The following is an 89,579-nucleotide window of genomic DNA, read 5'->3' on the forward strand; positions in this document are numbered from 1 at the left end:
CGCGGTGGCCTGCCGGCCAGCCCTGACTTCGGGACACGATCACCCTCGATGAGCACATGCCCGCATCACCGTCCTCAACAAAGCGAAACCCACCGAAACCTGCAGAACCCTTGACGATTACATCCGTCGAGCAGATCACCCGCCGGATCTCGATGTCGTAGTCGAGGAACGGCACGAACTCGCTCCACGCGTTCTCCCACAATCGCACGATCGCCGGATACTTCGGCCCCCACTTGGTGGCGAACTCGACGAACCGTTCCTTGGCCGCGGCCTCGGTCGGAGCGGTGTAAATCGGCTTGAGATCGCGGGACATCTCGTCCCAATGCTGGCGCGGTGCGAACCGAAAAGTGTTACGGATCAGGTGAATGATGCAGGTCTGCACCACCGCCAACTCCCACACCGTATTGATCGCATCCGGCAAACCCTTGAGCCCGTCGCAGACGACGATGCACACATCAGCGACCCCACGGTTCTTGATCTCGGTGAGCACCGCCAGCCAGACTTCGCGCCTTCCCCGCCGTCGCCGGCCCACAACCCCAAGATGTCGCGTTCGCCATTGACGGTCACCCCGATCGCGACGTAGATCGGTCGGTTGGTGACCTGACCGTCGCGGATCTTGACGTGGATGGCGTCGATGAACACCACCGGATATACCCGATCGAGGGGCCGGTTCTGCCATTCGGTCATTTCCTCGAGCACCTTGTCGGTGATCCGGGAGATGGTGTCCTTCGACACCGACGCTCCGTAGATGTCCTGAAAGTGCGCCGAGATCTCTCCGGTGGTCAACCCTTTGGCGCTGAGCGAGAGCACGATCTCGTCGATGCCGGTCAGCCGCCGTTGCCGTTTGCGCACGATCTTCGGTTCGAAGCTCGACTCGGTGTCCCTCGGGACGTCGATCTCGACCGGGCCGATCTCGGTCAGCACCGTCTTCGATCGGGTGCCGTTGCGGGAGTTGCCGCTACCGCGTCCGGCCGGGTCGTTCTTCTCGTAGCCGAGGTGCTCGGTCATCTCCGCGTCGAGTGCGGTTTCGAGCACGTTCTTCGTCAACTGCCCGAGCAGTCCGTTCGGGCCCATCAGCTCTATGCCCTGCTCTTTGGCCTGGGCCAGTAGCTGCTGCGCCAACTCCAGCTGGTTCACCTCGTCCGCCATGGGCTCCAGTGTTTCCGTCATGGTCGATCCTTCCCGCCAAGCACGCTGCTCGGCGTGTCAGGCCAACCCGGATCCACCGTTATTCAGACAGTCCCGCCTGCTGCCGCCGTTTCGCGTGCAGCTGCCGAGACCTTCGCGCAATGGCCGAGGAGAACGTCGATGCTTTCCGGTGATGTGCCTGCCGGCGGCACGGAAAGTGATCGGCGTACTCCTGCCAGCCCGACGGTATCGCGGTGTCAGCTCTATTTGGCGCGAGTGCATACCTCACAGAGCACCCCATGGAGGCGCTCACCGGGACCGCACAAGCACATACCGTCGAAGTTCCTTCGGGCATGTGCTGGGCGAGGCGGGCGTCGCAAATGGTGGCCTTCATATACGAACTGCTGATGTAGACGGTTTTTTGGTCTGAGATCAGCAATGTGAGGGCGGATAGGCATCGACGCGCTGTGCCCGAGAACTGGGTGTCGGCGGTCAGATCGGGGTGCCGGTGATCGTCGTAGCCAAAGCAGCGCGGACTTCGTCGACGGTGCTGATCTCGGCCAGTAGTGCGAGGGAGTCGATGCTGGCTTGATGCGCTGCGAGAGTGGCCGCAGAGCATGCATCCTCGACGATCACCACTCGGTATCCGAGATCGCCTGCGACCCTGGCTGTTCCCTCGACGGAGGCGTTTGTGGCCACACCGGCGAAGAGGAGGGTGGTGATGCCTTTGCTGCGTAGGATGGTGTCGAGGTCGGTACGGGCGAAGGCTCCGATGCGCTGGTGAGTGAGCACGATGTCCTCATCATGCGGCGTGAGGGGTTCGATGATCTCGGCGAGTTCGCTGCCTTCCTTGAGGCAACCGGATTGGGCGACGATGCCGAGTAGGGGCGAGTTGGCGTCGAGATCGGACAAGTCCGGCTTCCATGCGACCCGGGTGTAGACGATCGTGGTGTGGGCGGTACGGGCGGCGGTGATGAGCGTGGCGATGCGGTCGATGACCTTGCGCTCGGTCACCTGCTGGTAGAAGAAGTCGGCGAAGGCGCCGGTAGGTTCGACGACGTCGCCTTGACAGTGGACAGCCACGAGCGCAGTGGTACGCGGGTCGAGTTCCATCAGTATCTCCTGGGCAGAACGGGGGAAGGATCAGGCGTGGGCGAGGATCGAATGCCCGATGTTGTCGATGTCTCGGGCGGCTGTGCGTGGGTTGGACAGGAAGACTTGGAGGATGTCGACGCCGGCCTCGCGCATCAGGGCTGTTTTTTCTCGTAGTTCGGCCGGAGAGCCGTACAGGCACCAGTAGTCGACGAGTTCCTTGGTGATGATCGGACGGTGCCGGGGGTCGAGGCCGCGCAGGTACTTCGCCCAGACGTCGAGGTAGTGCGGTTGGTCCGCGGCTTTCGGGTCGCCGAGGTATTGCTGGGCGGCGGTGAGTGAGGCGTCGACGATCGAGTCGCCGAGTTCGTCGCGGTGTTGGTCCATCAGTCCGGCGTTGGTGATGCATGAGCTGATCGGGCCGGAGCCGAAGCCGTTGGTGACGCCGTCTTCCCAGGTTTCTCCGTTGCCGAGTTGGTAGAACCAGGACAACGAGACGAGCTTGACCGAGCCTGGGGCTCGTCCGGCATCGGCGACGGCTTTGTCCAGGAGCCTGCGAATCATCTGGATCATGTCGATGTTCGGTCCGAGGCAGTAGACGACGGCGTCGGCGTACTTCGCTGCTTCGGCGAGACCGCGGGGCCCGCCGGCGGCAACCCAGATCGGGATGTGGTCGGTGACGTTGTAGAAACCGCTTTCTTTGTCGAGGAACTCCACTTCCCGGGACTGTCCGAGCCAAGTGTGGTTGACCCGGCGGCCTGCCATCAGTTCACGGGAGACCTCGATGGCGTGGGACAGTTCGGAGATCTTCGCGGTGCGGTTGCCCATGGAACGCAGCGCATTGTTGGCGGTACCGATACCGAGGAAGGTTCGGCCTGGCGCCAGGGCGTTGAGCGTGGCCATGGAGTTCGCGGTGACCGGGGCGATGCGGGTCAGCGGGTTGGTGACCATGGTGCCCAGGTGGATGTCGGTGGTCTGCTGCGAAGCCAGTGCGAGGAACTGGTACGGATCGGAGAACAGCAACGGGCCTTCCCCGACGCCGAAGTGAGTGACCCCGAAGTCTTCGGCCTGCTTCACCATCGCGACCTGATCGATCTTGGCGCAGGTGCCGATACAGAATTCCATAAGTTTTCTCCTTGCACGGGGCCCGGTGGTGTGCACTCGGCTCGTCCTACCCGTCGTAGCGGGGATGTGTCCGACGGCCTCACTGCGGGTGTGCATGCCTCCGGAGTGGATTCCGCGATCGGGATGCTGCCTGCTGATCGCGAACTGGAATGCTAGCGTTCCACATGAACGTAGCTCACAGTGACTCACACCACAAGTACTAGAATGCAAGTCGCTGCCTTCAACTCCCAGCACCACCCGATAACCGACGGAAAGCCTGAGCCGATGACCTCAACCGATCCCGGCCCTACGGCTAGCACCGAGGCTGCCGCCCTCCTTGCGCACGTCCGCACCTCCGGGGCACGCCTGTCCTCCGCGCTCTACGACATCTTGAAGACCCGATTGCTCGAAGGCCGCTATACCGCTGGCGAGAAGATCGTCGTCGAGTCGATTCGGCAGGAATTCGGGGTGAGCAAACAGCCGGTCATGGATGCCCTACGTCGCCTCTCGAGCGACAAACTGGTCTACATCGTCCCTCAGGTCGGATGCGAGGTCGTTTCCTACACACCGCGTGAGGTCGAGGACTTCTTCACCCTGTTCGGTGGTTTCGAAGGAGCCATTGCTGCGGTGGCGGCCACGCGGCGAACCGAGGCGCAGGTGCGGGAACTGGATCTGATCTCTGCACGCGTCGATGCCTTGATCGCCTCCGACGACCCCGAGGTTCGCGCCCACGGATACCGAGTTCACAACAGGGAATTCCATGCCGCCATCCATGCGATGGCGCATTCACGGATCATGGAGGAGACCAGTCAGCGGATGTGGGATCTGTCGGATTTCCTCATCAACACCGCCGGCATCACCAACCCGCTCGCGAGTGCGTTACCCGACCGCCAGCACGACCATCACGAGATCGCCGAGGCGATCCGAAATCGCGATGCCGCTGCGGCGCGTGAGGCGATGGAGCGCCATATCGTCGGCACGATCGCGGTCATTCGCGACGAATCGAGTGCTCAGCCATCGCGCTGATGGTGAGCCCGCTCCCTATAACGGATTCTGCACGACCGGGCAGGCCTACAGGCTTCCGCCCCGCCTGCGGCGCTGAATCTTCAGGCAGCGCCGCATCACATTGATCGCCACAGAGCGATCCAGCCTCCTCCGACAGAGACTTGCGTCACCATTCGCGCTGGAGTAGCTTCGCAACTAGACGTCTAGCATTCCAGTTGCTCGGCCCCTTCTGCGGCGGCCCTCTTCGACATCCCGACGAATCTCAGACGAAAGGCGCGGCCATGACGACCGCCTCGCACCCAGCATTGTTCGCAGTGCCAGCCTGCTCCGACACTCGCAGCGGGGGAACCACATCGTGACCACCGCGCCGACTTCCGCAACGAAGACCTCCCCGATGCGGGTCGCCCTGGCCAGCCTCGTAGGGACCACCGTCGAGTACTACGACTTCTTCATCTACGGCACTGCGGCCGCACTGGTCTTCCCCACCTTGTTCTTCCCCGATGTCTCACCTGCTATCGGAATCCTGTTGTCCTTCGCTACTTTCGGCGTCGGATTCCTCGCCCGACCCCTCGGAGGCATCGTCTTCGGCCACTTCGGTGACCGGGTCGGCCGCAAACAGATGCTCGTCATCTCTCTCGTCGGTATGGGTGCCGCCACAGTACTGATGGGACTGCTACCCGGTTACGCCCAGATCGGCATCGCCGCTCCGATCCTGCTCACCTTGCTGCGCCTGGTTCAAGGCTTCGCCGTAGGCGGTGAATGGGGTGGCGCCACCTTGATGGCCGTCGAGCATGCCCCCACCGCGAAGAAAGGATTCTTCGGCTCCTTCTCACAAATGGGTGCTCCCGCCGGGACGAGCATTGCGACCCTGGCGTTCTTCGCCGCTTCTCAACTCCCGGACGAGCAGTTCCTCAGTTGGGGCTGGCGGCTACCGTTCCTGTTCAGCGCGGTCCTGATCGTAATCGGCCTGTTCATCCGCCTGTCCCTGACCGAAAGCCCCGACTTCGCCGAGATCAAAGCCAACAGTGCTGTAGTGCGGATGCCGATCGCCGTCGCATTCCGCAAGCACTGGAAAGAAATCTTCCTCATTGCCGGCACCTACCTGTCCCAGGGAGTGTTCGCCTACATCTGCATGGCGTATCTCGTCTCCTACGGCACCACCGTCGCCGGAATCAGCCGCACCTTCGCCCTGGCCGGCGTGTTCGTCGCCGGCCTCGTCGCCGTCCTCCTCTATCCCGTCTTCGGCGCTCTGTCGGACACCTTCGGCCGCAAGACCATGTACCTGCTCGGCGCCGTCACCATGGGGGTGGCGATCGGCCCGGCCTTCGCACTGATCAACACCGGAAACCCCTGGCTTTTCATGACCGCGCAGGTACTGGTCTTCGGCATCTCCATGGCCCCCGCCGCCGGAGTAACCGGATCGCTGTTCACCATGATCTTCGATGCGGATGTGCGCTACAGCGGCGTCTCGATCGGCTACACGATCTCCCAGGTCGCGGGCTCGGCGTTCGCCCCGACCATTGCGACCGCCCTGTACGCCTCCACCAACACCAGCAACTCGATCGTGCTCTACCTACTGATCGTCTCGGCCATCTCGGTGGTCTCGGTGATCCTGCTGCCCGGCGGCTGGGGACGCAAGGGCGCGACACGCCAACTGGTTGCCGACCAGCGCACCTCGACACCGAATGCAACTGCCACCGCATCCTTTTCGACTCAGCCCACCACCGACGCCGCACAGTCCCTGCGGACCTTGGACAAGTGAAGTGACCACCATGAACGACCACGACTCCACGTACGACACCGACGTCATCATCGTCGGACTCGGTCCCGCCGGCGGCACAGCCGCTCTCGCCCTGGCCACCTACGGTGTACGCGTCCACGCCGTCTCGATGTTCCCCTGGGTCGCAAACTCACCCCGCGCGCACATCACCAACCAACGCGCCGTCGAAGTACTCCGCGACCTGGGCGTCGAAGACGAAGCCCGCACATACGCCACCCCGTGGGACCAGATGGGCGACACCCTGTTCACCACCAGTCTGGCCGGTGAAGAAATCGTCCGGATGCAAACATGGGGCACCGGCGCCCGGTACGGCGACTATCTCGCCGGCAGCCCGTGCGCGATGCTCGACATCCCTCAGCCCCTGATGGAACCGGTACTGATCAAGAACGCGGCCGAACGCGGTGCGTTGATCAGTTTCAACACCGAATACCTCGATCACAGCCAGGATGAGGACGGTGTCACGGTGAGATTCCGGGATGTGCGCTCGGGCACCGAGTTCACCCAGCGAGCGCGCTTCCTGCTCGGCTTCGACGGTGCCCGCTCGAAGATCGCCGAACAGATCGGACTGCCCTTCGAAGGCGAGCTCGCCCGTGCCGGCACCGCCTACATCCTGTTCAACGCGGATCTGAGCAAGTACGTCGCTCACCGGCCAAGCATTCTGCATTGGATCTTCAACTCCAAGGCCGGTTTCGGTGAGATCGGCATGGGTCTGCTGCGGGCGATCAGACCTTGGGGCCAGTGGATCGCCGGATGGGGCTTCGACATGTCCCAGGGCGAACCCGACATATCCGATGACGTTGTGCTCGAACAGATCCGTACCCTTGTCGGCGACCCTGAGCTGACCATCGACATCGTGTCGCGCTCGTTCTGGTACGTCAATCAGCAGTGGGCCGAGCATTATCAATCCGGCCGGGTGTTCTGTGGCGGCGACGCCGTACATCGGCATCCGCCGAGCAGCGGCCTGGGCTCGAACACCTCCATGCAGGACGCATTCAACCTTGCCTGGAAGATCGCCTACGCCGTCAAGGGATACGCGGGACCGGGACTGCTCGAGTCCTACTCCCCCGAGCGGGTCCCGGTCGGCAGGCAGATCGTCGCGCGCGCCAACCAGTCCCGCAAGGACTACGCCGGTCTGCGCGAGTGGTTCGATCCCACCAGCGACGACCCGGTCACCGCCGGCCTGATCACGCTCAAAGCCCCCTCCCCCGAAGGCGCGGCCCTGCGCGAGCGCCTGTACGAGGCACTCGAGGTCAAGAACACCGAGTTCAATGCCCACGGCGTCGAACTCAACCAGCGTTACGCCTCGTCTGCAGTGGTCCCCGACCTTGAAGCCGGTGAGGAGGTATGGGGACGCGACCGGGAACTGTACCTGCAGGCCACCACTCGTCCTGGCGCGAAGCTGCCACACGCCTGGTTGGTCGGCCCGGACGGTACCCGGGTCTCGACCCTCGACGTCACCGGCAAGGGACAGATGACCCTGCTCACCGGCATCGGCGGCCAGGCATGGAAACGTGCCTCTGCCACATTGGACCTACCGTTCCTGCGCACCATAGTCATCGGTGAAGCGGGCATCAACGACTCGTACGGGTACTGGCGGCAGATCCGTGAAATCCATGAGGCCGGGGCTCTTCTCGTGCGCCCCGACGGCTACGTCGCCTGGCGGTACAGCGCTCCGGTATGGGACGACAGCGAAGCACTCACCCACCTCGAGAACGCGCTCACAATCGTCCTCGACCGCGCCCCGCACGAGACCCCAAGCGCCAGGAACGGCGGTACGCCCCAGTACAGCACCCACGCCGTACCGATCGTCGTCCCGCACGTCACCGCCGACGACGCAACACCAGCCTCCACAGCCAGCATCACACCAATCGAGGGAGCACACGCATGACCCGCCCGTACACCAGCGTCTGGGACGATCTGAACCAGGTCGAGTTCAGCCAGGGGTTCATCCAGGCCGGCCCATACCGCACCCGCTATCTGCACGCCGGGGACGACTCCAAGCCCACACTCATTCTCCTACATGGCATCACCGGCCACGCCGAAGCATATGTCCGCAATCTGCGTTCACACGCCGAGCATTTCAATGTCTGGGCCATCGACTTCATCGGCCATGGCTACTCCGCCAAACCCGATCACCCGCTCGAGATCAAGCACTACATCGACCACGTGCTGCACCTCATGGATGCCATCGGCGTCGAGAAGGCATCCTTCTCAGGCGAGTCACTGGGCGGATGGGTCACCGCCCAGTTCGCTCACGACCACCCGGACAAAGTCGAGAGGATCGTGCTCAACACCATGGGCGGCACCATGGCCAACCCACAGGTAATGGAACGGCTCTACACCCTGTCGATGGAAGCCGCCAAAGACCCGAGCTGGGAACGCGTCAAAGCACGCCTCGAATGGCTCATGGCCGACCCGAACATGGTCACCGACGACCTCATCCGCACCCGCCAGGCCATCTTCCAACAACCGGACTGGCTCAAGGCATGCGAAATGAACATGGCCTTGCAGGACCTCGAAACCCGCAAACGGAACATGATCACCGATGCCACCCTCCACGGCATCACCGTGCCAACGATGGTTCTGTGGACCACCAAAGATCCCTCCGGTCCGGTCGACGAAGCAGAGCGCATCGCCTCCCACATCCCCGGCGCCAAGCTGGCGGTCATGGAGAACTGCGGACACTGGCCCCAGTACGAAGACCCCGACACCTTCAACAAACTGCACCTGGATTTTCTCCTCGATCGCAGTTGACAGATGCAGTCGGTGCCGCCCTCCCCTGAACCCCCTGGCGGCACCGGCAGGACCCACCCATCCGACGAACCTCATCCGCTCTCGCTCGAACCATCCGGGCAGAGGCCGTGAAGTACCAGCAAGGAGACTCCGCGATGCCTGTGGCGCTGTGCGCGATGTCGCACTCCCCCCTGATGGGACGCAACGACCCCGATCAAGAAGTCATCGACGCCGTCGACGCCGCCTTCGACCACGCGCGCCGGTTCATCGCCGATTTCGCCCCAGATCTGATCGTCATCTTCGCCCCCGACCACTACAACGGGGTCTTCTACGACCTGTTGCCACCGTTCTGCATCGGAGCCGCTGCGCAGTCCGTCGGCGACTACGGCACCGAAGCTGGCCCCCTCGACGTCGACCGCGACGCCGCTCACACTATTACGCGCGAAGTACTCGACAGCGGCATCGACGCGGCGTTCTCCGAACGCATGCACGTCGACCACGGTTTCGCCCAGGCACTACAACTACTCGTCGGATCTATCACCGCAGTACCGACTGTGCCGATCTTCATCAACTCCGTCGCAGAACCCCTCGGCCCCATCAGCCGAGTTCGGCTGCTCGGCGAAGCTGTCGGACGAGCAGCCAACAAACTGGGCAGACGCGTCCTGTTCGTCGGATCCGGAGGACTCTCCCACGACCCACCGATTCCGCAGTTCACCACCTCGCCTGAGCAGGTGCGCGAACGGTTGATCGACGGCCGCAATCCGAGCGACGCCGAACGCGAAGTCCGCGAACGACGCGTCATCGCCGCCGGGCGAGATTTCGCTGCCGGTACCGCCACCATTCAGCCGTTGAACCCCCACTGGGACCAGCATCTTCTCGAAATTCTGGCATCCGGCGAACTTGAACAAATCGACACGTGGACCAATGACTGGTTCGTCGAGCAGGCCGGCCACTCGTCCCATGAGGTGCGCACCTGGATCGCCGCCTACGCCGCGCTCCACGCAAACGGTCCCTACCAGGTCACGTCGAGCTTCTACCGCGAAATACCTGAGTGGATAGCAGGATTCGGAATCACGACAGCCCTCACTCGATCCTCGAACCACGTGAAGTGACCGGCAGCTGCACCCCCAGAAAAGGTCTGTCGTCTTCGACAAGTCCAACTGAGCGCGACCATAACCGCACCGCCGCGGTTATCAAGCAGTGCACTACTACAGGCCCACTAGTCACTCTTCCAAGCCGGGCCCATATTCCAAGTACATCACTACGCAAGGTTGAGCAGTGGAAACCACTGTGAAGCAACGCTATCGGATTTGGATCGCGGTTACCGGAGCTCGAGTGCATCGATGAGCTTGCGGCGCTCGTCGTCGGTGAAGTGCTTCCGCACCGCCGCGGCCAGCACATCCGGATCCGCTCCCAGACGCTTGAGTGCCTGAGCCACCTTGTCCACCGGCTCGAGCTTGCTGGCAGGTTCTTTCGGCTGCGGCGCGTCGGGCTCGTCAGTCTCTTCCTTTGCGGGTTCCGGTTCAGGGTTCTGGGCTGCTTCCCATGCCGCGACCTGTTCCTCGAGTGGAACACGGGCTAACGAGCGGGCCTGGCGCACAGCGAGATCGCCTGCGCGCAGGGCTGCTTGCAGCTCGGGGGCGAGTTTGAGCAGAGCGCGGCGTTGGGACACCCAGCCTTTGGAGCGGCCGAGTTTCTTCGCCGCGGCGTCTGCGCTACCGAACTCCGAGACCATCAACTCCACAGCCTTGGCTTCTTCGAGGACGTCGAAGTCACGGCGGTCGATGTTCTCACTCGTTGCCGCCCAGAGAATTTCGCCCTTGTCGACGGCGATGCTGTCGCGCAGCACCACATCGAGGCCGGGGCGGCCGTACTTCTGGGCGGCGGCGAGCCGGCGGTTGCCGTTGACGACGATGTACTGCGCTGCACCGAGGTCGTCTTCGTCCTCGGGCCACAGTTTCAGCCAGGCGGTGCGGCTGACGACGGTGCCGGGTTGCAGCTGCCGGTCGGCGATCGTCGCCAGATCCGACAGGTCCCCGAGTTCGTCGCGCGGGTTGCGGGGGTTGGCGATGAGCTGGTCGAGCGGAACATCGGCGAGCAGTTGACCTTCGAGCGGCTCGATCGTCGTCTTCGTCTTCGTGGGTGTGGGGGTGCGCTTGCGGTCTACCGGAGAGTTGTCGCCTACTGCTCCGACAAGAGAGGCGAAGTTCGCGCGCCCACCCCTGGGCGGCATCAGCGACCACCGTCCGCGAGCTCGAGGCTGAGCTTGTAGAAATCCTCCCGTGCCTGCAACGAGACGCGGTTGGCTTCGCACTCGGTGACCACGCGGCCTTCGGCGGCGGCGCGGGTGTGGACCTTGTAGTGCCGCACCACCGTTCGCGCCAGGGGCCAGCCGTTGGCCTGGACGAACTCGCGGGTCTGCTCGAGGTCCACCTTGCCGTCGCGGGGATCCCAATTGTTCACCACGACAATGAATTTCTTGCCGAGCGGTTCGATGACCTGCTTGATGGTGCGCGCGGTGGGATCGAAGCACAACGGTTCAGGTTCGATCGGAACGATGACCAGATCGGCGACTTCCAGCACTGCGCGCAGGGCGTCGGCGGAGCTGCCGGTGCCGAGCACATCGGTGCCGTCATCGGACCCGGACAGGTCGATCCAGCCCGGGGTGTCGACATAAACGTGCTTGATGCCGGGCAACTTGTCGAGATTACGCAGCACGTCGAGGTTGTCGTGGACCTGATCGATCAGAAACGGCAACTCCTCGACGCGCGAAGCCCACCACACCGCAGAGCCTTGCGGGTCGACGGAGATCGCGGCGACCGGGGACTGAACATCGTCATCGGCGCCGGCGGTCACGGCGGTGAGGACATCCGCTTTGACAGCGGCAAGGTTCATAGTGAGCGTCGATTTTCCGACACCACCTTTTTGGTTGAGCATGACATGAACAGCCACAGGTTACCTCCGTATGCTTCACCCCAGGGTGGGGCTACTTCGGACTCGCGTCGTCATCTCTTGACGGAGATGATGATTGCGCCTGCACCACGGTAATCTCCGCGAGACGCGCAACACGTACGATAGACCCTTACAGGTCTACCGAACAAGCTTTCGCCGAATCATCTCAGATGCCTTGCGTTCTCACCCTCACGTGAGAGCGCCGACCGAGTCGACGTCACCTCCAGCGCCACCGAACACCTTCTCTTCAAAGACATTCTGCACCAAGTGAATACATGGTAACTATCTCAATCCTGCTATCTCCCTGACACTGTCGATGCGGAAACGGTCCCACACGGCTCCGCAAACATACGGGTTCCCTATACCGCGCCGAACTCGGCCCGATCGGTGGCGTGCCAGGGTTCAAGAATGCAGATTGACGAGATGATGCGGGCAAGCCCTGAGGTCGAGCGCTGATCGCGCTACCTTGAACCGCCCATCGCTTTCGTCACTGTGACAGCGAACCGGCAACCAAGTCACACGACTCGGCAACCCATCGCGCTACTGAGGACCGCCATGAACCCCACTGCGGTTTACCGCGGTAAACCAGAGATCACCTCGAACCGTCGGCAGGGACGCATTGCCACGATCAGAATTCACGGGTGCACCCAAGGCCGCACCGCTAGCTACCGAGATCCCGTTGGCCGAGAACCCCAGCGCCGAAGGCTTATCCACACCCTCAGACACGCGGGAGCAGCGGAACCCGAACTTCCACCCCGAATCGAATTATTACTTTTGCAAAGCACCTACATCGCCTACAGGCGACCACATGACCTGATCGTCTCGGAAGTCGCTGTCCAACAAGTAATGTGGTGCATCGACAGCATGCTACCACCGACTTCGCGGAGTGCAATCACGCCCTTACTCTCACAGAGAGCACGCAATTGCGGCGTGGACACATTCCTGCCGAACGACTACCACAAACCCATCGATCCCCCGCTACTCGACGATCGAACCGGCAACGGGGACGCACAGCCGACGTAGACCTCGACCTATCCGCCGTTCCGCAGAAGGACACCGACCACCACCGCTTCAACATCCTTCAACGTGCCCGGCCAGTCCTTCGACGAATCGAAACGGCGAAGAGCCGCCTCGGACCCCCCGGCCGAACCGCTCGATGAACTCCCCTACACGGGTGGCGCAGAATGCCAGGACCCGTGTCATTCCACGTCAATTCACGCGCCTTTTCACCTCGTACTGTCCTGCCAAACACAAGCAACGGAGGTACGGACATGGTCGAATACACAAACACATTCAAAGTTGCTGCGGTGCAGGCACAGCCTGTGTGGTTCGACGCGGCCAAAACGGTCGACAAGACCGTGTCCATCATCGCGGAAGCAGCCCGGAACGGGTGCGAGCTCGTTGCGTTTCCCGAGGTATTCATCCCGGGGTACCCGTACCACATCTGGGTCGACAGCCCGCTCGCCGGAATGGCGAAGTTCGCCGTGCGCTACCACGAGAATTCCCTGACGATGGACAGCCCGCACGTACAGCGGTTGCTCGATGCCGCCCGCGACCACAACATCGCCGTAGTGGTGGGAATCAGCGAGCGGGATGGCGGCAGCTTGTACATGACCCAGCTCATCATCGACGCCGATGGGCAGCTGGTCGCCCGACGCCGCAAGCTCAAGCCCACCCACGTCGAGCGTTCGGTATACGGAGAAGGAAACGGCTCGGATATCTCCGTGTACGACATGCCTTTCGCACGGCTTGGCGCGCTCAACTGCTGGGAGCATTTCCAGACGCTCACCAAGTACGCAATGTACTCGATGCACGAGCAGGTGCACGTCGCGAGCTGGCCTGGCATGTCGCTGTACCAGCCGGAGGTCCCCGCCTTCGGTGTCGATGCCCAGCTCACGGCCACGCGTATGTACGCACTCGAGGGACAAACCTTCGTGGTCTGCACCACCCAGGTGGTCACACCGGAGGCCCACGAGTTCTTCTGCGAGAACGAGGAACAGCGAAAGTTGATCGGCCGAGGCGGAGGTTTCGCGCGCATCATCGGGCCCGACGGCCGCGATCTCGCAACTCCTCTCGCCGAAGATGAGGAGGGGATCCTCTACGCCGACATCGATCTGTCTGCGATCACCTTGGCGAAGCAGGCCGCTGACCCCGTGGGCCACTACTCACGGCCGGATGTGCTGTCGCTGAACTTCAACCAGCGCCGCACCACGCCCGTCAACACCCCACTTTCCACCATCCATGCCACGCACACGTTCGTGCCGCAGTTCGGGGCACTCGACGGCGTCCGTGAGCTCAACGGAGCGGACGAACAGCGCGCATTGCCCTCCACACATTCCGACGAGACGGACCGGGCGACAGCCACCCTCTGACTCGGGCGCACCCGTGGCGCCTCCGAAGCGCCACGGGTGCGTGAAGGGGCGAGACAGGGGAATCGGAGGATCACCGAGTACAACGCATCGTCGATCGCAGCGAGTCAGCCCGCCCGTAACCCCCGATAGGTCCACCCCACGTATCCCCGCCGGTCACGCCTTCTCGACATGGGGTAATCGAGGTCGTCGTGGCCTGTATCGACATCCAGAGTCCCTGAGCTGAAGGCGCCCACCACCCTATGTCGCGATGACCTTCTCGCCGCACCGCAGAGAGCCGACATCGAGACCGAGCCCGGCATCGCGATTACGGCTACCCTGAAAAGAACAATGAACGGGGTTAGCACCAGGTAGGTCGATGAACACTTTCTTCTCCTCTGACCAGGTCTCGGCACCCGATCGCGTCGCGCTCTGGCACGATGTCATCTGCCGCAGCTATGTCCCGCTCAACATCACCCTCACGAGCGAGCAACCCTTCATCGGTACGGTCTCGACGGGCAACTTGGGCACGGTACGTATCGCGACGTCCTCGTCACTGCCCCAGCAGATCACCCGCACTCGTCGCTTGATCAGCCAGGACGAGCGTGAGTACCTCATGGTTGGGGTGCAGTCCGCCGGCCATGCACTCGTGCAGCAGCACGGCAGAACTGCACGAGTCGGTCGCGGTGGACTGGTTTTCTGGGACACTCGCCATCCCTACGACATCCTGTTCCCGACAGACTGGAGAATGAGCGTATTCCAGTTCCCGCGATACTCTTTCGGCTTCACCGAAGATTTCATCGGCAGGATGACCGCGGTGAATGTCGGGGGCGATCGCGGTATCGGACGAGTGGTTTCATCCTTCATGACAAGCATCAACGATGCGACCGATGCAGGAGACTTGGCGGAGGTAGCTTCACTCCACAACAGTGCTGTCGATCTTTTGTCAGCGGCGATACGGACCGAGCTTGCCGATCAAGCCGCCGCCTCCGACGGCCTACTCGAGTGCGTGCTTGCGTATATCCGACAGAACCTGGCCGACCCGAACCTGTGTGCCTCACAGATCGCGGCGGAGCACAACGTCTCTGTGCGGACCCTCCACCGACTGTTCTCGGCCACGGGACAGGGCGTGGCCGAACACATCCGTACCCTCCGACTCGAGCGCATCAAGACTGAACTGGCAGACCCAACGAGTCGGCGATATACGATCAGCGCGTTGGCGAGAAAATGGGGGTTCCTCGATCCCTCAACGTTTTCACGCGCGTTCAAAGACGCCTACGGCATCACTGCCCGAGAGTGGGCGGCTTCTGCATCAGCACCACCGACGGAGGCTTCGTAGAAAGAGCCCGGTATCCGGCCTGCCCTTGTTCGCTTGCACACCGTTCGGTCCGTCACTTCCGATGAAGCCGGAGCTGGCAGGTTGGCTTCCTTCCGCAATTCGATCGCTCGGGGATTGTCCGGGGGCACCGCTGGTGACCTCCAGGACCATTCCGGCCTGGTGTCCGCGAGCGGTATGCACCTGCCCAGATGCATCCGGGCCGCGATGCCAGTGCTCGGCAGGACCCACCGGCGACGACGGCCAGCGTGACCCCTGGACCGGTCGGTCGAATTCGCGCCTGCCGACCGAGAGTCGGGACCCGGTGTGCCGCCGCAACGCTCCCGGCCGGTGACCGGATCGGCGGACGAGCACGCTAGGTGTCCATCGTCCTGTCCGTACATCAGCCACACCGAGTGTTCGCGTGCCGGTACGTAACCAGTCCCCCGGATGGGTCAAGAGCCTTGCGATTCGCCGAGCCGGCCCTCCATCGGTGAAGCCGATCCGATCGGTGAAGTGCTGACCACCGGATGAGTAGCACCCGTTCCGACAGGTGTCCGCGCGGGGTCGCCGCGGTACTCGAGCCGAGCGGGAACATCGCACGTGCGTCGAGCACGGGGACCGGGGCCACCGTCGCCGCTGTGATCGCAGCCGTGGTCTCGGTGGTATCGAACGGCTATGGAGCCGACCTCGCGTCGTCTCCCCTGCGTACCGATGCTGACAGCTGCCGGCATATATCCGCAGATGTCGCTGCGGGCGTTCGGTGGACAGGCGCTGCGAGCAGCAGTGCAGCGCACTGTAGTCGGTGGCTCGACGGCGATCTCGTCCACCGCCAGAACGTGGTGCCGGCTGTCACCGACGTCGGAGTCCTACCGGAATCGATCACCCGGTTCGGTCACCAGCTGACCGAACCGGACCACCCCTTCGACCACACCACCCTTCCCTCCCTCAGGTCGAACAGAGTGACGACACAGAACGACCGAGGATCGCCCGGAAGAAGACGGCACAGACGGCTGCCGAGCCACCCCATTACCGACCGGACCGCACCGTGCACCCAGCCGAGGGTCACATCAACGGGAAAGTTCGAGCCGCCTACACACCGGGGCTTGGCGCCGAGCAGGTGGACTCGGATCCGGAAGCCGCGAGCAGGCGCTGGTGCATCTCCGACGACCGGATCGGAGTGTGCAGCCCGCAGCGTCGGGCGTGCCATAACGCCGTCGGTCACCAGCGCCTGCAGCATGTCCTGCTACTGCGGCGGGCAGCGAGAAAATCGCCTGTTCAGCATGCCGTCGGGCATCGCTGAGGTTGCCATGAGCATCATGTGAACCATCGATGGTGGGTGCATCCGTGTGGACGCAGAGCGCGAGTGGTCGACGGTGCACGAGCTTGTCGACTGTGGGGCCGTCCTCACCTCGGCCGACCGAGTACACCGGGTCTCGTTCAGACGCCGGATCCACGCGCTCGGTCGCTCGGTATCGGCGACGGCTGGGACGCAGGCCTGATGCCGGTACCACTCAGAACAACCCCGACAGTGGGTCCGGCAAGCTGGAACCGTTGACGCCCCTCACAGAAGAGAACTACAGTTAAGGAAACTGAACGCTGTTATGGAAAATGACATGTCGATCAATACTCAGAACACGGTCCGCGAATCCGGGTCACGGCGCGGTGCCGTGCGGGAGTTCAAGAAAGGACTGATACGCGATGCCGCGAAGCGCATCTTCGCCGAACGCGGCATCGACGCCGCCTCGATGCGCGAGATCGCCCAGGCCGCGGGCTACACAACGGGAGCCATCTACACCTACTTCGACACCAAGGAAGAGCTCTACGCCGAAGTGCTGCGAGACTCCCTGCACGCCCTGCAGTCCGAAGTGGCCACCACCGTCGAAACCTCACCCGACAGGCCGGCATCGGCCGCGGCACTGCACGGCTTGTGGTCCTTCTACGACACCCATCCCGCCGACTTCGAACTCGGCTTCTATCTGTACGGCGGAGTCCGCCCTGCAGGCCTCAACAAGAAGCTCGACGAGGAACTGAACACCCTGTTCGACCAAGTGATGACGTTGATCGCGAATGGTCTGATCACCGACGGACTGGCAACCGAGCAGACTGCACACCACCTCGCGGTGGTCCATGCCACCTGGGTCTTCGGATTGCTCCTGATGACAAAAACCGGTCGCGTGAAATCGGTCCGCGACGACGCCGAAGCCATGCTCGACAGCTACCTGAAGATGGTGGCTACGCACCAAAGGCTATGACCTGAAACAGAATCGAGAGACGATGACCGAACACTCCATGTCGATTGCTCCTACAGCTCGGGTGCAGGAGTACACCGACCGTTTTCGCCGGTTCCTCGACGAGGACGTCCGTCCACTCGAAGAGGAACTCGCGAAGCACAACGTCGGCACTGCCGGACAACCGAAGCTCGACAGTGAAGGCCGAATGCACCCGATCGTGTGGGAGGCTCGCCGTGAGGTGCAACGGCGCGCCGGCGCCCTGAACCTGTACGCCCCACACATCAGTGCCGAACTCGGAGGCGGTGGATTCAACCGCGTGGAGATGCACCACGTCGAGGAATTCGTCTACCGCCATTCCGGTCTCGGGCTCGGTTTGGCCGCCCTTGCATGGACAGAGGGCCCGAACCCCGCGAGCGAGCACATGTCGGAAGCGATGCGGGAGCGGTATCTCACGCCGTTGATCAAAGGTCAGATCACTGCTGCGTTCGCCAACACCGAACCCAATGTCGGCACTGATGTCCTGGGTATGGAGACCTGGGCGAAACAAGACGGCAGCGACTGGATCATCAACGGCCGCAAAGCATGGATCACCAATTCCCATTTCGCCGACGTATACCAGGTCGTCGCCGTCACCGAACCCGGCGCCGGAACCCGGTCGTTGACGATGTTCCTCGTCGATGCCGACGCCCCCGGTCTCGAGCGCGGCCCCGACCTGCCGACCATGATGGACGACGGACTCACCGGCGAACTCGAATTCCGTGATGTGCGGGTGCCTGCGGAGAACATCGTCCGTGAGGTGGGCGACGGCTTCGCCCTGGCCATGTCCTGGATCAACTGGCGGCGATTGTGCCGCGGTGGCATGTGTTCCGGATGGGGCCAATGGCTCATCACACGAGCGATCTCCCGATCGCAGGAACGCAAATCCGGTGGCCGCCCCATCGGTGATCTGCAATCGATCCAGCACCTGATCGCCCGCATGGCTCTCGAGTTCTACCAAGCACGCTCGACCTCCCTGGTCGCACAAGCCGAACTCGACCAGTGGGGCGCGTTCGAGATCCCACTGCACAAGGAAGCGCCGCGCCTGATCAGCCTTCTCAAGATCATCAATGACGAGGCGTTCTACCGCCTGGCCGACAGTGCAATCCAGGTCCACGGCGCCAACGGTTTGCTGCGTGGCTCCCCGGAAGAAAAACTCTTCCGAGTGGCCCGCAACCTGCGGATCCCCGCTGGCACCTCCGAAGTGCAGCTCAACGCCATCGCCCGTGGCCTACTCCGCGAAGCAGCAGTGTCATGACCACCACGATGCGCCGCCTGACCGAGTATTCCCATGGCGGAGGATGCGCCTGCAAACTCCCACAGTCGATGCTCGACGACGTAGTCACCATGATGCGACAGGCCGGAGTTCCCCAGTCGGACGAGTCCGGATTGCTGATCGGACTCGACACCCCTGACGACGCTGCCGTCTACGCCATCGACGACACGAAGGCATGGATCGTCACCACCGACTTCCTCACTCCCCTCGTCGATGACCCCCGCGACTGGGGCCGGATCGCCGCCACCAATGCCCTGTCCGATGTGTACGCGATGGGCGGCCGCCCCCTGATCGCCCTCAACATCCTTGCCTGGCCCACCGACCTCGGCGCGGACATGTTGAACAAGGTTCTCCACGGCGGCGCGGATGCTGTCTCTGCCGCCGGCGCTCTGGTCGTCGGCGGCCACAGCATCACCGACCCCATCCCCAAATACGGCCTCGTCGCGATCGGTGAGGTCGAGCGCGACAAGATCCTCACCAAAGGTGGCGCTCGCCCCGGCGATCTACTGGTGCTGACCAAACCCATCGGGGTCGGCATCATCAGTACCGCAATCAAACGTGGTCAAGCCCCGCAGAACTCACGTACCGCTGCAGTCGCGAGCATGACCAGGTTGAACTACTCGGCCAGCCGGATCGCCAGTGAGGCCGGGCTGAAAGGAGCGACCGACATCACCGGCTACGGATTGATCGGCCACCTGCACGAGATGGCGGCCGCGGCCGGCCTCGGAGCTCGCATCGACATCGACCGAGTTCCTCTTCTGCCCGGAGTGACGGCTCTGATCGCCGACGGCTGTGCTCCCGACGGAAGCCGCAGGACATTGGTCAATGCACTGCGGAAAGGGTGGTTCGAGCCTTCTTCGCTCCCGCAGGAGCAGCAGCTCCTATTGGCCGACGCCCAAACCTCCGGGGGGCTGCTTCTGGCCGTTCCACCCCACGATGCCGTCTCGGTCGTTGCCGCTCTGCGCGCCGGCGGTGATGCCCATGCCTGCGTGATCGGTGAATTCGTCGACGACGGCCGTCCCGGCGTCGTCACTGCTGAAACGAGCACACGATGACCGAATTCGGTTGTGTCACCGGCCGATTCCAGCCTGTGCACAATCAGCACATGGAACTGTTCGAGATCGCCCTGAACGAGTGCGATCACCTGGTGGTGGCGATCACCAACCCGGATCCGAGCGCACACCACGAAGAAGCAAGTTCGGCGCACCGACACACCCGGGCGGCCAATCCGTTCACCTACTTCGAGCGGGCCCGCCTGCTCGACGCTGCCCTGACCGACCACGTCCGGGCCGGACGAGTGACCATCGTGCCGTTCGACCTGACCCAACCGCAGCTCTGGCCGCAGTATGTACCCCACTCGGCACGGCATTTCGTGCGGGTTTTCAGCGACTGGGAACACGACAAAGCCAGATGGCTCGCGCAGGCCGGCTACGCGGTAACCGTCGTCGACGGCGACCCGGTAACCAAGCTGAACGCGACCGACATCCGCCAGGCGATGCTGGCCGGTGACGACAGCTGGCGACACCACGTGCCCGCAGCCACCGTGGCGTTGCTCAGCGAGCTCATCGCCACGAGCGTGCTGGAGGAACAGCCATGAGGATGCCCGGCTACGGCGAAACCCAGCCCCGCCTCGACGACGATCGGATGCCCGTCATCCTGGTCACTCTCGACGGGCTCGGGGACCGACCCGTCCCGGAGTTGTCGGGCCGGACCCCCGCTGAGGCGGCACGCACCCCCGTCCTCGACCGATTGACCGCCCGCGGGAGCAGCGGGTGGCACATACCGTTCGGATGGGGACGCGCCCCCGCCTCCGAACTGGCCCATTGGGCCATGTTCGGATACTCCGACATACCGTTTCCCGGACGTGCCGTCCTCGAAGGAGTCGGCGCGGGCATCGACCTACCGCTCGACGCCGCGACCACTTTTGCCGCACTACGCACGTCCTGCGTCCAGAACGGACAGGTATGGATCACCGGGCGCGTAGGTAAGGACGACGCTGCCGACGCCGATCGATTATTCGAGGAACTGGCACCGCTGTTCGACAAGGCCGACGCGCAGCTTCATCCGGTCGGTCGAGGGGAAGCGGTGCTCGTCCTCCCGCACCACACCCGCGGCGACGTCACCGACTCGGACCCCTTCTTCGAAGACTTCCACCCTTGGTTGCAGGTCACATCGGCCGGTCCGGAGGCGACAGATCTGGCCGAACGCCTCAACGAACTGCTGCTGACCGCCCGGCGTCATCTCCTCACGAGTCCGGTCAACGCAGTACGCGCCGCCGACGGACGCCCCGCTCTCGACGTCATGACCACCAAATGGTCGGGCAGCCGGCGACCCGTGCCGGATTTCCTCACCCACGCCGGCGTGGCAGGAGCTGCCGTCACCAGCACCCGCCTCTATCGGGGCATCGCTGGGCTCCTCGGGATGCGGCACCATCACCTGCCTCCCGCCACCGATCACGGTGTGGATATGACCACACGTATCGAGGCGGCCGAGCACTTGATCGACGAGGGTGCACGCTTCGTCCACATCCACACCAAGGCCACCGACGAGGCCGGGCACACCAAACAGCCACGCGCCAAGCTGGACGTACTCGAAGCGCTCGACCCGGCGTTCGAACGCTTCGAGTCCTTGTCGGAGCGCGCCGTTATCGCGATCACCGGCGATCACGCCACTCCCTCGGTCGACGGCGTCCTGCACACCGCCGACCCCACCCCGCTCCTCGTCGTCGGACCCACCGTGCGGCCCGACGCAGTCACTCGATTCGGGGAATCGTTCGCGCACCGCGGCTGGTACGGAACCGTCGCTGCCCGCGACCTGCTTCCCCTGTTGTTCGGTCACGCGAATCGGCCGGTGTTCCTCGGCCACCGAGCAACTCCGCGACAGACCCTCGCGTTGCCTGATAGCCCTGCCGCGATGCCGGCGGGCTGACCTTCCTTTCCCGGTCTGCGCAGCACCGCTACGCCGAACGACGACTGTCGCCGCCATGTGCACCACTCACTCACCGGTTACACGAGGACGCCCCTCGTGCACCGTGTGCGGTACCGAAATCGGCCGTAGACCGTGCGGTCGTGCCTCGATGCCGGGGCATCCCACCACCGCCGCAAGAGCCGGGCAGGGGCCCTGCCGCCCGGCAATCCGCCAACGTGGGTGAGATAGGCGCCGGTCCGCAACCCTGACTCCGCGTTCAGAGCTGCCCGTACTGTCTAGGCTGCGCGACCGAACCGGCGTTCGTAATCCTCGCGTTCACGCGAGGCGCGCGCCTGTGCCTTCGCACTGAGCAGATCCGGATCGAGACCGTGTTGCTGGAGTCGATGACGTTGCCAGATGCTCATCAACGCCACAGAAAAGTACATCCAGGGCAAGAGCAGCAACATCATCATCGAGACGGGAATCCATACCGGTCCCGGGATCAGCAGGAACAACAGCAGCAGCGGGATGACCGGCACATTCCACCGAAGAAGATATCGGCGCACGCCACCCGGCCCCAGGATGTCGTTACGGACCCAGTCCTGCATCTGCGGAGGCAAGGGGCGGCCAACCACATAGGCCAGGCGCTGAATCACGGTAGGTCGTGTGCGAAGTGGGGTCGTCACAGCGTTCCCTTCGTTGTATCCGGTGGCTCGGATGGATCTCGGGACGGACGTCGATCCGAACTGGTTGTTGCATGTGCTGCAGCATCATTGAGACGGGTCAGTGCCCGATGCAGCTCCTGGAGCTCCGCGGGCGAGACACCGAGCTTCTCGACTACGGCGACCGGGACTTTCTCGGCTTCGTTCCGCAGGGCGCGACCTCGGGCAGTGAGATCGACGACCAGTTGACGTTCGTCTACACGACTGCGCGAACGAGTGATCAGCTGCGAGGCTTCGAGGCGCTTCAACAAAGGTGAGAGCGTGGGCGAGTCCAGCGCCAACGCTTCGCCGATCGCCTTGACCGACATCGGAGCTTTCTCCCACAGCGCCAACATCACCAGGTATTGCGGGTGAGTGAGCCCCAGCGGCTCGAGGATGGGCCGGTAGACAGCCAGGACGGCCCGGTTGGCAACGGCAAGCGCGAAGCAGACCTGTCGGTCCAACGCCAAGAGGTCGTCGTTCCCCAGCCCGATCGAAGCGAGGTCACCTGTGGTCACAGGACGAGCGTACTGGAATCGATCGTGCACGAACAAATCGTGTGCGAGGAATTTTCGAGATGTGCATCACCGGCACGGCCTGCGATGCAGTTCGACATCCGAACAAGTGCGACTCGCACCTGCGCACCCACTCCGATCGCTCGAAGTGTCGCGAATACCGAACCCAGTGGCGCCACGCGCTTCACCGGCCAGATACTTCACCAGTTCCCCATCGGGCCGAGCGGCGACGAACTCTGCCCGGGCCGGCGGTTCGGCACGATGCAGCGCCTCACGATCGACGGCCGGCATTCCGGACGGCAACGGGCCGGGAAACGGTGAGTCCCGTCCGCGGGCAAACCACCACCACCGGCGGTGCATCGATCCGGTACATCGACGGTGCGCACGTCACTGGCCCTCGGGCACATCTCGCACGTAGGTTCCGCCACTGCGCAGGAGGCCGATGCGCCTTACTTACAAGGTTGTTCGTCGATCCACTTCTGCAGGCTGTGCCCCAGCGAAGCCAACGACCTATCGAGTATGGTCAACACCTCACTGGGGGATGCGGGAGACCTCACTCCCTCGCGCAGGACGGCGAGCACCACGGACTGCACCGCACCCCCGACAGCAGCCGGCACCACCGCCGCCGGACGCGTACCGACACGGGACGCAACGAACGTCGAGACGACCTCGGACCACACCAACCACCGTTGCGCACCCTCGGCCTGGAGTTCCGGTGAGGCGTCGAGGATCCGAATCTGGGCGGTCCAGACGCCCTCGTCGTCGAGTCGGGCCGCTACCGTATCGATCACCCCGGCCCGGATCGCTTCCATGACCGGCACCTCATCGCCGACCGTGTCGAAGGCGCTCTGCAGATCGCGGGTGCTTTCCTCGAAAGGAAACCACACGAGTGCCGCTTTGCTGGAGAAGTACCGGAAGAAGGTGGTCTTGCTGATCCCTGCGGCCGCAACGATGTCCATGATCGATGTCTCCGCATAGCCCCGTTCGAGAAACAACTCGAACGCGGCGGCCTCGACCTGCGCACGAGACGACACCTGTGGACGTCCACGTCTGCCGGTAGCCATCGCGTTCCCCCCTTTTTCCGACCCGAGACTTGATTTTGGGTACCCGGTACCGTAAAGATAGGCGACGCGCGAAGCGACCGACAACATGATCTTGCGACACCCACCACGACCCGTCACCCCCTGTCGGCGGACCGTGGATCCCGGTCGGTGAACCGACCCCGTCCCGGATGCCCTGCCTGTCCCCCCTCCTCCAACGGGCAGGGCATCCGGGCCCTCCATACCGTGCGGCGCAGGGCGGGGTTGTGTGCCATCCGTTCGGTCGATGAGCTCGCCATGTCCCGCCGGTGCCGTTCGCCGGTATTTACCTGCGGGACAGTCGGTATGCCGATCGCTCTCACCGTCCAATCCCGCCCCCTTATCGGAATCCTCTTTACGTTCACCTGCGAACATGGACGGTACCGCTCATGCAGAAGAGATTCGGACATCCGATCGGAGGGTGCACCATCGATGTCGGCTGCTCGTTCGGTTCCGTGGCATGATCGACTTGATTTTCGGAACCGAGTAGCATAATTATGGTTGAACAATCGACTACCGCTGCTGTCGTCCGAGCCGATCCGCCCGGACGATCAACTCCGGCACGTAGATGGCAGGTCCGACCACGATCGGCAGACCCGTTCTCCCGACGGGACGCCCCGGCTCCACCGGACGACCCACGACCAAGGAAGACCGTTTTCTGATGATTTCCAGCCTCGTAATCCAGCCTCTGGCTCGCGCAATCGCAGTCGTGCTGATCGTCGCCGATACCGCCCTCGCCACCCGAGTGCCGGCCCTACCCGACTGGGATGAAGACGGCTCCGCCGCCCGGAGCTGACGTCGCAGGGACATCACCCGCACAACGATGTGCCACTTCCGGCGATCACCGACACGCCAACGCGCCGAACCGGCACAGAGATGACCGAGACCACATCGTGAAGCGTTGACGGCCTCATACCGTCGCGTGACGAGCAGGACCGAGCACGGCGACATTGCCGGGTGCCGCAGCCGCCGGCAGGTCGAGGACCGTCGACGTACGCAAGCGATGCAGCAGGAACGCTGCCCCGAGCCGGCTGCGCCCGAATCCCTCGAACGGGTTGAAACCGAGTGTCGCAGTGATGGTATCGATCCTGCTCTGAAGCGTGCTGTGGTGGATGTTGAGCAGTCGCGCCGCTTCCCGAACGGACTGCGCAGCGACGACGGCATCGATCGTCTCCATCCCCCAGGCGTAGTGTGCGATGGCCTCGACACGGTCGGCGTCGCTGTGCGGAGCGTGCTCATCGGCGTCGGCAAGCAGTTCGATCAGACCCCCGTAGGAGTCGGCAACAACCTGGGGTTCCTTCGGGGCTCGGCACAGGCGCAGAGCGACCATCGCGGTCCGGAACGACCGATCCAACGAGTCCGGCGGCGTGGCTGTTCCGATACCGCACGGCGAAGCGCCGAACGGCGGGTACCGCTCCGGCACAACGATGGCGTGGACCGGACCGAACGGGGTGGCAATCACGTCCTCCGGACCGGCGGGATGATTGCGCCACACCGCGAACAGCGGGGCCACCACGAGGCGATACATGCCCGTTGCCGACAAGCCGAGCGCGCTCGCCGCGGTCAACCGCTCGTCGGGAGTGCTCTCGCGACCGGTGAGTATGCCGAGGTGGCGGCGATTGTCGATCTCCCGGGCTCCACGCCCGTTCCGGATCCGCACGGCCAGTGCCAAGCGCTCGAGGATGAGTGCGTCGTTCGGCCCAGCAGCACCGTCGCGTTCGAGCCAGACGTCGATGCCGTCCTCCGACGCCACGTGCAGATTCGAAGGATCTGTCGGCGATTCGCCCTGCACTGCTTCTCCTTTCGGAGTGACTCGTAGAGTCCGCGGCGGGACGCTCTGCCGGAACCCTGCAGTACAACCGGCCAGCGCGGCAGCGGTTGCCAGCAGGGCACGGGTGTTGACGTTGCCGACGATCAACTCGTCGAAGCACGCGATGACACGCAGACCCAAACTGGCGCTGGGATCGAGGCGGGCGATCCGTCCGAGTAGCTCTTGCATGTTCGTTCCTGCCCTCAGTCCGCAAGGATTTTCTCGACCCAGGTGTTGCGGGTCCGGATCATGGACCGGCCCACGCTGGTGTGCGGGGCGAAAATGTCGCACGCGTGAAAGGCGCCGGACCATACGTGCAACTCGGCATCGCCACCGGCTTGCCAGATCCTGTTGGCATAGTCGATCGCCTCGTCCCGGAAGATCTCGGCCGCACCGACGTCGATGAAGGCCGGCGGCAATCCGCGCAGATTCTGCGCGCGGGCCGGGGCTGCATACGGCGAGACAAGGTCGGTGCCCCGCTGCTCACCCAGCAGGGCGGTCCAGCCGGTTTCGTTGCTGATCCGGTCCCACACACCGATACCGTCGAACTGCTCGATCGAAGCGGTCATGCACCGGTCGTCGAGCATCGGATAGTCGAGCACCTGCCCACACAACCGGGGACCACCGCGGTCCCGCGCAGCCAGCGCGAGACCGGCTGCCAGTCCGCCACCGGAGCTGGCACCGGCGACCAGGATCCGGTCCGCCCGCACGTCCAGATCGGTGACATGCGCAGCCAACCACTCCAGGGCGGCATACATGTCCTCACGCGGGTAGGGGTCGGGATACTCAGGGGCCAAACGATAATCGACCGTGACAAGAACCGCCCCCAGTTCGGTCACCCAGTCCAGCACCAGGTCCAGGCCGCTGAACATGTCTCCGAACATCAATCCTCCGGAGTGCGCGTACAGCACCGCAGGACGGGGCCCGCTGAAGTCCCGGGAACGAAGCACCGCAGCGTTGACGGCAGCGCCATCACCCCCGGGGAAGGTCACGTCGTTCACCGCGATCCGCCGGCGGTCGAATTCCTCGTCCATCGGAGGGGACGCATAGGACGTACGCATGAACTCGATCAGGTCCGCAGTGATGGTCGGAGGGAACATACCGCCTACCACAGCCAATCCCGCCTTGAGTTCGGCATCGAATGGTGGATGGGGCACGGCTCGGGCCATCGTCACGTCACCTCCTCGAAGACTCGGATCGAGAATACGGCGACCGCTCGACCGAGGGACCCGCCATTCGGCGGGGAAACAGAGCGAAACTGCGCCGCCGCGTCGGTTGAGACACCCATCACACGTTCATGAAACTTGGAGCAGCGTCACTGTCGACCGAACGAGAGGAACAACCTCCCATGTCCGATACCCAGCGCGTCGTCGACTCAGCCCGCGAAGTCATCCACACCACGGTGAACAGCGGTGCCGTGCCCGGAGTAGTAGCGGGCATGACGAACGACCAGGAAACCCTGTTCATCGAGTCCGCCGGGGTGCGGTCTGTCGACAACGATCAACCGATGACCGATGACACCGTCTTCAGCATCTTCTCGACCACCAAAGCCCTCACCGGCACCGTGGCGCTGCAACTCGTGGAATCCGGTGATCTCGACCTGGATTCCCCGGCCGAGGAGTACGCGCCCGCGATCGGCGAACTCCAGGTCATCGAGGGCTTCGACTCGAACGGTGAGCCGCTGCTGCGAGCACCGAAGACCGACATCACGACCCGCCAACTACTGCTGCACACCGCCGGCTTCGGATACGACTTCTTCAACGAGACGTACAACCGCCTCGCCGAGAACCACGGTCAGCCCAGCATCGTCACCGCCACCAAGGACGCGCTCAAGACACCGCTGCTGTTCGATCCCGGCACCCAGTGGGAGTACGGCTCGAATATCGACTGGGCAGGCCAGGTGATCGAAGGCATCGTCGGCACCCGCCTCGGCGAGGCGCTGAAGACACGAGTCCTCGACCCACTCGGCATGACATCGACGTCCTTCACTCCGTCCGACGACATGCGTGCGCGTCTGGCGACCATGCACCAGCGCACCGACGACGGGCTCCAGGCCACCGATTTCGTCATCCCCACCCCGCCCGAGGTCGACATGGGTGGGCACGGACTGTTCTCCACCGTCGGTGACTATCTCGCCTTCATCCGGATGTGGCTCAACGACGGCAAGGCAGACGACGGCACCGTCATCCTCCGCCCCGACACCGTCGAGTGGGCGACCAGGAACGACCTCGGCGACCTGACCGTGAAGATGCTTCCGGGTGTCATCGGGTCGCTGTCGAACGACGCCGAGTTCTTCCCTGGCCAGCGCAAGGGCTGGTGCTACACGTTCATGACCAACGAAACCGAAGCACCCACGGGCCGTCCCGCAGGCTCTCTCGCCTGGGCAGGCCTGGCCAACCTCTACTACTGGATCGACCGGCACAACAAGATCGGAGGCTACTGGGCGACGCAGATCTTCCCGTTCGCCGACCCCGGCTCACTCGGTGGTTACCTCGACATGGAGACCGCCGTCTATCGAGCCCTTTCCTGACCCGGTTCCATCCCAAGCCGCGGCACCGGACATCGACCTCGATCCGTTGACCGCTCGCGTAACCGGCGCGCTCGCCGAACAGCCACACGACGACATCAACGAGATCGGGTGAAATCCCCCACCCGACGCACGGAAACCACACCGCTGCGGGTGTCGAAACACCCGCAGCGGTGTGGTGTTGCCACGCCGTTCGAGGTCTGGGTGCAACAGGTCGAGCGCGAACACCATCTCCCACGGGCTTGCCGCGAGGGCGATCGGTTTCCCGAGGTCGCCCGGAGACGAACCATCCTGCACCCTGATACTCGGCCATGAGTCCGGTCGGGCTGTGCTGCATACCGATTGCGAGAGAGCAGCCCACCTGCCCTGGAAGCGCGCGCCACCGCCACGCTTGCCCAGGGCGTAGGCAGCTCGACACCACAAACAGATACAACAACGACATCGTGTGTGTTCAACTGTGCCCCGGCACCGCGGTCGGCCTCCGGCATGATCGACCACCACGCGATCGTGCGTGAATTCGATGGTCAGGACTACACATTCAGTCACACCTCCCCGGGCAGACTGAACTACCCGAGCACCTGCGATCAGACCTGGTGCGCCGGAAACCTGCTCTCCGGCATGAAATCAACTGCACCTTCCGACAGTCACCGCTACCGGACGCAAGGCCATAGGACGACTCTCGGATCACCGCATTCTGCGCGATCACACGTGGATGCCGAACGTGTCGATCTTGCGGTAGAGAGACGACCTCGCGATCCCCAGTAACTTCGCGGCGGCGACGCGATTGCCACCGCTGTCCCGTAACGCAGCCACTATGGCATCGCGCTCGACTCTTTCCATTGCCGTCATCGTCCGGCGAGGCGCGGAGCTGAGCGCTGAAGGCAGATCAGCTACTGCGATCGTTCCCGCGGGCTTGGCGCGAAGTACGTGATTGAGAGTGTCGACCAGTTCACGGACGTTGCCGGGCCAATGGTACTTCTTCAGGGTTCGCATCGTGTCGTCGCTGAAAGCGGTTTCGCGGTGAGGTGCAAGGTGCATTCGGATGATGTCCGGGATGTCATCGGGGTGATGACGCAATGCGGGGACCTCGACGGTGGCGATGAAATGCTCGGCGAGAGCAGAATTCTGAAGTGCGTCCCCATCAGTGGATGTGGTCGCGACGATCCACCGAGCGGGGTATCGGTGCTGGTCGGCGGATATGAGGTCGGCAAAGAGCTCATCGGTGCTCGCGTCGAGTCGGTCGATGCGACGAAGGACGATCGTGGTCGCTGCGGAGTCGAGCGCAGTGCGCAATTCCTCGTGAGCGGACTTTCCAGCAGAGCAATCCACGACGACAATCGGGGCCTGCGGATTCTTGTACAGGTGCATGCCCCGAACGAGAGTGAGTTTGCCGCTTCCGGGTTCACCTTTGAGGATCACGTTGGCATCTGTCGCGGCGAGGGACGTCAACTCCCCTCGACACCGGTTCCATTGGAGCGAAGACCCCGCCACCCCCGGAAACACGGGAACCGTGCGCCGGGGTTGCACGGTCTTCGTGGGACACGATGTCGCCTCGACTTCGAGGACGATGCCGGCGATGTCGCCGCCATGTTCGACGAGGGTGCGCTTGACGGTGATGCTACCTCCGGACGGAAGGCGCAGGTCGAACTGGGCAACTCGTGACGGATCGAGCATCGACTGTGCTTCCTCGCGCAGAAAAGCCTCGTCGATCGGGTCGAGAAGGCGCGAGCCGATCTCGTTCGACATGAAAACACCGCAACTGAGTGAGTACACCGCCGTCTGCCGGCGCCGACAGGCTACGAGGAACTCGCCGAGCACGAGCTGTTGCTTGATCGATCCCGTGGCGCGAAGAGCCGACTCGATATCACGAGCCGCTCCAAGGGCGAGCTGGCGCATCAACGGGTTCGATGTGTGGGTCAAGCCTGTGATGTCGATCAGTCCTTCGACACGACCGGTGGTGGGGTTGTGAATGGGCGCGCCGGCACAGGTGAAGTACTGGATCGATTCGTGATAGTGCTGAGCGCCGTCGACGTAGACGGCCATCCCGGTCTCGAGGGCTGTGCCCACTCCATTGGTACCGACGAGCTCTTCGGCGTAGGTGAACCCGGGAGCGAAGTACACCTTGTCCAGCTTCGCGGCGAGGACGGGATCATTGTCCCGCCGGACCAGCACACGCGCATGCTCGTCACTCAACGCGACACTGAGGGACATGTCGGACAGGTCGTCATGGAGCCGATCGAGGATCGGCAGGGCGCATTGCACCAGTCGTCGGCGAAGGTCGAGGTCTTCGACGTACTGCAGCTGTGGAAGGTGCGAGCCGTCCGGGATGACACCCGCCTGACGTGAGCGTCGCCATGACTGTGCGATGAGGGGCGAGACGTCCTCGGAGGGGGAACCGGCGAGGTCATGGAGGTGCCGGGTGGTGGTCACACGGCGTCGGCGGTTGTCACTGTCCATCACATTTCCTTGCAGGTCGCAGTACTGTCATCCCCCTCAATGTGCCGCACATCACATTCGATGGATGTCCCAGAATAGGACATCAACCTGCCGTCTCCAACGGCAGTAACGGGGGCGGGTACGACCACCCCGCCGGCCGGAGGTCGGCACTCGCGGTCCGCACCGCGCCTACTCCCCGGACCACCGACTGCCGGGATCCGGGGTGCACACCACCATCAGGAGACTGACGTCAGGTCGTCGACGGCGACCGGATCACCGGGCTCGGCTTCACCCCCAGGGGAAGCCGAGCCCGTTCCATCACCTGCCCCGCCCTACGCATAGAGGTCGACATCGCCGGCAACCGCGCGAAAATCTCGGTGTTCTCTGCCGCCACGACCGCCGGCGGGCACACTCACTACCGTCCCGCCCACGTGGACCGTTGTCGTGGCGGCACCGCTTCAGACCTCGATCGCGAGAAGATCCGCAAGGTGGCGGTCGATCTGCGGCATGTAGGTCGGAGCGACAGCGAACAGACCCAGATGCCCGAGCACATCTTCGACCACGCGCAGTTCACTGCCCTTGATCAGTTCCTGCTCGGCAGCACAGTCGCGAACCGGGAACAACTGGTCTTCGTCGATGGGAATCACGAAGGTCTTGGCGGTGATCCGTCCGAGTGCAGCGGCCAGGTCTCCCCCGGTATGCCGGGAGACGTCACCACGTTGCCAGGCCCAGGATTGAGTGAGGAGTGCGTTGGGATCCATCGCCGTGAAGTAGGGCTCGAGGAATCCGGTCAGGAACGCGTCCAGGGAATCGAACTCCATTGCTCGCCATACTTCTTGCTTCCAGAACTCGGTCGAGAATCCGAGCACTCCCCAGATGTGAGCCTGCCTGGTGAGGCCGTCGACGACCTGCGTATGCGAGGTGTATTCGCCGCCGTTCCAGCCCGGATCCGACAGGATCGCTTCGCGCATGATCTCCGCGATCAGGAAATCACCGGGAGTGTTGCGTGCCGTACCGGCAATCGGTGCGGCGCGCAGAACCTTGTCGGGGAACCTCACCGCCCATTCGTAGGTCTGCTGAGCTCCCATGGAGCCTCCCGTCACCAACGCGAGGCGTTCGATACCGAAATGCTCCCGGAGCAGCCGCTCCTGGGCCACGACATTGTCCCCGATCCGAACACGAGGGAACTTCGACATGGCGATCTCTGCGTTGACGCCGGTGGCGTTGTGCGGAGACGTCGACAGACCGTTGCCGATCTGATCCACGCAGACGATGAAATACTTGTTCGGGTCGAGAGCATGGTCAGGACCGATGTATGCGTCACGCCAGATCTGATGGGTCCCCGAGTACCAGGTGGGGATGAGGATTGCGTTGTCCTTGGCTTCGTTCAGCGTTCCGAACGTTGCCACCGCGAGCCGGCAGTCCGGGATCGAGCCACCCTCCTCGAGGTCGAGGGCTCCGATGCCGATCAGGTCGTAATCACCGTGGAAGTCGTGCGTGTAGTACGGGTTGTCGATCATCGAGATCGTCCTCCTGAGCTATGAGAAAGCGGTAGCAGCGCGTGCTCACCCAATGGACATGCACCTACGCCGCCGTGAGACGAGCAGTGGTCGACCGCAGGGGTCGGATATCCGAGAAGGTCAGCTCAGCTGGAATCCCTTGTAGCCGGCCGCGGCGGCCGCAAGAGTGAGTTCTCGGTAGGTGCCGACCCCACCGGTGTAGGACAGCACGCGGCGAGGTTTTCCGGGAACGTTCGCGCCGTTGTACCAGGAATTGGTCTTCGAGATCAGCGTGGCATTCGCGGTTTCGTCGTGGTGGGCGACCCATTCGTCCTCACCCTCGACGGTCGGTTCGATGACGGTGTACCCGTGCTCACGCATGTGCCGGATGCACTCGGTGATCCATTCCGTCTGTTGCTGCAGACAGGTGGTCATGTTGCACAGTGCTGCAGAGGGGGCGAGCGGGGCGCCGGTGGTCAGCATGTTGGGATAGCCGTGCACCATCAGGCCCATCGTCGTGCGGATGTCACGCGCCCAGTCGCTCGCGAGCGATCGATCCTCACGTCCACGGATATCGATTCGTGTCAGCGCGCCGGATCCCGCATCGAATCCCGTGGCCAGGATGATGACGTCGACTTCGTGCAGCGTGCCGTCCTCCAACAGGATCCCTTCCGGGACGATGCGGCTGATCGGATTGCTGCGCACCCCCACTGCTTCGACATTCGGACGGTGGTAGACCTCGAGATAGTTGGTTTCCAGCGGTACCCGGTGTGTACCGAAGCCGTAGTCGGTCGGAATCAACAGTTCACACAGCTTCGGATCCTTCAGTCGCGCACGCATCTTCTCTCGCACGAACTCGGACACCTGCTCACTGACCTCGTCATCGGAGAACACCTCCGCGAAAGAAGCGAGCCAGAGCTTGAGTGAACCGTTGTCATAGATCTCTTCGAGCCTTTCCCGCCGTTGCTCGGGAGTCAGGTCGACCCATGCATGCTCGAAGTCGTACTCGAAGCCACTGAACGTATGCGGCAACGTCGCGCGAAGTTCCTCGAAGCGCTCCTTGTACGCGGCAACATCCCGGTCGTCGTAGGACGGATTCTTCATCGGCAGGGCGTACTGCGGTGTACGGATGAACACCTTCAGATGTTCGACCTTCTCGGCGATGGTCTGGATGACCTGAATCCCGGTGGCGCCGACACCGATCACTGCGACCCTCTTGCCCGCGACATCGGCGCCTTCCTTCGGCCATCGAGAGGTGTGGAAGATCGGGCCGGCGAAGCTTTCCTGGCCCTCGAACACCGACGACATCGGTGCCGACAGCATGCCGGCGCAGGTGATCAGGAACTGGGTGGCAATCGTGTCCCCGCGATCGGTGCGTACGATCCATCGCTTCGACTCCTCGACGTAATGCGCGCTGGTGATCGTCGTCGAGAATTGGATGTCGCGACGCAGATCGAGACTGTCGGTCACATAATGCAACCACTGCTCGATTTCGGGTTGGCCGGGGAAACGCTGACTCCAGCTCCAGTTCTTGTACAGCTCATCGGAAAACAGGTACTGGTAGATGTAGGCCTCCGAATCGAATCGAGCACCCGGATAACGATTCCAGTACCAGGTGCCGCCGACGTCGGAGGCGGTATCGAAGGCGCGCACCCGCAACCCCAGCTCGCGAAGCTGATGCAGCTGATACAAACCGGCGACTCCCGCACCGATGATCAACGCATCCAACTCGAGTGACACCTCGGTATCAGCAAGTCCGACCGCAGAGGAAGAGTGAGGCGACATGTCCTAGCCTTTCTGTAGTGCAGGTCACGTGAAAGCCATCATCGTGATGTGCGCCTCACATGGCTGTCCCATCTTCGGACACTTCCCGGCTTCGCTGGCATGGATATCACCGAGTCCGGCGCCTCTCGCATCGCCAGCACCCCAGCAGAACCGATCTACGACTCGGGGATGTTTTCGACGACGCGGTGGACAACCTTCGGCACAGAGTCCTGTAGTACATACGAAATATGCTGTCGTGCAATGATTCTTACGACCAGTCCAGTTCCGGGCCCATCTTGCCACATGCTCGACACCGCCGCGATCGCGATCTCGATTCGGGTCGCTGCCGCACCGATATGAGCACACAGTCGGCGATCCGACACATTCCGGCCTTCCAACCGCGACCGTTGGATGCCACAGAATCCGAACCGTGTTCCGGTAGCTGCAATTCGAATTGACATCGACTGATCCCTTGCGGCCGGGATCCGCCACGAAGACGGGACGAATCACAGCCTCCCGACGACCCGAACGAAGGGGACATTCGACGAAACATGGACACCAGACCGACCGGGCCTGTTCAAAATACGCATGATCTTGCAGAAAACGAATAATCTGCACGAGCACCGCCTGATCTTCTCGCCGGCGATCTTCTGCTGACGAGGAGAGCCGACGGGGCACGACACTTCCGGCGCAGGGGGCCGGAGTCGTCGACTGCCCCGTCGGCGGTCAGGCGACCGGCCGCGCCACCGGTCGCGATCGAACTCAACGCGATGACGGAAGGAAACGAGCGGGAATCCGACACCGACGGACAGCGTGGCGTCCGCCACCGCCACGGCCGGCGTCCGCCGAAGGAGAGGCCAATCGTTTTTGCTACGGCCTCAGCCTTAATCCGTACATGGACGCAGACTCGTCCATACATCGTGCAGCCGACGAACTCGACCTTTGACTGCCTGAGGGAGATCGGGCATACAGCCCTTCACGGTGCACCACGTCGAGTCGGCAACCATTCAGCGAAGGAACCGCCGCGACCGAGGAGGCGAGGCTGTCCGGGTCGCCCCGTTGCGTTGGTCTGGTTTGAAACATAAGTCGCGTTAGGTACGCTGCTGTCGCTGCTCGGGGGGCCGAGATCGCAGTCCTGCCCGGACGGTTCGGCACGCGACCGCCGGCGCAGGTGCTTGAGCGTGCCTTGGTAAGGAACACTGATGTCACACGAAATGCACCATTTCGATCTGGGACTGTGGGTGCTCTTTCTCGCCTACGGCACCTCGATCGCCGGGTCCTTCGTCGGCCTGTCCTGCGCTCGCCGAGCCGCTACCACCCCACTCGGTCCGACGCGCTGGCGCTGGTTGGTGATGGCAGCCCTGTCCATCGGCGGTGTCGGGATCTGGATGACCCACTTCATCGCCATGATGGGCTTCGCGGTGCCCGGCACCATCATCCGCTACGACCCGATGCTGACGATCCTCTCGGCGGTCATCGCTATCAGCGCGACCCTGTTCGGGCTGTGGCTGGTCGATCTACGGGCCTTGGCCGGGCGTCCGATCCTGGACAGGTCGGCGTTACTGATCGGCGGCGCCGTGATGGGCGTCGCGGTGAGCCTGATGCACTACTGCGGCATGGCCGCTATCCGCATTCGCGGCGAACTGTCCCACGACCCGGTACTCGTCGCCGCCTCGGTGGCTATCGGGATCGGGGCATCCATCGCCGCGTTGTGGTTGGTACGAACGGCATTCATCCGAGCCACCCGTCTGCTCGGCGCGCTGGTGATGGGTTGTGCAGTGGCGGCATTGCACTACACCGGCATGGCTGGAGTTCACGCGTCCTTGGACCCGACGGCCACCATGCCGGAGGGCGCGACGCTCCTCGATTTGATGCTTCCGGCATACATTTTCGGCACGATCATACTGGCCACGCCGCTCGTCGCATTGGTGCTCGCTCGCCAGAGTGCCGACACCGAGGTCGACGAAGCGATCGCCACGTGGAGCGCGGAGATCAATGATGCTGTCCCCTACCCCGGTGACCGGGGGCAGGAGGCCACAGCTGAACTCGACACTCGTCGGGACGTTCCGCGTCGACCTGCCGATCCCCTTCGCAAGGGTGATGTGCAGGTAGTGCCACACAAACGAGTGCGGTAACCACCTCTCTGGTGAAGGACCCACCGTTCGGCGGGTCCTTCACCAGCCCCCGGCGCACGAGTGTTTGTTGAGGGCAGGGGCATTCGCCGGTCTGGATGCTGCCACTGGTGATCAGTGTGCGATGTACTTGGTGGCGAGATACTCGTCGATACCTTCGACCGATCCTTCGCGGCCGAAGCCGGACTCCTTCACCCCTCCGAAGGGTGCGGCCGCGTCGGCGATGATGCCTCGGTTGATTCCGACCATGCCGGTCTCGAGTGCGTTGGCGACTCGGGACGCTCGGTCGAGATTCTGGGTGTAGAAGTACGCAGCGAGGCCGTATTCGGTGTTGTTCGCCGCCGCGATCGCTTCGTCCTCCGTATCGAAGGTGGTGATCGCGGCTACCGGGCCGAAAATCTCCTCACGCAGCAGACGCGCGTCGGGACTCACACCGTCGAGAACGGTCGGGGAATAGAACGTTCCCGGCCCGTCAGGACGGCCACCGCCGATGCGGATACGTGCACCCTTCGCGACGGCGTCTTCGACCAGAGCATCGACGGTGGCGCACTGCTTCGCGGTGATCAGCGGTCCGATATCGGTTCCTGCTTCGAGACCGTGTCCGGTGCGCAAGGCACCGATGCGTGCGGTGAACTTCTCGCTGAACTCTTCTGCGACGCTACATGCGACGTGGAATCGGTTGGCTGCTGTACATGCTTGGCCGCCGTTGCGGAATTTTGCAGCCATCGCGCCGTCGACCGCTGCATCGACATCAGCGTCATCGAACACGAGGAAGGGGGCATTGCCTCCGAGTTCCATCGACATCCGCAGGAGCCGATCCGCTGATTGACGAACCAGCAGCTTGCCGACACCGGTGGATCCGGTAAACGTGATCTTACGCAGATCAGCACTGTCGATCAGTGGTGCGGTCAGCGCTGCAGCATCAGAGGTCGGCAGAATCGACAGCACACCCTCGGGCAGACCCGCATCGGCGAAAATCTGACCGACCAGCAGCATCGTCAAAGGCGTTTCGGCCGCTGGTTTGACGATGATCGAACATCCGGCCGCCAGTGCTGGACCGATCTTGCGCGTGGCCATGGCCAGCGGAAAGTTCCAGGGGGTGATGGCCAGTACCGGCCCGACCGGTTCTCTGGTGACGACGATGGTGCCGGTTCCCGACGGGGACGGCGAGATTCGCCCGCTGATTCGGTTCGCTTCCTCGGCAAACCAGTGCAGGAATGATGCGCCGTATTCGATCTCCGCATACGCCTCGTGGAGCGGTTTACCCATCTCGAGAGTGATGGTGCACGCGAGGTCGTCTGCCCGTTGATGGATGAGTTCGAATGCGGTGCGCAGTATTTCGCCACGTCGACGCGAGGGGGTCCGCGCCCAGTCCCCTTGCACGGTAGTGGCGTGTTCGAGAGCTCGGCGTCCGTCCTCGGGCGCGGCGTCGGCAACATGCGCAATCACGGCACCGGTCGCGGGGTCCTCTACGGGGAAAGTGGTGCCGGTAGACGAATCGACGAGTTTTCCACCGATCCAGAGTTGGGTGGGGACGCCCGCGGGGAGAGTGTGGGTCATAGCTCCTGCCGAGTGTGTGAAGGTTCATCGCCACGCCCGGCCAGTCGGCATCCGAAGGGGGTGCCGAGGCCGATGCAGGTCGCTCGGGTGTGGCCACCCGCGTTCGGTGGCCACACCCGAGCGGGCGAGTGGGTACTAGCTGGTGGTGACGGACTTGCGTGCCTTGTCCTGGAGGATTTCGAGTGCCCGGATGAGGTATCCACGGAAGACCGTGTGGTTTTCGCTCATCGGGAAGTGGCCGATCTCCTTCATTTCGATGAACTCGGCGTTCGGGATCTGCCCCGCAGTGCGGGCGCTGTCCTCGGGGGTGGTGAGGTAGTCGTAGTCACCGGTCAGCATCACAACCGGGCACCGGTCACCGTCGATGTCCGCGAGCTTTCCGCGCAGGTCGTGATCGACCGAGTAGAAGTGCAGGTCACCGCGGAAGGACTCGGAACCCTGGCTGTAGTAGAACCAGGTCTTCCAGCGGTCCGCCTCGGGCGACTGCGGGGCCATGAGGTCCCACACGCCGCTCGCGCAGACCTGTGCCGCGTTGGCGTGGGGGTGCTGCCACCAGTCGAGGTAGAAGCCGGGCGAGTAGTCCGCACCCTCGACAGGGATGACGCCGGCGAAGCGGTCAGGGTGCCGAAGCGCAAGCTGCAGGGCGATGTTCCCGCCGAACGAGGAGCCCATGAAGATCGGGTTCTCGAGTTCGAGCGCGTCGCACAGCGCCACGATGAAATTGGCGAAGTGGTCCGCGGAAAGCTGGTATTCCTCGGTCCACCATTCGGTGTTCTCCGGCGGATCCGACTTGCCGTGCCGCGGCAGGTCGTAGGCGATGACACGGTAGTTGGCGGTGATCTCCTCGTCTTCGAGCAGACCGCGCCACTGGTGGTTGTGGCAGCCGGCGGTGTGCTGGCACACCAGCGGCTGGCCGGTGCCGTTCTCGAGGTAGAAGACCTTGTACAGCAGTCCGTCGACGTCGACGTCGACGTAGTGGCCGGTGACCGGGGAAATCTTGCTCATCAGTGTTCCTTACGGCTCAAAGGGGGTGGGAGGATCAGACCGGGACGCCGACGGTGCGCAGGAGTTCGATCTGGCGGGTGATGCACCGCAGGTTCTGCATCAGCACCAGGATGTCGCCTTCGAGCTTCATGTCGCGCTGGAAGCTCGCGGCCCAGATGCCGTGGTACATCGGGGCGGGCACCGGGACGCCGAAGTTACGCCAGGTGTCCGCGCTGGCACGCAGCGCGAACTGGTACGGCACATCCAGCGGACCGGGGTCGATCGCGATGTCCACCACGTTGCCGCGGCTCATCTGGATGACGAACGTGTGGTCGGTCATGTCGAGCAGGTACGAGCAGGTGAAGTACTTGCCGTGTGCCTGGATCTCGGGGTCGGTGTTGTTCGCCTCGGTGAACGAGGCAGCCCAGTCGGCCGTGTCGAGGGCACGCGTAGTGACGGTCATGTGGGATTCCTTCGATGAGGGAGACAGCGAGGCCGAGTGCGAGCACTCGCTCCGGTATGCCGACCCGAATCCGGAAAGTGCTGGCCTCCCGGATGCCGTGCCGGCCATGACAGCCATCACACCTCGTGTCCGCCGGGTGCGTCCAATACCTATCCGGCCCGGATCGATAGGCAATGACTACTGGTCTCTCGGGGTGGTGTTGTCTATCTTCGGAAACATGCAACCCCAGCTCGACCTGCGACTTCTGTCCTATTTCGTGGCAGTTGCCGAAGAGCTGCACTTCGGGCGCGCAGCCGCCCGTCTGCACATCGCTCAGCCCTCACTGAGCGTGCAGATCCGCAAACTCGAGCAGAACCTCGGCGCAGTGCTGCTGCTGCGCAGCAGCAGGCATGTCGAACTGACCCCTGCCGGCCAGATCCTGCTCGACGAAAGCCGCCGGTTGCTGGCGAACGCCGAACGAGCAGTCAACCTCACCCGCGAAGCCGCCCACGGCGTCAGTACCCGCAAGTTGGTCATCGGCTTCCAAGGCAACGCAGCTGCAGAGCTCACACCGCACATTCTCAGCACGTTCCAGTCGCTGCATCCGGGCATCCAGGTCCAGATGCACTCCTACGACTTCTCCGACCCGTATGTCGGGTTGGCCGACGGATCCTCCGATGTCGCCTTCGTCCGGCCCCCACTGTTGATGCAGGACTGGCTGGGCATGGAAACCCTGTTCGTCGAACCCCGCGTGATGGTCGTGTCCGCGAACCATCCGCTCGCCCAGTTGCCCGAGGTGAGCGTCCAACAGGTCACCAACGAGTTCTTCGTCGCACGCAAAGCCCCCGAGAACTGGCGAAACTACTGGCTGGCCACAGAATCGCGCCAAGGCGAACCGGTGCGGGTCGGCGCAGACGTCGCCACCGTCGACGAATGCTTCGAAGCGATCCTCGCCGAGCGCGGCGTGGCATTCTCACAAGCCTCGACGCAACGCTTCTACAGCAGACCGAGCCTGGCATTCGTGCCGGTGACCGACATCCCGCCCACGGCGCTGTCCATCGCCTGGCGCACGGATGTCGCGTCCAAACCCGTACAGGATTTCATCGACACAGCACGCGCTGTGGCCTCGCTCCACACCGTGCCCGGAGCATGGTCCACCCGGCCTCACAACTCGATCACCGAAGGTGCCCACCGCACGACCGGCTGACTTCTCCTGGCCCCTCGAATCGGCATTCCGATCACTGGTGCCTTCTTACCGAACTCATTGCTCAGCGTGCGAGACCTGACCCCGCTATCTCACCGGTCTTCCCCTTCGATGCTCCTGCGCCGGAGGCGCCGAGGGCAACGAGCCCGCGTCCTTCGACACCTGGCTCGTCTCGTTCTTTCATGCGTTGCCGCCGCGGGACCCCGTACCGCCTCTGGGACGGCATCGTCCTCGACGACCCGACCCGGCCCGAGGGCCACCGTCTCACAGAGAACGACAACAGCTTTCAAGATAGAATCGTTTCTATGGGAGAAAATTCAATCAGTGGGGACCCCGTCTTCTACGTCGATTGTGATCCGGGAATCGATGATGCACTGGCGTTGATATACCTCATCAAATGCCACGCCGATCTGCGTGGCATCGGAGCAGTTGCCGGCAATGTCGCTGTGGACCAGGCCGCAGAGAACGCGCGTCGCTGGCTCGCGCTGACCGGCCGCCCCGATATCCCGGTCGCAGTAGGAAGACAGGAACCGATGACCGGGGAATTTTGGGGAGGTGCTCAATGGATCCACGGACCCAACGGGTTCGCCGGCCTGGACTTACCTCCGTCCCAAACGCCCACGGACCATATGGCCGCCGCAGAACGGCTGGTCGCAACGGCTCACGAGATCGGGTCCCGGCTTCACATCATCGCTCTCGGCCCACTGACGAACATCGCGGTCGCACTGGCGATCGACGAAACCCTCCCAGAAACTGTCGGTGCCATCACCATCATGGGCGGCGCTCACCTCGTTCCCGGCAATGTCTCCCCCCACGCCGAGGCCAACATCTTCGCCGACCCCGTCGCCGCATCGCAAGTGTTCTCTGCCCCCTGGCGGAACCTCACGCTGGTACCACTCGACATCACGAACAATCACAGTCTTTCCCGAGCCGACGTGGACCTGCTGCAGACCGCATCCACCGATCCGGCAGTCCAACTCGCTGCAACGATGCTCGCCTACTATCTCGACCGACACCCGGAGTTCGACCACTCCAAATGCCTGTTGCACGACCCCCTTGCCGCAGCAATTGCCCTCGGTTCGGTCAGCTTGAACGAGTCCCCCTCGTGCACGATTTCGGTAGAAACCGACGGAGAGCATCGTGGCCGCACACTCGTGACCTTCGACGAGGACGCATCACCGGACACGTCGGCATCGCGGCACCGCATCGCCTTGTCCGCGACTGCCGATTTCGGCCCCCTTCTCATGAGCGCCCTGCTCCCGAATGCCCAGACACTTCGGGAGCCTGACACACAGATCATCTCTTTGCCCAGTTGCCCACAATGAGCGCCGACCAGGTCACCGACAAGGCCCCCATTGCACGGACACCACCCGAAAACCCACGAAAGCATTGGCTGGTTCAGACGAATCACAACAACTCGGTCACCGATCACCCCACCACAGGCCGGCTCTCACCTACGAGGTCGAGACTGCGTTCTTGTCACGATGGCCCCGTCTCACCGAACCCCGGTCAAGGTGCGAAACCTGACCACAACCATCTCGATTGATCCGTCTTTGATGTTCCCGCCACCGGATGCCCCGAGGACACCTACCCCGTCTCGTTCGACGCCTCGCTCATCTTCTCCATGCGTTGCCGTTGCCGGACCCCGTATGCCGCCTCTCGGACGGCGGCGTCGTCCTCGAGCCCCGACCCCAGCGCCCCACCGATGGTCGCAATGGACGTCAGCAACCAGGTGAGCGTCAGATAATCGGAGAAGCTCACCCCGTGCCCGAGAACACGGGACAGCAGTTCCGGGGGAAGAGTCAAACTCGCAGTAGCCAACAGCAGACAAAACAGAGCCACGTGCAGCACGACGACACCGACGGTCAAGGTCACCACGGTCGCGGTGTTGTACAGCACCGAACGGTCACGCTCCTCCGGCGATTTCGGACGCTCCCACAGTTCATGGTCGAGGATCAGCCAGAGAATCATCGCCATGATCGACAGGACCGTCACCGCACTCATACGCCACGGTCCCATCGTGTCGGCGAACAACCAGATCGTATTGGTGGCCAAGGCGATCGCCCCCGTGGCGAACGCGCCCACGAGAACCTTCGACAGTCCGGTCACCAGCCGCCACGGCCGGTTGGCACGAACCATCCCCGACAACAACCGCAGTCGCCGCAGTCCCGAAGGCGCAAAATACCGGATGCCGTCCTCGATCTGCGTAGACGGAAACTGCCGCGCGGTCCCGGGCGTGAGTTCCGGCTCACCGAGTATGTGGGTGATCGCAAGTTCGGTGACCGTGCGAACGCGACGCTCGATGTCGAAACCACCCACTCCCGCGACCGAGACGAGCGCGAATTTGTGGTCGGCGCTGACGTCGGCCACCACAGGCAGGGTGTCATCGCGGCGCGGCAGATCGGTGAGGTAGACGACGATGTCTTCGTGTTCCGAAGACGGATCGACCGTGTCGATGACCTCCGCGAACTCCGCTTGCTCGTCGGGAAGATACGGTTCGCTGCACACACACCGTCCACCGGCGCTCGACGCGAGCAGAGCTGCGCAGGCGTTCCGGCAGGTACTCCGCAATGCGTTCGGCCAGTGCCGCCGGCTCGCCCGGATCCGCGATCAACAACACCGAGACCTGCTCACCGCCGGCACCGGAACGCGATCCTTGCAGATGCTCGTTCGCCGACACCGTCTCCGCGTACCCGCTCGGTACCCCCGCAAACTCCATGCAGTCGGACGCACATTGCCGTGCAGCGCGACGTCGGCTGTCACCCGACGAACTCGCGAGCTTCCGCGATTCGCGATCTCCATCAACAACCCTGGGCACGGGCCGCCCTCGGTTCGTCGACCTGACGAAAAGCGAACCGAAGGACGGCCCATGCTGTGGAGACGCATTACGGCAGCGCTCACCGAACACCGACAGAGACGGCTCTACCCGGACCTACCCGCAAGCGGGTACGCGGACATCCGTTCGCGGAGCAGCCCCGGCTCCGACTCCTCGGCATGTCGCCGACTCGTACCAGCCGACTCGTACTACTTGTGCGCCAGCGACTGACCTTCCGCCACCGCACGGTCGGGGTGTTTGTCGCTCCGGACCCATCGACCCAGGAGCAGTACCGCCACGCCGGCCACGAGCATGGGAATCGACATCGCATAGAACACTGCACTGGCGGACCACCCCATCCCGAGAGCCGCTCCGACCACGATCGGCCCGACGATTCCACCGATGCGGCCCACACCCAATGCCCAACCGACACCGGTCGAACGCATCGACGTCGGATAGAACACCGCAGACAAGGCGATCAAGCTCTTCTGCCCACCGCTGATACACACACCAGCAAAGAAGTTGGCAGTCAGCAGGACCCACAACGGCGCACTCAAAGCAAGACCGGTCAACGCGACGAACGCGAATCCGACGATGTACACCGTTCCGAGGGTGAGATACGCACCGAGTCGGTCCATACACGGCCCGGTGACAAACGCCGCAGCGATGCCGCCGACAGTCGTCAGGGTCGTAGCGGTGACCACCGTACCCATGTCGTAGTCCAGGCTCGTCATGATCGACGGTAGCCAACTCTGCAGTGCGTAGAACTCACCGAGATTGATGACGAAGACCAACCACAGCAGCAGCGTGCCCAACACCCGGTCACGGGTGAACAGGTTCCTCAGTGCAGTGCGCTGTTCGTCAGGCTGCTTCTCTGCCTCGTAGGTGAAGTCGGAGCCGGCGGCGAGACCGGGATCGATCCTGCGCAGGATCGACCTGACCCGCTTGGGTTCGGCACCTTTGTTGATCATCAAGGTGAGCGAGTCCGGCAGAAAGCGCAGCAATGCCGGGAGCAGCAGAAGCGGTGCTACTGCGCCGACGACCAGCACCGACCGCCAGCCGAAGATCGGGATCAGCCAACCGGAGACCAACCCTGCCGCGACGAAACCGAGGGAGAAACCGCAGTAGATCGCCAGGACGAAGGTCGCTCGAAGACGCTTGGGGCTGTATTCGCCCGTCAGCGCGATGGCACTGGGCGCAGCAGCACCGAGTCCCATTCCGGTGATGAAACGCAACGCCATCAGCTCGGTGACGTTCTGCGACCAGGCCGCGGCCAACGTGCCGAGCGCGAAGAGGACTGTGCTCGCAATAATCATCCGGCGGTGACCGAACCGCTCGGACAGCGGCGAGAGCGCCAGATAGCCGACCATCAGACCGGCGAGAGCGGCAGAGAAGATGGGCCCGAGCACTTGTTTCGACAGACCCCACTCCTCGGCGATGTGGGGCGCCATGTAGCTGATGCTCTGGGTGTCGAAGCCGTCGATGAACATGACCAACCCACACAGGCCGATCACGATGTACTGGTATCGACTCACCGGCCGCGAATCGATGAAATCCGGCAGTGTCACGCGCGATGGTGCGATGGACATGAGTGCCTCACAGTGTCTGGTACCGGGATTCCCGGATGTGGTGGTAGCGGATCACGCGGTGACAACAAGATCGCCCGACGGTACGAAGGCGTCGCAGTAGAAGTTGTCCGGTGCCAAACCGGCCTCGTGGACGAAATCCTCGCGTGCCGCCGAGGTCATTGCGGGACTTCCGCATGCATAGACCTCGTGGCCGCTGAGGTCCGCATAATCCTCGAGCACGGCTCGATGAACGAGACCCGTGCGACCGGTCCAGTCCTCGGCGGGATGCGACAGGACCGGAGTGAAGCAAACCCGGTCCGAAACCGAGGCCCACTTCTCGGGCAACTCGGGCAGGTAGATGTCCTCTTGCCGTCGTGCACCCCAGTAGAGATGCAACGACCGCTCTCCCCCGCGTTTGAGGTGGTCCTCGACGATCGACTTCACCGGGGCGAAGCCGGTGCCGCTGGCGACGAAGATGACGGGCCTGTCCGAGTCGGGGTTCAACGAGAACTCGCCGTAGGGCAGCTCGATTCTCAGTTTGCTTCCCTTCTCGAGCGTGCGAAGCACCTCCTCGGAGAATCGTCCCCCCTGCACGTGACGAATGTGCAATTGCACTCCGTCGTTCTCGTGCGGCGGATTCGCCATCGAATAGTTCCGGCTGTCCCCGTCGTCGAGAAAAACCTTGAGGTACTGACCCGCGGCGAACTTCGCACGCACTCCGGTGGGCAGACGCAGCTGCACGACCGCAACATCGGGTGTCGGGCGAGTGATTCGGTGGACCTTCGCAGTGAGTTGCTTACGTACCACCTTGTCTCGTTCGGTGATCCGCTTCGGTGTGATGTCGACGTCCGTGGTGGGCTGCGCCTGACAGAACAGCACTCCGTTTTCGGGGCCTTGCGCCGTTCCCCGGCCGCGCACCGCGAGGCTGCCGGAATCGAGCGCACCTTCACAACTCGAACACACGCCTTTGCGGCACGAGTACGGGATCGCGTATCCCGCGCGTTCCGCCGCGTCGAGCACACTCTCGTCGGGCTCGCACGGAAAATTGATGTCCGATCCCGTGACGGTTACCTGGTAGGTCATGACGTGACTCCTGCGGTTACGTGTGATGAGGCGCCGACCAGCCGCACCGCCGCGACAACGGCGTCCGCATCGGCTGTTCCCTTGCCGGCGATGTCGAACCCGGCGCCGTGCCCGACACTGGAGAACCGCACGCCGGCGCCGATCGTCATCGCGGCTGCGGTGCGTCCGGCGAGGAGTTTGACGGGAATATGGCCCTGGTCGTGGTACATGGCGACGAACGCGTCGAAGCTGGTATCGCCGAGCATGAGGTCGGCTCCGACCGGTCCGCAGGCGTCGATCCCTGCGGCGCGCAGCCGCTCGACCGCAGGCGCTGTCACCCGCAGATCGTCGTCGCCGAACAGGCCGCCTTCTCCGGCATGCGGATTGATACCGAACACGCCGATACGCGGGGACGCGATGCCCTGGTCCTGAAGAGTCTGCACCACAGCGTGCGCTGCCCTGTACACCAGCTCCGGTGTGAGGCGCCCGAGCGCATCTTTCAATGATTCGTGCAAGGTGGCGTGCACGATGCGCAGGCCGGCACCGACGAGCATCAGGAAAACCTCGTCCCGTCGCGCGCCGACGAGTTCGGCCAGCATGCCTGGATATCCGTTGAAAGAGATACCGGCGGCGTTGATCGCGGTTTCCGAGTGCGGGCACGCGACGATGCCGCGGGCTCCACCGCCCTGCAGGCAGCGCACCGCGCGTTCGAGGTACGCCACGGTCGCCGTCCCAGCTTCTGCGCTCACCCGGCCCGGAGCGAACGCTCCGGGGGGCAACGAGTCGACGGGGAGCATGTCGACCACACCGGCGAGGGGTGCGCGGTGGCCGTCGACCGTCTCGCGGAGCGTCATGCCGGCCTGGTGGGCGAGCGATTCGATGACATGTCGATCGCCCACCAGGACCGGATTGAATGCGGGATGTTCCTGTGCTGCCACGACGGCTTTCACCGCGATTTCGGGGCCGATTCCGTTCGGGTCGCCGATTGTGAGCAGGACCCGCGGCGGGGACCCGTTCATAGTGGGAGCGCCAGCAAGGTATCGATGTTGGTGCTGTCGCACACCACGACCCGTTCGGCAATCTTCAACTGGCCGTCGACCTCCACGTACCGGTCGACATATCGCCCGCTGGTGAAGATGTCGGATTGGCCGTCACGCATCACCCGCACCACCAGGAAACTGGTTTCGGCATGGATACCGTCGCCGTTCTCGTCCAGCACCAGGGGCTGGCCCAGGATATGACGGTAGGTGTGTCGCTCGTAGATGTTGGCTTCGCGCAGTGCCGATACGCGGTCGACGAGCATGCGGCGAGTGTTGGCCCATACCAGTCCTGCGGGCAGGCCCTCGCTGTAGTTCTGCGCGGTGGTGATCCGGTACATGCAGTCCTCGACGAAAAAGTCCGGCCAACGCTCGAGCGGGCCCTCGTCGATGCAACGGGAGTAGTCGGCCTGCACACGGCCGATTCGCTGGAAGTCGTTCATGCTCATGCCTCTTCCTGTCGGTTCATCGCGGTCCGGTATGCCTTCCAGAAGCCGCGTACCGATGCTTCGGTGACACGGCTCTCGCTGGATTCGGCCAGACTTCCTCCCATTTCGAGCACTGCAGACTCGCTTGCTGCACCTGCGATTCCGCGTTGCACGAAACCTCCGACGCAGCCGTCCTCCATCGAGATGTAACCTGCGGGGCCCACCAGGTTGGACTGCTTGAGACGGATCTCCCGCTGCTCGGGCGTGTCTTCTTCGAATCCGAGATATGTCCAGTTCAAGCGGGTTTGCTCGACTCCGGTCGGGAGGATCTGGCGCACGGCCACGGAGTTCTGGATCTGTTGCAGCACGAAACCCGGGAAGACGGAGAGGATCTGCAGCGTCGTATCGTCGCCGACCTCGCTGAACCCCTGGAGCAGCGACGGATCGGCCAGTTTGTAGGCGCTTTCGGATCGGATGTTCTGGTCGGCGTAGGCGACGTCCTTCTCGGCGTCTCGGTCGATCGCCGAGTAACTGACGTGGTGGCCGCCGCTCTCGTCGACGATGATCCCGCCGCGCTGCGACAGGCGGTTGAGTTCGAAGGTGGTGAAGAACAGGTGCAGGATGCTGGCGTGGTAGGAGTCCTTGACGTTCTCTACGTACAGCTTCCAGTTGTTGGGAAGCACCTGCGTGAAGCGTCCGATGATCTCGGGCGTACGGCCACTGAGGACCCGGGCGATCCGGCTCGTGATCTCTTCGCCGAGATACTCTTCGATGTCCGGCACGTCATCGGAAAAGCTTCCGAAGACCAGGCCGTGGAGGACGGCGATGCGCATCTTGCGCGGGCCGTGATCCTCCATGCAGAACGAATCAGGCATTCCCCCTTTGCCTTTGATTCCGTCTTTGAAGGCGACGCCGGTCAGATCGCCCTGCAGGTTGTAGCTCCAGGCGTGGTAGACGCAGGTGAAATCCTTCGTGTTCCCGCGGTCGTCCAGTGCCAGGAGGGCACCTCGGTGGGCACAGCGGTTCTCGAATCCGTAGAGCTCCCCGTCGCGATCACGTGCCACGATCACCGGCGTCTCGCCGACGAAGGTCGAGCAGTAGTCTCCCGGGCCGGCCACCTCTGCCTCGAGGCACAGGTAGCTCCAATACGGCCCCTGGAACAGCTTGGTCTGCTCGGCGGCGTAGACATCCTGGTCCTGGAACACCCGATACGGCACTCGGGTGAGGTCGTCGGTCCACTCCACCGGGGTCTCGCGGCCTGTGTCGACAACGCTGCTTTCCATTATTTCTCCTCAGTCTGGACAACCAGTCGGGACATCAGAGAACTCGCTCGCTTGGGCTTGACACACCCCGCGCTTGTTCGTATAACGAACAGATGAGCAATTCTCGAACAATTAAGCAGGACGCCCAAGAAAGTGTCAAGAGTTCTTCCCGCGCCCCCGAAGGAATGGCCGGATTGGCGAAGGGTCTGGCGGTCATCGAAGCCTTCGACATCCGCCACCCACAACTGACCGTCACCGATGCCGCACAGCGGACCAACACCTCTCGCGCCGCGGCACGGCGCTGCCTGCTCACCCTCGTCGAGCTCGGCTACCTGACCCACGACAACGGAAACTTCCGCCCGACACCGAGAATGCTCCGTCTCAGCGGCGCCTATCTGGACACCGCGCCGCTCCCGCAACTCGCCCAGCCGCAATTGACCGAGGCTCGCGATGCGTTGGACGAATCGGTATCGCTCGCTGTTCTCGAAGACGGGTGGGCCCTGTTCGTCGCCCGCGCCGAGGCCACCCGGATCGTGTCGACCGGAGTCCGGGTCGGCGCCAAACTGCCCGCCCACAACTCGGCAACCGGTCGAGTACTGCTGGCAGGACTGACCGATACGCAACTGGACGACTATCTCCGACAGTGCAACCTCCAGACACGCACACCCCAGACGCTGACCGATATCGATGCCGTCAGGGAACGGATTCTGGCAGCAAGGGAGAGCGGCATGGCGTATACCGACGAAGAAATCGAACGCGGCATGCTGTCGATAGCCGTACCGGTCCGAACCGCCCGCGGTGAAACCGTGGCGGCCATGAGTGTCAGTGCATCCACTGCCAGAACCACCCTCCACGACCTCCAGAAAGCGGCCGTGCCCGTACTGAACGAGTACGCCGGAAGGCTCGGCCGGCTTCTGTGAGATCCCTCGAAGGGTGCACCCGGGCGCGACATCCGTGCGCGAACCGAGCGCGAAACGATCACTGCACCCTGCAGGCGTGCCTCCGGAAGAACACCGACATCAAGGATGCGACGACCGATCCATGGAATCAGGTCTTGATGCGGTCCTGAACACCTCAAGAAGACATGCGCGAGGGCGGTTCGCAGGGCCCTCAAAGGGTGCGAGGTCGACAAGTATGAGAACTTCTACCCGCGAACAACAGTGCCCACGTGCACGGACAGCTGGTCGCACTATCGGCGCTTCGGCGCTGGCGACAGGTCTCCAGGACCGGCAGGCCGGACGTCATCGACGTCCGGCCTGACAGTCCTGCGAGGGCAACGAGGCACTCGCGGGGATAGCCGATCTCGCCGCGGTGATTGGTACGGAATCCGAGTGCACGGTCGACGATTCCGCTCCGCACGCGGTAGTCGGCGCCCGCGGGGTCAGCACATCGGCTGGTGGAACGATTCGATCGATCATCGCTGCAGCGACCATCCGGTCGCCGCAGCTTCCACCCCGCCCGAAGAATGGACGAGCGCTCGTCAGGGCCGCCGAGGTGTGTTCGCGGCCGGAAGAAAGGCGCTGGAAGTCTCACCGATCGCGTCGTCCAGGAAGTTAGATCCGATACCGGAATCGAGGGACGCGATAGCCCCTGCCGATGCGGCACCGTCGACGCATGGTTCGAGAAGTTCTTCGGCAACGAGCATGCCCGGTTGCAGCAACCGCAGGCCCTGCAATGGATAGTGCGAGTGCGGGTGGTCCGTCCCGTGATCTGAAAACGTGGGAAGGCGGACACCCGACTCCTCGCAGCATCCCGCTACGTCAAGCGTCGAGGACCAGCGTGGGTGTGCGAGAACGTCCGACACAGATCATCATCGTCTGGCCCTTGTCTCGGTCTGCCTGAGAGAGGATCGAATCGTGATGTTCGGGAACTCCGTCGAGCACGCGGGTTTCGCAGGACCCGCAGAATCCGTCCTCGCAGGAGTACAGGATGTTCGGGTTCGCTTCGAGAACGACTTCGAGCAGGGTGCGGTCTGCAGGCACCTTCAACGTGCACCCGGTCCGGCGCAGTTCGACCTCGAATTCGGTGGGCGACTGCCCGTCCGATGCGTCGGCAGCCTCGGAAGAATCGACCTCCACGACAGGGGCACCGAACCGCTCGAAATGAATTGCTTCGTCACCGAGCGCCGGACCACACACCGATTTGACCGCCTGCAGTAGACCTTCGGGGCCACAGCAGTACACGGCGGTGCCGGCCGGAACGTCGGCCACGGCGGCTGCCAGGTCGAGGTTTCCGAATTCGTCTGCAGGACAGACGTCTACTTCGCCGAGTCCGCAAATCTCTTCCACGAATGCCATCGTGGCGCGGCTGCGGCCGCCGTAGAGTGCGGACCAGCTGGCGTTCTCCCGTGACAGTTTCCGTGCCATCGAAAGAATGGGAGTGATTCCGATTCCTCCGGCGATCAGGAGGTAGTGGGGTGCAGGCTCGAGGGCGAAGTGGTTGCGGGGTCCCCGCACCGCGAGGAGGTCCCCCACCCGGACACTGTCGTGGATTTCCTTCGACCCACCGCGTCCTTGCTCTTCTTTGAGAACGGCGATCCGGTAGGCAGTCTTGTCCTCGGGGTCACCACACAGGCTGTACTGCCGAACGGTCCCGGAGGGCAGCACGAGGTCGATATGTGCTCCGGGCTCCCATTCGTCGAGGGCGGCCCCCTCCGGGTGCTCGAGGGTCAGCGACAACACGCCGTCGGATTCGAGTCGTTGTTGCCGGACCACGAGGCGGCTGGTCTCTTGTGTCATTGTCAGATCCTTGAGGTCGAGAGAACTGGCGCGTAAGCACCCGGGGTGCGGTATCCCCCTTTGAGAACGTCGACGAAGGCGGTGGCGAGAGAGACCTGGGTGAGGGACACCAGCATGTCGAGTTCCATCCGCAGTACTGCCATCGCTTCGGCCCCTTGCGGGCTGTCCCAGTCCTGTTGGTCGATCAGGACACCGGCGAGCAGGTTGCCCGATTCGCGGGCTGCTTCGGCCATGGCGGTGGCGAAGCCGATGGGGACCTGGGGCAGTACCGAACCGATGAGAATGACCATGTCCGATTCGGTGACCAATTCGTCGATACGACGCACCACCGTGGCCTCGGCGTTGATGTCGCGTACGGCCGCCTCGGCGGGCGAGTGCGCGGTGACGACGTCGACATCGGTCAACCCCGCCCGAGCCATCTGCTCGACCAGGTCGTCACCGGACTTCCCCAGGGGCACCAGCAGTATTCGAGCTACGTAGGACAGCCGGCGGGGTGTCGTCTCGCTCATGACAGCGTTCCTCGTTTCTGAGTGTTCGGGCGGCGCAACTGTGGACGGATCACGACGTGGGGGCTCACCGGCCCCTGTCCGGTGGCCATCCGCCCCAACATGTCGTCGACCTCGTCGAGGCCGACGTCGACGGAGGGCACGATCTCCAATCCGGATCGGCCGCCGGCGAGAAGTTCGATGCTGCGTGTGACTGCATCAGGAGAGCGGCCTCGGACACCGACGATGGTGTTGGCGCCGCGCACCAGAGATTTGAGATCGAGTTCGCAGACCGGGGTCGACCCCAATCCGCCGATGACCAGCCGGCCCCGCTTGCGCAGCACACGGGCGGCGGCGGCCACGGCCTGTCCCCCGAGTCCGACGGTGTCGAGGAGTACATCGGCTCCCTCACCGCCGGTGGCTCGCAGGATCAGTTCGGCAAGGTCGTCGTTGTCGTTGATCACCGGCACCGCACCGAGAGATTCGGCGATCTCGAGGCGCCCGGCCGACTCCGGTACCCCGATCACGACGATGCGGGCGGCACCGACAGCCCGGGCTGCGGCTACTGCGGAGATACCGTGGTAGCCGGGGCCGATGATCACGACCGTCGACCCCTCCTCGGCGCCGCCGGCATCGACCGTCCAATCCAGCGCGTTGGCGAAGGGCTGTGTCCACGCTGCGAGGTCCGCATCGAGATCCGCCGGTAGGCGGTACACGAGGCTGTTTGCGCTGAGCTGCATGTATTCGGCGTTGCCGCCGTGCAGACCGGACCCGTCGTTCGCCGGGACCAGACCTACTCGCCGCTTTCCTACGAACAGATCCGTCTGGGGGCACATGCGGTGATCACCGATGCGGCACGCCGGGCAGTCCTGCTGCATACACGGCAGGTACTCCTCCAGCGCGACCCTGTCGCCGGGCCGCACGTCCCATGCGGCGGACTGGGTCCGATCCACCGAGACGACGGTCCCGACGACGTGATGGCCGAGCACTGTGGGCGAGTCCAGTCCGGCCCGATAGAGACCGACATCGGTTCCGCACACCGCGGAGGATTCGACTTCGAGCCAGCCCACGGCACCGACGGCTGCGCTGGTGTCGAGGTGGCGGATGGTCGTTGTTGTGTCGGGCATCGATACCGCGGCGCGGACCATCGTCGGCGGGCCGGCTAACGAGGGTGTCGATGCGGTGTCGATGTCGGCTCTATTGGTCACGACGGATTCCTTGCTTCTTGTTGCCGGAGTGGTCAGATGGAGACGAAGTCTTCGCCTTCGACCATGCGGAGTGCGTCCTCTGCACCTTCCTGGAAGGGCGTTGCCTTCGGCAGCAGGACCGAGGTCGACCGCACACGCTGGTGTTCGGGCTGCAGGCCGGGCAGGGTTTCCGCTTCGAGTTCCTCGAGGGCGGCGAGCAGTCGGCGGCGGGCCAAGATGATGCCGGCGTCGGAGGTTCCGAGGCGTTCCTTGGTGCGATCGCAGATTGCTCCCATCGATTCCTGCAGGGAGAAGTCCTGGGCGGCGATGCCCTCGATGCCGGAGAACGTCTTCTTCTGCTTCTGGGCCTCGCGGTCCATCAGATAGTCGTTGTCCTTGTTCGCCAGCGTCCGGTAGGTCCCGGGGATGTACTTGGCGTGGATTCCGTCTCCGTTGCGCATCGACGCGAGTTCGTCCTCGCGCAGCTCCCGGGTGGGGTGGTAGTTGATGCTCCACGCCCAGCACGTCTCGTCGTCGATGGGCACCCAGGCGTGCCCGCCGAGCGGATTGTGGGTGCCGAACGGGGGAATGATGGTGTACCAGGGCATGATCCACTGGGTGATCCGCCAGTAGTACTCGTCGTCGTTGGCGTTGCGGCGAGCACCGATGACCAGACCGCCGTCGCTCTCGGCGACCTCGAACTTGGGGCGGGTGTCGGCCTTGAGGTACTTGTTGCCCTCGGTCCCCGAGTGCATCGGGTCGTCGTCGAGGTTGAATCGGTGGGCGAACGAGACGTGGCTCGAGTCGATGCCGCCCTCCATTGCCTGCAGGTAGTTCGTCTCCTGCAGTCGCTTCGAGACGAATCGGTGGCCGTCGCCGAGCATGGCCCATTCGAGTTCGGGGAGTTCGGGCTTGAGCTCGGGCGGACCCATGTACGTCCAGATCACGCCGCCGCGCTCGACACACGGGTATGCCTTCTGCTTGATCCGGGACTTGAACTTCGAGTCCTCCGGTTCGGACGGCATGTCGACGCAGTTGCCCTCGACGTCGTACTTCCAGCCGTGGTATGCGCAGCGCAGGCCGCAGTCCTCGTTGCGGCCGAAGTACAGCGAGGCGGTGCGGTGACTGCAGAACTCGTCGAGCAGTCCGAGCCTGCCCTGGGTGTCGCGGAATGCGATCAGTTGCTCGCCGAGCAGCTTGACCCGGACCGGGGCGCAGTCCGGCTCCGGCAACTCCTCCGCCAGCAACGCCGGGATCCAGTACCGGCGGAAAAGCCGGCCCATGGGCGTATCGGGGCCCGTCTGAACCAGCAGAGTGTTCTGGTCTTGCGTCAGCATGGCAGTCCTTTCGACCTTCAACGACTGATTGCGTCCGAATAGCGCGCACGTGCGCGGAAATTGATCGGTGGGAGCACTGTGGCACACGTCGCTTCGCACCGTCAACCATGGGCGGCCTTACTTTTCGCCCTAAGACCCCTGGTACTCGCTGTTTCTGTCGCCGGGACACGCGATGGATCACCACCGGCGAAGGTGCGCACGCCGCCGTGGAAGGTCCGAAAAGAACGCGCATATGCGCGCACATCGGACTCCACTACACTCGCGGTCGTGGGATCGAAGAAGCCCACTCAGTGAGGGCACCGGAGAGGGAACAGATGACGCGAGCCAATAGCGCGGTGGACGCCATGCCGACGTCGACCCCCGTGCGGCCGGCCCGCCCGAAGGACGCGGTCCAATCACTCGAACGCGCCATCGCAGTGCTGACCGCCTTCGACCGCGAGCATCGCCACCTCACACTGACCGAGGTGGCAGAGCGGTGCCGACTCCCCCGCTCGGCGGCGCGCCGATTCCTGCACACCCTCGTCGAACTCGGATTCGTCGAGGTCTCCGGCCGCAAGTTCACCCTGACACCGCAGGTACTCGAGCTGGGCTATGCCAACCTGTCGAGGTTCACCCTCGCCGACGTGTGCCAGCCACACCTCGAGGCACTTGCGCGAAACCTGGGTCTCTCCGCGTCCGTCACAGTGCTCGACGGTCCGGACATCCGGTACGTCAGCAGAGTGGAGGTTGCGTCCGGCATGTCGGTGTCCTTGAAGGCGGGCAGCCGATTGCCCGCCCATCGGACAGCGACCGGACGGGTGCTGCTGGCCGCACTTCCCGAAGCCGAACTGAACCGACATCTCGACTTCTCGGCTCCCCAGGACCCGCACCCGGCGCCCGCCCACGACGAGCGCAGTCGACTCGAGCGCGAATTGGACATCATCCGCCGCCAGGGCTGGGCCTTCGCCGACCAGGTTCTCGATGTCGGAGTGCAAGCGTTGGCCGTGCCGCTGCGCTCCCGAACCGGCCGCGTCGTCGGCGCACTCACCGTGTCGATGTACCAAACGCACGAATCCGCGCGCACCCTGGTTCCGCGGTACCTTCCCCCACTCCTCGAAACCGCCGGTCGAATCTCCCTGGAACTGCGCGCCGGAATCGACGTCTGAGCGCATCCCATGCCGCGAGGACGCGCACGTCCACCCGTCGCCGAACACCCACGGCGTGCTCCGCGGCCTCCCGTCACATGTCGCCACGCTTCGATGGCCCACGAGAGTCGGGGACGCGGCGAGGTAGGTGCCACACCCTAGGACGTGCGACACTTGCGTCCGAAGATAGGTTTCTTGAACGCTATGCGGACGCTTTGCGCTGAGATCGTGCGCACCGTCGCGCAGCGATAGGACTGTCGATGGAGTGCCTGTAGTGAACAACCGCAATTCCCGAGCACTACTGCCGTTGCTGACGGCAGCCATGGCGATCGGCCCACTGCTGACCTACGGCCTGAGCGCGACGAGCGCGCTGGTCATCGACTCGCTCGGCATCACCGCGGCGCAGTTCGGAATGCTCGCCACGCTCAGCTTCCTGGCGGCGGCTGCCCTGTCCCTGACCTTCGGGCGATTCAGCGACCGCTTCCCCGCTCGCGCACTGCTCGTCACGATCTTCGCGGGCGCCGCACTCTCGTTCGTCATCGCGGCGCTGTCGACGAACTACCTGTGGCTACTCGCAGCCATGGCCTTGTCCGGGGCTGCACAGGCCCTGTCGAATCCCGTCACCAACCGCGTGATCAGCGATAATGCCCCACCGGCCAAACGCTCTCCCTGGATCGGAGTGAAGCAGTCCGGGGTGCAGGTCAGCCAACTCGCCGCCGGAGTCGGATGCCCCACCCTGGCACTTGCCTGGGGATGGCGAGGCCCACTATGGGTCGGCGCGGCCATCGCGGGCATCTCGGCCCTCTGGGCCTGGCGTTGCGCACCGTCCCGGAACCGTTCCCAACGGCCGGCGAGCGCCCCCGAGCGTGCCGCACCCTCCTCCGACCGCACCGAGCGCCGCACCCTGCCTCCGGCCGTCTGGCTGTTCGCCGCCTACGCCTTGTTCTCCGGCGCCGCCCTTCAGGCCACCAACGTCTATCTTCCGTTGTTCGCGCACGACGAAATGGGATTGAACCTGACCGTGGCCGGGCTGACCGCCGCGATCGCCGGCCTGATCGGTGTCACCGCGCGAATCGGCTGGGGCCGCGCGCTTTCCGGAAGAACCGGCCCCTTCACCCTGCTACTGGTCCTCGCATCGGGCTCCCTGCTCGGCGCACTCGCCCTGCTCGGTGCCGAACTCTGGGGATGGCTTGCCCTCCTGTGGATCGGCGTCGGCGTGCACGGTGCGACCGCCCTCGCAGCCAATGTGGTGTTGATGGCCGGTGCGCTCCGCGTGGTTCGGACCAGCACCGTAGGCCGCGCCTCGAGCGCCATCGCAGTCGGGATGTATCTCGGATTCGCCGGCGGGCCCGCTCTGATGGGCCTGCTGACCGATCACACCGGCGGATTCGCGACCGGCTGGTCTGCGGCGGCAGCGCTGTACGCAGTATGCGTCGCGCTCGGCCTCTGGGGGATCCGCACTTCTCACGCCCCCACTCGATCGGCAGCATCACACGAAGTAGATAGGTTGAGCCTGTGAGCGAGAACGAAGCAACCACGACGACCCCGGAGCAGAACCGCGATCACGTTCAAGCTCTCGGCCGGGGGCTCGAGGTACTCAAACTGTTCGGGCGAGAACGTCGCCCCCTGTCGGTCACCGAAGTCGCGACCCTCGCCGGTATCACCCGCACCGCGGCCCGGCGCTTCGTGCTGACACTCGAGTACATGGGCTATCTGTCCTACGACGGCACCGCCTACACCGCCCGCCCCGCGATACTCGAGATCGGCGACGCCTACGTCCTGAGCAGCGGACTTCCCGAGATCGTCCGGCCCCACCTCGAACGCCTGGCCGAGCAGACGCAGGAGACGGCCTCGCTCACCGTGCTGCATCACGACAGGATCTTCTATGTCGACCGGGTCCAGGCCGACCGGGTCCTCACGGTCGAAATCGTGGTCGGGACGAGTCTGCCGGCCTACGCCGTCGCCACCGGTCGTGTACTCCTGGCCGACCGCACCGATGCCGAACTCGACGCCTATCTGGCTAGCGTGGACACCCACAGTTACACCGCGGCCACCACGATCGACACCGACGAACTACGCGAGAAGATTCTCGCCGCACGCAACGAGGGATGGTCGCTGGCGGATGAGGAACTCACCGAGGGAGTGCGGTCGATCGCCGTGCCCGTTCGCGACGCCGAAGGCTACGCAGTCGCTGCTCTCAACGTCTCCGCCCAGTCCTCGCGGGTATCACTCGATCACATGCGGGGATCGATCCTCACCGCTCTGCGCACTGCGGCCGAGCAGATCCGCGAGGAGCTCGCAGCCGTGTGAGGGCCCTGTCCGGTGATCGCGGTCGTCATCGGGACAGCGCCCTGCGCGCCGCGTGATCGACGGATCGAGCGGCGATCACACGATCCGGCCGGTGGGAGCCTCTGCAGACCGGGCCAGCGAGCTAAATGCGTCCGAATAGCGCGCAATTGCTCCACAAACGGACGCAAACATTGTGTGAACGCGATCACCTTGATAAAACAGGTGCAGCGCTCGACCGGTCGAAGGTGACCCACCCTGAACTTTCCGCGACATACCCCCTCGTGACGTTCACAGTCCCTTCCACACCTCGACTGCACCAACGCTATTCGACCGACGGCAGCGATCCTCTCCCCCGAGAACCCGGGTAGCAGCAACCCAACCCGAGACCCCCTTATCGCGCCGAGACCAGACAGGAAACCCCTCGTGCAGACGATTTCCACATCACCTGATCAACAGGCACGCAACCGATATCGGTGGGTCGTGCTCGTGCTCTGCTGGCTCGCCTTCACCATGACCTCCGTCGATCGCTCCACCTGGGGCCCGGCATCGGTGTTCGTCGGCGAGGACCTCGGCGTACCACTGGCCAGCCTCGGCGTGTTCGCCACCGCGTACTACATCGGCTACGTCTGCTCCAACGCCCTCACCGGGGTGCTCTCCGACCGGTTCGGTGGCCGCGAGGTGGTCACCGTCTCACTCGCCGGCGCAGGCGTGTTCATGATGATCTTCGGATCGACCACCTCCGCGGTCATCGGCATCGGCGTGCAAGCAGTCGTCGGCTTCTTCGCCGGCGCGGATTACGCCGCAGGCGTCAAGCTCCTGGCAAGCTGGTTCCAGCCCAAGGAACTCGGCAAGGTCATGGGACTGTTCACCTCCGCGACCTCGCTCGGCACCGTCATCGCCAACACCGCCGTCCCGTGGATGATCAACCACTACAGCTGGCACGCCTCCTACCATCTTTTCGGTGCCATCTCGATCGTCACGGCGGTCATCTGTTACGTGATCATCCGGCCGGGACCGGTCACCAACACGATCGCTACCGCAGGCGACGGCAAGCGCCCCTCCGCCTGGAAGACCCTGACCACCAACCGCGATCTCATGCTGCTCTCCCTCGCCGGATTCGGCGGGTTCTGGGGCACATACGGATTCGTCACCTGGTCCAACGCCCTGCTCATCAAGGGACACGGCGTTTCCGGCACCACCGCCGGGTTCATCGTGGCGATCTTCGCGGGCGTGGCGGTCGTCAGTAAACCCCTCACCGGAATACTCGGCGACCGGATAGGCAGCGCCCGAAAGCCCGCGATCGTCATTCTCGCGCTGTTCTCCGTCATCCTGATCTTCTTCGGAACGCTGGACAACGTCCCTGCGCTCCTCATCGCAGCACCCATCCTCGGTCTGGTCGGTTACGGATACCTGCCCCTGATCGTCGCAATGATCCCCCGCCTGGTCTCGAGCGAGGTCACCGGCACAGCCGCCGGCGCATCCAACGCCTTCTGGCAGATCGCCAGCACCCTCGTCCCCCTCGCCATCGGCGCGGTCTTCTCCGCCACCGGCTCGTTCCTGGCAGCGTTCGCAGCCCTCGCCGTCGGACCGATGATCGGCGCAGTGATCCTGTACTTCGTCGACGAGAACGGCGGAAAGACCACCGTCGCCGACACAGAACCGGTCACTCCCGACACCATCACCTCCTGAGACCCACAACCAACGACACGGCGGCCTCCCTCCGGAGACCGCCGTGTCGTTGGTTGTGCAGCACACCTGGGCGCAACTACCCGCGCCGGTCCGGAAGGTCGTGTGACACAACGCCACATACAAACCCGGTCCGGAGCCACGCAACAGACGTAGTCCTCTGCGCACCCAGTCCGAACCGAGGCGACATCGCGAGCACCGGTGGCCCTACGACAGCCGGCCGTTCACCCGGCGGGGGATACCCCACGGGTTCGCATCGACGAGAGCGGACGGCAGGTTCGCTTCGGGCACCGACTGGTAGGCGACCGGACGCAGGAACCGCCGAATCGCGGTCGCTCCGACGGAGGTGTGTACCGAGTTGGTGGCCGGGTAGGGACCACCGTGGTGCTGAGCCCAACCCACGGCCACACCGGTGGGCCATCCATTCCAGATGACGCGCCCCGCACGGCGCGCAAGCGCACCGAGCAGTCCCGCAGCATCGGGATCGTCATCGGTTCCGTGGACGGTCGCTGTCAACGTGCCCGGCAGGACAGCCATCGCCGCGTACAACTCCTCGATCGATGTGTATGTCACGATCAGCCCGAACGGACCGAAGCATTCTTCGAGCAGGTCCTGAGGGTTTCGACACAGTGCCCGAGCGTCGGTCACGCCGATGACCGGGCGCACCGACAGATCGTCCAGACCACTTTGCTCGGGCACTGCCACCGGCCGGACCTCGGGATGGTCGAGGATCTGCTGGGACACCTCGAGAAACGACTGACGGATCCCTGCGTGCAGCAGACGGAACGAATCCTCGGCGACCGCGGTTCGAACGAGCCACTCGATCGAACTCTGCTCGGGAACGAACAGCAGCCCCGGCTTGGTGCAGAACTGCCCCGCGCCGAGCAGCAACGATTCGAGGAACTCGCCGGCGATCTTGCCCGACCGGTCCTCGGCGGCCGCAGGTGTCACGAACACCGGATTGGTGCTGCCGAGCTCACCGTAGAACGGGATGGGATCCGGGCGGCCGGCTGCCAGATCTGCCAGCGCACGGCCACCCGATGTCGAGCCGGTGAACCCGACGGCGGTGATACGCCGATCCTGGACGAGCTGACGTCCGATCTCGGCGCCCTGCACAACCCCGAAGGTGCCGTCCGGGGCGCCGCCCGCCCGCAGTCCCTCGGAGATCGCCCGCGCATAAGCGGCGGTCAATCGCGGCTGAGCGGGGTGGGCTTTGGCCACGACGGGGCAGCCGGCAGCCAATGCCGAAGCGGTGTCTCCGCCGCCGAGTCCGAATGCGAACGGAAAGTTGCTCGCACCGAACACTGCGACAGGTCCGGTGGGCACGAGCATCCGACGCAGATCGGGACGCGGAGCAGGGTGCGCATCCGGATCGGCCGTGTCGATGATCGCTTCCAGCCAGGAGCCCTCCTCGACGACCTCGGCGAACATCCGCAGCTGCGTCGTCGTCCGCGTGACTTCGCCGCGCAGGCGCGGCTCGGGCAGTGAACTGTCGGCGGCCGCCAGCGGCACCAGTTCCGACGCTGTGGCGTCGAGCGCATCGGCCACCGACCGCAGAAGGTGCGCTCGCTCGTGCAGATCCGTACGAGCAAGAGGCGCCGCGGCGGCCTCGGCGGCGTCGAGAATCCCCTCGTAATCCTGCGCGGTGGTGTCGAGGAGAGTGTCTGTCGCAGTGGTTTCCATTGCTGTCCTGTCGAATTCGGAGCGTCCCGTGCTGAGTGTGTGGATCTCAGTGTGCGGGAGAACCGATGTGATGCGACATCTCCACATGGAGATGGTGTGAGTGCAGTCACCGCCTCCAGGATGGGTATCACACGAGATACCGCATGACTTTGGAGGACGACGATGACCGCAACGACAGGACCACTCGCGGGGGTTCGGGTACTGGATATGACACGTCTGGCGCCCGGACCGTACGCGAGCATGCTGCTCGCGGACCTCGGCGCAGAAGTGATCGCAATCGGTGGTGGTCGTTCCGGGCTCCCTGTGCCCGCGCTGTCGCGAGGCAAGGAATTCATCTCGCTCGATCTCAAGACCGCCGACGGCCTCGACGCCCTGCACACCCTCGTTTCGGAAGCCGACGTCTTCATGGAAGGATTCCGCCCCGGGGTGGCAGACAAGCTGGGCGCCGGCTACGCGGAACTGTCGGCCCTCAATCCCGGACTCGTCTACTGCAGCGTGACGGGCTACGGCCAGAACGGGCCCATGGCGCAGCGCGCCGGGCACGACATCAACTACCTGGCCATCGCCGGTGCCCTCGGGACCTTCGGCCCCTCGGATCACCCGCCGACACTGCCGCTGAACCTGGTCGCCGACTTCGCAGGCGGCGGATTGCTGTCGGCATTCGGCATCATGTCCGCCCTCTACGACCGCACGCGTACAGGCAAAGGCCGGTACATCGATGCCGCCATGGTCGACGGCGTGCTGTCGATGATGGGAATGAACTTCGTCGATTGGCAGACGCCGACGCTGCCCGGACGTGGACACGGCGTACTGACCGGATCGATGCCGTTCTATCGGTGCTACCGCTGCTCCGACGATCGCTACGTCGCAGTCGGGGCCCTCGAGACCGCCTTCTTCGAACGGTTGTGGACCACCCTCGACCTCGGTTCCGTTCCGAACCATTTCGACGAGTCCACCTGGGACCACATCGAAAAGTCACTGACCACAGCATTCGAGACGAAGACGATGGCGGAGTGGACCACAGTGTTCGCCGATGTCGATGCCTGCGTGACACCGGTACTCGAACCGCACGAACTGGCCACCTTCGATCAGATCGTGGCCCGGGACCCGGACTTCACACTTCATTCGGTCCCCGTGGTCCCGGTGTTCTCCGACGGCCCGACACGGCGCGCCACCGACACCCACGTCAAGACCGAGGACGTGCTGCGCCGTGCCGGTGTCGCCGAAGACCTCGCCCAACGGGCGGCCGCAGCCGGTATCCCCTCGTCCGTGACGGGTCTGAGCTGGCCCCCACTGTGACCGTCGAACTTCCGAATCATCACCTTCCCCACACAGACCAGGAGTAATTCATGAGTATCGAATATCGCGAATTCCGCGAGAGCGTCCGCAAACTCGCGCAGACCAAGATCGCACCGCACGCCGCCGATGTGGACGACAAGGAACGATTCCCCGCGGAATCCTGGGCAGCCCTGCGCAGCAACGACCTGCCCGGACTCGCCTACCCCGAGAGCCTCGGCGGCAGTGGAGCCGACCTGCTCGCCCAGGTCATCGCTGTAGAAGAAGTCGCAGCGTCCTGTGCAAGCACGGCACTGGTCATGCTGGTCAACTGGGCCGGCACCTCCACCGTGCTCCGCCAAGGCTCCGACGAACTCAAGCAACTGGTGGTACCGAACGTCGCATCGGGCGCCGCCGGCGCCGCATGGTGCATGACCGAGCCGCGCGTGGGCTCGGACCTGTCGGCGATCGCAACGACCGCAACCCAGGATGGGTCCGACTGGATCCTCAACGGTCAGAAGCGGTTCATCAGCAATGCGCCGTGGGCCGACTGGTACGCCGTGCTGGCGAAGACCGGCGAGAAGTCACTCGGCATCTTCATGGTGCACAAGGACGACGCCGGCGTCAGTTTCGGCGCTCCCGAAAAGAAGATGGGTATGCGCGGCAGCCCCACGACCGACGTGAACTTCGACGAGTGCCGACTGCCCGCCGTCCGGGTCGTCAACGACCCCTACCAGGGGTTCGCGTACATCTCCGAGGAACTGAACGTCAGCCGGGCACTCATCGCCGCGCAGGCCCTCGGCATCGCACAGGGCGCATTCGATGCCGCCGTGTCGTACACGACCGACCGCGAGCAGTTCGGCCAGTCCATCTCCCGCTTCCAGCTTCTGCGCGGCATGGTCGCCGATATGGCCGTCAAGATCGAGTCGGCCCGCACGCTGCTGTACGACGCAGCCCGTCTCATCGACGACGGGGAACCGGCGGGACGGACGAAGGCGGCCATGGCGAAGCTGCTGTGCAGCGACACCGCCATGTCGGTGACCACCGATGCGCTCCAACTGCACGGCGGATACGGCTATGTCCGTGACTATCCGGTCGAGCGGATGATGCGCGACGCCAAGATCACCCAGATCTACGAGGGCACCAACCAGATCCAGCGACTCATCATCGCCAAGTCGGTATACGGAAAGTAGGCGCACCGTGCACCACCCCCAGCAACAACAAGCGCTGAGCGGCATCCGGGTCCTCGACCTCGGCGAGATCATGCAGGCGCCCGTGGCCGCACAGGTTCTCGGCGACCTCGGCGCCGAAGTGATCAAGGTCGAGCGCGGTGTCAACGGAGACATGCTGCGAGGCCTCGATCGCGAGTCACTCGACGAAGGTCGCCCCAGTGCCTACTTCGCCGCGGTCAACCGCAACAAGCGCAGCATCGCACTGAACCTGAAAACCCCTGAGGGGCAGGACATTCTCCATCAGCTCCTCGCGGAGGCGGATGTTCTCATCCACAGCTACCGGACCGCGGCAGTCGAACGACTGGGCTTGACCTACGACGATCTGCACGAGCGCTATCCTCGGCTCGTCTACGGCACTGCGACCGGATTCGGCGAGACCGGACCGTACGCCCACAAAGCAGGCCAGGACATGCTCGCGCAGGCACTGAGCGGAATGGCACGCGCGTGCGGCGACCCGTCGATCTCGGCATACGTACATCCGGTACCGACCGTGGACTACGCCTCGGGTATGGCCCTCGCCCAGGGAATCTTGGCAGCACTGTTCGAACGCGAGCGCTCCGGCCGCGGCCAGAAGGTCAGCGTCAACCTCTTCGATACAGCACTGGCCCTGCAGACTCTCGAAAGCTCCACACTGCTGGCGTACCAGCGTGAGACCAACTGGGTCAGCGACTGGTACAGCGGCATCTTCGAAACGACCGACGGTCTGCTCTTGGTACTCGGCCTGTTCCGCGAGAACGCTCTGGGTCTGGCATGCAAAGCTCTCGGCATCGACGATCTGTCCGTCCAGCCGACGTTCGCCACACCACAGCTCCAGGCAGAGAACAAAGAGGCCGCCAACGCGGTTCTGCGTCCGCTGGTCGCACAGCTGAGCACCGTCGAGGCGGCGGAATTGTTCGACGGGGTCGATCTGCTGTGCGCACCGCTGCTCACCCTGCAAGAAGCGCTCGATCATCCCCAGACGCGGCACAACGGCACGCTCGTCGACGTCGAGATCGAGGGTGTGCGCACCACCCGGTTGATGGGCAACCCTGTCACGTTGTCCCGCACCCCCGCCCAGGTGCGCCGTGGGGTGCCGGCGGTCAGTGAACATGCCGACGAAATCCTCCATGAGCTCGGTATCTCCGAGTCCGATGTCCAGACCTTGCGCAGTAAGGGAGTGATCCGATGAGTAATACGATGCAGACGGACCCGACGAGCCCGACCACCGGCACCGCCACGGCGATGGTGCTCGAAGGCTTCGGACAGACCATGACCGCGACGACGTTTCCGCGCGTGACCCCCGACGCCGGCGCGGTCGTCGTCGACGTCACGCACGCGGGAATCTGTGGAACCGACATCCACCTGCAGCAAGGTCGCCTGCCCATTCCGGTACCGCTCATCCTCGGACACGAGGCGGTCGGTCGCGTACACGCCCTCGGGGAGGGAGTCACCACCGATGCCCGGGGCGAGCAACTGCACGTCGGGGACGCGATCTCATGGGCGTCCAACATCCCGTGCGGGCACTGCTACTACTGCCAGGACCAGCACGAACCGTCGCTGTGCGAGACCCGCAAGGTGTACGGCATCAACCAGTCATCGGCCGACTGGCCCCATCTGTCGGGTGGGTGGTCCGAACAGATCTACCTCCAGCCCGGCTCGACGATCATCCGCATCCCGTCCTCGGTGACCCCGCAGCAGGTAATCGCACTCGGCTGCGCCGGCCCGACGGCCGTGCACGCCGTGAACGATATCGCCAAGCCGCAGACAGGTGATGTCGTCGTGGTCCAGGGCAGCGGACCGGTCGGTCTGGCCTGCGCCATGTACGCCACACTCGCCGGCGCGGCGAAAGTGATCATCGTCGGCGGGCCGGCCAACCGTCTCGAGGTCGCGCAGGCCGCCGGCATCGGCGACATCCACATCGACATCTTCACCGAGACCGATCAAGAGGCCCGCCTGGAACGGATCCTCGCGCACACACCGGACGGGCGCGGCGCCGACGTCGTCATCGAGGCCACCGGAGTCCCGACCGCCGTGGCCGAAGGCATCGACCTCACCCGCCGCGGCGGCAAGTACCTCGTCGTCGGGCAGTACACCGACCACGGCACCACCCCGATCAACCCCCACTACATCACCAAGAAGCAGTTGCAGGTGCTGGGAAGCTGGGCGTTCTCGCCGCAGAACCACCTCGAATACGTCGAATCCCTCCCCCGGCTGACCGCCCACTTCGATCTCGCGTCGATGGTCACCGAATACCCGCTCACCGAGGCGGACGACGCCATGGCCGATATGCGGGACGGGCGCACGCTCAAGTCGGTCCTCACCACCGGAGGCCGGTCGTGACCAACTCCCGGTACACCGCGGCGATCGAGGCGATGCTCGAGCGGATCGACTCGACCGCCAAGCAGACCGACGGCACCTTCCCGCACTACGGCGACATCGAATCCGGCGAATGGACCACCACCGCCGACGGAAACTGGACCGGAGGATTCTGGGGTGGCCTGGCCGCACTCGGCTTCGCCGCCTCGGGTGACAAGCGCCTGGCACACCTCGCCGACGACATCACCGCGCAGATCCTGCCCCGGCAGAATTCCGACACCGCCTTCCGCGGCTTCCTCTTCTGGTACGGGGCGGCAGTCAACCACCTCGTCACCGGAAGCGACGACGCGGCGCAGACCGCTCTGGCAGGTGCCCACGGACTGCTCACCAGCTTCAACGATCGCGCCGGCATCATCCCACTCGGAGCAGAAGCAGAAGAAGCAGAAGCGGTCGGAGAAGGCGCCGCGAACATCGACGCCGTCCCGGGCACCGTCGCGCTGCTCTCGTGGGCCTCGGCACATACCGGCGACCCACGCTTCCACGACGCCGCGATCCGCCACGCGCAGCGGCACATCGAACTGTGCATCCGCACCGATGGCTCGGTCTGTCAGTCGGCACGATTCGACACAGCCAATGGTGCACTGCTGGACCGCTACACCCACAAGGGCATGAACGCCGACAGCACCTGGGGCCGGGCACAGGCGTGGGCGATGGTGGCATACGCCCAGGCCGCACAGTGGTCATCGCCGTCCTTCCTGCCGACCGCCGTGCGCCTGGCCGAGTGGTGGCTCGACCGCACACCGACCGGCGCCGTCGTGTCCTGGGACTTCGACGCCGGCACCGGTCCGGACGTTCCGATCGACACCTCCGCCACGGCCATCGCCGCTGCCGCGCTGCTCAAGCTCGACCGGCTCGTCCCTGAGCGGACCGACTTCCGGGACCGGGCCGTCGCCCACGTCGAGGCACTCCTCGATCACCTCACCCCCACCGGACCGCACGACAGCAGACCGGCAGGGATCCTGATGGACGGTTGCTTCGACAAACGCCGCGACTTCGCGACCCGAAACGAACTGATCTGGGGCGACTACTTCCTGCTCGAGTGCCTGATCAACCTGAACAACCGGTCCGATACGCTGAAGCTGTGACCGAGCCACCATGACGGGTCACCCGAGACCCCGGAAAGAAGATCGAGGAAAGCCGGTGTCGGAAAATACACCTACTGCAGCTCACGAGTTCACCCACTCGGACCTCAAACCGTCGATCCTCGACAATCTCGCACTTTCGCGCGCCGAGCTGCTGGTTCTGACCGACGAAGCGTCGGCGATGACCACGGCCGGCCAGCGGATCCGGGAGATCGGCGACTTCGACATGTCGCTCATCGGGCGCGTCGAGGTCGATGGGGTGATGGTTCACCGCAGTTGGCAGGGCACGAAGAGCAACGCTCTGCACCGACTGGTGGTGCCGGAAGGGATCGGGCTCGGCGGCAAGAGCATCATGCTCCAACAACCCGTCTGGGTACGGGACTATCTGTCCGACCCCGGAATCACCCACGACTTCGACGCGCTCGTCGAACAGGAGTCACTGCGAGGAATGCTCGCCGTGCCCATGGCCTATGAAGGTCATGTTCTCGGCGCCATGTACGTCGGCACCCGCGAATATTCGTCCTTCGGTGATCGAGTCATCGCAGAGATCCAATCGATCGCCGAAACGGCCGCCGTCACTCTCCTCAGCGCCCAAAGGGCCGCCACCCAGACAGAACTCGCCCTCGAGGCCGAACGGAAACGGCTCGCCGAATCCCTACACGATTCCGTGAGCCCGGTCCTTTTCCGGATCGGCGCCGAACTGCAGAGCCTGCGCGCCCTCGCTGACGCGCAGGCGATCCACGATCGCCTGCAGGAGATCACCGAACAGGTACACGCCGTCAATGCTTCCATCCGCCGATCGCTGACCGACCTCACCGCGCGGCCTCCCGAACGAAATCTTCCGGTCGGCATCGAGGAGGACTGCCAGGCATTCACGCTCCGGACCGGTATCCCGGCTCGTTTCGTGCCCCTGACCGAATCTCCCGACCTCGATGCCAGCCGCGTCGAGGCCCTCCAACGCCTTGTTCGCGAGGCGCTGGTCAACGTGGAAAAGCACGCCGATGCGTCCACCGTGGTGGTCAGCTTGTCGGTGCGGTCGGGCAGGGTGACGGTCGTCATCAGCGACGACGGCCGGGGCGTCGACGGCACCGACGATCCGATGCGAGGAAGCCAGCTGGGGCTCGGATTGGCTGCAGGGCGCCTCGAGCGGCTCGGGGGTGGCATGTCGGTCGTCAGTGACGACGAAAGTGGCACCACCGTTCGCGGCTGGGTAGACGCTCTGGAGGGATCGAGCACATGACCGCGCCACCGAAGACCATCCGCATCCTCGTCGTCGACGATCATCCGATCGTGCGTGGCGGCGTGGAACTGCTCGCCCGTGAGGACACCGACCTCGAAGTCGTGGGAGGGGCACTGACCGGCGCGGCCGCGGTCGAATTGGCCCGCACCCTGCCCGTCGACGTCATCCTCCTCGATCTTCGACTCCCCGATATCCCTGCACCGGAACTGATTCCGCGTCTTCGGCGAGCCGCGCCGCACGCGCGGATACTGCTGTTCACCGCGTTCGCCGATCACGGTGCCATCGATCTGCTGATGGAAGCAGGCGCCGACGGCTGCCTCGTCAAGGACATCAGCGGACAGGACTTCGCCACAGCCATTCACCGTGTGTCCAGCGGAATCCGGGTGGTCGACCCGAGGTTGACGGGACCACGAAAAGTCGTGACCTCCGAGGCGCTGTACCGGGCCGGCCTGACCCGGCGCGAGTACGAAGTGCTGCGTTTTGCGGCCATGGGTCACAGCAATCCCGAAATCGCTCAGGAACTGTCTCTCACCCGCAACACCGTGAAGACCTATCTGCAGAGCGCCATGCAGAAACTGAACGCGCGCAATCGCGTCGAAGCCATTGCGCGCGCGCACGAACTTCGCTTGCTCTGAACCGAATTCGCTTTCTCCGGAGCGCACTCCACCTCTCCACATGGAGATGTTGTGTGTTCTGGGTCACCCATATATTCGAGCCGCAGAAATCATCTCGCGCTCGCGGCAACGGAGGCCCCACATGCCCAAAATGTCCCAAACATCGAAAGTAGGATTTGCCAGCGGTGTCGGCACAACGGTCGAATGGTACGACTTCTTCATCTACGGCACCGCAGCCGGACTCGTCTTCAACAAGATCTTCTTCCCCGAGTTCGACTCTCTGATCGGCACTCTGCTCGCCTTCGCCACATTCTCCGCCGCCTTCGTGGCGCGCCCGCTCGGCGGAGTGGTGTTCGGTCACTTCGGTGACCGGATCGGACGCAAGTCCATGCTCGTGATCACCTTGACCATCATGGGCTTGACCACTCTCGGAGTCGGGCTACTCCCGAGCTACGAGACCATCGGCGTCGCCGCACCGATCATCCTCGTCACCTTGCGTTTCGTGCAGGGTCTCGCACTCGGTGGTGAGATCGGCGGGGCAATTCTCATGGCCGTCGAACACGCTCCCGCCGACAAACGCGGCTACTACGGCAGCTGGGTGCAGATGGGCGTGCCGGCAGGACTGATGCTCGGTAACACGGTCTTCCTGTTGATGGCCGGACTGTCTCCCGAAGCGTTCGAATCCTGGGGATGGCGCATTCCCTTCCTGATCGGCGGCGTATTCGTCGCGATCGGCCTGTTCGTCCGACTGCATGTCGGCGAAAGCCCGAACTTCGACCGTGTCAAGAAGAACGCACAGCTGGAGAAGCTGCCCATCGGGGTGGTCCTTCGCCACTACCCCAAGCAGGTCCTCCTGACCTGCGGTGCCTATTTCGCCATCGGCGTCACCTTCTACGGCACTACGGTATTCGGCCTCAGCTACGGCGTCACGCAGGTCGGCTACACCCGAAACCAGATGCTGACACTCGTCCTCGTCGCCATGGCGGTCACGTTCGTCGCACTACCGTTGTTCGGCAAGCTCTCGGACGCCTACGGCCGAAAGCCGGTCTTCCTCGCCGGGGTTCTCGCCATGCTGCTGTTCACCTTCCCCTGGTTCTGGCTGGTCAACTCCGGATCCTTCGCGCTGGCGATGATCGGGTTCGTGGTGTTCTGCCTCGCCTTCGCCACCTCCTACGGTCCCCTCGCAGCCTTCTTCGCCGAAGCCTTCGACACCCGCATCCGCTACACCGGAATCTCCTTCGGCTACACGATCGGCACCCTCGCCTCGAGCGCTCCCGCACCGATCGTCGCCACCTACCTGCTCGATCGCACCGGCTCGTACGTCGCCGTGGCGCTGTTCATGGTCGCAATGTGCGCCGTCTCCGTCGTCTGCGTGATCGCCATGCGCGAGACCTACCGACAGGACCTGTCCGACAACGACGAAACCTCCGGACAGGAACAGCTGTCACCGACCTCTCACTGAGCACGCTCACGCACCGGTCCCCGGTCGCCGACGCCCCGCCCCCTTCGGCAGGCCGCCGATTCGTCCGTGCAGGATCCCGCGGCCGTGGACCTCGACAGACATCCATCCCACCCCGATTCCCGGGGGCGCGGAACTCCTCCCCCCGCGCCCCCGGCACCCTCGAAACGAGTCCAGATGAGCATCGCCGAACCGTCGCTGCACCCGTTGGCTCTACCCACCACCTCACTGCGTGTCCTGGTCACCGGCGTCGAACAGAACGAAGGTGCCCACGTGGCCCGAACGTTGGCAGCAGCTGGACACCACGTGTTCACGCACAGCTTCACCCTCGATGCTGCCGAGCACCTCGCCGGCCGAGTCGCCGATGACGACGGGATCGCTCATCCGGTCGCGGCCGATCTGACCCTCGAATCCGACGTCGACAACATGTTCACCCACCTCGAGCGACGACATGGCGGCATCGACGCGCTCGTGCACACCGCATGGCTACCCGGCCCGGAAACCGCATGCCACTCGCTGAGCAAGATCCGCCCCGCCGACTGGGGCCGGTTCACCTACGACCACATGGCGTTGTTGTTCCACACGACCAGACGTGCTGCAGTATCCCTCCACCGCACCGGCGGCATCGGATCGATCGTCACCGTCACCGGCCTGGACACGCTCCGCAGAATCACCGACACCGATCGAGGACCGGCGCGAGACTCCATGGACGGCGCAATCGAATCCTTCGCTCTCGCCGCCGGACGTGAACTCGGCAGTAACCTCTTGCGGATCAACAATATTCGTCTGGTACCCACCCCGACTCCGGAGACAAGTGTCACCGCTGCTGCCCCGATACGCCTCGAAGCGGTGCTGCCGGAGCTGATCGACCCAACATCCGATATCAGCTCCGGTGGCATCTTCACTGCCTACACCTCGTTCCCTGCACCTGTGCGGTGATCGGCGTCGGCCCGATGTCCCCCTTCGTTGTCATCGGCGCGTCGAATGTTGCCCGGCTCGTGTGCGCGTCACTCACCCAACGCCACTTCGATGTTCTCCACCTCGATGCACCCGACGACCCGGAACTTCTGCAGATCACCCAGCACGACCCGGCCGGGGTCGCCGTCGTCACCCACGACGACGCGGTCGCCGTCCGTTATGCCCTCGCCATCGCCCACATCAGTCCCCACACACCGATGGTCGTGACCGTCTTCGATCGCACCATCGCCAACCAACTCACCCAATTGATTCCCCACTGTCAGGTCACCTCCCCCGCAGACCTCGCGACACCGTCCCTGGCCGGCCCGTGCATCGCTGCCACGATCGACGCCGCGCACACCGCGCCCGATGGCACCACACGCGTCCTCCGGCAATCGGCCCACGGTGACCAACCGACCTGGCAGCCGCTACCCCACAGCCGCACCAGCAGAATTCGCCGCCGATTCGTCCACTCCGTAGGCACACTGCGATCCCACGACGCCGGCACCCGCATGCTGCTCACCGGCCTTATCGGACTGCTCGCCATCCTCCTGATCGATTGGATATGGCTCACTGTCGGCAAAGGCCACCACTGGGTCGAGTCCCTCAAAGAAGCAGTCCAGGTCGTCGCCACCGTCGGTCCCGCACCGGCCTCACACGGCGACCACACCTATGACGTGTTCGCGGCTCTGGCGATGTTGGCGGCGATCGTGTTCACCGCCATGTTCACCGCCGGGATAATCGAACGTCTGCTCGGAACCAGCCTCATCGGCTTGATCGGTCAACGGGTTCTCCCCCGCCGCAACCACGTCATCGTCGTCGGATTGGGACAGGTCGGTCTCCGGTTGTGCCTCGAACTCCGCAAACTCGGCATCCCCGTCGTCGCCATCGAACGCGACGATCGAGCCCGCAATCTGCGCCTGGCCCGAGCGCTGAACATTCCCACCATCGTCGGGCACGGTACCGACAGAACCCTCCTCGAACGCGCCCGCCTCGACCGGGCCCGATGCCTTGCCGCCGTGGGCTCCGACGACCGTGACAACATCGCCGTGTCCGTGGCAGCCCACGGAGTGCACCCCGACGCCAGACTCGTCCTCAGAGCCGGCGAACACGAAGCCCTCACCGACACCGGATCCCTCCTCCCACTCGGGATCACCAGAAACGTCGCAACCTTGAGCGCAACCTTCGTCGTCGCCCGACTGCTCGGTCTCGACGCCCACCGCGTCGTAATCGCGAACAACGCAATCCACCTCGAACTCGACGACGCCTTCGAGCAGTTCACCCTCACCGCACCGCACCATTGCCCGCACCTGACCACACAAACATGCCCACCTCTCGCTCACCGCGCGTATCCGGAAAAGACCTCAACGAAGCGATGAATATTCATCCGAGGAGTCCTCTCCGATGGCGACGCTGCAGGCCGGCGCGGGCACGGCCTTATCAACCCTCGCCGAACTCGAAGAATTCGATGTGCTCACCTACGTGTCGGACTGCTCGTCCGTCGTCGTTGTAGCAATCACACGTATCGACATCGAGGTCTCACTTCAGCCGCCGGCGAACGGTGGTAGCACGTCGACTACAGGACCCACAGCACGAGCGGGGTCACGGGTGAGCTCATCCCCGACCAAGAACATCGCCACCGACAGCACACGAGCCATATCGGGGCCGTGTCGGTCGATCAGCACCGTCTTCAACGTCCCGAGGTCGGTGGTAGGCGGCAATGCCACCGTTTCCTTCTCCGTCCCTGCGGTCTCTGCCGCTGCGGCGAAGTAGCGCACCTCGATAGCCACTGTCCTATCCATCAAAAGCTCCGGTAGAAGTGCTCGCAGAGTCGAGACCTGCGTTCCCCGTACCAACCCGTTCGGCGCGGGTATAGACGTTCATGGTGTCCCCGCGCAGGAACCCGACAAGAGTCAAACCGGCGTCATGAGCAAGGTCGATGGCCAGCGACGACGGCGCGGAAACGGCCGCCAGAACAGGAATGCCGGCCATGACCGCTTTCTGGGTCAGCTCGAAGGAGGCACGTCCGCTCACCAGCAGCACGGTATGGCGCAGCGGTAATCGTCGGTGCTCGACCGCCCAGCCGATGATCTTGTCGACGGCATTGTGGCGTCCGACATCCTCGCGCAGTGCGAGGAGTTCCCCTGCAGCGGTGAACAATCCGGCAGCATGCAATCCGCCGGTGCGGTCGAAGGTCTCCTGCGCCTGTCGCAGCGCGGAGGGCATCACCGCCAGCACTTCCGGATCGACCACGACCGGGTCGTGAGCCGGTGAGTGGCGGGAGCGTTGGCGGATCGCATCGAGGGAGGCCTTCCCGCACACCCCGCACGAGGAGGTGGTGTAGAAGTTGCGTTCGATGCCGGTCTCGGGCAGAGCCACTCCGGGTGCGAGATCGATATCGAGGACGTTGTAGGTGTTGCGCCCGTCGTCGCCCGTGCTGTTGCAGTAACGGATTGCAGCAATATCGTCGCGGCCGGTGACGATCCCTTCAGTGAGCAAGAACCCCTGGGCAAGTTCGATGTCGGAACCGGGAGTGCGCATCGTCACCGCCAGTGCAGTGCCATCGACGCGCAGTTCGAGTGGTTCTTCGACAACGACCGTGTCCGGACGCACCACCCGCTGCGTTCCCTGCAGTCGGGTGATGCGGGCACGGGTGGTCACTCGCCCCATGATTCGAACCCATCGTCGAAACTGTCGCACCGGCCGGCGAGCACACGCTGTTCCGACCGGGGCGCAGATAACGCCGAGGACATGCCCACACAACGCAGCAGCAGCTGGACGACAGCAATGAACACATGAGCGAACAGAACAGGCATCGAGATTCTCCTACGCAGACTTCGGATCGAGCTCGATACCCGGCCCGTCCGGCCGCTTCCCAGGCGCCCGACGAGGCACAAGGCGGACGGTGACCGCCTTCGAAGCAGGAGTGTTGGACTTGAGTGCCACATGGTCGAGAGGCACGAGCGGGTTCGTTTCGGGATAGTAGGCCGCAACATTGCCCATCGGGGTCGAATAGGGCACGAGCCTGAAGTCCTCGGCCCGGCGCTCCTCGACGGTGCCGTCGGGACGGGTCCACTCCGACACCAGATCCACCCGGTCGCCGGGAGCGTATCCGGACGCTTCGATGTCGTCGGGATGGATGAACAGGACCCGCCGGCCCGCCTTGATGCCGCGATAACGGTCGTCGAGGCCGTAGACGGTGGTGTTGTACTGATCGTGGCTGCGCAACGTCTGCAGGATCAGCCGACCCTCGGGGACAGGAAGCCAGTGCAGGTCGTTGACGACGAAGGTCGCCTTGCCGGTGTCGGTGGTGAAGCGGCGTTCGTCCCGCGGCGGGTGGGGCAGGACGAACCCGTCCGGCCGCCGTACCCGGGTGTTGAAGTCCTCGAATCCGGGGATCACCCGCGAAATCGCATCGCGAATGCAGTCGTAGTCGTCGGCGAACCGCGCCCACGGCACCCGATGGCCGGAACCGAACAGGTGCTGGGCGAGCTCGCACACGATGGCGACCTCACTACGCAGATGCGAACTGGCGGGTGTGAGCCCTCCACGCGACAGGTGCACCACCGACATCGAATCCTCCACCGACACCATCTGTTTGCGTCCGCCGCGGATGTCCTTGTCGGTCCGCCCCAGGGTGGGCAGGATGATCCCGGTCGCTCCGTGCGCGAGATGACTGCGATTGAGTTTGGTGGAGACCTGCACCGTCAGCGCGCAACTGCGCAGTGCGGCGGCGGTCACCTCGGTGTCGGGGGTGGCAGACAGGAAGTTACCGCCCATGGCCATGAACACCGACGCCTTGCCGTCGCGCATGGCGCGGATCGCGTCGACCGCGTCGTAACCGTGCTGGCGGGGACAGCGAATCCCGAACTCGGTATCGAGGGCCTGCAGGAACGACTCGGGGGCTTTCTCCCATATGCCCATGGTGCGATCACCTTGAACGTTGGAGTGTCCCCGCACCGGGCACACCCCCGCCCCACGCGTGCCGATCATCCCGCGCATCAGCAGCAGCGCTACCGCGTCTTCGATGGTGGCCACGGCGTGGGGATGCTGGGTCAACCCCATCGCCCAGCAGATGATCGTCGCTCTCGAGGCGACCAACGCTGCTGCAGTGTCCTCGAGCTGAGATCGGCTCAGACCCGTCGCAGTCGACACGGTGTCCAGATCCACGGCGCGGATATGGGTGGCCCACTGCTCGAAACCGGCACAATGCCGGTCGAGGAAGTCGCGGTCGAGGACCGTGCCGGGAGCACGGTCCTCGGCGGCGAGCAGCAGTTTCGCCAGACCTTGGAACAGGGCCTGGTCACCGCCGAGGCGGATCTGCAAGAACTCGTCGGCGATCGCCACTCCCTCGCCGAGCACGCCACGCGCCTTCTGAGGATCTTTGAAACGCAACAACCCGGCTTCGGGCAGCGGGTTGATCGCGATGACTTTCGCGCCGCGGGCCTTGGCTTTCTCGAGTACCGACAGCATGCGGGGATGGTTGGTCCCGGGGTTCTGGCCTGCGATGAGGATCAGGTCGGCGTGTTCGAGGTCGGTCACCGACACCGAACCCTTGCCGATGCCGATGGTCTCCGACAGGGCCGTACCGGAAGACTCGTGGCACATGTTCGAGCAGTCCGGCATGTTGTTGGTGCCGAACGACCGAATCATCAACTGGTACAAGAACGCGGCCTCGTTGGAGGTCCGCCCCGAGGTGTAGAAGATCGCCTCATTCGGGTCCGGCAGCGCCCGCAGATGCTCGGCGATCACCGCGTAGGCATCGTCCCAGTCGATCGGCTCGTAGTGGAGGCTGCCAGGCCGGATGATCATCGGGTGCGTCAGCCGGCCCTGGCGACCGAGCCAGTAGTCGGTGCGTGCGAGCAGTTCCGGTACAGAATGGCGGGCGAAGAAACCGGGGTCGACGGTGCGAGTGGTGGCTTCCTCGGCGACAGCCTTGGCGCCGTTCTCGCAGAATTCGGCACGTTTCCGGTGACCTGGTGTTTCCGGCCACGCGCAGCCCGGGCAGTCGAAGCCATGCTGTTGGTTCAGCTTCGTCAAGGTGCGGGCGGTGCGCACCGGACCCATCTGCTCGAATCCGTGCCGCAGCGAGACCAACACCGCCGGTACCCCGGCGGCATAGGATTTGCGCTCGCTGACTTCGATGTCGTTCTCGTCGTGAACGAGCGGATCGCTGATATCGGTCATACGCTGTGTCGTACCCATCGATCGGTCGGCGAGCACACCCCACCGAGAGAAAGTCGGTTTCGACGCCGAGAAGACGAGACCCCCTGTCGCGGCAGTTGATAACCGTGCCCTCTCGGAGGTTCCGTTGGTTGTTTCCTGACTGCATCCGAACCTATCGAGCGTGGCGGCGTCTCCACGATTCGGAGGTGATGTACAGAATCCGGATTACTGATCATCCAGTAATATATGCTGGCGGCGCGCAGCCGAAAGCTGCGCGCCGCCAGCATGTATCGGAGCGGCAGAGGTGGTTCGCCGAACCACGGTGGTACCGGTGAGTTGCCGAATGCGCACCTTTGCCGGCGGGGTCTGCTCAGCTGCTCTTTTCCATGGTCCGGCCTCCATGTCCCCACCGCTCACGCGGTACACCATGCAGCACGACCGTTGTTTCCGATCCGATCTCTTCTCCCAGGATCGAGGACACCGCTTCGGTCAGCGCTGCCACCATCTCGCCGGAGAACTTCGTCTCGGAGAACCTTTCTTCGAAGAAGCTTGCTTCGATGTACGGCATTTCCTTCTCGCTTTCTCGTCAATTCAATTCGTGCAACTACTATCGGCCGAGGCCGGAGTCGTTGATGTTCGGCCCCGGTTTTCAGATTTCCGGTACCGATATCTGCTTCCCGACGGAGACGACTCTCAGAGCGAGAGCAACGCGGCCGATTCCTCCAGATAGCTGGTGACGTCACGGCCCGATCGGACGACCGCTTTGATTCCCTGTCGCAGGCGAGTTATGTCCGAAAGGATGGTCCCATCGACCACCAGCGCATCTCCGATCGAGCCGGGTCGCAGCGAGCCGATGTCCGGGCGGTCGAGAAGTTCCGAAGCCACGACGGTGGCTGACGCCAACGCTTCATTCACCGACATCCCGTGTTCGACATACAGTTCGAGTTCTCGGTAATGGGCACCGAACGGGCACAGGGACCCGGATGAGTCCGTTCCCATCGCGATCTTGACTCCAGCCGAACGGGCGATATCGAACGATTCCAGAGCCCGATCGTGCGCCTCGCGCAGGCTTTCGACTCCGGCTTCGGTCAGGCCTCGGGCCGTCCCTTCGCGTTGGCACCAGTCGTTGAACGCGAGGGTCGGGACCAAGAATATTCCCTTTTGCGCCATTTCCGAAGCGCATTCTTCGTCGAGGAACGAGCCGTGCTCGATGCTGTCCACGCCGGCTTCGATACTGCGTCGAATCCCTTCCAACGACAGGGCATGCGCGGCGACGCGCAGATCCATGTCGTGCGCCTCTTCGACGATCGCCGTGAGTTCCTCGACACTGTAATTGGGCCAGTGCGGTTTCTCTCCTTTCGACATACCACCGCTGGCCATGACCTTGATGAAGTCCGCACCGCTTCGGGCCTGCAACCGGACCATTTGCCGGCAGGCATCGACACCGTCTGCGGTATCCCATTCGCGGCGTGGCGTGTAAGGAGGGTAGAACAGGTCACCGTGGCCGTTCGTCATGGTTATCCACCACGGCGCGACCAGAAGGTTCGGAGCGACGATCAGGTCGTCGGCGACCATGTCACGCAGTTCGACTTCGCCCACTCCCCGATGCCCCATGCATCGGAGCGTGGTGAACCCTGATCGTAGGGCACGGAGCGAGTTGCGATAGCCATGAAGCAGCTTTTCCGGACCGCTTTTTTGACCCCGGAACACATCGCTGGGAAGGATCCGCTCGTGATCCGAGTTCGTTGTCAGGTGCACATGACAATCCACCAGACCCGGCAGAACGACACATCCCGATGCATCGAGCCGCGCGACGCCGGGCCGGACCACCTCTGCCTTGTATTCGCCCGCATAGCTGACCCTGCCGTCTTCGATGTAGAGCAGTCCCTCCGAATAGGATTCGTCCGGGCCTACCCACACCAAGCCGTGTTCTATGGCAATCTCAGTCACATGATCCTCTTACGGTCGGCTTCGGTCGTCTGACCCGGCCGTGGTCTCTGCACCGCTCCGGGCACGGGTCTACTCGGGAGGTGCGTCCAGGACAACAGTCTTGTTCTCCAGGTACGCCTGCAGTCCTGCTACCCCGCCTTCGCGTCCGATACCGGATCTCTTGAATCCTCCGAACCCGATACCGAAGTCCACACGATTGCCGTTCTGCCCCACGGTGCCGGAGTGAAGCCTACGGGCAATGTCGAAAACCTTCTTCGAGTCATGGGTGAACACTGCAGCATTCAGACCGAACTCCGTTGCGTTCGCAATCCGAACGGCGTCCGTGAGATCCCGGGCCGGGGTCACGGCCAGCACCGGACCGAATATCTCTTCCTGAGCGATCCGCGACGTCTCCGACACATTTCCGAAGACGGTGGGCTCGACGAACCAGCCGCGATCGAGGTGGGACGGGCGTCCGCCGCCGTAAGCCAGTGTCGCCCCTTCCCTGATCCCGATCTGGATATAGTTCTCGACACGGTCCCGCTGCCGATCGCTGGCCAAAGGTCCCAGCGTGACCTGAGGATCGTACGGGTCGCCGATTACCACCCGGTCGAATTCGTCTGCCAACGCCTTGACCATCTCATCGTGACGTTCCTCCGAAACGATGATCCTGGTGAGCGATGCGCAGATCTGACCCGAGAGGAAGCACTCCGCAGAAGCGATGGTGTGTGCCGCCTCGGCAATGTCGAAGTCGTCCAGGACAATGGCAGGAGACTTGCCGCCGAGCTCCAGCGAAGACCGTGCAATTCGACCACCGAGGATGCTCCCGATTCGTTTGCCGACTTCCGTTGATCCGGTGAACGAGATCTTGTCGACCCGAGGGTCGGAGACCAACCGCTCGGAGGCAGCACGATCAGCGGTCACCACGTTCAGGACACCCGCCGGAATGCCGAGCTGATCAGCAATTTCCGCCATGATGTATCCAGCCCCCGGAGCTTCCGGGGACGACTTGATGACGACGGTGCATCCCGCCAGCAGTGCCGGCGCCACCTTGAACGCGATCAGTCCCATCGGCGCGTTCCATGGAATGATCGCTCCCACGACGCCTACAGGCTCTTTCACGATCATGCCGAAGCGTGCGCCGTTGGTGGGTGTGACTTCTTCCTGGAACGGGAAGCTCTTCGCCAGACCTGCGTAGTACCGGTACGCGTCGATTACCTCGCGCATGACACCGGGGACCGACGATGCCAGAATCCCGGTCTCTCGCGGCCAGATCTCCACGATGTCATCGATCCGCGCTTCGACGGCATCAGCGATATCGAGCAGCACCTGAGCCCGCTCGGCGTGCGACAACCGCGGCCAGGGTCCCTCGTCGAATGCCTGCCGGGCCGCTGTAATCGCGCGATCGATATCGTCGACATCGGCGTCCGGCACCGAGTAGTAGACCAATTCGCTTGTCGAGTCGACTACATCGATTAGAGCAGACGAGTGCGGGGGAACCCACTTCCCGTCGATGTACAAGCAATCTGTATTGGCAAGTGGCACACTCGGCAACTTTGTCATCATGGATCCCTAGTTATCTGTTCAACAGTTGTTGTGGTCAGGCAGGCACCGCGGCGCTGTCCTGCGCACGCATCTGTTCGATGACGGGGTAGTAGTACTCCTCGGGGACCTCCGCCTCGCTCCGCTCGATCAGCTCGGAGAAATCCCACTTCTTCAGGAGCTTGCCGTTGCGGTACACCGGCTGAAGGAGGTTCTCCTCGGGAGAAACCGAGTCGCGTCGCACCGTGCGGTACTCACCATCCCGCTTGACGAGGGCGAGACGGCCGGCCTTGGACACCTTGAAGCTCGCCCCGGTCGGCTGCTTGGCCACATCGCGCCATTCACCGTTTACTCGCACAGCGTTGCACTTCTGCCCGAAGTTCAACGTGTCTCGGTTGAAGTGCTGGAGCAGACCGCCGCCCATACCGAAAATCGCGTTCTCTGCCGCCATGCCCCGGCGTTCGAGTTCCATGTAGATCTCCGACAGGGTATCGAGCGTGATGCCGTCGCCCTGGACGACCCGCAGATACCGGGGCAGAACCTTGAATCCCTTGGAGTTGACCTCATAGCCGAAGGCATCCATGAGCCACTCAGCGGTATCCGCGGTCACCTGCACAGGGTCGCCCGAGTCCGGACGAGCACAGACCACGCCCGGGAAGTTCTCGATCTCGGCCTTCAGTTCTTTGCCGAGGATGTTCTTCACAGCGTTCTCATGGTCGTACGAGTCGGTCAGCAACAGCACCACACCGGCATCGCGGTAGGTGTTCATCATGTTGCGAAGAGCGTCGACTTCCTGATCCCGACCCCATGCCGTGAAACCTGCATGCTCGCTGTTCGGGCCCGAGTTCGCCGGACACACCGCGTTGTAGTATTTCATCGCAGCCAGGATGCCCGGCACCGTGTCACTCTGGTTGAAGTTGACCAGGTGTGCCAGACCACCCAATGCAGCAGATTCCTGGGAGCTCACGCCGCGAGCGCCGTAATCGTGCAGCTGGAAGCGCAGCAGATCCGGATTGTCCGAGGTGCGAGCGAACGCTTCCTTGATGATCTGCTTGCACATCCAACTGACCGTTCCGATCGTGGTCGGGTACCACACCGCTCGCAGCAACGCGGTCTCGAAGAAGCTGGTCACCCAGTGGTACTTCGGATCGGTGTTGATAACCTGCACAAGGACATTGCGGGTGGGCAGCACAGTCCCCTCGGGGACTGCCTCGATCTCTACAGGAAGGAATCCGCCGTGGTCGTTGAGGATGCCCATCCAGTTGTCCCTGCAGAAGGGCATCCCCTGCGCCCTGGTCACCGCTTCGGCCTCATCGATGTCGGCGAGGGTGATCGGCCGGAGCAAGCGCTCCTGGATGTAGGCCTGCAGTCCGACGAACATCGTCGCCGGGAAGATGCCACCACGCGATTCGACGTAGCTGGAGACGTACTCGGTTCCCTGAGGATAGAGAGTGTGGTGGCAATGCTTGTAGGTATCGGTGTTGAGGATCAGATTGTCGAATCCCGAGATAGTGGGCATGGACGTTTCCCTTCGTTCGTGTGATGCGAAGACAGTTGTTGAAACGTTTCTACTGCTGCACGAAAACTGGGCCAGAAAGCCTGGGGACATACCGCGAGTCGCAGCATTTGAATTCGTGCGGCCGTGTCGGCGGTTGCTAGAGATCATGGTCGAGCCCACACCTCAGGTCAAGCGTTGACGCGTAAAATCTTCCGGCAATATTCGCGCAACACAGTCGATACCTCCGGCAGCACCCAGGTCTGTCTACAGACCGCCACAACCGGGATGCAGCCCGTCACCGAACGATCGATAGTGCTCTGCGCCCTCGGAGCTGTGTTGCGAACAGAAAGTGTGTTGTAGGAACACTTCCCGGAGCAGGGATGACAGAACCGTCTGCACAATCACGCAGCAACCGACACCCGCCGGCACGTCTCCCCTGTGCACCACCACCCGACCGCGGCCGACCACGCCTCTACCGACTGCCGGACGAATCCTGCCGAGCACCCGGGTTGAATCGCTTCTACATCTGCGTCGCTCATTGCCTTCGTGATTCGCGGATCTTGGAGGTTGATCCAAACACCGGAACACCCGGCCTTACGTCTCTCACCAGCGTGAACAACGTTTATCGAGTTTCTCGAAAGAAAACGAGTTCGGCACTATGCACAGGGCGCCGGACCGTTGTATGCTCCGGATGTACGCGATAGAACCGTTTCTACATCGCCCCACAGTCCGAGTTCGGCAGGGACCCACGCACCGGGTCTGGCCCGGAACTGCACGAGCAGCGTCCGCTCTGCAGCCGGAACTCGGCACGCCTCCAGCAATACAGGAACTGCCCAACCTCGTAGAAAGACAGCTTCCATGAAGATCTGGGTCACCACTCCATTCTTCTACCGCGACATGAGCCGTCCGTGGTCCGAACTCCTCAACGACATGCTCAGCATCGTCGATGCCGCAGAGGACCTCGGCTTCGAGGGCGTCACAGTCAACGAAAATCACTTTCAGAACTACGTCAGCAATCCTTCATCGCTGATGTTCAGCGCTTTGGCCGCAGCGCGCACCGAGCGCTTGCGAATCATGCCCGGCATCGTGGTCCTTCCGTACTACAACCCGTTGCTCATCGCGTCGGAGATGAGTTTCCTCGACCAGATGGCACCGGGGCGCATCGGCATCGGCGTGGCGCGGGGTGGCAGTCGCTACCCGCTCGACCGACTCGGCATCAACCCCAAAGAAGCACGCGACATCTACGAAGAATCCCTCGAGATCATCAAGCGGGTGTGGGTCGAGGACGATGTGTCGTTCGACGGCAAGTACTTTTCGTTCCCGCCGACGACTCTTGTGCCCAAGCCGGCATCCAAGCCGCACCCGGAGGTATGGGCGGCCTCGCAGAGCATCGACGGCGTACGCCGCGTGGCACGACAGGGAAACAACCTGATCACTGCTCCGAACTACGGCAACTTCGAGCCCTACGGCGATCTCGAAGCGTTGCTCGCCGCGTACAACGACGAGATCGAGACGAGCGGGATGCCTCGAAAGCAGGTGATGGCCCTTCGCCACACCTGGCTCGGCAACACCGAAGAAGAGGCGACCGAGTACTTCGACGACGTGCTCAGTGAGTACAACTACTATCTCACCCTGGTGCATGCCTCCAGCTCCGGCCAACAGTCCCAAGAGGAGCGTCTGGCAGCACGCGCCGAGGGAAAGAAGGACGACTCGGTGGTCCAGGGCGGAGCGATGAGGCCCGCCCAGGAGTCGTTCTCCAAGGAAGGGCTCCTCGAAAAGTACGCCGATCCCATCCTCACCACCCCCGACAAGATGATCGAACGATTCAAGTCCTACGAGGCATTGGGCGTCGATCACATGGCGTGCCTGATCGCCGTGGGACAGCCGATCGAGGCGATCATCAAGAACATGCAGTTCATGGCCAAGGAAGTGCTCCCGGAGTTCTCCTGAGACCCGGCCCGACGACTTCCACAGAAAGCAACACATGCCCACCCGACTGCACGTATTCGATATGGACGGCACGCTGCTCAACGGAGCAGCCGCCCTGGAACTGTCGACATTCTTCGGCCGCCGCGACGTTGGACTCGAAATCGAACAGCTCTGGCACGCTGGACAAATCACCGACTTCGACTTCTGGTCAACCCTGCTCGAGGTCTGTGCGCACGCGACGGAGGACGACCTCGACGCCGCGTTCGAACAAGCGGCCTGGCTCGATGGCATCACCGATACCTTCGACGATATCCGCAGGCGCGGTGAGATTGCCATCGTGATCTCGCAATCGCCGGCGTTCTTCGTTCAGAGACTTAGAAACTGGGGCGCTCACGAGGCCTACGGATCCGATGTGGTGATCGGACAGACGCTCTCCGAAGAGGCAACACTGTCACCGCAAGCCAAGGTCCACATCACGCGAGATGCACTGGAGCGCTACCACATCGAACCAGCCGACTGCGTCGCCTACGGTGACTCGTCCTCCGATGTGGATCTGTTCGGATGGCTACCGAACACCGTCGCTGTCAACGCCAGCCCGTTGGTGTCCGAGCTTGCCGCAGTCCAGTACCAAGGTAACGACCTTCGCCAGGCGTACGCATTGGGACGGAAGTTACTCAGCGCGAGCACCCCGTCCTGAACACGCGCCGGGCCACCGACGAACACTTCGCTACCGACACCCACCTCCCATTCCCAGGCACCACAGGAGACCTTATGGAACCGCTCAAGATCCTCTTCACCGGCGAATCCTGGATCAAGCACGTTATTCACATGAAAGGCTTCGATCAGTTCCACACCACTGAGTACGAGGAAGGCGCAAGCGTATTCCTCGAAAATCTCACCCGCGAAGGGCACGACGTCAACTACGTGCGCGGCCACGAGATTTCTTCACGTTTCCCCAAGACGGCACAGGAAATCGACGAGTACGACGTAGTTGTCATCTCCGATATCGGATCGAATTCCTTCCAGCTCCCCGACGAGACGTTCCTACGTTCGGAAGCATCGCCCAACCGTCTGGGAGTAGTCGCTGAATACGTCCGCCGGGGCGGCGGATTGGTCAAGGTCGGTGGCTATATGTCGTTCACCGGAATCGACGGCAAGGCCCGCTTCGGCATGACCCCCCTCGCCGACGTGTTGCCTGTGACCATGCTCCCCTACGATGACCGCATCGAGGTCCCGGAGGGCTGCAAGGTCGAGGTATGCCGACCGGAACATCCCGTCCTGGGTGACACCTCCAGCGACTGGCCTCCCCTGCTCGGCTACAACCGAGTGGTGGCCCGCGACGACGCCGAGGTCGTCGCCCGCACCGGAGACGACCCCATCCTGGTCACAGGACATCATGGCGACGGCCGAGTGGTCGCGTTCACCTCGGATCTCGCTCCCCACTGGGCCCCGCCGGAGTTCGTCGAGTGGTCGAACTACGCGCTGCTGTGGTCTTCGATACTGTCGTGGGCTAGTGGACGATCCTAATTCCGCAGAGAGGGATTGCTGTGGCGTCATCTGAGCACAGACGCACGCGCAAGCGCACGACCATCAAGGACGTCGCGGAACACGCTGGAGTCTCCATGAGCACGGTGAGCTACGTACTCAACGACTCCGGCCCGGTTGCGCCCGACCGCCGTACCCGTGTGCTCGACGCCGTGCGAGTTCTGGAATACTCGCCGAACGAGTCTGCGCGTAATCTCAAACGCCGCAGCGCTTCCCGTATTGGCATGGTCGTACCCGACCTGACCAATCAGTTCTTCGCCATGATCACCGAAGGGGTCCATCAAGCCGCATCGGCACGTGATGTCCTGGTGGTCCTGGTGGTCCCGGGCAGCTCGGAACAATCCGAGGAAGCCCAGACCAGATTGCTGCGCAGCCAACGCGTGGACGGAGTCATCTACCTGACCAGCACCGGGTCCATGCCCGAAGCTTGCTACGAACTGGCTCGCTCTGGTCCGGTGGTGCTCGTCGACGAGCAGATCCCGGGCATCGACCTGCCCGCCGTGGTCTGCGACTCCCGCAGGGGAGCTCGCCAGGTCGCGCAACACGTCCTCGACAAGGGCCACCGGGACGTTGCGGTCATCGGCGGTCCGGAGGGTCTGTGGACGGCTCAACAACGACTGGCCGGCTACCGCGAGGCACTTGCCGGGGCAGGCATCGACCCGGACACGGTCCCGGTGTACTACGGCGACTACCAGCAATCGTCCGGCCGGGACCTGGCCCAACGCGCGTTGGCGGCGCAGACTCGGCCCACTGCCCTGATCTGCGCCAACGACCTCATGGCTGTGGGCGCGATGGAGTATTGCCGCGCACAAGGGCTCCGTATGCCCGAGGACGTCAGCATCGTGGGCTTCGACGACCTTCCTCTGTCGTCGCTTCTCACGCCGCGGCTCACCACCGTGCGCCAGCCGGCGCGAGACATGGGCTACCGCGCAGCGACAGTCCTTTTCGATTTGATTGAGAACCGCACACCGGAACCCATGGATCCGTTACCGACGACACTCCAGGATCGGTCATCGGTGTGCACTATCAGCGGGAGCGTCAATGAGTAACGGGGTTCTAGTGGTCGGCGCCCTCAACGTCGATCTGGTCGTGGCCGTCGATCGGTTACCCGGTCCGGGTGAGACCGTCGTCGGTCCACACCTGGACAAGTTCGGCGGCGGCAAGGGCGCGAACGCGGCTATCGCAGCCGCCCGCATGAACGTGCCGGTGCGCTATTGCGGAGCGATCGGCGATGATGAACTCGGACGCGAGGCATTGGTCGAGCTCCGCGCCTCCGGTGTCGACGTCACCGACGTCGCCGTCCTCGACGACACCGCCACCGGCACTGCCCTGATCGTGGTCGACGCGGTGGGGGAAAACCAGATCGCCGTTGCCGCCGGGGCCAACGCTGCCCTTACGCCGGCACTCGTTCGCCGGGCCGTCGAGCGTGCATCGGGGTGGGCCGGATGTGTACTCGTCAGCACCGAAATCCTCCCGGCAGCGGTCGAAGCTGCCGTGTCGACAGCCTCCGACATGGGACTGCGCTGTGTGCTGAATCCGGCCCCTGTGCGCAACGAGTTCATCGCCAGCGCCCACGCAGCGTCGGTTCTGACACCCAATAGTTCAGAGCTTCGTGACCTGTGCGCTGCACTGTCCATCCCGTTCACCGACGTCGGTGACGCCTCGGCGAACGTCGCTCGGGCCACGGGAGCGTGCCTCGTCGTGACCAGAGGGGACAAGGGGGCGATCGTGGCCTATCCCGACGGAACCATCGAACCCGTCCCGGCCCTGCAGGTATCGGACGTGCGTGACACAACCGGTGCGGGCGACACGTTCAACGGTGTGCTCGCAGCGTCGCTTTCCTCCGGGATGCCGCTCGGAGCCGCAAGTGCGCTTGCAGTAACGGCAGCGTCACTGTCGGTCAGACATGTCGGTGCCCGCACAGGGATGCCGATCGCCGACGAGGTCCACGCCGCACACGTATAACCGATCACCGTGTGATCATGCTGGGCGCCGTATCCGCCCACCCTCCATAGAAACGTTTCTATCGCCGATACGGGAATCTCCACCTTCGAACCCACCGCTACATCCCCACGATGCTCTCGTCCTTTCGCGCCACACTCCCCGCACATGCCCGATTCCCCGGCATCTACCTGGAAGGCCACCAATGACGACCTCCATTCCGTTCGGATCCCAGAAACAATTGATGTTGTTCTCGGGCCGCGCCAATCCGGCGCTCGCCTCGTCGATCGCCTCCAACCTGCAGGTCGATCTGGGTCGGGTCGCTCTGAAGACATTCTCCAACGGAGAGGTGTACTGCAGATTCGACGAATCCATTCGAGGCGCAGACGTCTTCCTGATCCAACCGATGTGCGCAAACCCCATCGAAGGCCTCAGCGCCAACGACGCACTGGTCGAACTGCTCGTGATGATCGATGCAGCCATCGGCGCCAGTGCACGCCGAGTAGTCGCGGTCACCCCCTGGTTCGGCTACTCCCGTCAGGACAAGAAATCCTCACCCCGCGAACCCATCTCGGCTCGTATGGTGGCACGAATCCTCGAGGCAGCCGGTGTCGACCGGGTACTCACGATGGACCTACACGCGGGACAGCTTCAGGGCTTCTTCAGCGTTCCGGTCGACCACATGACCGCGCTGATGGCACTCGCGGACCACTTCGCCGCGCTGGACGACGACCTGGTGGTCGTCGCGCCGGACGCCGGTCGCGTAAAGCTCAATAAGCAATTCGCCACTCGCATCGGTGCCGGCCTGGCCATCCTGGACAAGGAACGTCCTCAGCAGCAGGTCGCGGAGATCACCACCGTCATTGGAGATGTACGAGGTAAAACCGCGATCATCGTCGACGACATGATCGACACCGCGGGAACCCTACGCGCAGCAGGCGAGGCGGTCGTCCGCGCCGGATGCTCGCGAGTCTTCGCCGCCGCTACCCACGCAGTGTTCAGCGGCTCTGCGCACGAGAACCTCGCCAACTCTCCGTTCGAGCGCATCGTCGTGACAGACACCATCCCCCTCGGGCCCGGAGCCCCGTCGACCGTCGACGTCGTATCGTGCGCACCGATGCTCGCCGACTCGATCCGGTGCATCTTCACCGACGACTCCGTCAGCGAGGTATTCGGGGGGAAGAACCATGTGTTCTGACAAAGCCCTACACGCCGAAGGCCAGATCATGACGGCCATAAACCTCAGAGGTGTCCACGACGACATCGGTACGGTCGACACAGCGGCGTTGCGCGCAACGTTCGGCCGCTTCCCGAGCGGGGTCACCGCGCTGTGCGCGACCGACGTGACCGGTGAGCCGATCGGTATGGCCGTCAGTGCGTTCGTCAACGTGTCATTGGAGCCTCCGTTGGTGGGCGTGTTCGTTCAGACGTCCTCGACCACCTGGCCCAAGCTACGAGAACGACCACGGATCGGACTGTCGGTCCTGGGAGCAGGACAGCAGACACCGTGCCGGCAACTCGCCGCCCGCCAGGTCGACCGGTTCGCCAACGTGAGCTGGGAGAGCGGGCCCGACGGATCAGTCTTCCTGCACGGTGCAGCAGCCTGGTTCGACTGCGAAATCGAATCGGAAACCACGACGGGCGATCATCGATTCGTGCTTCTCCGCATCATCGGACACGACTTCGAAGCCGAGCAGGACCCACTCGTATTTTACGCCAGCAAGTTTCACGAATTGCCCAACGGCATTCCGGATAACTGACAGAAAGGACAGCTGTGATCTACGAGATCAGGGAGTACGTCGCGGTACCGGGCAAACTGTCGGCGATAATCGACCTCTTCACCAACCACACGGCCCGCATGTTCAAGCGATACGACATGGAGCTGATCAGCGCCGGCCACACACTGATCGGAGAACACTCCTTCGGCGAATTGGTGTACACCGTTCGATTCGCAAACCTGGCCGAGCTCGAAAACAAGTGGTCCCAGATGCTCGCGGATCCTGAATGGCAGCAAGCGTTCGCTGCTGCCGAATCAGACGGACCACTGATTCGGACAATGCGCCGTCGGGTCATCGACGGATCATCGATCGAAGAAGCGCCATGATAGTCCAGATCAATGGGTGTCACGACATTCAACTCATCCCTACCGAGGACGATGACGTCCGGGTAGTAACACACGAGATCTTGCTCCCCTATCTACCGGGCATCGTGAAACTGACCGGATTGGGACGCGTCAACGGCCGCTCCGTGGAGCTCGACGAGAACTGGTCCGGATGGCCTTCTCATTGCTGTTCCTTGCCCAAAACCGCGACCATCGTCACTCGTTCCCTCTGAGCGGAAGTCGATGATCCGGCTCTTCGCAGAGCTTCACTTTTCACGAGTCAGGCTCGCACCCGCTATTGCCACGGTTGGCACCATCCGAAAGGACTCTCAATGATCCTGTCAAGCCGCCACCGCGGTAACCGGCACATTCGGTTGCCAGGTGCGGTTGTCGCGGAGCAGAGCGTAGAGAACGTCCACGCGCCGCCGAGCCAGGCAGATCGTGGCCTGG

The 89,579-nt window shown here is 63.7% G+C and carries 71 protein-coding genes and 2 pseudogenes; 39 read left to right on the forward strand and 34 right to left on the reverse strand.

Annotated elements, in window-relative coordinates; all coding sequences use genetic code 11:
- Positions 1–115: 115 nt before the first annotated feature.
- The 3 genes and pseudogenes from B9C99_RS18795 to B9C99_RS18805 form a co-directional block, all read right to left on the reverse strand.
- Positions 116–1,170: pseudogene (locus B9C99_RS18795) on the reverse strand (IS256 family transposase); the annotation flags it as partial.
- 450 nt (positions 1,171–1,620) lie between these two features.
- Positions 1,621–2,241: a cysteine hydrolase family protein gene (locus B9C99_RS18800; RefSeq protein ID WP_088898909.1), complete on the reverse strand. Its 621-nt coding sequence runs from the start codon at positions 2,239–2,241 to the stop codon at positions 1,621–1,623.
- Between the two features lie 30 nt (positions 2,242–2,271).
- Positions 2,272–3,345 carry an LLM class flavin-dependent oxidoreductase gene (locus tag B9C99_RS18805; RefSeq protein ID WP_088898910.1) on the reverse strand — a complete coding sequence of 358 codons (1,074 nt, stop codon included), beginning with the start codon at positions 3,343–3,345 and terminating at the stop codon, positions 2,272–2,274.
- A gap of 264 nt (positions 3,346–3,609) precedes the next feature.
- Here B9C99_RS18805 and B9C99_RS18810 point away from each other — a divergent pair, with 264 nt between their 5' ends.
- From B9C99_RS18810 to B9C99_RS18830, 5 genes are all read left to right on the forward strand, one after another.
- The gene (locus B9C99_RS18810) at positions 3,610–4,350 is read left to right on the forward strand and encodes a GntR family transcriptional regulator (RefSeq protein ID WP_064060777.1); all 741 of its coding nucleotides are present in this window, start codon (positions 3,610–3,612) and stop codon (positions 4,348–4,350) included.
- Positions 4,351–4,723: 373 nt separating this feature from the next.
- Positions 4,724–6,091, forward strand: a complete 1,368-nt coding sequence (locus B9C99_RS18815) for an MFS transporter (RefSeq protein WP_088898911.1) — start codon at positions 4,724–4,726, stop codon at positions 6,089–6,091.
- A 1-nt stretch (position 6,092) separates the two neighbouring features.
- Positions 6,093–7,997, forward strand: a complete 1,905-nt coding sequence (locus tag B9C99_RS18820) for an FAD-dependent monooxygenase (RefSeq protein WP_088898912.1) — start codon at positions 6,093–6,095, stop codon at positions 7,995–7,997.
- The gene (locus tag B9C99_RS18825) at positions 7,994–8,863 is read left to right on the forward strand and encodes an alpha/beta hydrolase (protein WP_085471007.1); all 870 of its coding nucleotides are present in this window, start codon (positions 7,994–7,996) and stop codon (positions 8,861–8,863) included. Before B9C99_RS18820 ends, B9C99_RS18825 begins: the two co-directional genes overlap by 4 nt.
- A gap of 134 nt (positions 8,864–8,997) precedes the next feature.
- Positions 8,998–9,954 (forward strand): 3-carboxyethylcatechol 2,3-dioxygenase, encoded by a 957-nt coding sequence (locus B9C99_RS18830; protein WP_088898913.1) that lies wholly within the window; start codon positions 8,998–9,000, stop codon positions 9,952–9,954.
- A 209-nt stretch (positions 9,955–10,163) separates the two neighbouring features.
- On the opposite strand, the gene B9C99_RS18835 is transcribed toward B9C99_RS18830, so the two are convergent.
- On the reverse strand, positions 10,164–11,075 hold the full coding sequence (locus B9C99_RS18835; RefSeq protein WP_088898914.1) for a peptide transporter: 912 nt from the start codon (positions 11,073–11,075) through the stop codon (positions 10,164–10,166).
- Entirely contained in the window at positions 11,075–11,794 is a 720-nt protein-coding gene (locus B9C99_RS18840) for a ParA family protein (RefSeq protein WP_172415005.1), read from the reverse strand. Before B9C99_RS18840 ends, B9C99_RS18835 begins: the two co-directional genes overlap by 1 nt.
- A gap of 1,196 nt (positions 11,795–12,990) precedes the next feature.
- On the opposite strand from B9C99_RS18840, the gene B9C99_RS18845 reads away from it, so the two are divergent.
- From B9C99_RS18845 to B9C99_RS18875, 7 genes are all read left to right on the forward strand, one after another.
- Entirely contained in the window at positions 12,991–14,166 is a 1,176-nt protein-coding gene (locus B9C99_RS18845) for a carbon-nitrogen hydrolase family protein (RefSeq protein ID WP_226949950.1), read from the forward strand.
- 355 nt (positions 14,167–14,521) lie between these two features.
- Entirely contained in the window at positions 14,522–15,481 is a 960-nt protein-coding gene (locus B9C99_RS18850) for a helix-turn-helix domain-containing protein (RefSeq protein ID WP_006553303.1), read from the forward strand.
- A gap of 1,592 nt (positions 15,482–17,073) precedes the next feature.
- Positions 17,074–17,712 carry a TetR/AcrR family transcriptional regulator gene (locus tag B9C99_RS18855; protein ID WP_172415006.1) on the forward strand — a complete coding sequence of 213 codons (639 nt, stop codon included), beginning with the start codon at positions 17,074–17,076 and terminating at the stop codon, positions 17,710–17,712.
- A gap of 22 nt (positions 17,713–17,734) precedes the next feature.
- Positions 17,735–18,985, forward strand: coding sequence for an acyl-CoA dehydrogenase family protein (locus tag B9C99_RS18860; protein ID WP_088898918.1), 1,251 nt, complete (start codon positions 17,735–17,737; stop codon positions 18,983–18,985).
- On the forward strand, positions 18,982–20,058 hold the full coding sequence (gene selD / locus B9C99_RS18865; RefSeq protein ID WP_088898919.1) for a selenide, water dikinase SelD: 1,077 nt from the start codon (positions 18,982–18,984) through the stop codon (positions 20,056–20,058). The genes B9C99_RS18860 and selD overlap by 4 nt, the downstream gene beginning before the upstream one ends.
- Positions 20,055–20,600, forward strand: a complete 546-nt coding sequence (locus B9C99_RS18870; RefSeq protein ID WP_006553299.1) for an adenylyltransferase/cytidyltransferase family protein — start codon at positions 20,055–20,057, stop codon at positions 20,598–20,600. Before selD ends, B9C99_RS18870 begins: the two co-directional genes overlap by 4 nt.
- The gene (locus B9C99_RS18875) at positions 20,597–21,931 is read left to right on the forward strand and encodes an alkaline phosphatase family protein (RefSeq protein ID WP_216359310.1); all 1,335 of its coding nucleotides are present in this window, start codon (positions 20,597–20,599) and stop codon (positions 21,929–21,931) included. The genes B9C99_RS18870 and B9C99_RS18875 overlap by 4 nt, the downstream gene beginning before the upstream one ends.
- 275 nt (positions 21,932–22,206) lie before the next feature.
- Here B9C99_RS18875 and B9C99_RS18880 read toward each other — a convergent pair whose 3' ends face one another.
- The 5 genes from B9C99_RS18880 to B9C99_RS18905 form a co-directional block, all read right to left on the reverse strand.
- Positions 22,207–22,566, reverse strand: a complete 360-nt coding sequence (locus tag B9C99_RS18880) for a DUF5313 family protein (protein ID WP_255312755.1) — start codon at positions 22,564–22,566, stop codon at positions 22,207–22,209.
- Between the two features lie 26 nt (positions 22,567–22,592).
- Complete coding sequence (locus B9C99_RS18885) at positions 22,593–23,129, reverse strand: MarR family winged helix-turn-helix transcriptional regulator (protein WP_088898921.1); 537 nt, start codon at positions 23,127–23,129, stop codon at positions 22,593–22,595.
- Positions 23,130–23,575: 446 nt separating this feature from the next.
- Positions 23,576–24,160, reverse strand: coding sequence for a TetR family transcriptional regulator (locus B9C99_RS18895; RefSeq protein ID WP_225623861.1), 585 nt, complete (start codon positions 24,158–24,160; stop codon positions 23,576–23,578).
- 955 nt (positions 24,161–25,115) lie between these two features.
- Positions 25,116–26,204, reverse strand: coding sequence for a helix-turn-helix domain-containing protein (locus B9C99_RS18900; RefSeq protein ID WP_088898924.1), 1,089 nt, complete (start codon positions 26,202–26,204; stop codon positions 25,116–25,118).
- A 14-nt stretch (positions 26,205–26,218) separates the two neighbouring features.
- Positions 26,219–27,115, reverse strand: coding sequence for an alpha/beta hydrolase (locus tag B9C99_RS18905; RefSeq protein ID WP_085470880.1), 897 nt, complete (start codon positions 27,113–27,115; stop codon positions 26,219–26,221).
- A 248-nt stretch (positions 27,116–27,363) separates the two neighbouring features.
- Here B9C99_RS18905 and B9C99_RS18910 point away from each other — a divergent pair, with 248 nt between their 5' ends.
- Entirely contained in the window at positions 27,364–28,545 is a 1,182-nt protein-coding gene (locus B9C99_RS18910) for a serine hydrolase (protein WP_088898925.1), read from the forward strand.
- A gap of 699 nt (positions 28,546–29,244) precedes the next feature.
- Here B9C99_RS18910 and B9C99_RS18915 read toward each other — a convergent pair.
- From B9C99_RS18915 to B9C99_RS18925, 3 genes are all read right to left on the reverse strand, one after another.
- Positions 29,245–30,999 (reverse strand): helix-turn-helix domain-containing protein, encoded by a 1,755-nt coding sequence (locus B9C99_RS18915; RefSeq protein WP_088898926.1) that lies wholly within the window; start codon positions 30,997–30,999, stop codon positions 29,245–29,247.
- Positions 31,000–31,436: 437 nt separating this feature from the next.
- Positions 31,437–32,498, reverse strand: coding sequence for an alpha/beta fold hydrolase (locus tag B9C99_RS18920; protein WP_088898927.1), 1,062 nt, complete (start codon positions 32,496–32,498; stop codon positions 31,437–31,439).
- Between the two features lie 120 nt (positions 32,499–32,618).
- On the reverse strand, positions 32,619–34,262 hold the full coding sequence (locus tag B9C99_RS18925) for an NAD(P)/FAD-dependent oxidoreductase (protein WP_088898928.1): 1,644 nt from the start codon (positions 34,260–34,262) through the stop codon (positions 32,619–32,621).
- A 1,181-nt stretch (positions 34,263–35,443) separates the two neighbouring features.
- Here B9C99_RS18925 and B9C99_RS18930 point away from each other — a divergent pair.
- A complete protein-coding gene (locus B9C99_RS18930) occupies positions 35,444–36,376 on the forward strand; it encodes an MHYT domain-containing protein (RefSeq protein ID WP_225623859.1) in 933 nt (310 codons plus the stop codon).
- 111 nt (positions 36,377–36,487) lie between these two features.
- On the opposite strand, the gene B9C99_RS18935 is transcribed toward B9C99_RS18930, so the two are convergent.
- From B9C99_RS18935 to B9C99_RS18945, 3 genes are all read right to left on the reverse strand, one after another.
- Positions 36,488–37,933: an NAD-dependent succinate-semialdehyde dehydrogenase gene (locus B9C99_RS18935; protein ID WP_088898930.1), complete on the reverse strand. Its 1,446-nt coding sequence runs from the start codon at positions 37,931–37,933 to the stop codon at positions 36,488–36,490.
- 135 nt (positions 37,934–38,068) lie between these two features.
- Entirely contained in the window at positions 38,069–38,938 is an 870-nt protein-coding gene (locus B9C99_RS18940; RefSeq protein WP_088898931.1) for an alpha/beta hydrolase, read from the reverse strand.
- A gap of 34 nt (positions 38,939–38,972) precedes the next feature.
- Entirely contained in the window at positions 38,973–39,380 is a 408-nt protein-coding gene (locus B9C99_RS18945; protein WP_088898932.1) for a hypothetical protein, read from the reverse strand.
- Between B9C99_RS18945 and B9C99_RS18950 the strand changes: the two genes are divergently transcribed.
- Positions 39,379–40,566: a LysR substrate-binding domain-containing protein gene (locus B9C99_RS18950; RefSeq protein ID WP_301179096.1), complete on the forward strand. Its 1,188-nt coding sequence runs from the start codon at positions 39,379–39,381 to the stop codon at positions 40,564–40,566. The two genes, B9C99_RS18945 and B9C99_RS18950, sit on opposite strands and share 2 nt — an antisense overlap.
- A 302-nt stretch (positions 40,567–40,868) precedes the next feature.
- Complete coding sequence (locus tag B9C99_RS18955; RefSeq protein WP_159419418.1) at positions 40,869–41,888, forward strand: nucleoside hydrolase; 1,020 nt, start codon at positions 40,869–40,871, stop codon at positions 41,886–41,888.
- A 262-nt stretch (positions 41,889–42,150) separates the two neighbouring features.
- On the opposite strand, the pseudogene B9C99_RS18960 reads toward B9C99_RS18955, so the two are convergent.
- The 6 genes and pseudogenes from B9C99_RS18960 to B9C99_RS18985 all read right to left on the reverse strand — a co-directional run bounded on the left by B9C99_RS18960 (position 42,151) and on the right by B9C99_RS18985 (position 48,678).
- Positions 42,151–43,243: pseudogene (locus B9C99_RS18960) on the reverse strand (hypothetical protein).
- A gap of 344 nt (positions 43,244–43,587) precedes the next feature.
- The gene (locus B9C99_RS18965; protein ID WP_088898934.1) at positions 43,588–44,967 is read right to left on the reverse strand and encodes an MFS transporter; all 1,380 of its coding nucleotides are present in this window, start codon (positions 44,965–44,967) and stop codon (positions 43,588–43,590) included.
- 51 nt (positions 44,968–45,018) lie between these two features.
- Positions 45,019–46,029: a 2Fe-2S iron-sulfur cluster-binding protein gene (locus tag B9C99_RS18970; protein ID WP_088898935.1), complete on the reverse strand. Its 1,011-nt coding sequence runs from the start codon at positions 46,027–46,029 to the stop codon at positions 45,019–45,021.
- On the reverse strand, positions 46,026–46,946 hold the full coding sequence (locus tag B9C99_RS18975) for a PdxA family protein (RefSeq protein ID WP_230792357.1): 921 nt from the start codon (positions 46,944–46,946) through the stop codon (positions 46,026–46,028). The genes B9C99_RS18970 and B9C99_RS18975 overlap by 4 nt, the downstream gene beginning before the upstream one ends.
- A gap of 77 nt (positions 46,947–47,023) precedes the next feature.
- On the reverse strand, positions 47,024–47,494 hold the full coding sequence (locus B9C99_RS18980; protein WP_006552196.1) for an aromatic-ring-hydroxylating dioxygenase subunit beta: 471 nt from the start codon (positions 47,492–47,494) through the stop codon (positions 47,024–47,026).
- Positions 47,491–48,678 carry an aromatic ring-hydroxylating dioxygenase subunit alpha gene (locus B9C99_RS18985; RefSeq protein ID WP_253250131.1) on the reverse strand — a complete coding sequence of 396 codons (1,188 nt, stop codon included), beginning with the start codon at positions 48,676–48,678 and terminating at the stop codon, positions 47,491–47,493. Before B9C99_RS18985 ends, B9C99_RS18980 begins: the two co-directional genes overlap by 4 nt.
- Positions 48,679–48,848: 170 nt before the next feature.
- Between B9C99_RS18985 and B9C99_RS18990 the strand changes: the two genes are divergently transcribed.
- Positions 48,849–49,655, forward strand: a complete 807-nt coding sequence (locus B9C99_RS18990) for an IclR family transcriptional regulator C-terminal domain-containing protein (RefSeq protein WP_172415007.1) — start codon at positions 48,849–48,851, stop codon at positions 49,653–49,655.
- Between the two features lie 840 nt (positions 49,656–50,495).
- Here B9C99_RS18990 and B9C99_RS18995 read toward each other — a convergent pair.
- The 4 genes from B9C99_RS18995 to B9C99_RS19010 are packed head-to-tail and all read right to left on the reverse strand — an operon-like array spanning position 50,496 to position 54,482.
- Positions 50,496–51,473 (reverse strand): PDR/VanB family oxidoreductase, encoded by a 978-nt coding sequence (locus tag B9C99_RS18995; RefSeq protein WP_088898939.1) that lies wholly within the window; start codon positions 51,471–51,473, stop codon positions 50,496–50,498.
- A 2-nt stretch (positions 51,474–51,475) separates the two neighbouring features.
- Positions 51,476–51,982, reverse strand: coding sequence for a hypothetical protein (locus B9C99_RS19000; protein WP_039584288.1), 507 nt, complete (start codon positions 51,980–51,982; stop codon positions 51,476–51,478).
- Positions 51,979–53,166, reverse strand: coding sequence for a zinc-binding dehydrogenase (locus tag B9C99_RS19005; RefSeq protein ID WP_088898940.1), 1,188 nt, complete (start codon positions 53,164–53,166; stop codon positions 51,979–51,981). Before B9C99_RS19005 ends, B9C99_RS19000 begins: the two co-directional genes overlap by 4 nt.
- Positions 53,167–53,198: 32 nt before the next feature.
- Complete coding sequence (locus B9C99_RS19010) at positions 53,199–54,482, reverse strand: aromatic ring-hydroxylating dioxygenase subunit alpha (protein WP_006552202.1); 1,284 nt, start codon at positions 54,480–54,482, stop codon at positions 53,199–53,201.
- Between the two features lie 314 nt (positions 54,483–54,796).
- Between B9C99_RS19010 and B9C99_RS19015 the strand changes: the two genes are divergently transcribed.
- The 4 genes from B9C99_RS19015 to B9C99_RS19030 all read left to right on the forward strand — a co-directional run bounded on the left by B9C99_RS19015 (position 54,797) and on the right by B9C99_RS19030 (position 59,584).
- Complete coding sequence (locus tag B9C99_RS19015) at positions 54,797–55,627, forward strand: IclR family transcriptional regulator C-terminal domain-containing protein (RefSeq protein WP_230792359.1); 831 nt, start codon at positions 54,797–54,799, stop codon at positions 55,625–55,627.
- Between the two features lie 253 nt (positions 55,628–55,880).
- Positions 55,881–57,125 (forward strand): nitrate/nitrite transporter, encoded by a 1,245-nt coding sequence (locus B9C99_RS19020; RefSeq protein ID WP_088898941.1) that lies wholly within the window; start codon positions 55,881–55,883, stop codon positions 57,123–57,125.
- Positions 57,122–57,916: an IclR family transcriptional regulator C-terminal domain-containing protein gene (locus B9C99_RS19025; protein ID WP_088898942.1), complete on the forward strand. Its 795-nt coding sequence runs from the start codon at positions 57,122–57,124 to the stop codon at positions 57,914–57,916. Before B9C99_RS19020 ends, B9C99_RS19025 begins: the two co-directional genes overlap by 4 nt.
- 459 nt (positions 57,917–58,375) lie before the next feature.
- Complete coding sequence (locus tag B9C99_RS19030) at positions 58,376–59,584, forward strand: MFS transporter (RefSeq protein ID WP_253250132.1); 1,209 nt, start codon at positions 58,376–58,378, stop codon at positions 59,582–59,584.
- Positions 59,585–59,788: 204 nt separating this feature from the next.
- Here the strand turns inward: B9C99_RS19030 and B9C99_RS19035 are convergent, their stop codons facing one another.
- The gene (locus B9C99_RS19035; protein ID WP_088898943.1) at positions 59,789–61,264 is read right to left on the reverse strand and encodes an aldehyde dehydrogenase (NADP(+)); all 1,476 of its coding nucleotides are present in this window, start codon (positions 61,262–61,264) and stop codon (positions 59,789–59,791) included.
- Positions 61,265–61,426: 162 nt separating this feature from the next.
- Between B9C99_RS19035 and B9C99_RS19040 the strand changes: the two genes are divergently transcribed.
- The 10 genes from B9C99_RS19040 (at position 61,427) to B9C99_RS19085 (ending at position 72,857) form a co-directional block, all read left to right on the forward strand.
- On the forward strand, positions 61,427–62,563 hold the full coding sequence (locus B9C99_RS19040; protein ID WP_088898944.1) for a CaiB/BaiF CoA-transferase family protein: 1,137 nt from the start codon (positions 61,427–61,429) through the stop codon (positions 62,561–62,563).
- Between the two features lie 50 nt (positions 62,564–62,613).
- On the forward strand, positions 62,614–63,732 hold the full coding sequence (locus B9C99_RS19045) for an acyl-CoA dehydrogenase family protein (RefSeq protein WP_088898945.1): 1,119 nt from the start codon (positions 62,614–62,616) through the stop codon (positions 63,730–63,732).
- Positions 63,733–63,739: 7 nt separating this feature from the next.
- Positions 63,740–64,939 carry a CaiB/BaiF CoA-transferase family protein gene (locus B9C99_RS19050; RefSeq protein ID WP_253250133.1) on the forward strand — a complete coding sequence of 400 codons (1,200 nt, stop codon included), beginning with the start codon at positions 63,740–63,742 and terminating at the stop codon, positions 64,937–64,939.
- Entirely contained in the window at positions 64,936–66,090 is a 1,155-nt protein-coding gene (locus tag B9C99_RS19055; protein ID WP_088898946.1) for a zinc-binding dehydrogenase, read from the forward strand. Before B9C99_RS19050 ends, B9C99_RS19055 begins: the two co-directional genes overlap by 4 nt.
- Positions 66,087–67,211 (forward strand): glycoside hydrolase family 88 protein, encoded by a 1,125-nt coding sequence (locus tag B9C99_RS19060; RefSeq protein ID WP_088898947.1) that lies wholly within the window; start codon positions 66,087–66,089, stop codon positions 67,209–67,211. Before B9C99_RS19055 ends, B9C99_RS19060 begins: the two co-directional genes overlap by 4 nt.
- A 55-nt stretch (positions 67,212–67,266) precedes the next feature.
- Complete coding sequence (locus B9C99_RS19065; protein ID WP_088898948.1) at positions 67,267–68,448, forward strand: GAF domain-containing sensor histidine kinase; 1,182 nt, start codon at positions 67,267–67,269, stop codon at positions 68,446–68,448.
- On the forward strand, positions 68,445–69,083 hold the full coding sequence (locus B9C99_RS19070; RefSeq protein ID WP_088898949.1) for a response regulator transcription factor: 639 nt from the start codon (positions 68,445–68,447) through the stop codon (positions 69,081–69,083). The genes B9C99_RS19065 and B9C99_RS19070 overlap by 4 nt, the downstream gene beginning before the upstream one ends.
- 121 nt (positions 69,084–69,204) lie before the next feature.
- The gene (locus tag B9C99_RS19075) at positions 69,205–70,524 is read left to right on the forward strand and encodes an MFS transporter (protein ID WP_171061715.1); all 1,320 of its coding nucleotides are present in this window, start codon (positions 69,205–69,207) and stop codon (positions 70,522–70,524) included.
- A gap of 174 nt (positions 70,525–70,698) precedes the next feature.
- Positions 70,699–71,460: an SDR family oxidoreductase gene (locus tag B9C99_RS19080; protein ID WP_088898951.1), complete on the forward strand. Its 762-nt coding sequence runs from the start codon at positions 70,699–70,701 to the stop codon at positions 71,458–71,460.
- A 14-nt stretch (positions 71,461–71,474) separates the two neighbouring features.
- The gene (locus B9C99_RS19085) at positions 71,475–72,857 is read left to right on the forward strand and encodes a TrkA family potassium uptake protein (RefSeq protein ID WP_088898958.1); all 1,383 of its coding nucleotides are present in this window, start codon (positions 71,475–71,477) and stop codon (positions 72,855–72,857) included.
- Positions 72,858–73,022: 165 nt separating this feature from the next.
- Here the strand turns inward: B9C99_RS19085 and B9C99_RS19090 are convergent, their stop codons facing one another.
- The 7 genes from B9C99_RS19090 to B9C99_RS19120 form a co-directional block, all read right to left on the reverse strand.
- The gene (locus B9C99_RS19090; RefSeq protein WP_064060767.1) at positions 73,023–73,280 is read right to left on the reverse strand and encodes a MoaD/ThiS family protein; all 258 of its coding nucleotides are present in this window, start codon (positions 73,278–73,280) and stop codon (positions 73,023–73,025) included.
- Positions 73,273–74,148, reverse strand: coding sequence for a formate dehydrogenase accessory sulfurtransferase FdhD (gene fdhD, locus B9C99_RS19095; protein ID WP_064060766.1), 876 nt, complete (start codon positions 74,146–74,148; stop codon positions 73,273–73,275). The genes B9C99_RS19090 and fdhD overlap by 8 nt, the downstream gene beginning before the upstream one ends.
- A gap of 156 nt (positions 74,149–74,304) precedes the next feature.
- Positions 74,305–76,665 (reverse strand): FdhF/YdeP family oxidoreductase, encoded by a 2,361-nt coding sequence (locus B9C99_RS19100; RefSeq protein WP_072740542.1) that lies wholly within the window; start codon positions 76,663–76,665, stop codon positions 74,305–74,307.
- Between the two features lie 349 nt (positions 76,666–77,014).
- Positions 77,015–77,212 (reverse strand): tautomerase family protein, encoded by a 198-nt coding sequence (locus B9C99_RS19105; RefSeq protein WP_006552221.1) that lies wholly within the window; start codon positions 77,210–77,212, stop codon positions 77,015–77,017.
- A gap of 125 nt (positions 77,213–77,337) precedes the next feature.
- Entirely contained in the window at positions 77,338–78,594 is a 1,257-nt protein-coding gene (locus tag B9C99_RS19110; protein ID WP_039583665.1) for an amidohydrolase family protein, read from the reverse strand.
- A 69-nt stretch (positions 78,595–78,663) separates the two neighbouring features.
- Positions 78,664–80,139, reverse strand: coding sequence for an aldehyde dehydrogenase (locus B9C99_RS19115; RefSeq protein WP_088898952.1), 1,476 nt, complete (start codon positions 80,137–80,139; stop codon positions 78,664–78,666).
- A 34-nt stretch (positions 80,140–80,173) separates the two neighbouring features.
- On the reverse strand, positions 80,174–81,781 hold the full coding sequence (locus B9C99_RS19120) for a nicotinate phosphoribosyltransferase (protein ID WP_253250135.1): 1,608 nt from the start codon (positions 81,779–81,781) through the stop codon (positions 80,174–80,176).
- A gap of 690 nt (positions 81,782–82,471) precedes the next feature.
- Here B9C99_RS19120 and B9C99_RS19125 point away from each other — a divergent pair.
- The 8 genes from B9C99_RS19125 to B9C99_RS19160 all read left to right on the forward strand — a co-directional run bounded on the left by B9C99_RS19125 (position 82,472) and on the right by B9C99_RS19160 (position 89,132).
- On the forward strand, positions 82,472–83,563 hold the full coding sequence (locus B9C99_RS19125) for an LLM class flavin-dependent oxidoreductase (protein ID WP_039583668.1): 1,092 nt from the start codon (positions 82,472–82,474) through the stop codon (positions 83,561–83,563).
- A gap of 34 nt (positions 83,564–83,597) precedes the next feature.
- On the forward strand, positions 83,598–84,239 hold the full coding sequence (locus tag B9C99_RS19130; RefSeq protein WP_039583670.1) for an HAD family phosphatase: 642 nt from the start codon (positions 83,598–83,600) through the stop codon (positions 84,237–84,239).
- Positions 84,240–84,313: 74 nt separating this feature from the next.
- On the forward strand, positions 84,314–85,069 hold the full coding sequence (locus B9C99_RS19135) for a glutamine amidotransferase (RefSeq protein ID WP_039583672.1): 756 nt from the start codon (positions 84,314–84,316) through the stop codon (positions 85,067–85,069).
- Positions 85,070–85,089: 20 nt separating this feature from the next.
- Positions 85,090–86,136, forward strand: a complete 1,047-nt coding sequence (locus B9C99_RS19140; protein ID WP_084222256.1) for a LacI family DNA-binding transcriptional regulator — start codon at positions 85,090–85,092, stop codon at positions 86,134–86,136.
- Positions 86,129–87,052, forward strand: coding sequence for a PfkB family carbohydrate kinase (locus B9C99_RS19145; RefSeq protein ID WP_088898954.1), 924 nt, complete (start codon positions 86,129–86,131; stop codon positions 87,050–87,052). Before B9C99_RS19140 ends, B9C99_RS19145 begins: the two co-directional genes overlap by 8 nt.
- A gap of 181 nt (positions 87,053–87,233) precedes the next feature.
- Positions 87,234–88,226 carry a ribose-phosphate pyrophosphokinase gene (locus B9C99_RS19150; protein WP_052227156.1) on the forward strand — a complete coding sequence of 331 codons (993 nt, stop codon included), beginning with the start codon at positions 87,234–87,236 and terminating at the stop codon, positions 88,224–88,226.
- Positions 88,216–88,788 (forward strand): flavin reductase family protein, encoded by a 573-nt coding sequence (locus tag B9C99_RS19155; RefSeq protein WP_253250136.1) that lies wholly within the window; start codon positions 88,216–88,218, stop codon positions 88,786–88,788. The genes B9C99_RS19150 and B9C99_RS19155 overlap by 11 nt, the downstream gene beginning before the upstream one ends.
- 14 nt (positions 88,789–88,802) lie before the next feature.
- A complete protein-coding gene (locus B9C99_RS19160) occupies positions 88,803–89,132 on the forward strand; it encodes an NIPSNAP family protein (RefSeq protein WP_039583675.1) in 330 nt (109 codons plus the stop codon).
- Positions 89,133–89,579 lie beyond the last annotated feature (447 nt).

The sequence above is a fragment of the Rhodococcus sp. BUPNP1 genome, from assembly GCF_002215235.1.
Lineage (GTDB): Bacteria > Actinomycetota > Actinomycetes > Mycobacteriales > Mycobacteriaceae > Rhodococcus.

What these genes read in the sequence shown, in the direction of transcription:
- B9C99_RS19100 (WP_072740542.1), bottom strand. Translation starts at nt 76,665, where the DNA reads ATGACCGATATCAGCGATCCGCTCGTTCACGACGAGAACGACATCGAA.
- B9C99_RS18910 (WP_088898925.1), top strand. Translation starts at nt 27,364, where the DNA reads ATGTCCGATACCCAGCGCGTCGTCGACTCAGCCCGCGAAGTCATCCAC.
- B9C99_RS18935 (WP_088898930.1), bottom strand. Translation starts at nt 37,933, where the DNA reads ATGACCCACACTCTCCCCGCGGGCGTCCCCACCCAACTCTGGATCGGT.
- B9C99_RS18950 (WP_301179096.1), top strand. Translation starts at nt 39,379, where the DNA reads ATGTGGGATTCCTTCGATGAGGGAGACAGCGAGGCCGAGTGCGAGCAC.
- B9C99_RS18835 (WP_088898914.1), bottom strand. Translation starts at nt 11,075, where the DNA reads ATGCCGCCCAGGGGTGGGCGCGCGAACTTCGCCTCTCTTGTCGGAGCA.
- B9C99_RS18810 (WP_064060777.1), top strand. Translation starts at nt 3,610, where the DNA reads ATGACCTCAACCGATCCCGGCCCTACGGCTAGCACCGAGGCTGCCGCC.
- B9C99_RS18990 (WP_172415007.1), top strand. Translation starts at nt 48,849, where the DNA reads ATGAGCAATTCTCGAACAATTAAGCAGGACGCCCAAGAAAGTGTCAAG.
- B9C99_RS19010 (WP_006552202.1), bottom strand. Translation starts at nt 54,482, where the DNA reads ATGCTGACGCAAGACCAGAACACTCTGCTGGTTCAGACGGGCCCCGAT.
- B9C99_RS18855 (WP_172415006.1), top strand. Translation starts at nt 17,074, where the DNA reads ATGTCGATCAATACTCAGAACACGGTCCGCGAATCCGGGTCACGGCGC.
- B9C99_RS19000 (WP_039584288.1), bottom strand. Translation starts at nt 51,982, where the DNA reads ATGAGCGAGACGACACCCCGCCGGCTGTCCTACGTAGCTCGAATACTG.
- B9C99_RS18900 (WP_088898924.1), bottom strand. Translation starts at nt 26,204, where the DNA reads ATGCAAGAGCTACTCGGACGGATCGCCCGCCTCGATCCCAGCGCCAGT.
- B9C99_RS18945 (WP_088898932.1), bottom strand. Translation starts at nt 39,380, where the DNA reads ATGACCGTCACTACGCGTGCCCTCGACACGGCCGACTGGGCTGCCTCG.
- B9C99_RS18915 (WP_088898926.1), bottom strand. Translation starts at nt 30,999, where the DNA reads ATGGACAGTGACAACCGCCGACGCCGTGTGACCACCACCCGGCACCTC.
- B9C99_RS18905 (WP_085470880.1), bottom strand. Translation starts at nt 27,115, where the DNA reads ATGTTCCCTCCGACCATCACTGCGGACCTGATCGAGTTCATGCGTACG.
- B9C99_RS18920 (WP_088898927.1), bottom strand. Translation starts at nt 32,498, where the DNA reads ATGATCGACAACCCGTACTACACGCACGACTTCCACGGTGATTACGAC.
- B9C99_RS19135 (WP_039583672.1), top strand. Translation starts at nt 84,314, where the DNA reads ATGGAACCGCTCAAGATCCTCTTCACCGGCGAATCCTGGATCAAGCAC.
- B9C99_RS19090 (WP_064060767.1), bottom strand. Translation starts at nt 73,280, where the DNA reads ATGGATAGGACAGTGGCTATCGAGGTGCGCTACTTCGCCGCAGCGGCA.
- B9C99_RS18805 (WP_088898910.1), bottom strand. Translation starts at nt 3,345, where the DNA reads ATGGAATTCTGTATCGGCACCTGCGCCAAGATCGATCAGGTCGCGATG.
- B9C99_RS19105 (WP_006552221.1), bottom strand. Translation starts at nt 77,212, where the DNA reads ATGCCGTACATCGAAGCAAGCTTCTTCGAAGAAAGGTTCTCCGAGACG.
- B9C99_RS19040 (WP_088898944.1), top strand. Translation starts at nt 61,427, where the DNA reads ATGACCGCAACGACAGGACCACTCGCGGGGGTTCGGGTACTGGATATG.
- B9C99_RS18940 (WP_088898931.1), bottom strand. Translation starts at nt 38,938, where the DNA reads ATGAGCAAGATTTCCCCGGTCACCGGCCACTACGTCGACGTCGACGTC.
- B9C99_RS19080 (WP_088898951.1), top strand. Translation starts at nt 70,699, where the DNA reads ATGAGCATCGCCGAACCGTCGCTGCACCCGTTGGCTCTACCCACCACC.
- B9C99_RS18800 (WP_088898909.1), bottom strand. Translation starts at nt 2,241, where the DNA reads ATGGAACTCGACCCGCGTACCACTGCGCTCGTGGCTGTCCACTGTCAA.
- fdhD (WP_064060766.1), bottom strand. Translation starts at nt 74,148, where the DNA reads ATGGGGCGAGTGACCACCCGTGCCCGCATCACCCGACTGCAGGGAACG.
- B9C99_RS18825 (WP_085471007.1), top strand. Translation starts at nt 7,994, where the DNA reads ATGACCCGCCCGTACACCAGCGTCTGGGACGATCTGAACCAGGTCGAG.
- B9C99_RS18875 (WP_216359310.1), top strand. Translation starts at nt 20,597, where the DNA reads ATGAGGATGCCCGGCTACGGCGAAACCCAGCCCCGCCTCGACGACGAT.
- B9C99_RS19155 (WP_253250136.1), top strand. Translation starts at nt 88,216, where the DNA reads ATGTGTTCTGACAAAGCCCTACACGCCGAAGGCCAGATCATGACGGCC.
- B9C99_RS19045 (WP_088898945.1), top strand. Translation starts at nt 62,614, where the DNA reads ATGAGTATCGAATATCGCGAATTCCGCGAGAGCGTCCGCAAACTCGCG.
- B9C99_RS19130 (WP_039583670.1), top strand. Translation starts at nt 83,598, where the DNA reads ATGCCCACCCGACTGCACGTATTCGATATGGACGGCACGCTGCTCAAC.
- B9C99_RS18870 (WP_006553299.1), top strand. Translation starts at nt 20,055, where the DNA reads ATGACCGAATTCGGTTGTGTCACCGGCCGATTCCAGCCTGTGCACAAT.
- B9C99_RS19015 (WP_230792359.1), top strand. Translation starts at nt 54,797, where the DNA reads ATGACGCGAGCCAATAGCGCGGTGGACGCCATGCCGACGTCGACCCCC.
- B9C99_RS18830 (WP_088898913.1), top strand. Translation starts at nt 8,998, where the DNA reads ATGCCTGTGGCGCTGTGCGCGATGTCGCACTCCCCCCTGATGGGACGC.
- B9C99_RS18970 (WP_088898935.1), bottom strand. Translation starts at nt 46,029, where the DNA reads ATGACCTACCAGGTAACCGTCACGGGATCGGACATCAATTTTCCGTGC.
- B9C99_RS19035 (WP_088898943.1), bottom strand. Translation starts at nt 61,264, where the DNA reads ATGGAAACCACTGCGACAGACACTCTCCTCGACACCACCGCGCAGGAT.
- B9C99_RS18965 (WP_088898934.1), bottom strand. Translation starts at nt 44,967, where the DNA reads ATGTCCATCGCACCATCGCGCGTGACACTGCCGGATTTCATCGATTCG.
- B9C99_RS19075 (WP_171061715.1), top strand. Translation starts at nt 69,205, where the DNA reads ATGCCCAAAATGTCCCAAACATCGAAAGTAGGATTTGCCAGCGGTGTC.
- B9C99_RS19055 (WP_088898946.1), top strand. Translation starts at nt 64,936, where the DNA reads ATGAGTAATACGATGCAGACGGACCCGACGAGCCCGACCACCGGCACC.
- B9C99_RS18995 (WP_088898939.1), bottom strand. Translation starts at nt 51,473, where the DNA reads ATGACACAAGAGACCAGCCGCCTCGTGGTCCGGCAACAACGACTCGAA.
- B9C99_RS19070 (WP_088898949.1), top strand. Translation starts at nt 68,445, where the DNA reads ATGACCGCGCCACCGAAGACCATCCGCATCCTCGTCGTCGACGATCAT.
- B9C99_RS18930 (WP_225623859.1), top strand. Translation starts at nt 35,444, where the DNA reads ATGTCACACGAAATGCACCATTTCGATCTGGGACTGTGGGTGCTCTTT.
- B9C99_RS19125 (WP_039583668.1), top strand. Translation starts at nt 82,472, where the DNA reads ATGAAGATCTGGGTCACCACTCCATTCTTCTACCGCGACATGAGCCGT.
- B9C99_RS18925 (WP_088898928.1), bottom strand. Translation starts at nt 34,262, where the DNA reads ATGTCGCCTCACTCTTCCTCTGCGGTCGGACTTGCTGATACCGAGGTG.
- B9C99_RS19150 (WP_052227156.1), top strand. Translation starts at nt 87,234, where the DNA reads ATGACGACCTCCATTCCGTTCGGATCCCAGAAACAATTGATGTTGTTC.
- B9C99_RS19145 (WP_088898954.1), top strand. Translation starts at nt 86,129, where the DNA reads ATGAGTAACGGGGTTCTAGTGGTCGGCGCCCTCAACGTCGATCTGGTC.
- B9C99_RS18850 (WP_006553303.1), top strand. Translation starts at nt 14,522, where the DNA reads ATGAACACTTTCTTCTCCTCTGACCAGGTCTCGGCACCCGATCGCGTC.
- B9C99_RS19120 (WP_253250135.1), bottom strand. Translation starts at nt 81,781, where the DNA reads ATGATCTCTAGCAACCGCCGACACGGCCGCACGAATTCAAATGCTGCG.
- selD (WP_088898919.1), top strand. Translation starts at nt 18,982, where the DNA reads ATGACCACCACGATGCGCCGCCTGACCGAGTATTCCCATGGCGGAGGA.
- B9C99_RS18980 (WP_006552196.1), bottom strand. Translation starts at nt 47,494, where the DNA reads ATGAGCATGAACGACTTCCAGCGAATCGGCCGTGTGCAGGCCGACTAC.
- B9C99_RS18955 (WP_159419418.1), top strand. Translation starts at nt 40,869, where the DNA reads ATGGGAGAAAATTCAATCAGTGGGGACCCCGTCTTCTACGTCGATTGT.
- B9C99_RS18815 (WP_088898911.1), top strand. Translation starts at nt 4,724, where the DNA reads ATGCGGGTCGCCCTGGCCAGCCTCGTAGGGACCACCGTCGAGTACTAC.
- B9C99_RS19085 (WP_088898958.1), top strand. Translation starts at nt 71,475, where the DNA reads ATGTCCCCCTTCGTTGTCATCGGCGCGTCGAATGTTGCCCGGCTCGTG.
- B9C99_RS19115 (WP_088898952.1), bottom strand. Translation starts at nt 80,139, where the DNA reads ATGATGACAAAGTTGCCGAGTGTGCCACTTGCCAATACAGATTGCTTG.
- B9C99_RS18860 (WP_088898918.1), top strand. Translation starts at nt 17,735, where the DNA reads ATGACCGAACACTCCATGTCGATTGCTCCTACAGCTCGGGTGCAGGAG.